The sequence below is a fragment of the Bradyrhizobium sp. WSM4874 genome, assembly GCF_055811835.1.
The window spans coordinates 1-89455 of sequence record NZ_JBVVPR010000033.1 but is presented as its reverse complement, the minus strand read 5'-3'; the positions used below and the strand labels follow the sequence as shown (position 1 = coordinate 89455).

At 64.8% G+C, this 89455-nt stretch carries 79 protein-coding genes; 37 read left to right on the top strand and 42 right to left on the bottom strand.

The genetic code is table 11. The features are described 5' to 3' along the window. The first annotated feature begins 154 nt into the window (after positions 1-154). Positions 155-754: a hypothetical protein gene (locus AC0L3P_RS28120; RefSeq protein ID WP_473306980.1), complete on the top strand. Its 600-nt coding sequence runs from the start codon at positions 155-157 to the stop codon at positions 752-754. Between the two features lie 239 nt (positions 755-993). On the opposite strand, the gene AC0L3P_RS28115 is transcribed toward AC0L3P_RS28120, so the two are convergent. The 4 genes from AC0L3P_RS28115 to AC0L3P_RS28100 all read right to left on the bottom strand — a co-directional run bounded on the left by AC0L3P_RS28115 (position 994) and on the right by AC0L3P_RS28100 (position 5372). Then, complete coding sequence (locus AC0L3P_RS28115) at positions 994-1443, bottom strand: hypothetical protein (protein ID WP_473306977.1); 450 nt, start codon at positions 1441-1443, stop codon at positions 994-996. A gap of 294 nt (positions 1444-1737) precedes the next feature. Beyond that, positions 1738-1920: a hypothetical protein gene (locus AC0L3P_RS28110; protein WP_473306974.1), complete on the bottom strand. Its 183-nt coding sequence runs from the start codon at positions 1918-1920 to the stop codon at positions 1738-1740. A 1398-nt stretch (positions 1921-3318) separates the two neighbouring features. Next, on the bottom strand, positions 3319-4026 hold the full coding sequence (locus AC0L3P_RS28105) for a hypothetical protein (protein WP_473306972.1): 708 nt from the start codon (positions 4024-4026) through the stop codon (positions 3319-3321). Between the two features lie 392 nt (positions 4027-4418). Continuing rightward, entirely contained in the window at positions 4419-5372 is a 954-nt protein-coding gene (locus AC0L3P_RS28100; protein ID WP_473306988.1) for an alpha/beta hydrolase, read from the bottom strand. 974 nt (positions 5373-6346) lie between these two features. On the opposite strand from AC0L3P_RS28100, the gene AC0L3P_RS28095 reads away from it, so the two are divergent. Both AC0L3P_RS28095 and AC0L3P_RS28090 read left to right on the top strand, forming a co-directional pair. Next, positions 6347-7837, top strand: coding sequence for an amidohydrolase family protein (locus tag AC0L3P_RS28095; protein WP_473306970.1), 1491 nt, complete (start codon positions 6347-6349; stop codon positions 7835-7837). Between the two features lie 4 nt (positions 7838-7841). After that, positions 7842-8771 (top strand): CobW family GTP-binding protein, encoded by a 930-nt coding sequence (locus AC0L3P_RS28090; protein WP_473306968.1) that lies wholly within the window; start codon positions 7842-7844, stop codon positions 8769-8771. Between the two features lie 61 nt (positions 8772-8832). Here the strand turns inward: AC0L3P_RS28090 and AC0L3P_RS28085 are convergent, their stop codons facing one another. Further along, positions 8833-9306 carry a hypothetical protein gene (locus tag AC0L3P_RS28085; protein ID WP_473306966.1) on the bottom strand — a complete coding sequence of 158 codons (474 nt, stop codon included), beginning with the start codon at positions 9304-9306 and terminating at the stop codon, positions 8833-8835. Between the two features lie 11 nt (positions 9307-9317). Next, the gene (locus AC0L3P_RS28080; protein WP_473306964.1) at positions 9318-9776 is read right to left on the bottom strand and encodes a hypothetical protein; all 459 of its coding nucleotides are present in this window, start codon (positions 9774-9776) and stop codon (positions 9318-9320) included. Positions 9777-10105: 329 nt separating this feature from the next. Here AC0L3P_RS28080 and AC0L3P_RS28075 point away from each other — a divergent pair, with 329 nt between their 5' ends. From AC0L3P_RS28075 to AC0L3P_RS28060, 4 genes are all read left to right on the top strand, one after another. After that, positions 10106-11788, top strand: a complete 1683-nt coding sequence (locus tag AC0L3P_RS28075; RefSeq protein WP_473306961.1) for a methyl-accepting chemotaxis protein — start codon at positions 10106-10108, stop codon at positions 11786-11788. 11 nt (positions 11789-11799) lie between these two features. Further along, positions 11800-12483: an aspartate/glutamate racemase family protein gene (locus AC0L3P_RS28070; RefSeq protein ID WP_473306959.1), complete on the top strand. Its 684-nt coding sequence runs from the start codon at positions 11800-11802 to the stop codon at positions 12481-12483. 127 nt (positions 12484-12610) lie between these two features. Then, complete coding sequence (locus AC0L3P_RS28065; protein ID WP_473306957.1) at positions 12611-15916, top strand: acetyl-CoA carboxylase family protein; 3306 nt, start codon at positions 12611-12613, stop codon at positions 15914-15916. Positions 15917-16025: 109 nt separating this feature from the next. Next, positions 16026-17894, top strand: a complete 1869-nt coding sequence (locus tag AC0L3P_RS28060) for a sigma-54-dependent Fis family transcriptional regulator (RefSeq protein ID WP_473306955.1) — start codon at positions 16026-16028, stop codon at positions 17892-17894. Between the two features lie 205 nt (positions 17895-18099). Here AC0L3P_RS28060 and AC0L3P_RS28055 read toward each other — a convergent pair whose 3' ends face one another. Together AC0L3P_RS28055 and AC0L3P_RS28050 are read right to left on the bottom strand one after the other, a co-directional pair. Next, complete coding sequence (locus AC0L3P_RS28055; RefSeq protein ID WP_354061750.1) at positions 18100-18654, bottom strand: flavin reductase family protein; 555 nt, start codon at positions 18652-18654, stop codon at positions 18100-18102. 55 nt (positions 18655-18709) lie between these two features. Beyond that, positions 18710-19807, bottom strand: coding sequence for an LLM class flavin-dependent oxidoreductase (locus AC0L3P_RS28050; RefSeq protein ID WP_275173603.1), 1098 nt, complete (start codon positions 19805-19807; stop codon positions 18710-18712). A 240-nt stretch (positions 19808-20047) separates the two neighbouring features. Between AC0L3P_RS28050 and AC0L3P_RS28045 the strand changes: the two genes are divergently transcribed. From AC0L3P_RS28045 to poxB, 3 genes are all read left to right on the top strand, one after another. Beyond that, positions 20048-20962 carry a 2-dehydro-3-deoxygalactonokinase gene (locus tag AC0L3P_RS28045; protein WP_354061752.1) on the top strand — a complete coding sequence of 305 codons (915 nt, stop codon included), beginning with the start codon at positions 20048-20050 and terminating at the stop codon, positions 20960-20962. A 13-nt stretch (positions 20963-20975) separates the two neighbouring features. Beyond that, complete coding sequence (locus AC0L3P_RS28040; RefSeq protein WP_354061754.1) at positions 20976-21608, top strand: 2-dehydro-3-deoxy-6-phosphogalactonate aldolase; 633 nt, start codon at positions 20976-20978, stop codon at positions 21606-21608. An 80-nt stretch (positions 21609-21688) separates the two neighbouring features. Further along, positions 21689-23425: a ubiquinone-dependent pyruvate dehydrogenase gene (gene poxB / locus AC0L3P_RS28035; protein ID WP_473306951.1), complete on the top strand. Its 1737-nt coding sequence runs from the start codon at positions 21689-21691 to the stop codon at positions 23423-23425. On the opposite strand, the gene AC0L3P_RS28030 is transcribed toward poxB, so the two are convergent. Further along, positions 23422-23787, bottom strand: a complete 366-nt coding sequence (locus tag AC0L3P_RS28030) for a hypothetical protein (protein WP_473306950.1) — start codon at positions 23785-23787, stop codon at positions 23422-23424. The two genes, poxB and AC0L3P_RS28030, sit on opposite strands and share 4 nt — an antisense overlap. Before the next feature lie 68 nt (positions 23788-23855). Next, positions 23856-24764: a PaaI family thioesterase gene (locus tag AC0L3P_RS28025; RefSeq protein WP_473306948.1), complete on the bottom strand. Its 909-nt coding sequence runs from the start codon at positions 24762-24764 to the stop codon at positions 23856-23858. 150 nt (positions 24765-24914) lie between these two features. Here AC0L3P_RS28025 and AC0L3P_RS28020 point away from each other — a divergent pair, with 150 nt between their 5' ends. Next, entirely contained in the window at positions 24915-25235 is a 321-nt protein-coding gene (locus AC0L3P_RS28020; RefSeq protein WP_354208051.1) for a hypothetical protein, read from the top strand. A 37-nt stretch (positions 25236-25272) separates the two neighbouring features. Here the strand turns inward: AC0L3P_RS28020 and AC0L3P_RS28015 are convergent, their stop codons facing one another. Both AC0L3P_RS28015 and atzD read right to left on the bottom strand, forming a co-directional pair. Further along, on the bottom strand, positions 25273-26742 hold the full coding sequence (locus tag AC0L3P_RS28015) for an amidase (protein ID WP_473306947.1): 1470 nt from the start codon (positions 26740-26742) through the stop codon (positions 25273-25275). A gap of 124 nt (positions 26743-26866) precedes the next feature. Further along, positions 26867-27979: a cyanuric acid amidohydrolase gene (atzD, locus tag AC0L3P_RS28010; RefSeq protein WP_275173610.1), complete on the bottom strand. Its 1113-nt coding sequence runs from the start codon at positions 27977-27979 to the stop codon at positions 26867-26869. 399 nt (positions 27980-28378) lie between these two features. Between atzD and AC0L3P_RS28005 the strand changes: the two genes are divergently transcribed. From AC0L3P_RS28005 to AC0L3P_RS27990, 4 genes are all read left to right on the top strand, one after another. Next, positions 28379-30718, top strand: coding sequence for a Tex family protein (locus tag AC0L3P_RS28005; RefSeq protein WP_473306946.1), 2340 nt, complete (start codon positions 28379-28381; stop codon positions 30716-30718). Between the two features lie 314 nt (positions 30719-31032). Further along, complete coding sequence (locus tag AC0L3P_RS28000) at positions 31033-31434, top strand: hypothetical protein (RefSeq protein ID WP_473306943.1); 402 nt, start codon at positions 31033-31035, stop codon at positions 31432-31434. Between the two features lie 97 nt (positions 31435-31531). Continuing rightward, on the top strand, positions 31532-32224 hold the full coding sequence (locus tag AC0L3P_RS27995) for a response regulator transcription factor (RefSeq protein WP_354208041.1): 693 nt from the start codon (positions 31532-31534) through the stop codon (positions 32222-32224). Next, positions 32211-33284 (top strand): sensor histidine kinase, encoded by a 1074-nt coding sequence (locus AC0L3P_RS27990; RefSeq protein ID WP_354208039.1) that lies wholly within the window; start codon positions 32211-32213, stop codon positions 33282-33284. The genes AC0L3P_RS27995 and AC0L3P_RS27990 overlap by 14 nt, the downstream gene beginning before the upstream one ends. On the opposite strand, the gene AC0L3P_RS27985 is transcribed toward AC0L3P_RS27990, so the two are convergent. Next, the gene (locus AC0L3P_RS27985) at positions 33281-33652 is read right to left on the bottom strand and encodes a response regulator transcription factor (RefSeq protein ID WP_275173615.1); all 372 of its coding nucleotides are present in this window, start codon (positions 33650-33652) and stop codon (positions 33281-33283) included. The genes AC0L3P_RS27990 and AC0L3P_RS27985 overlap by 4 nt on opposite strands. Beyond that, a complete protein-coding gene (locus AC0L3P_RS27980; protein ID WP_275173616.1) occupies positions 33649-34515 on the bottom strand; it encodes a S1C family serine protease in 867 nt (288 codons plus the stop codon). Before AC0L3P_RS27980 ends, AC0L3P_RS27985 begins: the two co-directional genes overlap by 4 nt. A gap of 193 nt (positions 34516-34708) precedes the next feature. On the opposite strand from AC0L3P_RS27980, the gene AC0L3P_RS27975 reads away from it, so the two are divergent. The 3 genes from AC0L3P_RS27975 (at position 34709) to AC0L3P_RS27965 (ending at position 39079) form a co-directional block, all read left to right on the top strand. After that, positions 34709-35674: a VOC family protein gene (locus tag AC0L3P_RS27975; RefSeq protein ID WP_473306937.1), complete on the top strand. Its 966-nt coding sequence runs from the start codon at positions 34709-34711 to the stop codon at positions 35672-35674. Between the two features lie 64 nt (positions 35675-35738). After that, the gene (locus AC0L3P_RS27970) at positions 35739-36614 is read left to right on the top strand and encodes a dihydrodipicolinate synthase family protein (RefSeq protein WP_473306935.1); all 876 of its coding nucleotides are present in this window, start codon (positions 35739-35741) and stop codon (positions 36612-36614) included. A gap of 143 nt (positions 36615-36757) precedes the next feature. After that, positions 36758-39079 (top strand): xanthine dehydrogenase family protein molybdopterin-binding subunit, encoded by a 2322-nt coding sequence (locus AC0L3P_RS27965; protein ID WP_473306933.1) that lies wholly within the window; start codon positions 36758-36760, stop codon positions 39077-39079. Positions 39080-39277: 198 nt separating this feature from the next. Here the strand turns inward: AC0L3P_RS27965 and AC0L3P_RS27960 are convergent, their stop codons facing one another. From AC0L3P_RS27960 to AC0L3P_RS27950, 3 genes are read right to left on the bottom strand one after another with little or no spacing between them, the layout of a single operon-like run. Beyond that, the gene (locus AC0L3P_RS27960) at positions 39278-40474 is read right to left on the bottom strand and encodes an acyl-CoA dehydrogenase family protein (RefSeq protein WP_473306929.1); all 1197 of its coding nucleotides are present in this window, start codon (positions 40472-40474) and stop codon (positions 39278-39280) included. A gap of 15 nt (positions 40475-40489) precedes the next feature. Further along, positions 40490-41638 carry an acyl-CoA dehydrogenase family protein gene (locus AC0L3P_RS27955; protein ID WP_275173621.1) on the bottom strand — a complete coding sequence of 383 codons (1149 nt, stop codon included), beginning with the start codon at positions 41636-41638 and terminating at the stop codon, positions 40490-40492. 5 nt (positions 41639-41643) lie between these two features. Beyond that, the gene (locus AC0L3P_RS27950) at positions 41644-42498 is read right to left on the bottom strand and encodes an enoyl-CoA hydratase (RefSeq protein WP_275173622.1); all 855 of its coding nucleotides are present in this window, start codon (positions 42496-42498) and stop codon (positions 41644-41646) included. 183 nt (positions 42499-42681) lie between these two features. Here AC0L3P_RS27950 and AC0L3P_RS27945 point away from each other — a divergent pair, with 183 nt between their 5' ends. The 3 genes from AC0L3P_RS27945 (at position 42682) to AC0L3P_RS27935 (ending at position 44823) form a co-directional block, all read left to right on the top strand. Next, positions 42682-43290 carry a LemA family protein gene (locus tag AC0L3P_RS27945; protein ID WP_275173623.1) on the top strand — a complete coding sequence of 203 codons (609 nt, stop codon included), beginning with the start codon at positions 42682-42684 and terminating at the stop codon, positions 43288-43290. A 138-nt stretch (positions 43291-43428) separates the two neighbouring features. After that, positions 43429-44322, top strand: a complete 894-nt coding sequence (locus AC0L3P_RS27940) for a TPM domain-containing protein (protein WP_275173624.1) — start codon at positions 43429-43431, stop codon at positions 44320-44322. A 3-nt stretch (positions 44323-44325) separates the two neighbouring features. Further along, positions 44326-44823, top strand: coding sequence for a TPM domain-containing protein (locus AC0L3P_RS27935; protein ID WP_473306924.1), 498 nt, complete (start codon positions 44326-44328; stop codon positions 44821-44823). A gap of 208 nt (positions 44824-45031) precedes the next feature. Here AC0L3P_RS27935 and AC0L3P_RS27930 read toward each other — a convergent pair whose 3' ends face one another. Further along, positions 45032-45844, bottom strand: coding sequence for an MBL fold metallo-hydrolase (locus tag AC0L3P_RS27930; RefSeq protein ID WP_473306921.1), 813 nt, complete (start codon positions 45842-45844; stop codon positions 45032-45034). Next, entirely contained in the window at positions 45841-46212 is a 372-nt protein-coding gene (locus tag AC0L3P_RS27925; protein WP_035974430.1) for a Crp/Fnr family transcriptional regulator, read from the bottom strand. Before AC0L3P_RS27925 ends, AC0L3P_RS27930 begins: the two co-directional genes overlap by 4 nt. Positions 46213-46501: 289 nt before the next feature. Here AC0L3P_RS27925 and AC0L3P_RS27920 point away from each other — a divergent pair, with 289 nt between their 5' ends. The 3 genes from AC0L3P_RS27920 to AC0L3P_RS27910 all read left to right on the top strand — a co-directional run bounded on the left by AC0L3P_RS27920 (position 46502) and on the right by AC0L3P_RS27910 (position 49381). Further along, entirely contained in the window at positions 46502-47494 is a 993-nt protein-coding gene (locus AC0L3P_RS27920; protein WP_473306985.1) for a hypothetical protein, read from the top strand. 93 nt (positions 47495-47587) lie between these two features. After that, positions 47588-49135, top strand: coding sequence for a hypothetical protein (locus AC0L3P_RS27915; protein WP_473306919.1), 1548 nt, complete (start codon positions 47588-47590; stop codon positions 49133-49135). Positions 49136-49216: 81 nt separating this feature from the next. Continuing rightward, positions 49217-49381: a hypothetical protein gene (locus AC0L3P_RS27910; RefSeq protein ID WP_473306917.1), complete on the top strand. Its 165-nt coding sequence runs from the start codon at positions 49217-49219 to the stop codon at positions 49379-49381. 118 nt (positions 49382-49499) lie between these two features. Here AC0L3P_RS27910 and AC0L3P_RS27905 read toward each other — a convergent pair whose 3' ends face one another. From AC0L3P_RS27905 to putA, 3 genes are all read right to left on the bottom strand, one after another. Then, positions 49500-50147, bottom strand: coding sequence for a glutathione S-transferase family protein (locus tag AC0L3P_RS27905; protein WP_473306915.1), 648 nt, complete (start codon positions 50145-50147; stop codon positions 49500-49502). Between the two features lie 197 nt (positions 50148-50344). After that, positions 50345-51550 carry a CaiB/BaiF CoA transferase family protein gene (locus AC0L3P_RS27900; RefSeq protein WP_275173630.1) on the bottom strand — a complete coding sequence of 402 codons (1206 nt, stop codon included), beginning with the start codon at positions 51548-51550 and terminating at the stop codon, positions 50345-50347. A gap of 114 nt (positions 51551-51664) precedes the next feature. Continuing rightward, a complete protein-coding gene (gene putA, locus AC0L3P_RS27895; RefSeq protein WP_473306911.1) occupies positions 51665-54664 on the bottom strand; it encodes a bifunctional proline dehydrogenase/L-glutamate gamma-semialdehyde dehydrogenase PutA in 3000 nt (999 codons plus the stop codon). A 114-nt stretch (positions 54665-54778) separates the two neighbouring features. Here putA and AC0L3P_RS27890 point away from each other — a divergent pair, with 114 nt between their 5' ends. Further along, positions 54779-55240, top strand: a complete 462-nt coding sequence (locus tag AC0L3P_RS27890; protein WP_007596520.1) for an Lrp/AsnC ligand binding domain-containing protein — start codon at positions 54779-54781, stop codon at positions 55238-55240. Positions 55241-55409: 169 nt separating this feature from the next. On the opposite strand, the gene AC0L3P_RS27885 is transcribed toward AC0L3P_RS27890, so the two are convergent. From AC0L3P_RS27885 to AC0L3P_RS27870, 4 genes are all read right to left on the bottom strand, one after another. After that, positions 55410-55610 carry a cold-shock protein gene (locus AC0L3P_RS27885; protein ID WP_007596519.1) on the bottom strand — a complete coding sequence of 67 codons (201 nt, stop codon included), beginning with the start codon at positions 55608-55610 and terminating at the stop codon, positions 55410-55412. 208 nt (positions 55611-55818) lie between these two features. After that, positions 55819-56127, bottom strand: a complete 309-nt coding sequence (gene sorB, locus AC0L3P_RS27880; RefSeq protein WP_473306907.1) for a SorB family sulfite dehydrogenase c-type cytochrome subunit — start codon at positions 56125-56127, stop codon at positions 55819-55821. Between the two features lie 11 nt (positions 56128-56138). Further along, on the bottom strand, positions 56139-57338 hold the full coding sequence (sorA, locus tag AC0L3P_RS27875) for a SorA family sulfite dehydrogenase catalytic subunit (protein WP_473306905.1): 1200 nt from the start codon (positions 57336-57338) through the stop codon (positions 56139-56141). 135 nt (positions 57339-57473) lie between these two features. Beyond that, complete coding sequence (locus tag AC0L3P_RS27870; RefSeq protein ID WP_473306900.1) at positions 57474-59210, bottom strand: adenylate/guanylate cyclase domain-containing protein; 1737 nt, start codon at positions 59208-59210, stop codon at positions 57474-57476. Between the two features lie 337 nt (positions 59211-59547). Here AC0L3P_RS27870 and AC0L3P_RS27865 point away from each other — a divergent pair, with 337 nt between their 5' ends. Beyond that, positions 59548-61113: a glycosyltransferase family 39 protein gene (locus tag AC0L3P_RS27865; protein ID WP_354062026.1), complete on the top strand. Its 1566-nt coding sequence runs from the start codon at positions 59548-59550 to the stop codon at positions 61111-61113. 191 nt (positions 61114-61304) lie between these two features. Here AC0L3P_RS27865 and AC0L3P_RS27860 read toward each other — a convergent pair whose 3' ends face one another. Beyond that, complete coding sequence (locus tag AC0L3P_RS27860; protein WP_473306897.1) at positions 61305-62333, bottom strand: YcjF family protein; 1029 nt, start codon at positions 62331-62333, stop codon at positions 61305-61307. Further along, positions 62330-63799 carry a YcjX family GTP-binding protein gene (locus AC0L3P_RS27855; RefSeq protein WP_473306895.1) on the bottom strand — a complete coding sequence of 490 codons (1470 nt, stop codon included), beginning with the start codon at positions 63797-63799 and terminating at the stop codon, positions 62330-62332. Before AC0L3P_RS27855 ends, AC0L3P_RS27860 begins: the two co-directional genes overlap by 4 nt. 184 nt (positions 63800-63983) lie before the next feature. On the opposite strand from AC0L3P_RS27855, the gene trhA reads away from it, so the two are divergent. Together trhA and AC0L3P_RS27845 are read left to right on the top strand one after the other, a co-directional pair. Then, entirely contained in the window at positions 63984-64679 is a 696-nt protein-coding gene (gene trhA, locus AC0L3P_RS27850; protein WP_473306893.1) for a PAQR family membrane homeostasis protein TrhA, read from the top strand. A 55-nt stretch (positions 64680-64734) separates the two neighbouring features. After that, a complete protein-coding gene (locus AC0L3P_RS27845) occupies positions 64735-65529 on the top strand; it encodes an SDR family oxidoreductase (protein ID WP_473306889.1) in 795 nt (264 codons plus the stop codon). A 155-nt stretch (positions 65530-65684) separates the two neighbouring features. Here AC0L3P_RS27845 and AC0L3P_RS27840 read toward each other — a convergent pair whose 3' ends face one another. Continuing rightward, positions 65685-66146, bottom strand: coding sequence for a MarR family winged helix-turn-helix transcriptional regulator (locus AC0L3P_RS27840; protein ID WP_473306887.1), 462 nt, complete (start codon positions 66144-66146; stop codon positions 65685-65687). Positions 66147-66222: 76 nt separating this feature from the next. On the opposite strand from AC0L3P_RS27840, the gene AC0L3P_RS27835 reads away from it, so the two are divergent. Then, positions 66223-66999, top strand: a complete 777-nt coding sequence (locus AC0L3P_RS27835) for an SDR family NAD(P)-dependent oxidoreductase (RefSeq protein WP_473306884.1) — start codon at positions 66223-66225, stop codon at positions 66997-66999. 163 nt (positions 67000-67162) lie between these two features. On the opposite strand, the gene mdlC is transcribed toward AC0L3P_RS27835, so the two are convergent. The 4 genes from mdlC to AC0L3P_RS27815 form a co-directional block, all read right to left on the bottom strand. After that, positions 67163-68785, bottom strand: coding sequence for a benzoylformate decarboxylase (gene mdlC, locus AC0L3P_RS27830; protein WP_473306882.1), 1623 nt, complete (start codon positions 68783-68785; stop codon positions 67163-67165). Between the two features lie 137 nt (positions 68786-68922). Then, a complete protein-coding gene (locus AC0L3P_RS27825) occupies positions 68923-69771 on the bottom strand; it encodes an HTD2 family dehydratase (RefSeq protein ID WP_473306879.1) in 849 nt (282 codons plus the stop codon). Between the two features lie 15 nt (positions 69772-69786). After that, on the bottom strand, positions 69787-70890 hold the full coding sequence (locus tag AC0L3P_RS27820; protein WP_354061818.1) for a CaiB/BaiF CoA transferase family protein: 1104 nt from the start codon (positions 70888-70890) through the stop codon (positions 69787-69789). 10 nt (positions 70891-70900) lie between these two features. Beyond that, positions 70901-72070, bottom strand: coding sequence for an acyl-CoA dehydrogenase family protein (locus AC0L3P_RS27815; RefSeq protein WP_473306876.1), 1170 nt, complete (start codon positions 72068-72070; stop codon positions 70901-70903). A 124-nt stretch (positions 72071-72194) separates the two neighbouring features. Between AC0L3P_RS27815 and AC0L3P_RS27810 the strand changes: the two genes are divergently transcribed. Then, complete coding sequence (locus AC0L3P_RS27810; RefSeq protein ID WP_275173645.1) at positions 72195-73115, top strand: LysR substrate-binding domain-containing protein; 921 nt, start codon at positions 72195-72197, stop codon at positions 73113-73115. A gap of 226 nt (positions 73116-73341) precedes the next feature. Here AC0L3P_RS27810 and AC0L3P_RS27805 read toward each other — a convergent pair whose 3' ends face one another. Together AC0L3P_RS27805 and AC0L3P_RS27800 are read right to left on the bottom strand one after the other, a co-directional pair. Beyond that, positions 73342-74616, bottom strand: a complete 1275-nt coding sequence (locus AC0L3P_RS27805) for a cytochrome P450 (protein WP_275173646.1) — start codon at positions 74614-74616, stop codon at positions 73342-73344. Positions 74617-74707: 91 nt separating this feature from the next. Beyond that, positions 74708-75973, bottom strand: coding sequence for a cytochrome P450 (locus AC0L3P_RS27800; protein ID WP_473306869.1), 1266 nt, complete (start codon positions 75971-75973; stop codon positions 74708-74710). Between the two features lie 363 nt (positions 75974-76336). On the opposite strand from AC0L3P_RS27800, the gene AC0L3P_RS27795 reads away from it, so the two are divergent. From AC0L3P_RS27795 to AC0L3P_RS27785, 3 genes are all read left to right on the top strand, one after another. Beyond that, complete coding sequence (locus AC0L3P_RS27795) at positions 76337-77491, top strand: YjgN family protein (RefSeq protein ID WP_473306983.1); 1155 nt, start codon at positions 76337-76339, stop codon at positions 77489-77491. A gap of 3 nt (positions 77492-77494) precedes the next feature. Further along, positions 77495-78604, top strand: coding sequence for a M48 family metallopeptidase (locus AC0L3P_RS27790; RefSeq protein WP_473306866.1), 1110 nt, complete (start codon positions 77495-77497; stop codon positions 78602-78604). A 102-nt stretch (positions 78605-78706) separates the two neighbouring features. Then, a complete protein-coding gene (locus AC0L3P_RS27785; RefSeq protein ID WP_473306863.1) occupies positions 78707-79198 on the top strand; it encodes a DUF305 domain-containing protein in 492 nt (163 codons plus the stop codon). A 16-nt stretch (positions 79199-79214) separates the two neighbouring features. Here AC0L3P_RS27785 and AC0L3P_RS27780 read toward each other — a convergent pair whose 3' ends face one another. The 4 genes from AC0L3P_RS27780 to AC0L3P_RS27765 all read right to left on the bottom strand — a co-directional run bounded on the left by AC0L3P_RS27780 (position 79215) and on the right by AC0L3P_RS27765 (position 82693). Further along, positions 79215-79427, bottom strand: a complete 213-nt coding sequence (locus AC0L3P_RS27780) for a hypothetical protein (protein WP_473306859.1) — start codon at positions 79425-79427, stop codon at positions 79215-79217. Between the two features lie 78 nt (positions 79428-79505). Further along, positions 79506-80135, bottom strand: coding sequence for a uracil phosphoribosyltransferase (gene upp, locus AC0L3P_RS27775; RefSeq protein ID WP_027520210.1), 630 nt, complete (start codon positions 80133-80135; stop codon positions 79506-79508). Positions 80136-80190: 55 nt separating this feature from the next. Continuing rightward, on the bottom strand, positions 80191-81429 hold the full coding sequence (locus AC0L3P_RS27770; RefSeq protein ID WP_275173651.1) for a URC4/urg3 family protein: 1239 nt from the start codon (positions 81427-81429) through the stop codon (positions 80191-80193). 7 nt (positions 81430-81436) lie between these two features. Beyond that, on the bottom strand, positions 81437-82693 hold the full coding sequence (locus AC0L3P_RS27765; protein WP_275173652.1) for a GTP cyclohydrolase II: 1257 nt from the start codon (positions 82691-82693) through the stop codon (positions 81437-81439). A 390-nt stretch (positions 82694-83083) separates the two neighbouring features. On the opposite strand from AC0L3P_RS27765, the gene AC0L3P_RS27760 reads away from it, so the two are divergent. Together AC0L3P_RS27760 and AC0L3P_RS27755 are read left to right on the top strand one after the other, a co-directional pair. Next, complete coding sequence (locus AC0L3P_RS27760) at positions 83084-84211, top strand: threonine synthase (RefSeq protein WP_275173653.1); 1128 nt, start codon at positions 83084-83086, stop codon at positions 84209-84211. Positions 84212-84313: 102 nt separating this feature from the next. Beyond that, the gene (locus AC0L3P_RS27755; RefSeq protein WP_275173654.1) at positions 84314-85120 is read left to right on the top strand and encodes a class I SAM-dependent methyltransferase; all 807 of its coding nucleotides are present in this window, start codon (positions 84314-84316) and stop codon (positions 85118-85120) included. Between the two features lie 181 nt (positions 85121-85301). On the opposite strand, the gene AC0L3P_RS27750 is transcribed toward AC0L3P_RS27755, so the two are convergent. The 3 genes from AC0L3P_RS27750 to AC0L3P_RS27740 all read right to left on the bottom strand — a co-directional run bounded on the left by AC0L3P_RS27750 (position 85302) and on the right by AC0L3P_RS27740 (position 86974). After that, on the bottom strand, positions 85302-86012 hold the full coding sequence (locus AC0L3P_RS27750) for a DUF2927 domain-containing protein (RefSeq protein WP_473306849.1): 711 nt from the start codon (positions 86010-86012) through the stop codon (positions 85302-85304). Between the two features lie 177 nt (positions 86013-86189). Then, positions 86190-86768, bottom strand: a complete 579-nt coding sequence (locus tag AC0L3P_RS27745; RefSeq protein ID WP_275173656.1) for a L,D-transpeptidase — start codon at positions 86766-86768, stop codon at positions 86190-86192. Then, entirely contained in the window at positions 86765-86974 is a 210-nt protein-coding gene (locus AC0L3P_RS27740) for a hypothetical protein (protein WP_275173657.1), read from the bottom strand. The genes AC0L3P_RS27745 and AC0L3P_RS27740 overlap by 4 nt, the downstream gene beginning before the upstream one ends. A gap of 50 nt (positions 86975-87024) precedes the next feature. Between AC0L3P_RS27740 and AC0L3P_RS27735 the strand changes: the two genes are divergently transcribed. Then, complete coding sequence (locus AC0L3P_RS27735) at positions 87025-88572, top strand: acetolactate synthase large subunit (protein ID WP_473306842.1); 1548 nt, start codon at positions 87025-87027, stop codon at positions 88570-88572. 158 nt (positions 88573-88730) lie between these two features. After that, a complete protein-coding gene (locus AC0L3P_RS27730; protein ID WP_354207960.1) occupies positions 88731-89249 on the top strand; it encodes a hypothetical protein in 519 nt (172 codons plus the stop codon). Positions 89250-89455: the final 206 nt, after the last annotated feature.

Sequence of the window (89455 nt, the reverse complement as noted above, 5' to 3'; positions counted from 1 at the left end):
CGCTGCATCATATTGATTCCTTTGTGAAACCAACACGAGCCGGCGCTTGAACTTCATCAAAAGTGAGTCAGAGCCAAATTTGCAAGCCGATTGACATTCTTTTGCGGCAAGCCATGGAACCACTGACGTCCAAGGCTTCAGGGATTGGTATTATATGGAGAAGGATTCTGGCTTCAACGACACTAGAGCAATCGACGTCTGCAATATCGTCGTCGCTCAAAAAGGCATACCGAACGAAGCCAAGGCAGAGTTTCTAACCAAGAAAGGGATAGTATATCGTAACCTTGCTACCCAGAGCTTCCATCTGGATCCGGAGAAATCAATAGTCTTCCAAGGCGAGGCGCTAGCTGCACTGCACGAATCGTATGGATTGTACGCTCGAGCAACACCTGATCAGGAGCGGTTTTCGAGAACAAGAGAAGCCCTCCAGGAGGTCTTTCGCTATATGTTCATCTGTGCGGGCCGATCCCTGAGCGCAAGCAAGCCAGATCTAATTGACGCGATATTCCGGCAGCTTACAAACCAAGCTCGCAATAAGGCACATTCGTTCGACCTCATGGAGAAGCCAGCCGTCGAATGCGTATCTATCCTGCGCAAATTCCGCAGCTTAGACGAGCGAAATCAAAACCGGGCATTTGTTCAGCGCCTGCTTAACATTATCGACGGCCGATCAAGTATCCCCTTTAGTGACGAGAGCGTACGCCGGAGAGTAGCAAATGCGTGCCGCGATGCGCTCAAACTGCTGTCCGGATAGTAGACCTAGCTAGCAAATATTGCCTGGGCAGCTGCCGACAGCCGGCGCGGCCTCTAAAGTTCGCAAATGAGTTGTTATGGAAGAATTGGGTCGATGGACGAGCGCCGTTGCCGCACGACCCGCGCTCGTTTGAAGCGGCTATCAACGCGTTCAAAATAGCCCTGAGTTGACCAGCGTCGCACATTGGGTTTCCCCCCCAACTCGGCCCTCTGATTTCACCGCCAACATTGGAGCTTACCTCAACCGCGTGTTTCGACTGGCGGGTGAGCTGTCATGTATGATGTCGTAATTGTCAGAAGATGGACTGCCGCGGTACCAAGCTGCTGCATATCACGATCGAGCTTGTATTCGCCTGCGGCACGCCGATAAGCCATCGTCACCGTGGCGTATGCATCTGTGATGAATATCGCCAAATGATCTTTGCCGTCATCGCCCTTATGGCTGCGCCGCTTCACAACGCTGAAGGCAGTCTGTGCAGTAGCTCTCGCGATCTGCGCGTCCTCCGCAAACGAGTCAATGGCCGACCGGCAAGCGACGGACGCGCCTTCAAGGGCTTCATAGAATCGCGGCTTGTCAGCCGACTCCGATGATAGATAACTTTGTAGAAAACGCTGCGCCCGGCCAACAACGTATCTCCGATCCTCTCGGACTATCTTCCGTCGGGGGTCCGTTTGCATCCAGCCAAACATGCTCGGTCTCACTGCGTTGCTGGTCTGTTGCTTCCAACAAGGCTCTAATTGGTGCATTCCCAACGGACAGGCAGTCTTCCAAAGATTGCATCTCGCGAGAGCAACTGTCCGACCGACGTGCCGACGGCGCTTCAGAGCCTTATCTTTGACGAAGGCAGTAGCCTGCCCCCGATCTTCCGCCTTAAGTCTCGCTCGTCACACAACCTCAGCTCTAGCGGCTGCTGCATTCGATCGTCGCACCCAAAGCGCGAGCAATGAGTCGATTCAGCGAGCAGCTATCCAAGCGAAGGATAGCTAGCGAGGCGGCGGCACCAAATCGGGCGGGCCAACACGAAGACCCGCCTCGTTCAGAGCTTGAACGATCTGCTTCGCAAGGAGCTTCGCTTCTTCAATTCCACACTGCAGGTCAGGATGTCCTTTGAAGAATTCGGAAATCGCGGTCGCAATGATGGAATTCACCTGGTGCGGATCGTCCATTTTACCTCGCAGTCAACTTCCTCAAGCACGCGAGGAAACTTTGGGTGCGCGGCACTATCGTAAGCCAAAGAACGACAGAATAATCCCAACGACCACAACCAATCCTACCAAGTAAATTAAGCCGTTCATCGCGCTTCTCCGCAAACTCGTTAAGTTGCCAGCTGTCGTCACGGCCGCTCCACACGAACGGATTGGCATTCTCGGAATAGAATGAGACCGTTCTTGCGATTAGTGACGTTCGCTTGATTAAGCGTCGCCATGCCTTGTAGTTCCGAGCTCGGGGGATACAGGGGGGCAGCTCCATTCCTGCGGGCCGCCCAACACTCAGGAAATAAATCCGCGCTCGATTGCGCCTTGTCGACCAGCCAAGTCGCTAAGTGCCTAAATACACTGAATTTATCTCGAGGCTAAGCCAATCGGTACCATTAAGGGTGCTCGAAATTCATGCCCAACCGGAAAAAAATCCCTGGATGAGAGTGGGGCCGGTCCGCGCGATGAGAGGCGCTGAGGAATTGACCACCCCCCACCCCTATCGGGGTAGCAGTTACAACTCCGATGAGCGGTGGCCGTTTTGTATTTGACCACGACTTTGCGTGGGTCCAGGGAGACCGGTTCCGAGGTATCAATTCCCTGAGTATTGACTACCGCTCCATCGAGGGCGAGGTCCCCGAAATATCGAAATCGCCGTGTGGCAGCCGGCGTATCTGGCATGTGGGCCCATCGGAGTGTATGTGGCGACCGCAGCTGCGATGCCCTGGGCGAACCAAAAAATGATTCCAAGAAGTTTGCGGCAAAAAATTCGTCACTAAAATGCCGGTCCAGAAGAGGGTCGCCAGACTTTTGGCCACTCCCGACCACGCCACAGATCTGCCAAAGCCTAGCGCTCTGCCGCGTGATCTGGCGACCGAGGCTTTTCTCGATCGGTCACCGGACGAGTAGCAGCATTGTGGGCCGGCGGCCGCGCCGCACTACGTCGGGAACACCGTGCGATCTCGGCCAGCGGATCAGCTTCCGAAGTTAGCCCTTTCTGCCGCATAGGGCTAATTTCACGTGAAGCAGCTTCCCGATCGCCGGGCACTGGCGGTGGTGTTGTGGAACAGCGAATACAGCGGCGCCAGCTTCGCTTGTCGAGAAGCGCATCAGGGCCGAGCGGACGCCAGTCACCAATGTCTCGCCGGTGTTGGTTCTCCCGTGCGACGCGGCGGGTGGCTTTCTGTATTTAAATCCGAAACTTTGCGTGTGAATGGCCACCACCGGTCCCGGCAAACCCGGCGGTAGACTTTGCCCACCCCCCGATGGCCGATCGCCCCGCTGTTCCGACGGGCAGAGGAGCGGGGACGCGCTTGAACCACGCCAAAGCGCACCGAGCCACACATAGGCGATGCGGATCGCTGAGAATCATCGCCGGCTGCCCCGGCGATCTGAGCCAGGCGGCTCGGCAGTCGCCAAGAGCTCCCGTCGGAGAGCCTCTTTCGGCCTTTCCCCTTGCGCAAACCTCTTGTTGTATTGATCTGTGATCTTCGTGGTGCTCACCATTTTCACTGATCTGGACCCTATCGGGCGGTGCGCTGTCGGCGCGCGCTTGAGCCACACCCGCCATTCCGGCGAGATGATCGCGATGAGGTTCGACAGATGCTTGCGGCCCGGCACTGGTCGCTCGGTGATCTTGATGTGACCGAATCTGCGTGCCTCATGCAGTGTAGTTTGTACTGTTGTGCGGCAGACTCCGGCGAGCGCTGCGATCTTATCGATCGGCAAGTCGCACGCGCCGTGATGTTTTATCTCGCCCGCAATGATGCAGAGGACGGCGCGCTGGCCTTCAGTGTAGTGGTGCCTCATCGTGTCGGGCAGGGCGCTCGAACCGCCGAGGCGCCGGCGCCGATCGCGCGAGGCTTTACGGTCTGGCGATCGGGGTCGTTGACGCGGAAGGAAGCGCTTGAGGGTCAGCGGGGCCGAAGTCGCTGGTAAGGCGTCTACGCCCCGAGCTGCAAGTGTCGGGGCTGCGCCTTGCTCGAACGCCTGCGCATCAGCGTCGCGCCAGGTGCGAGACTTCATTCGCTGGACACTTGCCGCCAACTCGGCTGAAACGCTCAGGCGCGCTTTCATTGCGCGCTCTCATCGGCCAGAGCGGCTACAGCCGTGTAAGCGTCTCGTCGACGAGAGAACTTGCCCAGCGGACGATCCTGGGTGTCATAGGCCGCATACCACGTTTGTGCGATTCGCGTGTAACGCCCCAAACGCTGGCGGCCGTAGTAAACGGCATGATCGAGAGGTTCAAATTCCGGTTTGGGGACGGAGCTGGAAACGCTTTGAACATCAATGCCGGGCTGCTGCCCCAAATCGTGCGCTAACTCGTTGATTTTCTTTAGATGACGCTCTCCCCTAGGGAGCGCCATTCGCGTACGAGACTGGGCACTTCAAACCCCGGCCGTTCCCGCCTGAAGCCGCAACGAGCAAGCGCAGGAGCGAGCTTTCCACGGCTCGGCGCAGGCGCTCTCTTACGCGATCGTGCCGTCGATCGAGCGGCGGATCACCCGCTGCACTTCTGCATTCGACAGAAACAGATCGTGGTTGATGATGCCCCAGCCTTCCTGCGAGGCATCGACCACGCGCACACCGAGCCGCGCGATGACGGCCTTCTCGGCGGCGCCGACCCGGGTCATTCCACCTGCGATTTGTCCCGACAGCGCCAGTGCGCGATCGTTCGTCGCGGCGATCACGGTGATTTTTCCGGCAAGCGGACCGATGCGGTGGACCGCCGACGTGAACACGTCCATGTCGATATCTGGCGCAGCAAACACAACCGCGCCGATTTTGCTCGTCACTGTGTCGCCGTATCGGGCATAGAGCTGACGCAGGCTTTCGAGCGTCAGCATGGTTCCCATGCTGTGCGCAACGATGTGTACGCGGCCGCCGCCCGGAGCGGACACGAGGGCAGAGAGCACGCGTTCGAAATCGTCGCGGGACCACATCGCGCTGTCGCGGTCATAGGCATAGTCGAACAGCCCCGCCTTGGAAGGCCAGGAGAACGCCACGGTTCGGCCGCGGAACTTGATCCCATCCGAGAGATGAGCAGCATCCAGCATCGCCGTCTCGAATGTCTGTTTGAAGCCGTGCACATAGATAAGCACGTCTCCTCCGCCGGCCTGCGCGACCAGATCGCCAACGTCTGCCGATACCGGTTCGAGCCGATCAAGGCGCCAATCGCCAAATCCGACCGAGGCGAGAGAAAGTCGGCTCTCGTCCGGCGCCACCAGCTTCGCCCTCGCGACCGTCATGTTGGTTGCACGCTCCGGCCCGAACCAGGGTTTCGTGCGACCACCGTTGACGGGCTTGCGCGTGCTGGCGACGAGCAATGTGGGATCAAGGGAGAGCGATGACGCGTCGAAACGCGCCCCGGTCGCACCCAAGCCGGCGCATCCGCCGAGCGCAATGGCGGTCCCTGCCGACATAAATCCACCGAGGAGAGCGCGGCGCGAAATAGAATGGTGAGGGTCGCGTTGCAGAAGAGGTCGAGCGATCACACGAAACCTTTGGGAACTTTGTCCACCGTAGCGCCCCATCTAACTTCCTGAATGACAATGGGGGCGAGAAGACGGCGGAGCAGCTTCGCGGGTCCCTTGCATGGTCGTGGCGTCGGTCGTCTCCGGCGGTCGCGCGAAACAGCCGCAAACGCAAGTCAACCCCCGCCCACAAAAATATTCCACTTTGCCGAAATTCGGAAATGTCGTATGTGTCGACCATCCCAGCCCACAAGAGGGGCGGTCGTACGTCGTCACGAACGCGGGTTGGGAGTTGCGGTGGACGCGGGCGGCGTTAAAGGCGGGATTGTGCGTGCAGGGCGAGATGAACCTCGTGAGCATGGCACGAACCGCATCGACGGACGGCGCCCAATGCCTGCGAAGTCTTTTGCCGAAGCAGGAAGCTCGCGTACGGCGAAACCGTGTGGTCCTGGCCGTCGTTGCTACGGTCAAGCCTTTGCGAAGGCGTCAGCGCGTCAACCGGCGCGGTGCCGTGCATTTCGCGGAGGTGACGGAGGCAAGAAGGAATTCGTCTCCGGGGAGAGCGCGGCATAGGCCGTCAAACCATCGCGCAGGGAAGGCTTGGTCTCGGCTGCCCTGTGTCTCCCCTGTGCATTACGTGTGCAATCAGTTCGCATGGGGGTTTTTATGGGTGCCAGCCGGCGCCCGGTCTTCCCTGCACCCTTTCTTCGAGGGCGTGAAGCGAGAAGCATAGCTCGGGCAAACCTGCCGCGAGACTGCGAGCGCGTGTCCGCGACCCGCATGTGAATTGACCTCTCCTTCGAGCCTCCCTTTCGAGCCTGCCTTCGAGCCTCCCTTGCGAGCATGATGCGTCGGCATCGGTGGAGGTGGTCGTCCCTCCGGGAATCTGCCTTGATGCGAATTCAGCGTGAGGGAGTGACGATATGAGCGGCTTGGTGATCTCTGGCGGCCGGGTGGTGGATCCCGCCAGCGGAATGGACGCGGTTGGCGATGTGGCGGTGGTGGACGGCAAGATCGCCGCGGTTGGCGCCTCGCTCGGCGGTGCCGAGCGGGTGATCGACGCCACCGGCCTCGTGGTCGCGCCCGGCTTCATCGACCTGCACGCGCATGGCCAGTCGCTTCCCGCCGATCGCATGCAGGCGTTCGACGGCGTCACGACGACGCTCGATCTCGAAGCCGGCGTGCTGCCGGTCGGGTCGTGGTATGAGCGCCAGGCGCGGAAGGGGCGCGTGCTGAACTATGGCGCCGCCACCAACTGGGCGTTTGCGCGTATCGGCGCGATGACGGGCTCCAATGCGGAGAGCTCGCTGGAGGCGTTCGGCAACGCCATGCGCGATCGCCGCTGGATGGACAACGTGGCCAGCGATGCGGAAGTCGCCGGCATTCTCGAGCGCCTCGCGCGCGGCCTGAACGAGGGCGGCATCGGCATCGGCATCTTGAATGCCTATGCGCCGGGCGCCGGCGTGCAGGAGCTGACCGCGGTCTGCCAGCTCGCGGCCGCGCAGGACGTGCCGACCTTCACCCATGTCGCCTACATGTCGCGCGTCGACCCCGAGAGCGCGGCGGAGGCCTATATCCGCCTGATCGGCTATGCCGGCGCCACCGGCGCGCACATGCACATCTGCCATTTCAACTCGTCGAGCAAGACCGATGTCGAGCGCTGCGGTGTGCTGATCGCGAAAGCGCAGGCGCAGGGCCTGCCGATCACGGTCGAGGCCTATCCTTACGGCACCGGCTCGACCGTGCTGGCGGCGGCCTTCTTCAGCGACCCCGAATTCGTCGAGCGCAACGGCACCGGTTACGATTCCGTGCAGCGGGTCACCGACGGCCATCGCTTCAGCGATCGCGAGGAGCTCCTGAAGGCGCAGGCTGAAGAGCCGTCTTCGCTGGTGCTGTGGCACATCCTCGACACCGAGAACAATGCGCATCACCGCGACCTGCTCGACATGTCGGTGCTTTATCCCGGCGGCGCCATCGCCTCCGACGCGATGCCGTGGACGACGTCGGACGGCAAGACCTACACCGGCGATGCCTGGCCGCTGCCGGACGACGCCACCTCGCATCCGCGCTCGGCGGGCTGCTTCACGAAATTCATCCGCGAATGGGTGCGCGAGCGCAAGACCGTGTCGCTGCTCGAAGGCGTGCGCAAATGCGCGCTGATCCCGGCGGAGATCCTGTCGCAGAGCACGCCCGCGATGCGCGCCAAGGGCCGGCTCGCGAAGGACGCCGACGCCGACATCGTCGTGTTCGACTACGAGAAGCTCTCGGACCGCGCGACCTTCACGGCGATGAACCGCCCCTCCGAAGGCGTGCGGCATCTCGTGGTCAGCGGCGAGGTGCTGATCACAGATGGCGTGCTGGACGTGGCGGCGCGGCCCGGCCGTCCCGTGCGCCGCCCCGTCGTCGGGAGCTGATCCCATGCCGGTCCCCATTCTCCTGGTGACGGGCTTTCTGGGGGCCGGCAAGACCACGGTCGTGAACCATCTGCTGGCGCATGCGGAGGGACGGCGGATCGCCGCTGTGGTCAACGATTTCGGTGTGATCAACATCGATGCCGAGCTGATCGCGGGTGCCAGCGACGGCGTGGTCAGCCTCGCCAATGGCTGCATCTGCTGCTCGCTCGAAGGCGACCTGCTGCGCACGCTTTCGACGTTGCTGCGGCGTGATCCGAAGCCCGAGTACATCGTCATCGAGACCAGCGGCGTCGCCGATCCCGCCGACATCGTCCGCAACTTGATGGATCCCGTGATTCTGCGCGAGGCACCCCTGGAAACGGTGCTCTGTGTGATGGACGCGGCAACACCCCCCGCCGCTCTCGACGACGCGCTGCATCGTTCGCAGCTGCGCGTCGCCGACATTGTGGCGCTGAGCAAGCTGGATCTGGCGGAGGAGGGCGCGGGCGGGCGGATGAGGGAGGCCATCCGCGCGCAACGCGTTCCTGCGGTGGTGGTCGATGCGCAGCATGGCGAGATTCCGTCCGCGCTGCTGTTTCCCGCGACCGTCGATCGCGCCCCCGCGCGACGCGAGCCCGGACCGAAACGTCCGGCAGAGCAACGCTTCGAAACGCTGAACTGGACCTCGGACCAGCCGATCTCGCTGCCCCGCCTGCAGCAGGCGATCGGTCGGCTTGCGCCAAAACTCGCGCGGGCAAAAGGCCTGTTCGAGACCGTCGAGCAGCCCGGGCGCCAGATGGTTTTTCAATTCGCCGCCGGCCGCGCCACGCTCGCCCCAGGCGATGTGTCGACGCCGGGCGTGCCGCGTGCGCGGATCGTCTTCATCGCCGAACTCGGGTTGCTCTCGAAGGCGGAGCTCGATGCGATCATGGAAACGTGCGTTGCCGATCGGTGAAGCTGCCGCCTCAAGCGAATTGCGCGAGGCGAACACGGTGATCTGGAAGGACCGCTAGCTGTCAGCAGAACGCGAGCGCGTTGACTGCCCTGGTTGTCGCGATCCCGTTCTCGTTGCCGACGAACTGGCAGACGGCGGATTCGAGCTCACCCGGCTCGTTGCCGCGTGCGACCGCCAGCAGCCGCATCAATTCCGCCTCGTCCTTCGACAGACGCCGGCACGACGGCGGCATGAAGCACAATTGGCACGGCCGGCCGCTGCGCAGGATTCTGACGAGCGCGGCAACGCGTGCGACCAGCAGCGGGCTGTCGGCGATGCCAGGCGCCTCGTCGGCAAGGCGATAGGCCGCCTCCCAGCAATCGGACGCGCCGGTCGCATACGCGGCAGCGATGAACCGGAACAGCGAGAGCGTGACGCGGCCAAAATCATCGTAGCTCTCGACGTCAGGCCGCGTCGCAAGCGCGGCCTGGAGCGGACAGAGCCGCGCCTGGCCGGCTTCCGTGACAGACACAGAGCCGCAACTATCCTGCATCACGCGCGATCCTGTCAGTGCAACGTCGGGCTGCCGACCAGCCAGTTCTTCATCGCCATCGTCCGGTCATGCTCGAACGACGGAACCTGTCGGTCGGGCAGGATGAGACCGGCCATGCGGAAGATCGTTGCAAGCCCCCGCACGGGTGCGAGAGCCCAATCGGCGCCGACAGGCGGCAGCCAGCATTCGAACTGTTCGCGCGCGATATCGTCGCGCTCTTTCTGCGCGGCGGCGATCGCCCGCAACATGCCGTGCTCGCTGTCGGACATGCGCGGGCAGGTCGGGCAGTGCACCGCGATGGCCGTATGCGCCGTGCAGGCAAAGATCTCGATAATGGACTCGAGCGAAGGCACGGCATCGCCCACGTGAAAATGGTCGTACACTTGCTGGATGTCGGCCGCGGTCGGAACGGCGCTTCCGCTGCGTGCCTTGGCCCGAAATCCCCAAATGAAGAGCCGCTCCGCCGCGTTCAACGACGGTAGGTCGAGGGATCCTGTCGATGTCGATTGATGCATTGAGCCTCTGGCCTCCGGCTGCGCCCACGCCCCGGCTGGCGCCGATGATCTGCGTCGATCGTTCCGTCAGAGCCCCCTGCAAGTCAACGCTCGGAGGAGCGATATCGAGGTCTTCTAGTTTTGAAGAGATCGCATCTCGGATGCAGCCGGCCTCGTGAGCCTGCAAGGCCGTCTGCGGCGTGCCGGTAGGATTCTACGGAGTTTTGCGGGAGCCCGAATGCTTAAAGCTTTGCTAAGGGGCGCGGGATAAACTGGCATATCAGCCCTTCCAAATCTTGCGAGCACCGATGTTTTTCTCCCGCATCAGTTTCAAGCTGGTCCTGATTGTCGGCATCAGCCTCCTTGGCATGATCGCGCTGGCGCCGATCGCGCTTTCGACCCTGCGCGCGCAGATGATCGCAGACCGTGAGGCCAAGACGCAGCACATGGTCGACGTCGGCTACGGCATCCTGGCGCACTACCAGAAGCTCGAGAGCGAAGGAAAGCTGCCGCGCGAGCAGGCCCAGGCCGGCGCGATCGCGGAAATCAAGAGCCTGCGCTACGACAAGGTCGAGTATTTCTGGCTCAACGACATGACCCCCAAGATGGTCATGCATCCGATCAAGCCCGAACTCGACGGCAAGGATCTCGCCGGGATGAAGGATCCATCCGGCAACGCGCTGTTCGTCGGCTTCGTTGACGTCGTCAAGAAGCAGGGCGCCGGCTTCTACAGCTACCTCTGGCCGAAGCCCGGCTTCGACCAGCCGGTCGGGAAAATCTCCTATGTGAAGGGCTTTGCGCCCTGGGGCTGGATCATCGGAACCGGGATCTATCTCGACGATGTTGACGCCGTCTTCCGCCAGAATGCGATGACCTTCGCCCTGGTGTGCCTGGTCGTGTTCGTGCTCGTGCTCGGCGCCTCCTTCGTGATCGGCCGCAGCGTGACCCGGCCGCTGGCGAAGATCACTGCGCTGACCGAGCGCCTCGCCGCCGGCGACAGCGCGTTCGATGTGCCCCATACCGACCGTCGCGACGAGATCGGCGGGCTCGCTAAGGCGCTCGCCGTGTTCAAGGACAATGCGTCGGCGGTCGGCCGGATGCACGCCGAACAGCAGGAGACGAAGCAGAAGGCCGACGAGGAGAAGCGCAAGACGATGACCGACCTCGCCGGCAAGTTCGAGGCCAACGTTCAGGCCGTCGTCCGCGACGTCTTCAACGAGGCGCGCGCGATGCAGCAGGCCGCGCAGGGCATGTCCGAGACCGCGAACAAGGCGACCGACCGTGCGAGCTTCGTCGCCACCGCCTGCCAGCAGGCTTCGAGCAACGTGCAGACGGTGGCCTCCGCCGCCGGGCAGCTGTCGTCCTCGATCGCCGAGATCAGCCAGCGCGTGGCACAGGCTGCAAGCGTGGCCGACAAGGCCGCCGCCGACGGCCAGCGCACCAACGAGACCGTGCAGGGGCTGGCGGCGGCCGCCCACAAGATCGGCGAGGTCATCGACCTCATCAACCAGATCGCCTCGCAGACCAATCTGCTCGCGCTCAACGCCACCATCGAGGCGGCGCGCGCCGGCGAGGCCGGCAAGGGGTTTGCGGTGGTGGCAAGCGAAGTGAAGTCGTTGGCGAGCCAGACCGCGAAGGCGACCGACGAGATCGGCGCGCAGATCACCGCGATCCAGGCCGAGACCAACCAGGTGGTCGGCAACATCGACAGCATCCGCAAGACCATCATGGAGGTCAACGAGATTTCCTCGTCGATCGCCGCAGCCGTCGAGGAGCAGGGCGCCGCGACCGCGGCGATCGCCCACAGCGTAAGGGAGGCTGCCTCCGGCACCGACCAGGTCTCGCAGAACATCTCGGGTGTCACTGATGCCACGGCGGAGACCGGCCAGGCCGCCGGCCTCGTGCTGCAATCGAGCGGCCGGCTGTCGCAGAAGCTGCAATCGCTGGAAAACGAGGTCAGCGCTTTCGTTGCGGGGGTGCGGGCGGCCTAGTATAGCAAGGGATGGGCCAAAATTCCGATCGTCGCGCGCGCGTTCTCCTGATCAATCCGAACAGTTCTGTGGCGACCACAGCGATGATGGTCGCCATCGCGAAGTCGGCCGCAATGGACGGCTTCGACGTCGACGGCGCGACCGCAACGCGCGCGCCGCAAATGATCGTGACGCCGGACGCGCTGGATGCAGCTTCCACCGAAGTTCTCGAGATCGCGCAGTCGAACCGGCATGCATGCGACGGTATCATCGTCGCGGCGTTCGGCGATCCCGGATTGGCCGGGATCAAGGCCGCGATGAAATTGCCCGCGGTCGGCATCGGCGAGTCCTCGATGCGGGCAGCCGCCGAGAACGGCCGCCGCTTCGGCGTGGCGACCACGACGCCGCTGTTGGAGGCGAAGATCGACGCCTTGCCGGAAGCGCTGGGGTTGCGATCGCGTTACACCGGCGCCCGCTTCACCAAGGGCGATCCGCAAGACCTGATGGCCGATCCGGCGCGATTGCGCGCGGCGCTCGCAGGCGCGGTCGAGGCCTGTATCGCGCAGGATGGCGCGGAAGCGGTCATCATCGGTGGCGGGCCGCTGGGCGAAGCCGCGCGCGAGCTTCAGCCGATGTTCACCGTGCCAATCATCGCGCCGATCCCGTCTGCCGTGGCGCGGATTATTCGCCTCGTCACGGCGCGCGCGACCGACTGAAATTCCGGCCCGCGGGAACGGTCATCGCGACCGGCGTTCTTGCCCTTGACGGCCTCGGTTAAAGTGACGAAGCAGAACCATCGGACCTGCCGACCCGCGCTTGGGCACGCGGGCATGGAGACGCTGCATGTCGTTCAAAAAGCTCCTGATCGCCAATCGTGGCGAGATCGCCATCCGCATCGCGCGTGCGGCAGCCGATGCCGGCATCGCGACGGTCGCGATCCACCCCCCGGAGGATGCGCTGTCGCTGCATGTGCGGGTTGCCGATGAGGCAGTCGAAATCCCCGGCCGCGGCGCGCGGGCCTATCTCGACATCGAGACTGTCGTGCAGGCGGCAACGGCGTCCGGCTGCGACGCGGTGCATCCCGCCTATGGCTTCCTCAGCGAGAACGCTGCGTTCGCCACGGCCTGTGCCGATGCAGGCATCGCCTTCGTCGGGCCGAAGGCCGCGGCGCTCGAACTGTTCGGCGACAAGGTTGCGGCACGGCAGCTGGCAAAGCGCTGCGGCGTGCCGATCATCGTCGGCACCAGCGGGCCGTCCTCGCTGGAGGATATCACGGCGTTCTTCATCTCGCTCGGCAGCAACGCGGCGATCGTGATCAAGGCGATGGCCGGCGGCGGCGGGCGCGGAATGCGCGTGGTCGAGCGCGCTGCCGATCTCGCGGAGGCCTACGCGCGCTGCCAGTCCGAAGCCAAGGCCGCGTTCGGCTTCGACGGCGTCTATGCCGAGCGGTTGATCCGGCAGGCGCGCCATATCGAGGTGCAGATCATAGGTGACCGTCACGGTGCGATCTCCCACCTCTGGGAACGCGAATGCACCATTCAGCGCCGGCACCAGAAGCTGATCGAGGTGGCGCCGAGCCCGTCGCTCAGCGACGGCTTGCGTAGCCGTATCATCGCGGCGGCGAAGCAGCTTGCGGCTGCGGCGTCCTACGACAATCTCGGCACGTTCGAGTTCCTGGTCGACGGCGCGGCCGAAGACAGTTTTGCCTTCATCGAGGCCAACCCGCGGCTTCAGGTCGAGCACACCGTGACGGAAGAGGTGCTCGGTATCGATCTCGTCCGCGCCCAGCTCGCGGTCGCCGCCGGCGCCTCACTTGCCTCGCTCGGCCTGGCGCAAGGCTCGATCCCGAAACCGCGCGGCTATGCCATGCAGCTCCGCGTCAACATGGAGACGCTGGACGAGCTGGGGGCGACGCACCCGACCGGCGGCGTGCTCGCCGTGTTCGAGCCGCCGTCAGGCCCCGGTGTCCGCGTCGATAGTTTCGGTTATGCCGGCTACAAGACCAGCGCCGCCTTCGACTCGCTGCTTGCAAAGGTCATCGTGCATACGCCCGGTGAAGCCTGGCACGACGTCGTCGCCAAAGCCTCGCGCGCCCTGCGCGAGTTTCGGATCGACGGCGTCGTCACCAACATCGCCTTCCTCCAGGCCGTGCTGGCGCATCCCGACTTCAGGGCCAACCGCATCGCGACGGACTTCATCGATCGCAACATCGGCAAGCTCGTCGAAGCCGCGGATGGCGCCGCAAAACCACTCTATTTTGCAGCGACGGAGCGAAGCGGCGGCGCCGGCACGGAGGCGCATAGGGCACAGATCGTGCCCGAAGGCACGGTGATGGTCGCAGCACCCTTGCAGGGGACCATTGTCACTATTCAGGTGAAGGAAGGCGAGGTCGTGCGCCCGGGCCAGCAGCTCGCCGTGATCGAATCCATGAAAATGGAGCATCTCGTCATGGCCGAGCAGGGCGGCCGCGTCATGAAGCTACTCGCCGGCGACGGTGTCACGCTGATGCATGGCGAGCCGATTATGTATCTGGAGCCGCTCGACGTTGCGGCCGATGCGTCGGCAATGGAGACCGATATCGATCTCGACCACATCCGTCCCGATCTCGCCGAACTGATCGCGCGCCAGGCCAACACGCTCGATGAAAATCGCCCGGCCTCGGTCGAGCGCCGCCGCAACACCAATCAGCGCACCGCGCGCGAGAACGTCGCGCAGCTCGTCGACGACGGCTCGTTCATGGAGTACGGCAGCCTTGCGATCGCGGCGCAGCGGCGCCGGCGCAAGCTCGACGATCTCGTCAAGAACACGCCGGCCGACGGCCTCGTCATGGGCGTCGCGACCGTCAACGCCGAGAAGTTCGGTCCCGAGGGCGGGCGCTGCATCGTCGTGGCCTACGACTACACCGTGCTCGCGGGCACGCAGGGTCACATGAACCACAAGAAGATCGACCGCATGCTGACGCTCGCGGAAGACTGGCGCGTGCCCCTGGTGTTCTATGCCGAAGGTGGCGGCGGCCGGCCCGGCGATACCGACCGGCTCGGCATGACCGGGCTCGATGGTCCATCCTTCGTGCAATTCGCAAGGCTCTCGGGTCTCGTGCCGGTTATCGGCGTAGTCTCCGGCTATTGCTTCGCCGGCAATGCCGCGATGCTCGGCTGCTGCGATGTCATCATCGCGACCAAAAACGCCTCGATCGGCATGGGCGGCCCCGCGATGATCGAGGGCGGCGGGCTCGGCGTCTATCACCCGGCCGAGGTCGGGCCTGTCACGTTCCAGTCACCGAACGGCGTCATCGACATCCTCGTCGAGGACGAGGAGGAGGCGACATCCGTTGCGCAAAAATATCTGTCTTATTTTCAGGGCGCGGTGACGGACTGGCAGGCCGCCGACCAGCGCCTGCTGCGCCGCGCGATCCCCGAGAATCGCCTGCGCGTCTACGATATCCGCAGCGTGATCGACCTCGTCGCAGACAAGAATTCCGTGCTGGAGCTGCGCCGCGACTACGGTGTCGGCATGATCACCGCATTGATCCGCATCGAGGGCAGGCCGTTCGGTCTGATCGCCAACAATCCCCGCCATCTCGGCGGCGCGATCGACGCCGATGCCGGCGACAAGGCCGCGCGCTTCCTCCAGCTCTGCGACGCCTTCGATCTGCCGATCGTCTCACTGTGCGACACGCCCGGCTTCATGGTCGGCCCGGAAGCCGAGAAGACGGCGATCGTGCGTCACGTCTCGCGCATGTTCGTGACAGGCGCGAGCCTGACTGTGCCGCTGTTCGGCATCGTCCTGCGCAAGGGCTATGGGCTCGGAGCGCAGTCGATGATTGGCGGCGGCTTCCACGCCTCGTTCTTTACCGCGGCCTGGCCGACCGGCGAGTTCGGCGGCATGGGCCTAGAGGGATACGTCCGCCTCGGCTTCCGCAAGGAAATGGAGGCGATCGCCGACCCTGTCGAGCGCGAGACTTATTATCGCAACAAGGTCGCCGAGCTCTACGGCAACGGCAAGGCGGTCTCGATCGCCTCCGTGTTCGAGATCGACAACGTCATCGACCCCGCTGAGACGCGGCAGTGGATCATGGCAGGCCTGCGCTCGGTGCCGAAGCCGCCGGCGCGGACCGCGAAGAAGCGGCCGTGCATCGATACCTGGTGAGGGCGGTGCAGCAATTCCGATTGCGCTTCGCCGCGTTCCCGGTTCCCGATTGACATCCCCGCCTGCGGTGCCAGACTTTGCACAATAATACAGGGTGGAGACGTCCGCGATGGCCAGCCTTTCGGCCTCGAACCATGTCGCCCGTGTCTTGTCCGTTGCCAATCACGTGGCCGACGTCGATGCCTCTTCGCGCATTGCCAATTCCTGGCGGCGCTGCCTGGTCAGCCACAAGCTCGATCCCGCCCGTCAGGGACCGCCGCAGACGCTCACCGAAGCCGAGATCCGTCACGTCGCCGAACCTATGGAGGAGACGATCCGGCTCGTAACTCCGGAGCTCGACGATCTTGCCCGTGTGCTGCGCGATGCCGGCTATTGCGTCAATCTGGCGGACGTGAACGCAACCATGCTGTTCAGCCGCCTGCCCGGCGAAGCCGACGCAAGACTATTCATGGACTGGAAGATCTACACCGGCTCAAATTTTTCCGAGTCCTTCGAAGGCACCAATGGGCTCGGCACGGCACTTGCCGAGCAAAAGCCGATCCTGGTGCATCGCGACGAGCATTTTCGCGCGCAGTGGCACATGTTCTCCTGCGCCGTGACCCCGCTGTTCGACGAGGCCGGAAGGCTTGCAGGCGCCGTGAACATCACCTCGTGCCGCGAGGACCTCGAACGCACCGCGCATCAGCTCGCGCTCGCGGTGACGATCGAGGCGACGCGGCGCATGGAGGGTGCGATCTTCCGCGGGCATTTCCGCAACGCCTGGATCGCGACCGTACCAGGCGACGGCGGCAGCGGCCTGCTCGCCTATGACGACGATCGCCGCATCGTCGCCGCCTGCCGTTCGGCGCGCGCACTGCTGGGTCTCACCGACGGTCTGATCGCATCAGGCATCGATCTGTCGCGGTACGTCAAGTTCGACCATCCCGCCGCGCGCGACGCAGACGATCTCGTCGAGCTGCGCCGGGCCGATGGCACTCCGTTGGGGCATGGCCATGTCGCGCCGCCGCTGCGGGCGAGGGCCTCGACCCGTCCGCTCGCGCCGCGCCGCGATGCCCCGGTCGATCGCTTCGACGCGCTGCAGCGGCTCGCCGGCCGCGACCCTGGTCTGATCAGGAGCGTGAAGCGACTTAGAAGCATCGGCGATCACAATCTGCCGGTGCTGCTGCATGGCGAGACCGGCGTCGGCAAGGATGTGTTCGCTCGTGCCATTCACGCAGCCGGCAATCGCGCGCGTCACAACTATGTCGCGCTGAACTGCGCGGCGATGCCGGAAAGCCTGATCGATGCCGAGCTGTTCGGTTACGAGGCCGGCGCTTTCACCGGCGCGCGCCGCGACGGCTCGAAGGGCCTGATCGTGCAAGCAGACGGCGGGACGCTGTTCCTCGACGAGATTGGCGACATGCCGATCGCGCTGCAGACGCGACTGCTGCGTGTGCTGGAGAACCGCGAAGTCTGGCCGCTCGGCGCGCTGAAGCCCGTGCCGGTCGACATTCGCCTGATCAGCGCCACCCATCGCGATCTCGGCCGCATGGCCGAGGAGGGCGCCTTCCGCACCGACCTGTATTTCCGTCTGCGCGGCATGGAGGTGCGGCTGCCGGCCTTGCGCGAGCGCGCCGACCGCGACGACGTCATCCGCCAGATCGCGCGCGAGGAAGCGCCGAACTGCTCGCTCTCGGACGAGGCTTGGGTGCAGCTCGCGGCCTATCCCTATCCCGGCAACATGCGCCAGCTCCGGCATGTGCTGCGGCTCGCCGGCTGCACGGCGGAGGACGGCGTGATTACCGATGCCGATCTCGATCTGCCGCCGTTTGGTGGAAGGGCGGTGGAAGCGGACCTCGCGGCGGCGGAGCGCGCCACGATCGTGGAGGCACTACGCAAGCACGGTGGTCGTGTGACTGAAGCGGCGCGCGCGTTGAAGCTGAGCCGCGCCACACTGTATCGCAAGCTCAAGCAGTTGAAGATCGAGACGGCGCAGTAGGACTCAGCTGCATGCGGCGAGCGTTCTTCCCCTCTCCCCTTGCGGGAGAGGGTGGCTCGCAGCGTAGTGGCGAGACGGGTGAGGGGTCTGTCTCCGCATTCACCTCAGCCATTTGTGTATGCGGAGAGATACCCCTCATCAGGCGCTTCGCGCCACCTTCTCCCGCAAGGGGAGAAGGGAACGGCAGCTCGCTCGGCGTCGCTCTCTACGAAAAATCACTCCAGCTCAGATGCCGCGAGTCGAGGTCGCCGACCGTCACGGTGCCGCGGATTTCGCGAGGGGCGTGGAAGCTGCTGCGCAGATACACGAGCGGCGCCGCGCCGTCGGAATGCGATGCGCCGCGCACCTCGCCGATGAAGATCGAATGCGTCGTCGTCTCGAATTCCTGGGCCAGCACGCAATCGAACGCCGCGACCGCATCGCTCAGCACCGGCGCGCCGGTCACCCCGCGCGTCCACTCCCCGAACGCAAAACGGTCGTCGCCATTGACGCCCTTCTGGCCGCTGAAGGTCAGCGCCAGCGCCGCGTGGTCCTCGTGCAGGAAGTTGATCGCGAACGCGCCTTCTTCGCGGATACGCGCGTGCGCGCTGGCGTTGCGGTTGACGCAGACGATCAGGGATGGCGGTGAGTCCGACAGTGAGCAGGCCGAGGTCACCGTCAACCCCGTGCGCTTGCCGTGCTCGGCCCCCACAGTGACCAGCGCGACGGCGCCGGCACACTGGCGCATCGCCTGCTTGAAATCCTTTGCGTCCACGCTCACGCGATGGTCTCCAGAAAGAACGGGTGCGGCACGATCGCGCCGCACCCGCGTCGGGTCAAGCCGCCTTCTTCGCGGAGCCGAGATGCTTCAGGCGCGGCATCACCTCGTTCCTGAGCAGCGACAGCGAGTGATGCCAGGCTTCAGCCTTGTGCTTGTAGTCGAAGCCGAACACCAGCAGCACGCCGAAGCCGCCGACCTCCTCGTAGATCTTCTCGATCTTCTCGGCGACGGTCGCGGGCGAGCCGACGATCCAGTTCCGCTTGGCGCAATATTCGACGGTGACGTCGCTATCGGGCACGTCGGGCGCGTGCTTCAAATAGTCCTTGAAGCCGAAATGGCCGAGCAGCGGCAGGAAGTACTCGCCCATCATCCGGCCCATCATGTCGCCGGTCGAGAGCCTCCACGCTTCCTCGTCGGTATCGGCGACGAACACCTCGCGCACCAGCCGCCAATCCGCGCGGTCCGGCTTGCGCCCGGTCTTGGCGGCACCTGCTACGACCGAATCCCAGTGACTGCCGACATAGGCCGGGTTCAGGTTGAGGCTCATCGGGATGAAGCCGCGCTCGCCGGCGAGCTTCAGCGTGTCCGAGTTCTTCGAGAGACCGGCGACGCCGATTGGCGGATGCGGCGTTTGCAACGGCTTGATGTGGGGCTTGAGGAAGTCGAACATCGTGTCCGGCTTGGTCACCGTCCAGAACTTGCCCTTGTAGGTCCAGGGCGCGGGATCGCTCCACATCTTCAGAATGATCTCCAGCGCCTCGCGCGTCATGTCGCGGTTCTGTCCGCTCATCCCATCGACGTTGAACATGGCCCAGTCGCTCGGCAGGCCGCTGGCCGCGACGCCGAAATTGAGCCGCCCTCCGGAGAGATGATCGAGCATCGCGACGCGATTGGCGAGCTCGGCGGGGTGGTGATAGGGCAGCAGGAAGCCGCCCGGCCCGATGCGGATGTTCTTGGTCTGCATCAGGGCCTGTGCGATCAGCAGATCCGGCGTGGGATTGGGTTCCCAGGGCGCGGTATGGTGCTCGCCGACCCAGGCCTCCTGATAGCCGAGCTCGTCGAGCCAGCGCATGACTTGCAGGTCCCAGTCGTTCCCTTCCTTCAGGCCGCACTCCGGCGGGTGCGAAGGCATCGTGAAATAACCGATCTCCATGGGTTTCCTCATCTGATGTTGACGCGTCTTGTTGCGCGGTTCACGGACGTGAGCGGGAACACTTTAGCAAGCGGTGTGCCACCTCTTCGAGAGCGGTGTGCCTGCGCGAGCGGCGCCTCAGACCTGCGAGAAATGGCTGGTTTGCGGCAGCAATAGCCGATATCCCGGGGCAGATTTGCGGGGCGTTGTCTCATTGTCGCGAGACGGCGTCTTGCCGGTGAGACGAGGACGAGAACCGAGATGACCGAACCCGCTTACGTCGCGGTGGACTGGGGCACCAGCAGCTTCCGGCTCTGGTTGATCGATCGTACCGGCGTGGTGCTGGCCGAACGGCGCAGCGATGAGGGCATGCTGGCGGCGGCAAAGACCGGCTTCGCGGCCGTGCTGCAATCGCATCTTGCCGCCGTCGAAGCACCAGCTCATCTGCCGGTTCTGGTCTGCGGCATGGCCGGCGCCAAGACGGGCTGGGTCGAAGCCGGATATGTCGATACACCGGCGCCGCTCGCGGCCGTTCTGAAGCAGGCTGCGCGGGTGCCGGGCGAGACGCGCGATATACGCATCCTGCCGGGTATTGCGCAGCGCGATGCAAAAGCGCCCGACGTGATGCGCGGCGAGGAGACGCAATTGCTCGGCGCCCTCGGGCTCGATGCCGCCGGCGAAGCGCTGGTCTGCATGCCCGGCACGCATTCGAAATGGGTGCGCCTGAAGGACGGCACGGTTGCGCATTTCTCCACCTTCATGACCGGCGAGCTCTTCAGCGCCGTGTCGCGCGAGACGATTTTGTCGCTTGCGGTCGCAGGCGCCGAGGACGCCGAGGATGTCGCGAGTTTCCAGGCGGCGGTGAAAGCCGCGTATGAAGCGCCGGCCTTCGCCGCCAATTTTCTGTTCGGCGCGCGGTCGCGGCAGCTTTTGTTCGGGGGCACACCGGCCGCGGCGCGCGAAACGCTGTCGGGAACGTTGATCGGCGTCGAGCTGGCGGCAGGGCTGTCCGGCGCGATGCCGAAAGCAGGAATCACGCTGATTGCCTCGGGGCGGCTCGCAATGCTGTACCGGCTGGCTTTCGACACACTGTCGGTCACTGTGAACCCGGTCGATGCCGATGAAGCCGTCCGCCGCGGTCTGTCGATGGCGGCTGCCGCGATCTGGACGAAATGAGAGGACTGTTGAGATGAGCGTTCCCTTTCCGGCGATGAAGCGGCCACTGGTCGCGATCCTGCGCGGCGTGAAGCCCGAGGAGACGCAGGCCATCGTCGGCGTGCTGATCGAAGCCGGCATGACCGCAATCGAGATCCCGCTGAACTCGCCGGACCCGTTCCGCTCCATCGCGACAGCCGTGAAACAGGCGCCGGCGGACGTGCTGATCGGCGCCGGCACGGTGCTGACCACCGCAGATGTCGATCGTCTCAACGATGTCGGCGGCAAGCTGATGGTGTCGCCGAATGTCGATACACAGGTGCTCACGCGTGCGCATCAATACGCCATGGTGACGTTGCCGGGCGTGTTTTCGCCGACCGAGGCGCTGCTTGCCGCGCGCTCCGGCGCATCGGGCCTGAAATTCTTTCCGGCAAGCGTGCTCGGTGCGTCCGGCATTGCCGCGATCCGTGCCGTGCTGCCTGCCGGCGTGATGATTGCCGCCGTCGGCGGCGTCTCCGACCAGAACTTTGCGGAGTACATCAAGGGCGGCGTCACCGTGTTCGGGCTCGGCTCCAGCCTCTACAAGCCTGGCATGACGGCAACGGACGTTGCCGCTCGCGCAAAATTGACGATCGCGGCCTACGATCGGGCGATTGCGAAAGACTGAGCCCGCAATAAACAAGCCGTGATGCGGTCACACCCGCGCGTTATCCTATCTTGCTGGACCAGCGAGATCAGGAGACCGACATGGCGATCAACAACGTGGCCGATCTGTTCGTGGCAACGCTCGAACAGGCCGGTGTCAAGCGCATCTACGGCATCGTCGGCGACAGCCTGAATGCATTGACCGAAGCGCTGCGACGGCGCGGCACGATCGAGTGGATCCATGTCCGGCACGAGGAGGTTGCGGCCTTCGCCGCTGCCGGGGAAGCGGAGATGACGGGCAGCCTTGCGGTGTGCGCGGGCTCGTGTGGTCCGGGCAATCTGCATCTGATCAACGGCCTGTTTGACGCACACCGCAGCCGCGTGCCCGTGCTGGCGATCGCGGCGCAAATCCCGACCGCCGAGATCGGCAGCGGCTATTTCCAGGAGACGCATCCGCAAAACCTGTTCCGCGAGTGCAGCCATTATTGCGAGCTGGTCTCGGATCCGAGTCAGCTGCCTTACGTGCTGGAAAACGCCATCCGTGCGGCGGTGGGCATGCGCGGTGTTGCGGTCGTCGCCATGCCGGGCGACGTCGCGTTCCGCTCGCCACCCAAGCGTGCGCTGTCGACGGCGCGTGGCCTTGCGCTGTCCGCGCCGAAAATCGTGCCGCAAGCCGATGAACTGAAGGCGCTTGCGGACCTCCTCAACGGCGCCGAGCGCATTACCCTGTTCTGCGGTCGCGGCTGCGCCGGCGCGCATGCGCCGCTGATGCAGCTTGCGGAAACCTTGAAGAGCCCGATCGTGCATGCGCTGGGCGGCAAGGAGCATGTCGAATACGACAATCCGTACGACGTCGGCATGACCGGCTTCATCGGCTTCTCCTCCGGCTATGCCGCCATGCACGCCTGCGACGCGCTGGTGATGCTCGGCACGGATTTTCCCTACAAGCAGTTCTTCCCGACCGATGCGAAGATCGCGCAGGTCGACATCCGTCCGGAAAATCTCGGGCGCCGCTGCAAGATCGATCTCGGCCTCGTCGGCGACGTCAAGCTCACCCTTGAGGCGCTGCTGCCGCTTCTGAAATCCAAGACGCAGCGCAGGCACCTCGACGATGCGATCGCGCACTATAAGAAGGCGCGCGAGGGCCTGGACTCACTCGCAAAGGGCACGCCGGGCACCAAACCAATCCATCCGCAATACCTGGCCAAGGTCATCAGCGACCACGCCTCAGAGGATGCCGCGTTCACCGCCGACGTCGGCACACCCACGGTGTGGGCCGCGCGCTATCTCGACATGAACGGTCGCCGCCGGCTGATCGGCTCGTTCGTGCACGGCTCGATGGCCAACGCCATGCCGCAGGCGATCGGCGCGCAGGCCGCGCGGCCCGGCCGGCAGGTGATCTCGCTTTCGGGCGACGGCGGCTTCACCATGCTGATGGGCGATCTGATCACGCTGACGCAGATGAAGCTGCCGGTGAAGGTGGTCATCTTCAACAACGGCGTGCTCGGCTTCGTCGCACTGGAAATGAAGGCGGCCGGCTTCGTCGACACCAATGTCGATCTGGAGAATCCGGACTTCGCGGCGATGGCGCGCGCGATGGGCATCTTCGCAAGGCGCGTCGAGGATCCCGGCGAGCTCCCGGGAGCGGTGAAGGACATGCTGGCCCACGACGGGCCGGCGCTGCTCGACGTGGTCACGGCGAAGCAGGAGCTGTCGATGCCGCCGACCATCACGCCCGAACAGATCAAGGGATTCAGCCTCTGGGTCTTGCGCGCCGTGATGAACGGCCGCGGCGACGAGGTCGTCGATCTCGCCAAGACCAATCTGCTGCCGCGCTAACCCCGCTTGACCGACGGCACCGGCAGCCGCTCATGGCGGCGCTGGAAGCGTTGCCAGTGCAGGACGATCCCGATCAGCAGCGCCGGCACGAAGCCGAGCGTGATCAGGAAATGCGGCAGCTGCGCCGGCGAGATGAACGCAATGCCGATGTCGGAGATCAGCCAGAGTGCTGCGAACATCACGGCGAAATCGGTGCGCGGGCAGCGCAGATAGTAGAACACGGCGGTGATGACGACGGCGGGTCCGATGGCGATGCCGATCATCACCGTCGTCAGCTCCTTCGGCGTCAGCGCGTCGAGCACCATCGCTGCCAGCAGCCAGAGCGCGGCGAACATGGCGATGATGTCGAGCGGATGCCTCAACCCAATACCTCTCGTGAGAGACGCGCTATCGTTGGGGCCCAGGCCTTGGCCGTCAAGGGAAAATGCGCCTATTCCTCGTCGTTTCCGGGCGTCGGCCGCAGCATGAAATGGCCAAAGGCCGTGGCGATCGGCTTGTTCGCATCGTCCTGCCAGGCCCGCGCCTCGAAGGCGACGATGCGCCGGCCCTGTTTCACAATCGAGACGTTGGCGATGGTGTCGAGCGCGCGGCCCGAGCGCAGATAGTTGACGGTCAATCCGATCGGCTTGGGCAGTGCGGCGGCGCCGAGCTCGCGCGCCACTCCGAAGATCGCGGTGGTCTCGAGGAAGGCGCCGGTCATGCCGCCATGAATCGCGGGCAGGATCGGGTTGCCGATGATCTTTGGCGAGAACGGCATCGTCAGTGTGTCGTCGTCATTGACGCGAATGCCGAGGCAGCGCGCGAACGGGCTGTTGGCGAACGGGCCTTCCGGATCGTCCGGCGCCTCCAGCGATGGAATGCCGGGCGAATCCGTCCTGCGGTCCGCAAGCATGTTGGTGCGGTTGGCGCCGATCATGAAGCAGGCGGTCGCGGTCGCGACCGGATCGTCCTCGGACTCCTGATAGGCGGTGGAGCGCACGAAGGCGATCGAACGCGTGGTGCGGTAGCAGACCGAATGCGCTTTGATGTCGAGGCCCGGCGTCGCCGGCTTCTGATAGTCGATGCGCAGATCGAGTGTCGCGATCGCGCTTGTACCGTCGAGCGCGAGTTGCACCGCCATGCCGCAGCTCTCGTCCAGCATCGCGGTGACGACGCCGCCATGCAGGACGCCGGTCTCGGTGTCGCCGACGAAGACGGGCCGGTAGGGCAGGCTGGACCAGGCCTCGCGCGGTGCGAAGCGGTCGAGCTGAAGCCCGCTGATCTGGCCGTAATCGGAGCGCCGGCCCCTGATCGCTTCGGCGAGGTCCTCGAACGAAAGTGTGGTCGGTGAGCTGGACATGACGACGTTCTAGACCAGTGGCGGGCGCGGCGCAAAACCCCGGATGCGTGTCCCGCGGCAGGCGTGCCGGGGGCGGTTTGGCCTCGACAGGGCGGGCCGAAGCAACGATGGTGGGCGCCTCGTTCGTTCGACTAGCCGCAAGGAGTGCCCATGGCCGATCCCGAAATGCCCGCCACCAGCCAGGGGCCCGTCATCATTTCGACCTCGAGCTCGGAGCGGGCGCCAATCATCTATTTCGACGGCGCATCCTGCTTCGGACACCACAACGGCGCCATTCAGATCGAACTCGCCGCGAACCTCCTGATGCCGGTCGGCGCCGCCGTCAGGGTTGACGTCGTTCAGACCGCGCATCTGCGCTGCAGCGTGGCCGCCGCGCTGGCGCTGCGCGAAGCGCTCGAAAAGGCGCTGGCAATGTACCAGCAGGGCCAGCAGCAGCCCCGGCCGGAGGAAATTCCGACGGTGAAGAACTGAGGCCGTTAGCGGATCGCAGTTAATGCGATCAACGCGCTCAGCTCACATGCACCTTCGGCTTCCTGCCGTCGTTCCACTTGCCGTCGATCGCGCGCTCGATCTGGGCGGCGAGTTGCAGCAGGAGGCCGTCATTGGCCTGTTTCGCAATCGCCTGGATGCCGAGCGGCAGGCCGTGGTCCTGCGTCGCCATCGGCATCGAGATCGCGGGCATGCCGCAGAGATTGGCGAGCGGCGTGAAGGCGAAGAAGCGCCAGAGATTGCCGAACCAGTCGAGCACGTCGGGGTTGTCTGAGATGGTGAGATATTCACGGGTGCCGACCTTCGGCGTCGGCAGCGCGGTGATCGGGGTCAGGATCACGTCCCACTGCTCGAAGAAGGCGCCGAAGGCGCGCGAGGTCGTGTTGAACACGCCCTGCATCTTCGCCCGCTCGGCGAAGCTCGTGTGCCGGCCGGCTTCCCAGATCCGGATGTTCATGGGCTCGATGAGGTCTTCCGGGGGCCGTTCCAGCCCGCGCGCGGCGAGCATGTTGGAGATCACCACGGCAAAATTCGAGATATAGCAGGTGGTCTGCGCCTCGAACGCGGCGCGGAAGTCGAGCTCGGGCAGGGCGTAGTCGACGTGATGGCCGAGGCCTTCGAGGAAACGGCCGGCCTTCGCCAGCTCGGCCGCGATCTCGGGCGTCGCGGTATAGTCCCCCCAGCTGTGCGACAGCGCGATGCGAAGTTTTGACGGATCGCGCTTGATCATCTCTGAATAAGGCTGCGCCGTGGTCCAGAACGGCATGAACTCGCCGGGCGCCGCTCCCCTTGCATGATCGACGAAGGCGGCGGTGTCGCGCACCGAGCGCGACTGGCAGCCCTGGATCGAGACAAGGCCGGTGAGATCGGACATGTGCGGTGCGAGCGAGAACACGCCGCGCGAGACCTTCAGCCCGATATTGCCGTTGACACCGGCAGGAATGCGGATGGAGCCGCCGCCGTCGGTCGCATGCGCGATTGGCACCACGCCCGCGGCCACCATCGCGGCGCTTCCCGCCGACGAGCCGCAGGTGGTGTAATCGGTGTCCCAGGGATTGCGCGTGACATAGACGGCCGGATTGTCGGCCGAGCTGCATACGCCGAATTCCGGCGTCGTGGTGCGTCCGATCAGGTTCAGTCCGGCCTGGCGGAATTTGCCGGTCAGGAACGTGTCGGCGCTGGCGCGATTGCCGCGCATTAGCAGCGAGCCCATCTCCTGGAGCCGGCCCTTCATGGTCGGGCCGAGGTCCTTCATCAGGAAGGGCAGGCCGGCGAACGGGCCGGCAAGATTGGCGCCGTCCTTGGCGGGATCGGCGATCACGTCGTCGAACAGCTCGACCACGCCGGACAGTGCCGGATTGACCTTGGCGACGCCCGCGGCGGCCTGGCGCGCCAATTCCTTCGCCGTGAGCTCGCCCTTGCGGACGCGCGCAGCCAGCCCCACGCCATCGTGCTGCGCCCATTCGTTCCAGCTCATCGGAAAAGTCATGCGATCCAAACCTCTTCATGCGGCGCCACCTTAGTTTCGCACGGGAACACTTTAATCAACTGAGCGGCGCGAAGGGCAGGGTTGCGCCGGATGGAGAGGTAAGCCCGCATTGCATGCGTACGCATCAATTCGAGAGCTTAGCGATCACCGCGACCGGGCCGCCGCCGGCGGGGCCCTGGTGCTCGGCGCCGCCGGAGACATAGACCGCCCCGGTGCCGGCGAGGCCGGCAATCAGGCCGCCGACGGCAGCCCGGGCGTGCCGTGTCGAGCTGATATCGGTATCTTCCAGCATGGTGTGTCGGAAGCCGCGCACGCTGCCATCAGGCGAGGCCTCGGCCTTGGCGAAGACGTTGACAAGCTCGCGGCCGGTCGTCGTCTGCGGCGCGGCACCGAGCCCAACGCTCTCCAGCGCCGCAAGCACCGCGGCGGCGTCGATCGCATCGCTCATTACGGCATGCCCGATCTCGAATTCGCTCGTCGAGGACATAGCGTTGCCGAGCACGATGACCACGTTGTGCATCAGCTCGATTCCGGACGATGTCGAGGCGACGTTCGAGAACAGATCGTAGCGTCGCAGCACGTCCTCGCCGCGAATGTCGGTTGCGATCTCGCCGAGCGCGACTGCAACGCCGAGCGCGGAGGCGCCGCGGGAATAGGCCATCGAACTGTAGGCGCTGGTCGTCACCGTCTTGTTGCCGCGCGCATTCGCTGCCGCAACGCGCTCACTGGTGAGCAGCGGGCACTTGATCTGCACGAAGTGGACGTCGGCGGGATCGGCGATGCCGGCATCCTCCGTCGCGGCCTTCACGGCGTCGGCTGTCTCCATGATCTGAGCGGAGCGGCCGAGTTCTTCCGGGAGAAAATCCCGCGTGTGCGCCATGCCGATGCTCAGGCGCTTGCCGGCGGTGCCTGCCGGGCGCTGCAGAACGTCGCGGCGCGTGAACACGGTGATGTGCGGGCTCAGCACGCCCTCGGTGCCGCCGGACATCACGAAAGCGATGCGCTGCTCGACCTCCTGCGGCGAGAGCCCGAGCTGCGGCGCCAGCGCCGTGCACAGCGCGGCAACGGCATATTCCCGGGTAAAGTCGTTGACGCCGCCATTGCCTTCGGTCTTGCCGAGGATGGCCAGGATGGATGTCGGATCGATCGCGCCGGAGCCGATCATGCTGATCAATCCGGAGACGTCGCCGGGGCCGTGGGTGGCGACCTTGAAGACGCCGACCGATGTCGTCCGCATTATAGTCCTCACATGGGGTTCAGGAGCCCGGCGGACAAAACAGCCGCTGAACCGGGGCGCCTGTCAAGGTGTCGAGGCAATTCCCATCGTCGTCCTGGCGAACGCCAGGACCCATTACCCCCAGGGGGAGTTTCGCGAAGGCTCGTCGTTCGGCACGCCTACCGCCCACAATCGATGTATCACGCGGTATGGGTCCTGGCTTCGCCAGGACGACAGCAGGATGTGCGTCGTCTTCCCACGCTCCCACGATTGTGGCGAGATCGCATCGGCCCGACAAAAAATCCCCTGTCGACGGTCGTCCGCCGCACCTTGATGAATCAGCCCCGAATGGTCCATAAGCGGCGTCCCGCAGCCGGTGGTTCGCCTCCGCGATGCGTGCTTGGTTAGAGAGGTTCTCGCGTGGCAAATATCAACCAGAAAATTGCGCAGGAGCTTGGGGTTCGGGCGGAGCAGGTCGAGGCGACAGTGGCGCTGCTCGACGGCGGCGCCACGGTTCCCTTCATCGCCCGCTACCGCAAGGAAGCGACCGGTGCGCTCGACGACGCGCAATTGCGCACGCTCGAGGAGCGCCTGGGTTACCTGCGCGAGCTCGAAGACCGCCGCAAGGCCATCCTCGAATCGGTCCGCGATCAGGGCAAGCTCGATGCCGCGCTGGAAGCCTCCATTCTCGCCGCCGACAGCAAGGCACGCCTCGAAGACATCTATCTGCCGTTCAAGCCGAAGCGCCGCACCAAGGCCGAGATCGCCAAGGAAGCCGGCCTCGAGCCGCTCGCCAATCAGCTCATGGCCGAGCCCACCAACGATCCGAAGGTCGTTGCCGAAGCCTTCGTCAATGCCGAGAAGGGCGTTGCCGATGCCGCTGCAGCACTCGACGGTGCCCGCGCCATCCTGGTCGAGCGTTTCGACGAAGACGCCGACCTGATCGGTGCGCTTCGCGAGGAGGTGTGGACCAATGCGCGCATGACATCCAAGGTGCGCGACGGCAAGAAAACCGAGGGCGAAAAGTTTGCCGATTATTTCGAGTTCTCCGAGCCGCTGACGAAGCTGCCCTCGCACCGCATCCTCGCGATGTTCCGCGGCGAGAAGGAAGAGATCCTCGATCTTCAGATCCAGGCCGAGACCGAAGCATCGCCGCCGGGCGTGCCGAGTGTCTATGAGCTGAAGATCATGAAGCGGTTCGGCATCGCCGACCTCAAGCGCGCCGGCGACCGCTGGATGATCGACACCGTGCGCTGGGCCTGGCGCACCAAGATCCAGGTGCATCTCAACATCGACCTGCGCATGCGGCTGTGGAATGCGGCCGAGACCGAGGCCGTGCGCGTGTTTGCCTCGAACCTGCGCGACTTGCTGCTCGCGGCGCCAGCCGGCACCCGTGTCACCATGGGTCTCGATCCCGGCTTCCGCACCGGCGTCAAGGTTGCCGTCACCGACGCGACCGGCAAGGTGGTGGATACCGCCGTGATCTATCCGCACGAGCCGCAGCGGCAGTGGAACGAGGCGCTGGCGATCCTCGGCAAGCTCGCGCTGAAACATCGCGTCGAGCTGATCGCGATCGGCAACGGCACCGCCTCGCGCGAGACCGACAAGCTCGCGGCCGATCTCGCCAAGGGTCTGCCCGACTTGAAGATGACCAAGATCGTGGTGTCGGAAGCCGGCGCTTCGGTCTATTCGGCCTCGGCTTTCGCCTCGGAGGAGTTGCCGGGCCTCGACGTCACCCTGCGCGGCGCAGTGTCGATCGCGCGGCGGCTCCAGGATCCGCTGGCCGAGCTGGTCAAGATCGAACCCAAGGCGATCGGCGTCGGCCAGTACCAGCACGACCTCGGCCAGGCCAAGCTTGCCAAATCGCTCGACGCCGTGGTCGAAGACTGCGTGAATGCCGTCGGCGTCGACGTCAACACCGCGTCCGCTCCGCTGCTCGCGCGCGTGTCGGGTGTCGGCTCCGGCCTGGCCTCGAGCATCGTGGCACACCGCGACGCCAACGGGCCGTTCAAGTCGCGCAAGGCGCTGAAGGACGTGCCGCGGCTCGGCCCCAAGGCGTTCGAGCAGTGCGCCGGCTTCCTGCGCATTCTCGGCGGCGAGGACCCGCTCGACGCCTCCGGCGTGCATCCGGAAGCCTATCCGGTGGTGCGCCGGATCCTCAGCGCGACCAAGAGCGACATCAAGGCGCTGATCGGCAGCAGCGACATCGTTCGCACGCTGAAGCCGAAAGACTTTGTGGACGAGACGTTTGGTCTGCCGACCGTCACCGATATCCTGCGCGAGCTCGAGAAGCCCGGCCGCGACCCGCGTCCGGCGTTCAAGGCCGCTGTGTTCATGGATGGCGTCGAGGAGATCAAGCACCTCAAGAAGGGCATGATCCTCGAGGGCACCGTGACCAACGTCGCCGCGTTCGGCGCCTTCGTGGACATCGGCGTGCACCAGGACGGCCTGGTGCACATTTCGGCGATGTCCAGGACCTACATCAAGGATCCGCGCGAGGTGGTGAAGCCCGGCGACATCGTCAAGGTGAAGGTGCTGGACTTCGAGGTCGCGCGCAAGCGCATCTCGCTGACATTGCGCCTCGACGACGAAGTCGGCGCCAAGAAGGAAGCGCCCGGCATGCAGCGGGACAACAGCTCACGCAACCCCTCCCGCATGACTTCGTCGGCCCCGCGCCAGCAGGAATCTTCCGGTGGCGGCGGCGCCCTCGCCGAAGCGCTGCGCCGCGCGGCCGAGAAGAACGGCGGCAAGCGGGCGTAGGTACTTAAGCCCTCCCCGCTCTTCTGCGGGGAGAGGTCGGATCGTCTCCGTACGTTGAGCTGCTCAACAACCGGAGAGTTCTCTCCACGTCGTCATTGCGAGCGCAGCGAAGCAATCCAGACTGCCTCCGCCCGGACAGTCTGGATTGCTTCGTCGCAAGGGCTCCTCGCAATGACGAGGAGAGAGCGCGGGTCCGCCTCCCTGACACCCGCGTCAGAATCTGGCGCGTTTGTAAGTTGAAGGTGCCGGTCCCTTGCTTTCATCTGAGCCTCCTCGCGCGGCAGGTATCGCTGCGCAGCACGGAGGACGCTTCGATGGACAACAGGATTCTCAAAGGCCTTACGGCGGTGTCGATCGCCGCGGTGATGGCGCTCGCTTCGCCTGTGCTCGCCCGTGGCGGAGGTCACGGCGGTGGCGGCTTTGGCGGTGGCGGGCATTTCGGTGGCGGCGGCATGCACGCCGGTGGCTTCGGTGGTATGCACGTTGGCGGCATGGGCGGCGCCCGCTTCGCACATGCGGCGATCGGGCCGCGCTTCGCTGGCTCCGGCTGGCACGGCAGGCCGTTCATCGGCCGCCACGCCTTCTTCCGGCACCACCATCGCTTCTTCTTCGGAGCACCTTTCATCTACGCCGGCTACAATGACGGCTGCTGGCGCAGGAGCTTGACGCCCTATGGGTGGCAATGGGTCAATGTGTGCGGAGACAGTTGGTACTAGCATCGCCGTACCGCACCATTGTCGCGATCGTCATCGGGCGGTTCCGCTCAGCCCCGGAACGGGATAGTCTGGTGACGATCGTCGCGCGGAGTTTGTCATGACCGGAGCTCACCGCCGCATTCTGGTCGTCGAGGACGATGCGGAAACCGCAGGCCAGCTCGTCGAAGAGCTGACGATTTCCGGCTACGACGTCGATCTCGCCGCCACCGGGCGCGAAGCCCTCAGCCACGGCGCCGCGCGCGACTATGCCGTGATCACCATCGACCGCATGCTGCCCGACATCGACGGCATCACCGTGATGCGCCAGTTGCGCGACGACGGCATCGCCGCGCCATTCCTGATCATCTCGGCGCTGGGCGAAGTCGACGACCGCGTGCGCGGCTTGCGCGCCGGCGGCGACGATTATCTTGTCAAGCCGTTCTCCTTCACCGAATTGCTGGCGCGGCTGGAGGCACTCGGCCGGCGCAGCGACACCGTTGCCAAGGAGACGATCCTGCGGGTCGGCGATCTCGCCATCGACCTGATTGCACGCAGCGCCAGCCGCCGCGCCAGGAAGATTCCGCTATTGCCGCGGGAATTCCAGCTGCTCGAATATCTGGTCCGCAACGAGGGCCGCGTCGTTTCGCGTGCGATGCTGCTCCAGCACGTCTGGGATTTGCACTTCGATCCGTCCACGAACATCATCGACGTCTATGTCGGGCGCGTCCGTCGCAAGGTCGATGATGCCCAGGCCTATCCGCTGATCCACACCATCCGCGGCATCGGATATTGTCTCCGTGCTCCTGGCTAAAACGCTCCGCTCCTCGACCTTCCGCCTTGCGCTGATCGCGATCGGAACGTTCGGGCTGATCGTCGCGGCGATCATGACCTATGTCTATTTCGGCACGATCGCCTATGTGCAGAGCCGGGTCGGCGACGCCGGCGATCACAGCGGCTTCACCGCGATGATCGAGCTCGCAATGGCTGTGGTAGCCGTGCTGATGCTGGTGCTCGCCGGGCTCGCCGCGGTGCTGGTGACGCGCCGCACGGTCGGGCGAATCGAGGAGATCAACGCCACCAGCCGCGCCATCATGATGTCCGGCCTCGACCAGCGCATTCCCTTGCGCGGCAGTCACGACGAGTGGGACCGCGTCGCCGAAAACCTCAACCAGATGCTCGATCGCATCGAGACTTTGATGGGCGAGGTCAAGCAGGTCAGCGACAACGTCGCTCATGATTTGCGTACGCCGCTGACGCGCATGCGCGGCCGGCTGGAAAAGGCCTATCACGCCCCTCGCAATGGCGAAACCGACGCAGCGCTGATCGGCGACACCATCGCGGATCTCGACGCCGTGCTCGGCATGTTTGCCTCCATCACCCGCATCTCGGAGATCGAGACCCGCGCCCGCCGCAGCGCGTTTCGCACCCTCAATCTCGCCGAGATCGCCGGCGAGGTCGTCGAGCTCTACGATGCCGCCGCCGAACAGGTCGCGACGCGGCTCAGCCTGGGCGGCGACCGCGAGGTGGCGATTATTGGCGATCGCGACCTCCTGTTCGACGCCATCGCCAATCTCGTCGACAACGCGATCAAGCACGGCTGCCAAGGCGGGCAGGTGACCGTCACCTGCCGCAGTGCCAACGAGGCGGCAGTGATCGCGATCGCCGACGATGGTCCGGGCATTCCGGCGGATCAGCGCGATCACGTGTTCAAGCGCTTCTACCGGCTCGAGCAGAGCCGCTACACCCCGGGTAACGGTCTTGGCCTGAGTCTGGTCGCGGCAGTTGCCGGCCTCCATGGCGCCGAGATTGCCCTGCACGACAACGCGCCGGGCCTGACGGTCCAGCTCAGCTTCCCGCCGCACCCGTCTTAGAGTTCGATCACGCCGCGGCGGGCCGCATGTGCCACCGCATCGGTGCGGCCGGTGGCATCGAGCTTGTCGAGCAGCGAGCCGACGTGGAATTTCACGGTATGCACGGAAATGTTGAGCTGACGCGCGATCATCTTGTTGGAGCCACCTTCCGCCATCAGTGCCAGCACGTCGAGCTCGCGCTGCGTCAGCGCGATATCGTCGGGCATGATGCGCGGATCGCGAGTGACAATCGTCGCGGCGGCCTTCTCGCCGGGGTTGGCGAGGCGAAGTCCGGCGATATTGCCGAGCAGAGCCGCGAGGCGATCGGCGAGGGCGGGATCGTCGATCTCCAGGGACAGCACGATCTCGGGCGCGATGTCCTCGCTCACGCCTCGGGCCTCTCGCCGACCGTGACCTTGAAGCTGACCGGTTCGCCGCCGCGGTGCGCGGTCACGTCGACGACCGCGCCCACGCTCGCCGGACCGAGCGTCCGCGACAGCGCACGTACGCCGGACAGCTTCTGGTCGTTGACCGCGACGATGACGTCGCCCTGGCGGATGCCGGCCGCGGCCGAAGGTCCGGCCTTGTCGACATTCATCACCATCGCGCCGACGCCGTCGTCGAGCCGCACCGGCTGCAGTCCGAGACCGAGATATCCGCGTGCGATGTGGCCGCGGGCCTCTAATTGTGCCGCGACCCGTTCGATCGTCGCCGTCGGGATCACCAGCACACGCCTCGGGCCGAGCACAGCCATGCCGAAGGAGTCGCCCGATGCATCGAGCGCGAGGCCGCCCTGCTGGCTGGAGCGCAAGCGGACGTCGAGCTCGATCCGCGCGTCGATGTCGCCGCCGCGCAAGGAGCGCCAGCTCTTGCCTGAGGCCGATACCATCCCGAGCGTGGCGCTCGGCGCATCGCGGTTGGTGGCGACGACGACCGACAACGCGCCCAGGGGCGGCACAATTGTGGACAGCTTGACCGGGGTCATCGCAGTATCGGCGCGCAACAGTGCGATATCCGTCGTATGGTCGCGACCCGCGATCGTGGCAGCCGCGGTGCTGCCGTCGGGGAGGCCGATCTCGACGTCGCCCTCGTCGGCCAAGGCCTCGTCGGCGGTGACGATCAGGCCGGGTTTCCAGACGAAGCCAGTGGCGCGGGAGCGATGCGAATGCACGGCGACGACGGACGGCGCAGTGCGCGCCACCACATCTGCGAGTGCGGACGACAGCGAGGTCAGGGGAGTTGAGTCGGTCATAGCAGGCTCCTGTAAGCTGTCCTCAATCTGGGATGTCGCGGGCAATTGCGAAACTGGCCGGATGGCCAGGACCGGGACGGACCTCCGTAGGACCGCGGCCGACGAACATGTGATTGGGAGCCGCTCACGGCAACGTGTAGCAATCAAGATAATGCGCCGCACGGCCCTAAACGCTTCCAGCGAGCCCTGACCGATGACCATCGACCTGACCCGCCGTACTCTGCTTCAACTCGCCGGCGCCACCTCGCTTGCAATGGCGGCGGCCGGCGCGGCGCGCGCCGAGGGCGCACCACAGGGCGGTGGGCCGACCTACGCCAGCCGCACGCCGATGCGGGTCGGCATGGTGACGCTCCGGGTGAAAAACCTCGACAAGGTCGCCGAGTACTATCGCGACGTGATCGGCCTTACCGTCTTGGAGCGCTCTGCGAGCGCCGCCAAGCTCGGCACAGCCGGTATCACGCTGCTGGTGCTGGAGGCCCGTCCTAACGCTGAGATCGAGCCGCGCAATGCCGCCGGCCTCTACCATACCGCGTTCTTGATGCCGACACGCAAGGACCTCGCGCGCTGGCTGGTAGCAGCCGCCTCGCATCGCGTGCCGCTGTCGGGCTTTGCCGATCATCTCGTCAGCGAATCCGTCTATCTCGACGATCCCGAAGGCAACGGCATCGAGGTCTATGCCGACCGCGATCCCTCGCAATGGCAGTGGAGCGAGGGCAGCGTGAAGATGGCGTCCGACGAGCTCAACATTCCCGACCTGCTGTCGCTGACCAATGCGCGCGTGCCTGATTATGCGAAGGCGCCGGACGGTTTGCGCATCGGCCACATGCATCTGCGTGTCGGCGACCTCGCGCAGGCCGAGCGCTTCTATCACGGCGCCGTCGGCCTGGACCCGACCCGCAGCCGCAACGGTGCTGCGTTCCTGTCGTCGGGCCGCTACCACCATCACCTCGGCATGAACGTCTGGCAGAGCCAGGGTGCCGGCCAACGCGACGATCAGGCAACGGGGCTCGCCTGGTTTTCGCTGGTGACGGAGAAGCCGGACCTGCTTGCTGCGCAGGACGAGCGCCTGCGCAAGGGCGGCGCGAAAGTCACGGCGCTGGCGGACGGCGTGGAGGCGATCGATCCCTGGGGCACGCGGGTGCGGCTGATCAGGGTTTGATCGCCGGCGCGAGCGTTGGTAATACCGGTCTGGCGCTGGCCAGTTTCCGGGATTCACATCTGACATGTCCGATTTTCGCGGCGTCTTCCCCTATCTCGTCTCGCCCGTCGACGCCGACGGCGCGGTGCGGACGAATGTGCTCGCAAAACTCTGCGACGATCTGATCGGCGCCGGTGTCCACGGTCTGACCCCGCTCGGCTCGACCGGCGAGTTCGCCTATCTCAATGCCGCCCAACGCACCGCGGTGGTGCAGACCACGATCGAGGCAGCCAAGGGGCGTGTGCCTGTTGTCGCGGGCGTGGCCTCCACCTCGACGGCGGACGCGGTGGCGCAGGCGAAAGCGTATCAGAAGCTCGGCGCCGACGGCATTCTGGCGATTCTGGAAGCGTATTTCCCGCTCGCCGAGGCCCAAATCGAATCCTATTTTCGCGCCATTGCGGATGCCGTGGACATCCCTGTCGTCATCTACACCAATCCGCAATTCCAGCGCTCCGATCTCACCCTCGACACCATCGCGCGCCTCGCCGAACACCCGCGCATCGGCTACATCAAGGACGCCTCGACCAACACCGGCCGGCTGCTCTCGATCATGAACCGCTGCGGAGATGCCTTGCGGGTGTTCTCGGCCTCCGCCCACATTCCAGCCGCGGTGATGCTGATCGGCGGGCTCGGCTGGATGGCGGGCCCGGCCTGCATCATCCCGCGCCAGAGCGTCGCGCTCTACGACCTCTGCAAGGCCGGCCGCTGGGATGAGGCGATGGCGCTCCAGCGCAGGCTGTGGCGCATCAACGAGGCCTTTGCCCGCTTCAACCTGGCGGCCTGCATCAAGGCCGGATTGGCCATCCAGGGTTACGATGTCGGCGATCCCGTCCCGCCGCAGGCCGCTCTCACCGCCGATGCGCGCAAGGTGGTGGAAGCGGCCTTGCGGGAGCTTGGCTAGCCGTCCATAGGACGGCTTCGCTTGCGCTCGCCTATGCCCGGCATGACGAAATCGTGGATATACCGCCTAAAACCGCGGCTGGCCTCGCATGCCTCGATCCGCTAAAAGGCGGCCGCACTTTGAGGCTTAGAGGACCCCACGGAATGAACATTCTTCCCGGCAATTTGCGTTTCGGAGCGGGGCAGCCCGTCAAGCGTTTGGAAGACCAGCGACTGCTCACCGGGAAGGGGCAGTTCATCGACGACAAGCCGGAAGATGGCGCGCTGTGGTTGTACCTGCTGCGCTCGCCCCATGCCCACGCGAAGATCGTCTCGATCGACACTGGCGCTGCCACTGCAATGCCCGGCGTGACCGCGGTCTACACCGGCGCCGACCTCGTCAAGGACGACATCGGCGTCATCCCGACGCTGAGCATCTTCAAGCGCCCCGACGGCAAGCCGATGACGGTGCCGCCACGCCGCCTGCTCGCGCACGAAATCGTGCGCTACGCCGGCGAGGCCGTGGCCGCCGTGGTGGCCTCCTCGCGTGCCGACGCGCAGACCGCGGCCGAAGCGATCGTGGTCGAGTATGACGTGCAGCCGGCCGTGGTCGATCCCGTCGAGGCGGTCAAACCCGGTGCGCCTGTGGTGTGGCCGGAGGCGCCCGACAACATCGTCGGCGCGATGAGCTACGGCGATGCCGCCAAGGTGGACGAGGCTTTTGCCAGGGCGGCGCATACCGTCGAGCTCGATCTCGTCAGCCAGCGCCTGGTGCCGTCGGCCATGGAGCCGCGCTCGACCATTGCCGAGATCGACAAGAAATCCGGCCGCCTTCTGCTGCATGTGCAGTCGCAGACACCCGCCTCGACCCGTGACGTGCTGGCCGAGGCCGTGCTGAAGCGTCCGAAGGACAGCGTTCGCGTGCTGGTCGGCGATATCGGCGGCGGCTTTGGCCAGAAGACCAACCTCTATCCCGAGGACGGCATCGTCGCCTATGCGGCAACCAAGCTGAACAAGAAGATCCGCTGGCGCGGCGACCGCACCGACGAATTCGTCGGTGGCACCCACGGCCGCGATCTCACCTCGACCGCTTCCTTCGCGCTCGACGAGAAGGGCAAGGTGCTGGCCTATCGCGTCAGCTCGATCGGCTGTACCGGCGCGTATTCCTCGGGCGCGGCCAACATCATTCCGCTGGTGCTGGGGCCATTCGTGCAGACCGGCGTCTACGATCTGCCGCTGGTGCATTTCGAGGTGAAGTCGGTGATGACCCACACCGCACCCGTCGGCGCCTATCGCGGGGCGGGCCGGCCGGAGGCCGTGTTCATCGTCGAGCGCCTGTTCGACGCGGCCGCGCGGAAAATCGGCATGGATCCGCGCGCGATCCGGAAAGCCAACTACATCAAGCCTGCGCAACTACCCTACACCAACGCCGCAGGGCAGGTTTACGATTCCGGCGCCTTCGCGCACATGCTCGATCGCGCCGTGAAGCTCGCCGACTGGGACGGCTTTGCCGCGCGCAAGAAGGCGGCGAAGAAGAAGGGCCTGCTCTACGGCCGCGGCCTCACCTCCTATATCGAATGGACCGGCGGCCGCGCCCACACCGAAAAGGTCAGTCTGCACGCGACGTCGGAAGGCCGCGTCATTCTGCATTCCGGTACCATGGCGATGGGGCAGGGATTGCAGACCACCTACACCCAGATGATCTCCGACACGCTCGGCATTGCCATGGACAAGATCGACGTGGTCCAGGGCGACACGGATCTGGCGACGGGCTTCGGCAGCGTCGGATCGCGTTCGCTGTTCGTCGGCGGCACGGCGGTCGCGGTCTCCTCCAACGATCTGATCCAGAAGGCGCGCGAGAAGGCGGCGAACGTGCTGGAGACCTCGATCGAGGACATCGAATACCAGGGTGGCATGCTCACCGTGGTCGGCACCGACCGCCGTATCAGCCTGTTCGACATTGCCGAGAAAGAAGGCGGCGCGAAACTCAGCGTCGATTCCGAAGGCGAAGTGGACGGTCCGAGCTGGCCGAACGGCACCCATATCTGCGAGGTCGAGATCGATCCGGAGACCGGCGTCTCCAAGGTCGTGCGCTACACCACGGTCGACGACGTCGGTGTCGCCGTGAACCCGATGCTGGTCACCGGCCAGATCCATGGCGGTGTCGCGCAAGGCATCGGCCAGGCGCTGTACGAAGGCGTCTCCTACGATGCCGACGGTCAGCTCCTCACCGCGAGCTATCAGGACTACTGCATCCCGCGCGCCGACGACGTTCCCCCGATCGTGGTGACGCTCGACGATTCCGCGCCCTGCCGCACAAATCCGCTCGGCGCCAAGGGCTGCGGCGAATCCGGCGCCATCGGCGGCCCCCCCTGCGTCACCAACGGCGTGATGGATGCGCTCGCCGAACTCGGCATCACCCAGCTCAACACGCCCCTGACGCCGCAGAAGATCTGGCAGGCGATCCGGGACGCGAAGGTGGGGTAGTTGTAGTCTGCGCCGTCGCAACAATCACAATTGTCGTCCCGGCGAAGGCCGGGACCCATAACCACCGAGTCCAATTTGGCGACGGCTGGTGGTGACCAGCTTCGTGCTACAACTTCGTCACGGCGTATGGGTCCCGGCCCCCCGTGCGCAATGGCGCACCAGGCCGGGACGACAGCGAGAATGTAGCGCCGGTACCCCTCAAATTCCCAGCATCATCTTCGCGATGATATCGCGCTGGATCTCCGAGGTGCCGCCGAAGATCGTATAGGCGCGGCCGTTGAGATATTCCGGCACGACAGTCAGCATCTCGTCCGGCATCGGCGGCTCATGGTTGAGCCTGTAAAGCGGGCGCATCGGCTCGACCGCGAGGGCGTCGTGGCCGATCACGTCGGCGCCGAGCCGCGTCACGGCCTGCCGGATCTCGCTATTGCGCAGCTTCAGGATCGACGACACCGCACCGGGATTCTGTCCGGTCTGCAATGCCGACAGCACGCGCAGCTCGGTCATCTCCAGCGCGTCGATGTCGACCTCGACCTCGGAGATGCGCGTCGCGATATCGAGGCTGTCGATCGCGCGCCCCGTCAGGTCGGACTCGGCGAGATCCGCGATCGCCTTCAGCCCCTCGCGCAATTTTGCCGAAGCGATGCCGGAGCCGCGCTCGAACTCGAGCAGATATTTGCCGTAGGTCCAGCCCTTGCCTTCCTCGCCGACGCGGTTGGCCACGGGCACCCGCACGTCGTCGAAGAACACCTGGTTGACCTCGTGGTCGCCGCCGATTGTGAGGATGGGTCGCGTGGTGATGCCCGGTGTCTTCATGTCGATCAGGATGAAGCTGATGCCATCCTGCTGCCGCGGGCCGTCGCTGGTGCGCACCAGCGCGAACATGCGGTTGGCGTGGTGGGCATGCGTGGTCCAGATCTTGGTGCCGTTGATGATGTAGTCGTCGCCGTCGCGCACCGCGCGCGTCTTCAGCGACGAGAGATCGGAGCCGGAGCCCGGCTCGGAATAGCCCTGGCACCAATAATCCTCGCCGGAGAGAATGCGCGGCAGGTAGAAGTTTTTCTGCTCCGGCGAGCCGAAGCCGATGATGACGGGGCCGACCATCTTCATGCCCATCACGTTGACATTGGGCACGCCGGCCCGCGCGCTTTCGGTCTCGAAGATCCAGCGCTGCGCCGGCGTCCAGTCGGGACCGCCATGCTCGACCGGCCAGCCCGGCGCGCCCCAGCCCTGCTTGTGCAGCGTGCGCTGCCAGGCCATGCCGATATCGGGGTCGGAGAACACCGACGGCGTCAGCGCAGTCGCGCGCTTCATCTCTTCGGTGAGATTTTTGGCAATGAAGCCGCGCACCTCGTCCTGGAAGGCGCGCTCCTCGGCATTGAACGACAGGTCCATGATGCGCTCCTTGTATCAGGCAGGCACGGTGGTGCGGCCAAGCAGGGCGTGGCGGCCATAATGGTGGGCGCTGCCGCCGAACAGCGTGTCGAACGCGACCAGCCGCTTGAAATAGGCGCCGACCTCGAGCTCCTCGGTGACACCCATGCCGCCGTGAAGCTGGATCGCCTGCTCGCCGACGAAGCGCCCGGATCTGCCGATCTTCGCCTTCGCGCCGGAGGCGGCCCGCGCGCGCTCGACCGGATCGGCATCGACCTTCAGCGCGGCGCGTAGCGCCATCGAGCGCGCTTCGTCGACCTGCACCGCCATGTCGGCGAGGCGGTGGCGGATCACCTGGTTGGCCGAGAGCGGCCGACCGAACTGCTTTCGGATTTTGGTGTACTCCAGCGTGGTGTCCAGCAACACCTGCATGATGCCGACGGCCTCGGCACCGAGCGCGGCCATGGCGCGGTCAACAGCCCATTCGATTGCCGGTAGCGCGTCGCGGCCATTGCCGAGCAACGCATCCTCCGGCAGTTGCGCATCCGACAGCACGATGTTGCAGGCGCGCCCGCCGCCGAGGCGCTCGTAGTCGGAGATGGCAACATTCGGCGTCGTCGCCGGCACCAGGAATAGGCCGATCCGCGCCGATGGCCCCTGATGATCATGGATATGGGCGGAGACGATGATCTCGTCGGCGGCGTGGCCGTCGAGCACGGCAATCTTGTTGCCGGCAAGGCGCCAGCCTTGCGCCGTCTTGTGGGCGGTGGTTGCGACCTTGGCAAGGTCGAACCGCGCCGCGCGCTCGGAATGCGCGAGCGCGAGCTTCAACGATCCGTCCGCGATCTTCGGCAGGATTGCCTGCTTCTGCGCCGTGCTGCCGCATCGCTCGATCAACGCAGCGCCAAGCACGACTGTCGCGATATACGGCTCCGACACCAGCCCGCGGCCGAATGCTTCCATTAAAATGCCGATCTCGACCGCGCTGCCGCCGAGCCCGCCAAACTCCTCCGCGATCGGCAATGCAAGCCAGCCGAGTTCGGCGAATTGCGTCCACACCGCCGGGCTGAAGCCGAGCGGGTCGTTCGCCATCTTGCGGCGGTGATCGGCATCGTAGCTTTCGGCCACGAAGCGCTCCGCGCTTTCGCGCAGCAGCCGTTGCTCGTCGGTGAGATTGAGATCCATCCCGTCTACTCCGCGGCCGCCGGCGGCTTGCGCACGGAGGGGTGCAGGCCGGATGGATCGACCACCATGCCGAACTCCTGAAGATTATGCGCGTGACAGAGCTGATGCAGCGCAAAGGCCTGGTCGATTGCGGCCGGTTGTCCCATGACATCGACCGAGCGGTTCACAGCTTCCTTGGTCAGCTTCAGCGCAAAGGACGGTTTTGAAGCGATTTTGCGCGCCAGCTCCAGCACGCGCGATGAAAGCTCCGCGCGCGGCACGACCCGGTTGACCATGCCGAGCTGATGCGCCTCCTGCGCGCTCCAGCTGTCTGCGGTGAACAGGAATTCCTTGGCCTTGCGCGGGCCGAGCTCCCAGGGATGCACGAACCATTCGACGCCGCAGACACCCATGGTGACCACGGGATCGCAGAACTGCGCGTCGTCGCTGGCGACGATGAGATCGCAGGCCCAGGCCAGCATCAGCCCGCCGGCGATGCATTTGCCGTGCACCTCTGCAATCGTGGGCTTGGCGAGGTTGCGCCAGCGCCGCGTGATCTGGAGATAGATCTCCTGCTCGCGCGCGAAGCGGCCATGGGCGTTTGATTCAGCGAAGCCGCCCCAATTTCCGATCGGCGGAAAATCCACGCCTGCTTCATTCTTGCTGCCGGGTCGCAGGTCATGGCCCGAGGAAAAGTGCGGACCATTGCCGGCGAGAATGATGACCTTAACCGTATCGTCCTGCACCGCCTCATCGAAGGCGGCGTTGAGATCGTAGGTCATTTGCAGGTTCTGCGCGTTGCGCGCGTCGGGCCGGTTCATCACGATCCGGGCAATCGCCGGCTCCGGCCTCTCCACGAGGATGGTCTCGAACGAACTCATCGCGTTCCCCTGGCGTTCCCGACCCGGTATTATTGTTCCCTCAAGTTGACTATTACAGCCGGGATTAAGCAAGAGGCTTGCGTACATCGGCTGCTTTTCGCGGCCTCGGCCCGGACGCAAGATGTCTGGCATCTCGCGCATGCAATCTGGTAGCTTGCGTCCGATTCCACCGGGAGAAATTTGATGCGCAAGATCCTGACCGTGCTGGCGGCGCTGGCCTCGTTGAGCCTCACCAATTGCGGCTATAACGCGATCCAGAGCGAGGACGAGCAGATCAAGGCCAACTGGTCCGAGGTCGTGAACCAGTATCAGCGCCGCGCCGATCTCGTGCCCAACCTCGTCAACTCGGTGAAGGGTTTTGCGCAGCAGGAGAAGGACGTGCTGCTCGGCGTCACCAATGCCCGCGCCAAGGTCGGCAGCATCCAGGCGACGCCCGAGGTGCTGAACGATCCCGCCGCATTCCAGAAATTCCAGGCCGCCCAGGGCGAGCTCTCCGGCGCGCTGTCGCGGCTGCTGGTGGTCACCGAGAACTACCCGCAGCTCAAGTCGGATGCGCTGTTCAAGGATTTGATGTCGCAGCTCGAGGGCACCGAGAACCGCATCACGGTGGCGCGCAACCGCTACATCAAGGCGGTACAGGACTACAACGTCACCATCCGTTCGTTCCCGAGCAACGTCACCGCGATGATGTTCGGCTACAAGGAGAAGCCGAACTTCTCGGTCGAGAACGAGAAGGCAATCTCGACCGCACCGAAGGTCGATTTCAATCCGGCACCCGCGCCGTCGAAGTAAGTGCGCGCTTTTTTGCGCATGCGCCTAGCCCCACCCACCGCCGTCATTCCCCGCGAAAGCGGGGAATCCAGTACGCCGCGGCTTCACCGTATCCCGCCGGCGTCTCTGGAATACTGGATCGCCCGGTCGAGCCGGGCGATGACAGCGCATGTGTGGCGAGCGATAGTCGCCGTCGCATTCTCATTCTTCCTCACCTTTGCGCTTCCCGCCTCAGCCGATGTGGCCGTACCCCAGCTCACCGGCCGCGTGGTCGATCAGACCGGCACGCTCTCCAGCGGAGACATCGCAGCGTTGTCGCAAAAGCTGCAGGACTTCGAGACCCGCAAGGGCAGCCAGCTCGTCGTCCTGATCGTGCCGACGACGGATCCGGAGACGATCGAGCAGTTCGCGATCCGCGTTGCTGAGGCCTGGAAGATCGGGCGCAAGAAGGTCGACGACGGCGCCATCCTCGTCGTGGCCAAGAACGACCGGCATTTGCGCATCGAGGTCGGTTACGGCCTCGAGGGCGCGCTCACCGACGTCACGTCGCGGCGCATCATCGATGAAGCCATCACGCCGAAATTCAGGAGTGGCGATTTCGCTGGCGGCATCACGGCGGGGGTCGATCGCATGATCCGCGTCATCGATGGAGAGCCGCTGCCGACGCCCTCGCGCAGCGTGAATTTCGGGGATTGGAACGACATCGAGCCGCTTTTTTTCTTCCTGCTGTTCGGTCCGCTGGTCATCGGCGGCGTCCTGCGCTCAATGTTCGGGCGGCTGTTCGGTTCAGGGATCACCGGAGCGATCGTTGGTGTCATCGCCTGGTTCGTGATCGGCTCTGCGGTGATCGGACTGGGCGTCGGTTTGCTCGGCGCTGTCCTGACGTTTATTGCCGATCTGTTTGGGGTGGGATCGGGCACGGGATCCTCGCGTCGCGGCTCGTGGTCGAGCGGTTCGTCATCCGGCGGCTGGAGCAGCGGGTCGTCGTCGAGCGGCGGCTTCAGTGGCGGTGGCGGCAGCTTTGGCGGCGGCGGTGCTTCGGGGAGCTGGTAGGTCATGAGCATCAGGCGCATCACCCGGCATCTGCTCCAGCACCATTGGCGTGCCAAGCAGGTGTTCCCGAAGGGCGTGCTCGACCGCATCGAGCAGGCGATCAAGCGCGGCGAAGCCAGCCATTCCGGGCAGGTTCGCTTCGTGGTCGAAGGCGCGCTCGACGGCGGCGCCCTGTTTCGCAACCAGCCGGCGCGCGAGCGCGCGCTCGACGTCTTCTCGCAGCTGCGCATCTGGGACACCGCGCACAACAACGGCGTTCTGATTTACCTGCTGCTCGCCGACCGCGACGTCGAGATCATCGCCGACCGCGGTATCGATGCGAAGGTTGGCGCCGAGGGATGGGAGAGCATCTGCCGCGCCATGGAGGCGGAGTTCGCCTCGGGGCAGTTCGAGCGCGGCGTGATCGGCGGGATTGAGGCCGTGTCCCGGGAGCTGGCAAAGCATTTCCCGCCGCAAGGACCGCATGCAAACGAGCTGCCGGATGCACCGGTGGTGATGTAGCCGCTACAAGCAGGCGGTGACGGAGTCCCGCTGTCGTCCTGGCGAAAGCCAGGACCCATTACCCCAGGGAGAAGTCTGGCGAAGATTCATCGTTCGGGACGCCTGCTGCGTACAACCGATGGATATCGCGGTATGGGTCCTGGCTTTCGCCAGGACGACGTTGTGGGGCATCGGTGCTTCGCCCCGCGGACGGACGCCCGCGGCGCATTTAATCATCCAGCTTGTTCAAATCCCGCACCGACTGCATGATCGGCTCGAAATTCGAGCGCGCATCCAGCGCGTCGAACAATTGTGCTGTGTCCTCCAATAGACCGTGCGACCGCGCGATGGCGATACGCACGTCTTCCTGCGGCGTGTCCGACAGCCGGCCGTGGCCTGATAGCAGGATCTTCGCGTTCAATCCCTTGAGCCGCTCCAGCGATTCGATGTAGTCGGCGATGCTGCCCGAACCGAACACGCCGCCCATCACGCCGCCTGGCATGAGCGTATCGGCGGCAAACAGCAGCCCCTTGTCCTGATCGAACAGCGTGATGCAGGCCGACGTGTGTCCTGGCGTGTGCATGACGTTGAGACGGAAATTGCCGAGGTCGATCAGATTGCCTTCCTCGAGCCAGATGTCGATATTAACAGGTACGTTCGGCTCGTTGAACATCTTTCGCAGCATCGAGAAGTCGTCGCGCAGCATGATCTTGTTGGCGGCGAGGCGATGGGCGGCGACGAAGGTGCGGCGCTCGTTGAAGTGCCAGGCCGCGCCGATGTGGTCGAGATGCTCGTGGCTGAGCACCACCATGTCGATCTTTTCCGGCGGGCAGCCGGCGAAGTTCAGGCATTCGACCATCGCCGCATAGTTCGAGGACAGCCCGGTATCGATCAGGATGATCCGCGCCGAGCCGCGCACGAGATAGACGTTGGCGGCGCGATTGGAGAAGCGGATCTGGTAGACGTCGTCCGCGGCCTGGATCAGCGAGCAGGTGTCGTTCTTCATCAGGACCGGAAAGGCCGTGGGCTTGCCGTCGCTCATGATTGGGCCGCCCGGTAGCTGACCGCGTTGGCGGCGCGCAGGCGTTTCGACAGCGCATCCATCACCATCAGTGCAAACGCCGGCTGCTGGCTGACGAGATAGACGAAGCGGGCGTGGTTGACCCTCATCACCTTGGTGTTCGGTGCCGCCGCGATCGCGGTCGCCGAACGTGCGGAGCCGTCGATCACGGCCATCTCGCCGAAGAATTCGCCCTTGCCGAGTTTGATGATGCTGGTCTTGCTGGCGCCGCTGATCTTGGCGATCTCGACCTCGCCGTCGAGGACAACGTACAGCTCGCGGCCGGTCGAGCCTTCCTCGAAGATGATGTCATCGACGCCAAATTCGTTGATGCACTTCTCGATCGTCATGACACCCCCAAGGGCCGTCTGCAGCCGTTCTGGCTGACAGGACAGTCATGTTAGCGGGGTAACAGGGGCGGGCAAACAGCCCGTTCGGCGGGAGCGTGGCCTGCCGCAGAGCAGCATCGGCTGACAATTTGTTGCACAGCGCCACACCGGTTCCACGTTCCCGGCCCAATTCGGCCCCGGATGAGTTCCTAAAATTTTGGTAAGCGGGTCCGCAGGTAAGGAATTCGCAAGCAATGAAAGTTACCAAAAGGTCAACCGAGACTGGAGTATTTGAGCCGTGAGCGAACCAATGGCCGAGCAGGCCGTCCAGGATACTGGCGTCGTCGAAGCCGCCGCGACCGCGCCGCAGGCCGTCGAGGCTGCGGGGATCGAGGCCCCTTCGATTGCCCCCGACCACGAAACGCCGCCCAAGCCTGATCCAGTGAAGCCCGACCCGGTCAAGATCGAGCCGCCAAAAATCGAGGCGTCAAGGATCGAGGTGCCCAAGTTCGAGGCCAAGCTTGAGCCCAAAGCCGAGACCAAGTCCGAGCCGAAGCCCGGCAAGCTCATCGTCATGGCACCCGCGGAGCGGTCCTGGGACCGTGAAGAGTTTGCCCCGCATGTGAAGGCGGACGAGCCGCGCGAGACCGGCGGCAAGCGCCGCCTGTCGGCGATGGCTGCGGTGGTGGCGATTGCGGCCAGTGTCGGCGCCATCAGCGGCGCGCTCGCGACCGCAGGGATGATGCACTTCGCAAGCCCCGCGCCGGCACAGGTTGCCGACACCAGCGCGCTGGAATCCTCGGTCGCCCGGATCGATGCCGATGTCGTCGCGCTCAAGGCGAACGTAGAACATACCTCCAAGACCGGTCTCGGCCAGTTCAACCGCACCAACGACCGCCTCGACAAGCTCGAGAAGGCGCAGGCCGAGCCGATGGCCAAAATCGCGAAGCTGTCGGAGACCGTCGACAAGCTCCGCGCCACCCCGCCGGCGGCTCCCGCCCAGGCCGCGGCCGCCGTGCCAGCCAGGGAGACCACCGGCTCGATCGCGCCGACCCAGGTTGCGACCGCCGCAGCTGCGCCGGCTCCCGCCGCGCCCAAGCCCGAGGTCGGCCGGCTGCCGACGGTCGAAGGCTGGGTGCTGCGCGACGTCTCCAACGGCGGCGCGCTGATCGAGGGCCGCGGTGGCCTCTACGAGGTCTACGCCGGCGACCCCATCCCCGGCGTCGGCCGTGTCGATGCGATCCGCCGTCAGGACGGCCGCTGGGTGGTCGTCACCAGCAAGGGGCTGATCGTCTCGCGCTGAGCGGCTGCTATCCGATTTCCGAAAAGGCGCTTCACCACCATGTGAAGCGCCTTTTTGCTTGAATAGCCATCCCTGCGCGGTGTTACCTGAGACATGAGCCGCGCGTTGCGAATTCTCGTTGCCGTCGCCGTGTTTCTCGGCGGCATCCTGTCGTCGTTGGCCGCGGAGAACGCGCAACTGGCGCGCGGCACGGCGATCACCGATCCCGATCTTCTGCGCGAGCTCGACCAGCACGATGCACTCACGATCTCGCGCCTGTTGTGGCCGGAGGGGAACGCGAACTTTCCGCTGACGACCGATCTGATGTTCTCGTGGTTGTCCCAGCTCAAGGAGATTCCTCCCACGATCGGCGCGGAGATCGACCGCTACGTCGCCCGGCAGAAGGCGGCATATCCGACCGAGACCATCGGCGTCGGCGAGGGCTTCGACGTACAATTGTTCGATCGGTCCAATCTGAAATCCCGCGACACCCGTTTCGTGCTGGCCGGCATCGTCAACCGCATGGACCGGGCCTATGTCTCGGAAGATTCCTGCGGCGAGATCAGGCTGATCTATCGTCTCGCGCGTTTCGAGATCAAACCGGACGGCGGCACGACCGCAACGCGGCTGCCGATGACGCTCAATCTGGTGATGAAAGCGCGCGATGCGCGGCAAACGGATGCGAGCGGCAAGCCGATCACCTGCGCCGAGGTCGCGCGACGCTGGCTCGGCAATGGCGACTGGCAGGGGCTGATCGGCAGCAGCTTCCATCCTTACGATGCGATGCTCGATCGCATCGAGACCAACATTCAGATCTCGGTTGCAGCGAAATCGGCACTGCACGATTTCCGCTCCGACTATCTGCTCAAGGTGTTCAAGTACGACGCTGTCTCGAAGACGTTCGCGGAATCGACGCTGGAGAACCAGATCGACCGCAACCGTATTCTTGCCGATAATGATCTCCGGCGCGACTTCAGGGATTGGCTGCTCGCGCCCGATCATCTTCGTGAGTTCGATCGCGGCACGGTGCTGATCCCCGAGAAATTCCTGGCCAAGGCTGCAATCGTGCCGACGCCAGCCGGCCTCGATGCTTCTCCGTTGCAGCCCGAGTTCGGGATGATGCAAGGGGAGGGCAATGGAGAGGGACAAGGCGAGCCGGTCTTCTCCGAGAACGACGTAGTTGGTGCGCTGAAGCAAGCTGCTGCGCGCGGGGACATGCTGAACGTCCGCTCCGTCGCGGGCTTCCAGCGCCGCCTCAATGACGTCAGTTGCGCCGGCTGCCACCAGACCCGCGGCATCGGCGGCTTTCATTTTCCGGGCGTCGATTGGCTTGCGGACAAGCCGTCCAATGCCACCATCGTGCCGGCTTCCCCGCATTTTCTTGGCGACCAGGTCCGCCGCCGCGACATCCTGACCGCGATCGCCGCGGGCAAACGTCCTGATTTCTCACGCGGTTTTGCCAGCCGGCCGCAGACCCGCGGCAGCACTGAGCTGGCCGGGACCGAATATCAGGATGGTTGGGGCGCGCATTGTTCCCTGGAAAATGCGGGATCGGGATCGGCCGACAGGAGTTTTACGTCATGGAGCTGTGCTAAAGGGCTGACCTGTCAGGCTGCCGCGGCCTCGCGCCGCATCGGCATGTGCTTCATCAAGACGCGTTAGCGCGTGATCCGGAAAAGTGTGCAGCGGTTTTCCGAAAAGATCACGCGCAAGATAAAGCCCACAAAGCGATTTGGATGACCCATGACGGACTCCAGCGACGCCAACAAGGAGCGCAATCGCGAGATCGCGCAGAATGAAGAAGCCAAGCAGGTCGGCGGCAGCGTTCGCGTCAGCACCTGGGCGGTCGCGGTCGTCGTCATCATTGGCGGAATCCTGGTCACGCTCGGCTGGCTGGCGTTGAAGTAGCATTCTTTCGTCATGCCCGGGCTTGTCCCGGGCATCCACGTTCTGGTGTCCACGCTCAAGATCGTGGATGGCCGGACAAGCCCGGCCATGACGCCGAGACGAAGTGGCGCGAGCGCCCTCACTTCGCGTAGTTCGTCATCCGCTTGCCGGGCAGCAGCTCGTAGGCCGGCTTCCACCCGGGTAGTGCGGCCATGCGGCCAAGCCAGGCGTGGATGGCGGGATAGCTTTCCGCGAAATCGAAGCCGTGCTCGTCGCTCGGATAGTGCAGATAGGCCATCATCGAGATATCGGCGACCGTCGGCCCGGTGCCGATCGCGAATTCATTATGCTGGAGATGGCCGTCGAGAATGCCGAGAAAATCCTCGAGCCGTCGGCGAAAGTGTTTCAGCACCTGCGGGTCGTTGTTTGGCGTGAACGCGCGCATGAAGCGGTAGGTTGCCATGTAGCCGGTGAGCTTGTGGTTGTCCCAGAACAGCCAGCGCAGCAGCTCGAACTTTTCCTCCTCGGTCTCGGCACCGAAACGCCCGTATTGCTCGGCAAGCTTGAGCAGGAGAGGCGCGGTCTGCGTCATCTTCACACCGTCGACTTCGAGCACGGGAATCTCGCCCATCTCGTTCACGCTCTTGCGCCATTCCGGCGTGCGCGTGACGCCGCCGCCAAAGTCGGTCCAGACCGGCTCGAACCTCTCGCCGCAAAGCGTCAGCATCAGCGCCAGCTTGTAGCTGTTGCCGGATTCGGGGAAGTAGTGCAGGCGGTAGCTGGGCATGTGACCTCGCGATGGCCGTGATTGTTGAAGTAAGCTATCCCCTTACGGTCGTCCCGGCGAAGGCCGGGACCCATAGCCACCGAATATGGTTTGGCGAGGACTCGGAGTTGTCGGCTTGGGCGACAACTTCCTCTCTGGGATATGGGTCCCGGCCTTCGCCGGGACGACAGCGTGAATGTATCACCGCCGTCGGCTCCTTACCCCACCGCCCCCTGCGACCGCAGCTGCTTGATCGCGGCGTCGTCGTATCCCGCGCCACGCAAAATCTCGTCACTGTGCTCGCCGACGCCGGGCGGCTTGCGCGGCTGCACTTTCTTGGCGCCGTCGATCCAGATCGGGCTGGAGATGGTGAGCATGGTGTCGTTCTCGAACGGCACCAGAACCTCGTTGTCGAGCATCTGCTTGTCGTTCGGGATGTCGTCCAAAATGCCGACGATGCCGAACACGAGTCCATTGCCGTCGAGGATCTTGCGCCATTCGGCGAGATCTTTGGTCGCAAAGGTTTCGTCAAAGATCTTGATCAGCTCGACGGAGCGGGCGTGGCGGTCGGGTTTGGTAGCGAAGCGCGGATCGGTGATGAGGTCTTCGCGGCCGAGACACTTGGCCAGCGTCGGAAACTGCTTCTCCTCGCTCAACAGCGACAGGATCAGCCAGCGGCCGTCCTTGCATTGATAGTGGTTGGCGACCGCGTTCAACGCGCGTTCGCGCGGCCGCCGCTCGGCGAACTTGGCGCCGCAGAGCTTTGCCTGCGCCAGCACGCTCGCAGCCCACACGCCGTTCGCCATCAGATTGGAGGCGACATGCGAACCCTTGCCGGTCTTCTCGCGCTGGTACAGCGCGGTGACGATGGCGCCGTAGAACGCCATGGCGCAGGGATGGTCGCCCATGCCGGCGACCGAGCGGGCCGGCGTCGTGTCGGTGTCGGCGCGGACGAGGTCCATCAGGCCGGAGCGCGCCCAATAGGCGTTGCTGTCGAAGCCGGGCTTGTTGGCCTCTTCGCCCTTTTCGCCGTAGCCGGTGAAGGAGGCGTAGATCAGCCGGTCGTTGAGATGGGCGAGGTGGTCATAGGTGATGCCGAGCTTGGCGCGCACCGGCGGCGGCATGTTGGTGATGAAGACGTCGGCCTCTTCGACGAGCTTGTAGAGCACCGCCTGCGCCTCGGGCTTTGCGAGGTCGAGCGCGATGCTCTTCTTGTTGCGGGCCTCTAGCAGCCAGGCGAAATTGTGCTCGCTGGTCGGATAGCCCGGAATGTTGGGCAGGTTGCGGTAGGGATCGCCGGCGCCGGGCGGCTCGATCTTGACGACATCGGCGCCGAAATCCGACAGCACGGTCGCGGCGGCTGGTGCTGCGATGAAGCTCGCGCAATCCAGCACCTTGAGCCCTGCAAAAATGCCCTTTTCCATCGCGCCGTTGCTCCCTCGCTCGTGTTGTTTCCCGCGCGCTGGAATTGGCGAGGGCCACGTCACGGGCAGCATTAGACCGATGTTTCGGCGGGATGCAACGCTCCTCGCCGCGCCTCACTCATCCCCTGCGAGCAGGGCAGCGTTGCCGCCGGCTGCGGCGGTGTTGATCGTTACGGTCTGCTCGGTCGCAAAGCGCGCGAGGTAGTGCGGGCCGCCGGCTTTCGGACCGGTTCCGGACAGGCCGTTGCCGCCGAACGGCTGTACGCCGACCACGGCGCCGATCATGTTGCGATTGACGTAGATGTTGCCGATCTGGACGCGGTCGACGATCGCCTCGATCGTATCGTCGATACGGGAATGGATGCCGAGCGTCAGCCCGTAGCCGGTGCGCTCGATGGCTTGCAGGACGCGTTCGACATGTTCGGCACGATAGCGCACGACGTGGAGGATCGGGCCGAACACCTCCGAGGTCAGCTGGCCGGCATCGCCAAGCTCGAAAATATGCGGCGCGACGAAGCAGCCCTCCGGCGCGCTGCCGGCAAAGTGCAGCCGCGCCTCGGTCTTCATTCGTGCGATATGCGCATCGAGGTGCTGCTTGGCCTCGATATCGATCACCGGGCCGATATGGGTTGCGACGTCGCTTGGATCGCCGATCTTCAACTCGCGCGCCGCGCCCGCGATCATCTCGATCATGCGGTCGGCGACGTCCTCCTGCACGAACAGCAGCCGCAGCGCCGAGCAGCGCTGGCCAGCGGAACGAAACGCCGAAGTGACGACATCGTCTGCGACCTGCTCGGGCAAGGCCGTCGCATCCGCGATCATGGTGTTGATGCCGCCGGTCTCGGCGATCAGCGGCACGATGGGGCCGTCCTTGGCCGCCAGTGCCCGGTTGATGCTGCGCGCGACCTCGGTCGAGCCGGTAAAGACGATTCCGGCGATATCGGGGTGCGCGGTCAGCGCGGCGCCGACGCGGCCGTCGCCGACGACGAGGTGCAGCGCGCTCGCGGGGATGCCGGCCTCGTGCAGCAGCCGTATCGTCTCAACCGCGATGCGCGGGGTCTGCTCTGCGGGCTTGGCCACCACGCTGTTGCCGGCCATCAGCGCGGCCGTGACCTGGCCGAGGAAGATCGCCAGTGGAAAATTCCAGGGCGAGATCGCCACGAAGACACCACGGCCGCGCATGGCCAGCGCATTGCTCTCGCCGGTCGGACCCGGCATCGCCACATCGTTGCCGAACAGCTTGCGACCCTGCGCGGCGTAATAGCGGCAGAAGTCGGCGGCCTCGCGCAGCTCCGACAGCGCATCGTCGAGCGTCTTGCCGCCCTCGCGTTGCAGCAGCGCGATGAAATGGGGCGCGCGGTTCTCCAGAAGATGCGCGGCCTGCTCCAGCGCCGCCGCGCGCGTGGCTGCGGGTGTCCGGCTCCAGGCGGCAAAGCCCGCGCGCGCAGCCGTCACGGCCGCGTTGGCCTGATCCGGCGTTGCATCGGCGATCGGCTTGAGATCGATCCTCTCGGCCTTGACGTCGGTCAGCAACCGGTCGAGCGCGGCTCGCGCGCCGAATTCGACGCCGCGTGAATTGCGCCGCTCCGGCGCGAACAGATCGCCCGGCAACGGAATCTTGGGATGGGCCGCCTGCTGCGGCCGGACAACGGCATCCGCCGGACGTTGCAACAGCGCCGTAACAGGCACGCGGTAATCGGACGCCTGCGCCACGAAGGAGGAGTTGGCCCCGTTCTCCAACAGTCGCCGCACCAGATAGGCGAGCAGGTCGCGATGGCTGCCGACCGGGGCGTAGGTGCGGTAGGCGATGTCGGGGTGGTCCTTGGCGAGCTGCTCGTAGAGCGCCTCGCCCATGCCATGCAGGCGCTGGAATTCGAAGCCGCCGTTCGCACCGGCAAGCTCCAGCACGGTCGCGACGCTCAGCGCGTTATGGGTGGCGAATTGCGGGAAGATGCGTGGCCGCAGGCTCAACAGCTTTTGGGCGCAGGCGACGTAGTTCAGATCCGTCATCGCCTTGCGGGTGAACACGGAATAGCCGTCGAGCCCGCGCTCCTGCGCGCGCTTGATCTCGGTGTCCCAATAGGCACCCTTGACCAGCCGCACCATCAGCTTGCGGTCATGCGCGCGGGCGAGCGCATCGACATAGTCGATCACGGCGCCGGCACGCTTCTGATAGGCCTGGATCGCGAGGCCAAATCCGTCCCAGCCGGCAAGCGAGGGATCGGCGAGCGTTGCCGCGATCACGTCGAGGGACAATTCCAGCCGGTCGGCTTCCTCGGCATCGACGGTGAAATTGAGATCATGGGCCTTGGCGCGCTGAGCAAGGTCCAGCAGTTGCGGCACCAGCTCAGCCATCACGCGGTCGCGGCTGATCGCCTCAAAGCGCGGATGCAGCGCCGAGAGCTTGACAGAGATGCCGGGCCGGTCGGGCAGGGGATGGTTGCCGGCCGCCTTGCCGATGGTCTCGATCGCGCTGGCATAGGCGTCGAAATAGCGCCTGGCGTCAGTGGCCGTGCGCGCGCCTTCGCCGAGCATGTCGAAGGAATAGCGCGGCCTCTCGCCGGAGCGCGGCCGGGCCCGCTCCAGGGCCTGCGCGATGGTCTCCCCCAGCACGAAATGATTGCCCATCAGCCGCATCGCCTGGCGCGTGGCGGTGCGCACGGCCGGTGCGCCCAGCCGCTTCACCAGCCGGCCGATGGTGCCATCGGGCGTCTCGCCGGGCTGGATCACCCGCGCCGAGAGGCCTAATGCCCAGGCCGAGGCGTTGACCAGGAAGGCGGTGGACTTGGTCTCGTGGTGGATGAAGTCGCCCTCGCCGAGCTTGTCCTCGATGAACTGGTCGGCGGTGCGCGCGTCCGGCACGCGCAGCAGCGCCTCGGCCAGCACCATCAAGGCGAGCCCTTCCTTGCTCGAGAGCGCGAACTCCCGCAGCATGTCCTCGACCCCACCAAGCCGGTCGTCGCGCTTGCGGATCGCTTCGATCAGCCGGGTCGCGGTGCGATCGATCCGCGCCTCCTGCGGCGCGCCGAGATGTGCAGATGGCAATAGGCGCGCGGCGATGTCGGCATCATCGGGCGCGTAGGCTGCGGAGAAGGGAGGCGGAACGTTCGGCATGGCGTGTCCTGTGGCTCCAATCCAGGATAATGCCCACGCGACCTTAGCTCGATAGACAATTTAGCTCATTCGGCTTAGAAAATGAAGCTATCGAGTTATTTGGCCTTATGAACTATGGAATTAGATCGAACCGACCGGAAAATCCTCTCGATTTTGCAGCAAGACGGGCGAATCGCCAATGTCGAGCTCGCGGAACGCATCGGGCTGTCGCCCACCTCGATCGGCGAGCGGCTGAAGCGTTTGCAGCGAGAGGGTTTTATCGAGGGCTATGGCGCGCGGCTCAACCCGCACCGGCTCGGCCTCGGGCTCCTGGTGTTCGTCGAGGTGCTGCTCGACAAGACCACGCCCGACAATTTCGAGCGTTTTGCGCGCGCGGTGAAACTCGCGCCCGAGGTGCTGGAGTGTCACATGGTTGCTGGCGGCTTCGACTATCTTGTGAAGGCGCGGCTGGCCGACATGACCGCGTATCGACGTTTCCTCGGCGAGACCCTGCTGTCGATGCCGGGCGTGCGCGAAACGCGAACCTATGCGGTGATGGAAGAGATCAAGCGCGACGCACCATTGCCGGTGGACTAACGAAGTGCCGTCGCGATTGTCATTGCTGTGGCGTCGAACGGGCGGTCTTCGCGGGCAAATAGTTCTCCGTGTGCAATCGCAACGCCTGTCGTCGAGTGCACTGACCGTCTTCTGAAATTTCTTGGCCCGGCTCCCGGATCGATCCGGGAGTTAGCAAAAGCCGGCGGGCTTATACTTTGAGGTTCTCTGCGGAGCTTTTGCCTCGGTTTGCGATCTCTTCATATTCCACCGTCTGTCCTTCGTTCAGGGACGACAGACCGGCTTTCTGCACTGCCGAGATATGCACGAACACATCCTTGCCGCCCGACGCAGGCTGGATAAATCCATAACCCTTCGTCGGGTTGAACCACTTGACCGTACCTTTAGCCATCACGACTTCTCCGCGGGTCTTCCTCCGAGATCTCGAACCGCCAGTCCCCGCCAACCGGCCGGTTCGGTCCTAATACGATACGCGGAATGTGGCTGGCTTGGTAGCTCAAACCACATCGGCATTTCGCCGAATTCCGCTCAACTTCGCGGCGTTTTTGCCGGATTTGCCCGTTTCGCGGTCACTTGGTCCGCGCGCCGCGCGCCATCCGTCAATAAGTCGCGGCCAGATAATCGACGATCTTGCCGACATCGGCATCGTCGATGGGGGCGCCATAGACCTTGATCATCTTGGTCACCTCGGCCTGCCAGAAACCTTTCTTGTCCTTCATTGGCGGCTGCGTGTTGATGTAGTCGGACGAGTGGCAGGCCGTGCAATTGCCCTGAACCACTTCGAGATTGGGCCCGGGCTTGAACGCCGCGACCTCATCGGGGGTCTTGTAATTGACCGGTGCTGCAAGTGCCGAACCCACCACGGCGGCGAGGGCGAACGAGACGGCGAGGAAAACGGTGCGCTGCATGATCATTCCCCTCAAGCCACGGTGACGCGGACGGTTTCGACGACGTTGCGTAGATAACCCGCCGGATTCCAGCGCGGCGTATCCGGCTGGGTTTCGCCGCCATTGCCGGTGGCGCGCACCTTGAGCTCGTGGGAGCCCGCCGCGAGCTTCACCGGCAGCGTCCATTCACGGAACGAGTATTTGCCAAGATCCTTGCCGAGCTTGGCGCTGGTCCAGCTCTTGCCGCCATCGGTGGAGACCGCGACCTCCTTGATACCTTTGCCGCCGTCGAAGGCGATGCCGCGCAGCGTGGTGCCGCCTGCTTTCAGCTTGGCGCCGTCGGGGACGCTGGTGATGAAGGAACGGATGGTGAAGCGGTTGATCGGGATCGTCGCCTTCGGTGCGGTGCCGGGCTCGACCGCATTGTTGGGCGTGTCGGGAATGCGATAGGCCGACTTCATCCAGAAACCGTCATAGACATTGTCGACGACGGTGATCTCGTTGAGGTGCTTGACCCAGTAGGTGCCGAAATAGCCGGGCACGATCAGGCGCAGCGGAAAGCCGTTGAGGAAGGGCAGGTCCTCGCCGTTCATGCCATAGGCCAGCATCACCTCGCCGTCGCTGGCATGATCGATATCGAGTGCCTTGACGAAATCGGGCGTCTTGTCGCTGACCGGACCGTCCATGCCGTTGAAGGTGACCTGCTTGGCGCCGCTCTGCACGCCCGCCATCGCCAGCACGGCCTTCAGCGGTACGCCGCGCCAGCGCGCATTGCCCATCGCGCCGTTGGCGAGCTGGCCGCCGGCCACGCGCGGATCCAGGAAGCCGCGGCTGTTGCCGGAGCACTGGTTGACGGCGACGATCTCGGTCGCCTTCATCTTCCTTATGTCCTTCAGCGACAGCTTGAGCGGCTTGTCGACCTTGCCCTTGACCTCGAGCGTGAACTTGTCGGGATCGAGACTGTAGGGCAGGTCGGAAAGGTGATAGCGCACGAAGAACGCGTTATTCGGCGTGATCGGGCCGTCGTTGAACACCGCGAACGGCGTCTCGAGCTGCGGCGGGCGGCTGGTCAGGCCGATCATCGGCCGCTTCTGCGGATATTTCACCAAGGGCCGTTCACCATTGGCAAAGGGAAGGGCGACGGTGTCGAGTGTCAGCGCCTTGGTCGGGTTCAGTGCAGTCGCAACAGCGGCAAGGCCCGCTCCTTTGAGCAGGTCGCGTCGATCGAACATGTGGTCTCCTCCCGGAGCTTTTTCGTTGATCGCGGTCATCACCGCAATCTCGCGCTCATCTGTCGCAACGACCCCGATGAAGTCAATTCGTGCTTTCGCAGCAGGCCCATGCCGCTGCGTTGCAGCAAGCCGGTGTTACGCCGCGACGCGTTCGCCATGATCGACCAACGCCGACAGCTCCCTGGCGTCCGCGACGACGCGCACGGCCATCGGTTCGTCGCGGCCGCGGATCGCGACCTCCTGCTGCGGCAGCGCATCGTCGGCAAGGCCGGCAGTGCGGCGGACTTCCTCCGAGACGACCGCTTCGCAGGCCAGTGTCTTGGTCATGTCCTGGAGCCGGGCCGCGACGTTGACGGCATCGCCCAGCGCCGTGAAGACGATGTGATCGCGATAGCCGATGTCGCCGATGATGACCTCGCCGCCGTGGATGCCGATGCCGAAGCGGATCGGCTGGCGCAGATCGTGGCTCAGGAGCTCGTTGAGCTCGTCGATATGCACGGCGATGCCGGCTGCTGCTTTCAGCGCCTGCCGGCAGGCTTCTTGCGGATCGGCACTCAGTCCGAACAGCGCCAGCATGCCGTCGCCGACGAATTGGTTTGGCTGGCCGCCGTTCTCAATCACGGCCTGCGAGACGGCGCCGAGGAAGCGATTGACGATGAACACAGTGTCGAACGGCAGCCGCTTCTCGGCGAGCTGTGTCGAGCCGCGCATGTCCACGAACAGGCTGACGAGATAGCGCTCCTGGCCGATTCTGGCGGGCGTCGAGGCCTGCGCGCTCGCTGTCAGGGTATGCGCGGTGAAGAGTTGGAAGAAGGAGAGATCCGACGTCGGCCGCAGCTGGCAGGCGAGCCTGATCGAGGGGTCGCTGGTGCCGACACGGGTGAGCACGAACGCCTCGCGCTGCGAGGGCTCGGGCAGGACGTCATGATCGCCGATGATGCGGATGCGGCAGGTCGAGCAGCGGGCGCGGCCGCCGCAGACGCTGGCATGCGGCACATTGTGGCGCAGGCTCGCCTCCAGCACGGAGAGGCCCTTTGGGACGCGCACCGTCTTGCCGTTGCCGTAGGACAGCGCGATCATGCCACCGCGTCGTTCGCGCAAGGCCCGTACGCCGCGTGCGGCCAGCGCCAGGGCGAGCAATCCGAGATAACCGGCGGTGAGGCCGCCGGTGATGCGGTCGAGCGTCGTGGCCTCGGCAGCCGTGCCAACTTGGCGGCGCGTGAGATTATGCGTCCTCCATTCCCCATCGTCGGCCTCGATCTCGACGCTGCGGCCACCTTGGTAGACACCCAGCAGCGACAGCGTCGGAATCAGCACGGCCGCCGCGAGCAGATAGGGCGCCGCGCGCATGAAGAACGGTTTGAGGCGAAGCCAGAAATAGATGCCGATGCAGCCGTGCACCCACGCGATGAGAAGCAGGATCGTCATCGTCCAGATCCGACCCGGCGATGCGACAAAGAACAGATAGAGTTCCTGCGGATAGAGTTTCTGGTGTCCGTACAGCGTCTGGCCGAGCCGCACGCCGATCACATGCCCCATGACCAGCGCGGGGATGCTCAAGCCCAGCACGAGCTGCAGCGGCTCGACCGTCCGCCAGCGGAACTGCCGGCGCTGGTACAATGCATAGATGCCGAGCCCCATATGCGTGAGCGCCGCCGTGTAGAACACGATCGTTACAGGCAGGAACTGCCAGAACAGCGTGTGGTAGTAGACCCCGATCTCCATGGCATCGACCGAGATGTTGCCGAGCGCATGGTTGAGGAAATGACTGATGACATAGGCGAACAGGATGACGCCGCAGACCAGCCGCAGCTGGCGCAAGCTGATGGCGCGGGAAAGCTCGGAAAATCGTGAGGATGCGGTTGCGGCCATGATTCTGTTGTATCAGTTCATGAAGGAGAACAGCCAGCGCCGCGTTTAATTCCGGCGGTGGATAGCTTACGGGATCACATCCGCGGCAAGCCGCACTCTCAACGTCATCCCGGACAAGCGCGCCCCTAGGCGCGCGCCGATCCGGGACCCATAGCCACCGGACCGGGTTTGGCGACGACTCGTGGCGATCAGCTCGTGCCACGCCACTCCCTGTGGCTATGGGTCCCGGGCTCGCGACTACGTCGCGCCCCGGGATGACAGGTTTCTTCCCTCAACATTGACTCCCCCTCCCAGGTTGGCGAAAAGCGCCGCCGTGACGACAGCTCCCGACATCACGATGCCCCCCGTAGGCGCGGCGCGCCGGCCGCTCGTCATGGCCGCGGCGATCATTGCTGCGATGACGCTGCTGCGCATGGTCTACGCCTCCGCCATCGAGCTGCGTACGGACGAGGCCTATTACTGGACGTGGTCGCAGGAGACGGCGCTCAGCTTCCTGGATCATCCCCCCGGCATCGCCTGGCTGATCCGGTTCGGCACTGCGATCTTCGGCGACACCACGCTCGGTGTGCGCTTCGGCGGCATCGTCGCGATGCTGGTGACGCAGCTCCTGCTCGCCGACATCGTCCGCCGCCTCACCCATGATGTGCGCGCCGTCGTGCTCGCGGTACTGATGCCGGAGGCCGCGCTCTATTACGGCCTGCTGATGGCCAAGGTTGCGCCCGATGTCGCCATGATCCCGTTTGCGGTGGCGATGATGTGGTGCCTGGCGCGGCTTGCGCAGGGCGGCGACGGCCGCTGGTGGCTCGCGGCCGGCCTGTTCGCCGGGCTGGCGATGCTGTCGAAATTCACCGTGATCATGTTCGCGCCGGCGGTTGCCGCCTTTCTGCTGGTGCCGGATTGGCGCTGGCGCTGGCTGCGCAGCCCCTATCCGTATCTAGCGGTCCTGATCGCAATCGCCGTGTTCTCGCCGGTCCTGATCTGGAACGTGCAGCACGACTGGGCCGCGATCCGCTTCCAGGGCGTGCGCGCCACCACCAGCTACGGCTTCTCGCTCCGCACCTTCGGCGATTACATCGGCCTGCAATTCGGACTGGTCGGCTTCGTCATGCTGCCGGTGGTGCTCACAGGGGTGGTGCTGACGGCGTGGCGCGGTTATCGCACGCGCGAGCCGGTCGCGATTTTGCTGTCGACCGCGGTGCTGGTGCCATTTCTCTATTTCCTGGCGAAATCGCTGACCCTCCGCGTCGGCGACACCTGGCCGATGTTCATGTGGCCGGTCGGCTTTGCCGCCGCCGCTATCAACCTCACCATGCTGCCGCGTGAGAAGTGGTCGGCGCGAATGATCAGGTCGTCGCTGTTCTGGGCCAATACGGCGGTGGTCTCGGGAATCGCTTTTGTCGTGGTCGTGTTCCTCTATTACGTCGCCACGCCCTGGAATTTGCTCGGCAAGATCGATCCGATCGGTGCCGAGTCCGGCTACGAGCAGGTCGCCGCGCGCGCACAGGCCGCATTGGACGAAACCGGCGCGACCTGGATCGCCACGACGGACTATCGCACCTATGCCATGATGCGCTGGCTGTTCAGGGGCCGCGTGCCCGTGATCGAGATCAACGAGCGCGGCCGCTTCCAGGACTTTCGCGATCCCGGCCTGGACCGGATCCGGGGGCACGCCGGCATCTATGTCGGACGCGAGCCGGACAATCGTTCGCCGCTGTGGGAGATCATCCCCGCCAAGCGCGAGCAACTCGGCCAGGTCGAACGACGCTGGCGCGGTCTTGTGATGGATACGTATGTGGTGGAGAAGCTGTCAGGCTGGACCCCGGAGCTGTCGCCACCGAAGGACTCACCGCTGTTCCAGTGGCGCGTGCTGGCGGGCGAGTTTGAGTTGCGTACGCTCGCCTAGCAAGGCGGGCTTCTTCCTTCTCCCCTTGTGGGAGAAGGTGGCGCGAAGCGCCGGATGAGGGGTCTCTATCGGCTAAGACGACTGCGAGAGGCGCGCGCGGAGAGAGACCCCTCACCCGTCTCGCCGCTGCGCGTCGAGCCACCCTCTCCCACAAGGGGAGAGGGGAAAACGAGGGCGTCGCGAACAGAACGCTACTCCTCCTCATCCTTCTTCCGCAGCAGATCCGTCGCGAGGTCCGACAGTTTTGGCGGCGGCAGGGCCGCGAATGGCAGCGGCCGTGTGACGTCGATCGCGGCGAGGCCCAGCCGCGCCGTCAGCAATCCATTCAGCATGCCTTCGCCCAGCCGCTGCGACAGCTTCGCCGCAATGCCGTGGCCGAGCATCTGCTGCACCAGGCTGTCGCTCGCCGCCATGCCGCCGGTGATGGCGAGATGGGCGATGACGTGGCGGAGCAGGCGGATCATACCGAGCGCGCCGGGACGGCCGCCATAGAGCCGCGCAAGTTGGCGTATCAATCTCAGAGACGCCACGAATACGAACAACACGTCGATCGCGGCACGCGGGCTCACCGCCGTGACGATCGAGACCTTCTGCGCGGCTGACGACACCAGCCGCCGCGCCTCGATGTCCAGCGGCGACATCAATTCGCGCTCGGCGAGCCGGATCATGTCGGCGCCGTCGATGATTTCGCCGGCGTGGCTTTCCAGCGTGGCGCGGGCGCGCGCGAGCTGCGGGTTCTGATGCGCGATCTTGAGCAGGTCCTGCACGATGATACGGCTCTCGTTGCGATCGTCGCTGGCAAGGACGGCGGCTGCGCGCTGATGCAGCTTTTCGATGGTTGCCAGCCGCGCCAGCCCGAATGCCTCGCGTCCGGTCACCACCGCGAGCGCAAGGGCGGTGAGGGAGGCAAGCGCCAGTCCGACGAAGCCGAGGCTGTCGCTGCGTGCAAACAGATCCTCGATCAGACGGACGACACCAAGCCCGACGCCGAGCAGCGTCAGCCCGGCAACGCCGGACCAGAACAATGCGCCCCAGGGAAAGCCGCGCCGCGCCGGAAGCGTCGCTGCGATCGGCACCGGCAAATTCGTCGGATCGGGCTCCGGCGTGATCTGGATGGTGGTGCGGCCGAGCCGCGTCGTCTCGTCTGCCTCCGTGACGACGACGCCGGGGTCGTCGAGCCGGAACGTCGCCGGTCGCCGTGGCTTCGATCGGTCGTTCATGACAATTTGTCTCCGATCAGGAACTGCAAGGCACGGTCGAGGCGGATGTGAGGCAGCGCCGGCTGGTCGGCTCCCTCGCGTTCGAGCTTCGGGGGACGAAAGCGCAGAAAGCGAAAATCGCTCTTTTCGTGGGGCCCGGTCGAGAGCCCGCGGAACGCATCGGTGCCATTGAACAGCGGCTCGGGATCCAGCGGCAGGTCGCCCGGAAAGGTCGCGACTTCCGTGTTGCCGTCGAAGAACTCGCCGCCGGCGCTTTCGCCCGCGGCCGGTGTTCCCAAAATTGACGGCAATTTGTCACGGCCATGCGCGACCTGCGCCTCGCGCGTGGCGCGGACGGCGGCGAGTGCGACAACGTCGATCGCCGCGCCGGTAGTTTCCGCGCGGGCGACGGCGCCCGAGACCGCGCGGCGCAGCACGGCCTCGAGCCGGTCGTGGCTGGAATGATGCAGGTGATCCGCCTTGGTCGCCGCGAACAGCACGCGGTCGATGCGCGGCCGAAACAGGCCGCTGAGGAACGTGCTGCGGCCTATGTTGAAGCAGTCGAGAATGCCCGCGAGTGCGGCTTCGAGATCATGCAGCGCTTCGGGGCCGGCGTTGAACGCGGCGAGCGCGTCGGCCAGCACGATCTGGCGATCGAGCCGGGCAAAATGATCCCGGAAGAACGGCCGCACCACGACGTCCTTGTAGGCCTCATAACGGCGCACCATCATCGCCCACAGCGATCCCTCCGGCGCCTGGCCGCCCGCGGGCACGTCGAGCGGCGCAAAGGTCAGCGCCGGTGTGTCGGCGAGATTGCCCGGCATCAGGAAGCGGCCCGGCGGCAGCAGGCTCATCGCAAACCGCTCGTCGCGGCAGCCTTGCAAATAGCCCCTGAAGAGCTTTGCGGCCGTGAGCGTCGCCTGCTCGTCTTCGCGCGCCTCGGGCTTGAGCGTTGCGAGATGCGCGTGCCAATCCGCGGCAAGATGGACGCGCGGCGCCTCGCGCGACAGCGCCAGGCTCTCGGCCGACCATTGCTCAAAACTCTTCTGAAGCAGCGGCAGGTCGAGCAGCCACTCGCCGGGATAGTCGACGATGTCGAGCGTCAGCGTGCGGTCGGCGCCGTTCTGGCGCTGGTAGTCGATGACGAGCCTGAGCTCGCTGATGTCCACAGTCGAGCTCGGCCAGCGCCGCTCCTCGATCAGCGCGCGCAGATGGCTCTCATAGGCAAATCTGGGGACGGCGTCGTCCGGCTGCGGCGCCAGATGCGCCCGCGCGATCCGCCCGGATGAAATGGCCTCGAACACTGGAAACCGCCCACCGCGCGTCAGACCGTGGATCAGCGCGGTGATGAACACCGTCTTGCCGGCCCGCGACAGGCCGGTAACCCCCAATCGTACCGTCGGATTGAAGAAATGCTCGCCGTAGTCGATCAGCGCCCGAGCCGACAGGCGCGCCTCCTCGAACATATCCTGGAAACTAAATGCCATATGAACGTTGGGAATCCCGGGCGGGGGCGGATACGCAAAAAGGACTAGTCACAAAAATGGCAACTGCCTGAGGAAAATCAAGCTTCATACTTCCACCGTCTTTGTCGGCAAATCAGCCGTTTGAACGACGCGCCGATCCCGAAATACCCATACAAGAGGGTATTGTCTCACTTTGCGGATTGCCATGACCGTCTTCCAACTGAAACAGCTCGCATCCTCCTCCGTCCACGCAGCCGCCGACGCGATCGGCTGGCATTACGACCGCGCCGAGCTGATCGCCGACGGCGTGATCCATGCGATCGGCGTGCTCTGCGGCATCATTGCCGCGACCGTGCTGGTGGTGCTGACGGTGCTCTATGCCGACGCGACCGACATCGTCGGCGTCGCGATCTACGTCGCCGGCCTGCTCTCGATGCTGGTGTTGTCGGCGACCTATAATCTGTGGCCGATCTCACCGGCCAAATGGCTGCTGCGGCGCTTCGACCATTCCGCGATCTATCTCCTGATCGCGGCGACCTACACGCCGTTCATCCTGGAGGTGAAGGACAGCGGCTTCGCGCTGGTGCTGCTCACCGGCGTCTGGTGCGTGGCGATGCTTGGCATCGTGCTCAAACTTCTCTACCCCGGCCGGTTCGACCGCGTCGCGGTCGGCATCTACCTTGCAATGGGCTGGAGCGGCATCATGCTCTACGATTCCGTGGTCAAGGCGCTGCCTGCGCTGGTGCTGGGCTTCATCCTTGCGGGCGGACTGCTCTACAGCTTTGGCGTGATCTTCCATGCCTGGCGGCGGCTGCGCTTCCAGAATGCGATCTGGCACGGCTTTGTCTTGGCCGGCGCGGCGTGCCATTATACCGCGGTGCTCGACCTCGTGTTGAGCTGAGCAAGCTCCGCGAAACGGAATAAGCGAAGCGGTATAAGACAAGAGGAGACGTCGCATGCAGGTGACCGGCAAGGTCGTGGTCGTCACGGGCGGCGCCAACGGCATCGGCAAGGCGCTCTGCGAGGCGTTTCACAAGGCGGGTGCGGCCAAGGTGGTCGTCGCCGACATGGACGCGGACAATGCGCGGGCGGTCGCTGCCACGGTGGATGGCGCGGCGTTCAAATGCGATGTCGCGCAGGAAAAGGATATTTCCCACGTCATCGAGGAGACCGAGCGGCAGTTCGGCCCGATCGAATTGTTCTGCTCCAATGCCGGCATCGGCGGCGGTTTTGATCCGATGTCGGTCAATGCCGGCGGCGCCTCGGATGAGCCGTGGCAGCGCAGCTGGGCTATTCACGTCATGGCGCATGTCTATGCGGCGCGGCATCTGATCCCGCGCATGAAGACGCGTGGCGGCGGTTATTTCCTCAACACCATCTCGGCCGCGGGGCTGCTGTCGCAGGTCGGCAGTCCGGCTTACTCCACCACCAAGCATGCCGCGGTCGGCTTTGCCGAAAATCTCGCGATCTCGCACAAGGCGCACAACATCCGTGTCTCGATCCTCTGCCCGCAGGGCGTCGACACCAACATGCTGCGTTCGATTCCGAAGGGCCCGCAATCCGGCGACGGTGACCTCTCGCCCGAGCAGGTCGCGAACGACGTGCTCGGCGGCCTCGCGCAGGAGACGTTCCTGATCCTGCCGCACCCGCAGGTGCTCGGCTACATGCGCAAGAAGACCGAGAATTACGACCGCTGGATCGGCGGCATGGCCAAGATCCAGGCCAGGATGCGGGAAGAATTCGGGACGTAGGGAAGGCGGGCGCCAACACTCGCTGTCGTCCCGGCGAAGGCCGGGACCCATAATCCCAGGGAGTAGTTGTTTGGCTCGGCCGTAAACTCCGAGTCCTCGTGACCACATCCGCCTGTGGGTATGGGTCCCGGCCTTCGCCGGGACGACGCTGGTGGTCACGCCGCCGACTTCACCTCGCCCTCCACCCGGCTCTGCCGCAAAGCCTGCGCATAAAGCATCATCCCTTCCCGCACCGTGCGCTGCTCGGCCTCCGTCAGCGCCGCAAGTGCGCCACTCACCTGCTGCCGTCCGAACGCGTGCAGCGCCTCCAGCGTGCGGCGGCCCTTCGCCGTCAGCGACAGCAGCTTGCTGCGTGCGTCGGCGTCATCGGGCGTCTCCCGCAACTCGCCGCAGTCGATCAGCTTGCGCACCAGGCGGCTGACGCTCGATTTCTCCAGCCGCAGGAAATCGCCGAGCTCGCCCGAATTCATCGGCCCGCGGATACCGATCTCCAGGATCGTGTGCACGGCCGACGGCGGATAGTCCGATGCCGCCACGGTCGCATCCATGAAGCCGAGCTCGCGCACCATCAGGCGCGACGCCGCGCGGATGTCGTCGATCAGCGAAAGCCCGGTCATGCTTGACTCCGCGCATATAGTTGTACCATACAACTATATGCGCGCAACGGCGCGCGCAAGCGTTTTGGAGCGAGCCATGAGCGGAACTTCGCCGGCGGGGGCGCGGATGAGGGGCAAGGTCTGCCTGGTGACGGGTGGCGGCAGCGGCATCGGTCGTGCCACGGCCTTGCGAATGGCGTCCGAAGGCGCGGAGGCGGTTGTCGTGGCGGGCCGGCGCGAAGCCGAGATCGACGCCGCCGCCGCGGCGTGCCGCGAACTCGGTGCGGACGCCATCGCGATCAAGACCGATATCACGCGCGAGGACGACGTCGCACGCCTGGTTGGCACGGCCGTCGAGCGATGCGGCCGGCTCGACGTCGCCTTCAACAATGCCGGCTTCCAGGAGCGCCGCGCGCCGCTGGAGGAGCAGGGCACGGATGTCTACGACAGCGTGTTCGACACCAATGTCCGTGCGCTGTTCCTGTGCCTGCGCCATCAATTGCCGGTCATGCTCGCGAAAGGCCGCGGCAGCATCGTCGTCAACGCCTCCGTCAGCGGCGTGCGCAACCCCAATCCCGGCTTCTCGCTCTACTCGGCATCCAAAGCTGCGGCGATCTCGCTGACACGTTCTGCTGCGATGGAGAACGCTCCACGCGGCATCCGCATCAACGCCGTCGCCCCCGGCCGCGTCGTCACCGACATGATGCTGCGCGCCGGTGTCGGCGATGTCGCAACCGTCAGCGCGGGCCTGCCGCTGCGGCGGATGGGGAGCCCGGAGGAGGTGGCCGAGGCGGTGGTGTGGCTATCGTCCGACGCGTCGTCTTATGTCGTCGGGCATGTGCTGGCGGCGGACGGCGGATTCCTGGCGTCTTAGATTTGCGCGGCGGCATTGGCCAAAAACCTGGTGTCGTCCCGGCGAAGGCCGGGACCCATAACCCCAGGGAGACGTTTGGTGAAGATGGGTTGTTCGGGATTGGCGCCGCGCACAATCGATGAATCGCGCGGTATGGGTCCCGGCCTTCGCCGGGACGACGCAGTCAATGCTTCTGCCCGTACAGCACCGGCACCGCCGAGTCCACCACGACCTCCACGAGGCTCGTGCCTTCGAACGCCAACCCGCGCTTGAGTGCCTCGCCCAGCTCCGCTGCCTTGCTCACCCGCACCGCGTGGCAACCCATGCCTTCGGCGAGCCGGACGAAATCGATCCCCGGCAGTTCGAGTCCCGGCACGTTCCTCACCTGCATCACCTGGCTGAACGAGCGCATCGCGCCGTAGCCGGAATTGTTGATGACGACGGTGGTGAGCGGCAGCTTGCGCTGCGCGGCGGTCCACAGCGCCTGGATCGAATACATCGCCGAGCCGTCGCCGATCAGGCACACCGTGCGGCTCTTCGGCTTGCCCAACGCCATGCCGACCGCGGCCGGCAGCGAGTAACCGAGGCCGCCGCTCGCCATGGTGTAAAAACTGTCCTGACCGCGCATCGGCATGAACTTTTGCATCGCCGGTCGATGCGAGGGGATTTCCTCGACCAGCGACGCGCCATCCGGCATCGCCTGCGACAGCGAATGCAGCAGGAATTCGACCGGCAGCGGATCGCCGGCTTGCGGGGCCGGGGGCAGCGTACGTCCCTTCGGTGCCGCGCGCTTGTTCTCGGGCAGGAGATCGAGCAGCATTGAAAGCGCCGGCTTCATCGTCGCGATGATGCTGGTTCCGACCGGCGTCACCGCTGCGGCATCGGGGTCATCCGTGATCTGGAAGATCGTCGCGCCGCCGTCGAAGATCGCGGCGTGGCCTTCGACGTGGAAGGTGAACACCGGCGCGCCGATCACGATGACGAGGTCGTGCTCGCGCAGCGCGTCCGACAATTGCGCCGGCGAGGCATGCAGGAAGCCCGCGAACTGGGGATGGCGTTCCGGGAACGAGCAGCGCGCCGAAAACGGGCTGACCCAGACACTGGCCCTTGCCTTCTCGGCCACGCGCACCATCAGGTCGACCGCGCTGGCGCGATCGACGCCGGGGCCGACGACGAGGGCAGGGTGTTTGGCCGAACCGAGCGCTGTGACCAGCGCGGTCATCGCATCAGCCTCGGGCCCGATCTCGCGGCTGACCTTGCGGGATTCGACAGGAGCTGCGGCATGCGCCCAGTCGTCGACCGGAATCGAGACGAAGGTCGGCCCGCATGGCGGCTGCATCGCGGTGTAATAGGCGCGCGCGATCGCGGCCGGCACGTCCTCGGGTCGCGCCGGCTCCACGCTGTATTTCACGTAGGGCCGCGGGAATTCGGAGGCGCGCTCCGCATAGAGGAATGCCTGCAACGGAAGGATCGAGCGCGCCTGCTGGCCCGCGGTGATCACCAGCGGCGTCTGGTTGCGATGCGCGGTATAGATGTTGCCGAGCGCGTTGCCGACGCCGGCTGCCGAATGCAGGTTGACGAAGCCGGCATTGCGCGTCGCCTGCGCATAGCCGTCGGCCATGCCGACCGCGGAGGCTTCCTGAAGCGCCAGCACGTAGTCGATGTCGTCGGGCCAGTCGCTCAGGAATGGCAGCTCGGTCGAGCCTGGGTTGCCGAACACCTTCTTGATGCCGAAGGAGCGCAGCAGGTCGAGCGTCGCCTGCTTGACGGTGACGGATTTGCTGCCGCTCTTGCCGTTCTTCGCCATGATTTCCGTTCCCTGATGTTTGTCGGCTATCAGCCCCACCCGTCATTGCGAGCGAAGCGAAGCAATCCAGAATCTCTCCGCAGTGACAGTCTGGATTGCTTCGTCGCTTCGCTCCTCGCAATGACGAGGAGAGAGCGTCACCACACCGCCGTTCCCTTCATCGTCGGCTGTCCCTCCGCGTTCGCGGTCCACAGCTCCATGCCCGCCTCGGTCTCGTTGGCGTTGATGGAGAACTCGGAACCCTCGAACAGCGGCTGCACCCCGCGATAGGTGAATTTCTTCGGCGCCTTGCCGCCGTGCAGCTTCGCCGCCATCTCGATGATGAACGTTGCCTGCAACGGCCCGTGGAAGATCAGGCCCGGATAGCCCTCGACTTTGGTGACGTAGTCGCGGTCGTAATGGATGCGGTGGCCGTTGAAGGTCAGCGCGGAATAACGAAACAGCAGCACGGGGTCCGAGACATGCGTCTCGCGATGCTGCGCCTTCGGCGGCGGAGGCGGGGCCTTTGCCGGCGCGGGCGTCGTCGTCATCTCGCGATAGACGATGTTCTGCCGCTCGCGGATGGCGATGCCGCGCGGCGAGGAGATGCTGTGCTCGACCGAGACGAAGCACAGCGTGCCGGTCGAGCCTGATTTCACCTGCACGTCCGCAATGCGCGAGGTTCGCGTCGATTCATCGCCGACGCGCAGCGGCTGCAGGAACTCGATCTCGCCGCCGGCCCACATCCGGCGCGGCAGCGGCACCGGCGGCAGGAAGCCGCCGCGGGTGGGGTGGCCGTCAGGGCCGAGCATCGACATCGGAAACACCGGCTGCGCCAGGCACCAATGCACCGTGAACGGCGCCGCATCGCCCGCCTTGGGCGCGCCGACCTCCTGGAACAGCGTCGCGCGCAGGCCCTTCACGAGCTGCGCCGTGACGGTGTCGGTTGCCTCTTCGCTGCGGCCGATCCACTGCCTGAGATGATCGATGTCGAGCTTCTCGGTCATGACGCCTCGCTCTTGTTATTTCCTGGATTGGGGATTTTCGCCGATCCCTGGCACCGCGCCATAGCTGCGCGTCTCGCCGATGATGATCGGCGCCGGCGCGGGATAGCTGACAGGCCCCTGCGGCGTGTCGACCTCGATGCGGCGCAGGTGCGGATGATTGGTGAGATCGGCCATGGTGTTGACCTCGGCAAAGGCGATGTCGGCGTCGGACAGCCGCTTCAATAGCTCGTCGCGCGTCATCCTGCCGAAGGCATCCGCGACCGTCTTGTCGGTGAAGTCGCGGTTGCGCACGCGCTCGACCATGTTCGCAACGCGCGGATCGGCGGGCAGGTCCGGCTGGTCCAGCACTTTTGCGCAAAGCGTCTTCCACTCGCGCTCGCTCTGGATCGAGATCAGAATGTCCTTGCCGTCGCTCGACGTGAACACGCCGTAGGGCGCGATCGAGGGATGGCGCAGCCCCATGCGCTTGGGCGGATTGCCGGCTTCCGAGTTGAGCAGCGGCACGGTGCACCAGTCCGCCATCACGTCGAACATGGAGATGCGGATGTCAGCGCCCTTGCCGGTGCGTCCGCGCCCGATCAGCGCCTCCAAAATCGCTGCATGCGCGGTGGCGCCGGTCGCGACGTCGACGATGGACATGCCGACCCGCGAGGCGCCGTCGGGATTGCCGGTGATCGAGGCCAGGCCGCTCTCGGCCTGGATCAAGAGATCATAGGCCTTGCGGTGCGCATAGGGGCCCTCGTCGCCATAGCCGGTGATCGTGCACGAGATCAGCCTGGGATAATCCTTCAGCAGCCGCTCGCGCGAAAAGCCGAGCTTGTCCATCGAGCCCGGCTTGAGGTTCTGGATCAGCACGTCGGCGCTCGCGATCAGTCTCTCGAGCTCGGCGCAGCCTTCCTTGGTGGCGAGATCGACCACCGCCGATTGCTTGCCGCGGTTCAGCCACACGAAGTAGCTGCTCTGGCCCTTGGCTGCCGCGTCATAGCCGCGGGCGAAATCGCCTTCCGGCCGCTCGATCTTGATGACCTCCGCGCCGGCATCCGCCAGCCGCGACGAGCAGAACGGTGCTGCCACCGCCTGCTCGACCGCAATCACCCTGATCCCGTCAAGAGCTCCCATGATGGCTGCCTCAGTACGAGCGGGGCATGCCGAGCACATGCTCGGCGATGAAGGACAGCACGAGATTGGTCGAGATCGGCGCCACCTGATAGAGCCGCGTCTCGCGGAATTTGCGCTCGACGTCGTATTCCTCGGCAAATCCAAAGCCGCCATGGGTCTGGACGCAGGCGTTGGCCGCTTCCCACGACGCATCGGCCGCCAGCATCTTGGCCATGTTGGCCTCCGCGCCGCAGTCGAGCCCGGCCTCGTATTTGCGCGTCGCTTCCTTCACCATCAGTTCGGCGGCGCGCATCGCAGCGTAGGCCTTGGCGATCGGAAACTGGATGCCTTGATTCTGGCCGATCGGCCGGCCGAAAACGCTGCGCTCCTTGGCGTAATTGGTGGCCTTCGCGATGAACCATTTGGCGTCGCCAACGCATTCGGCCGCGATCAGGATCCGTTCGGCATTCATGCCGGAGAGGATGTAGCGAAAGCCCTTGCCCTCTTCGCCGATCAGATTTTCCGCCGGCACCTTCATGTCGGTAAAGAACACTTCGGTGGTGGCGTGGTTCATCATGGTGCGGATCGGGCGGATCTCGAGGCCCTTGTCCTTGGCTTCGCGCATGTCGACGATGAACACCGAAAGTCCATCCGTGCGCTTCTTGACCTGGTCCTTCGGCGTGGTCCGCGCCAGCAGGAGCATCAGGTCGGAATGTTCGGCGCGGCTGGTCCAGATCTTCTGGCCGTTGACGATGTAGCCGGCGTTGCCGTCCTTGCGCGCAAAAGTCTTCAGCGAGGTGGTGTCGGTGCCGCTGGTCGGCTCGGTGACGCCGAAGGCCTGCAGCCGCAATTCGCCGCTCGCGACCTTCGGCAGATATTTTGCCTTTTGCTCGTCGTTGCCGTGCCGCAGCACGGTGCCCATCGTGTACATCTGGGCGTGGCAGCCGCCGCCGTTGCAGCCCGCGCGCTGGATCTCTTCGAGGATCGCGGCGGCCGCAGAAAGCTTCAGGCCGGCGCCGCCATACTCCTCGGGGATCAGCACCGAGAGATAACCGGCCTCGGTCAGCGCGTCGACGAAGGCCTTGGGGTAGGCCATCTCACGGTCGAGCTTGCGCCAGTATTCGCCGGGAAACTGCGCGCAGAGCTTTGCGACGGCTTCGCGGATATCGGCGTGATCTTCGGTGTGGTGTTCTTCACTCATGGGGTTTCCCGTATGTGCGGCAGTTAGGATAACGCCGGCCGATCCTCTGGCGTTGTGAAAACAATGCCAGCCCCCTATGCTCATTTGCTATAGCGTATGGAGTAGCCTTCCAGGATTGGCAAGCATGGATTTCCGTCAGCTCAGGACCTTCAGTTGCGTGGCGGAGCTCGGCAGCCTTTCCAAGGCGTCCGATACGTTGCGTGTGGCGCAGCCGGCGCTCTCCAGGCAGATCAAGCTGCTGGAACACGAGCTGCGCACCGAATTGTTCACTCGCAACGGCCGCGGCATGGTGCTCACGGATGCCGGCCGCCTCTTGCTGGCGCGCACCTCCGGCATCGTGCGGCAGATCGACCAGATCCGGGACGACATCCAGTCGTCCAAGGGGCCGCCGTCCGGCCAGGTCGTGCTTGGCCTGGTCCCGACCGTGAGCTGCGTGCTGTCGGCGCGCTTCGCGCGGCGCTGCGTCGAAAAGTTTCCCGGCATTTCGCTGCGCATCGTCGAGAGCTACAGCGGTCATCTCGTCGAATGGCTGCATCGCGGCGAGATGGATCTCGCCATCCTCTACGGCCGCTCCGCCGATCTGCATCTCAACGTGGAGAGCCTCGGTCGCGACAACATCGTCGCGGTGGGTCCACGCGGTTGTGGCTTGGCGCGCAAGAAGAGCGTCGATGTCGGCTGGCTGCTGCGGCAACGGCTGGTGCTGCCCAGTCATTCCCACGGCCTCCGTGCGCTGATTGAGCACGCGGCGGCGCAACGCAAGATCAAGCTCAACGTCCAGCTCGAGGCGGATTCGTTCCGCGTGCTCACGAGCCTCGTCGAGGAAGGCCTCGGCTTCGCGCTGCTGCCGCCCTCGTCGGTCCACGGCGAGGTCGCGGACGGGCGGCTGGAAACGGCTGTCGTCTCGAAGCCGATGACGCGCGAGCTCATATTCGCCTCTCCGATCGACCGTCCGGTCTCGACGGCCTCGGTTGCCGTCACCGCCCTCCTGCGCGAGGAGGTCGCCGCCTGCCGCAAGGACGGCGTGTGGGACATCAAGTTGAGTTAGGCGTGCCCACGTCGTAGAACAGTCGCGCGCGATCTCGCCTTCGCATTTGGCGTGACCTGTCATGCCGGAATTTTATAGCTGAGTGTTCCCGCGTTCACCGCTGGGGCTTCGAGGCGCACAAGTCGCCAAAATCTCGTCATTGCGAGCGTAGCGAAGCAATCCAGGAATCCCCCCGCGGTGACAAGTCTGGATTGCTTCGCTGCGCTCGCAATGACGGAGGATGAGTCTACCCCGGAATCCTCACCGGCAGCGACTCATACCCCTTGATGAAGCTCGAATAGATCCGCTTGGGCTCGCCGACCACCTCGATGCGGTCGAAGCGCTTCAGCATCTCTTCCCAGACGATCTTGAGCTGGAGTTCGGCGAGGCGCATGCCGACGCAGCGGTGGATGCCGAAGCCGAAGGAGAGGTGGGTGCGCGGCCGCGGGCGGTCGATGACGAACTCGTTCGGCCTCTCGAACATCTCCTCGTCGCGGTTGCCGGAGACGTACCACATCACGACGCGGTCGCCCTTCTTGATGTGTTTGCCGCCAACTTCAGTGTCCTGCAGCGCGGTGCGCCGCATATGCGCGAGCGGGGTCTGCCAGCGGATCACTTCTGGCACCATGGAATCAATCAGTTCCGGGTTGGCGCGCAGTCTGTCGTACTGCTCCGGATTCTCGTTCAATGCCAGCACCGAGCCGGTCATGGTGTTGCGCGTGGTGTCGTTGCCGCCGACGATGAGCAGGATGATGTTGCCCATGAGATTGTCGGGATCCATGAACCGCGTGGCGTCGTTGTGCGCCATCAGCGACAGCAGATCGTTGCGCGGCGCGGAATTGACGCGCTCATTCCACAGCTTGGACATGTAAGCGTAGCATTCGTCCATCTCGCGGCGGCGCTCTTCGGCGGAGGCAACGATGCCGCTCTTGGGCAGCGCGGTCGCGACATCGGACCAGCGCGTCAGCTTGCGCCGTTCCTCCCAGGGGAAGTCGAACAGGGTGGCCAGCATCTGCGTCGTCAGCTCAATCGAGACGCGCTCGACGAAATTGAAGGTTTCGTTGCGCGGCAGATTGTCGAGCACGGTCTGCGAGCGCTGGCGGATCAGTTTCGCCAGTTCGTCCAGATGCGTCGGCGTGAACATCGGCGACACCGTCTTGCGCTGCGACGAATGACGGGGCTGGTCCATGGCGATGAAGCTCGGCCAGTCATAACCTTCCGGCACGTCGCGGATCCCGATGCCGCCGAGCGTCGAGTCGGAGGAGAACAGGCCGTGGTTGGTGTCGACATGCATGATGTCGTCGTACTTGACCACCGACCAATACGGCTCGATCGGCGCGTTGGTGCAGTAATGCACCGGCTCTTCCTTGCGCAGCCGCTCGAACCACGGCCACAGGGTGTCGTCCTGGAACAGCCTCGGCGCGCCGGGGTGGAACTGCGCCAGCGGTGTCGCATAGGCCTCCTCGCGAGCCCTGCGCATGCGTTCGGCGTTGTCCACTTTAACCGGCGCTTGGATGTTCATGGTGGGTTGCTCCAGTTGCTTGCTTAACCTCTCCCGCGTGCGGGAGAGGGGCGCAGCTTCTTGTGGACGTGTCGAACTCATCTTTGCGAATCTAAGCCGCAATCTTGACCGGCAAGGCTTCAAGACCCTTCACGAAACTCGAATAGACCCGCTTGGGTTCGCCGACCACCTCGATATGGTCGAATCGCTTGAGGATCTCTTCCCAGATAATCTTGAGCTGGAGTTCGGCAAGCCGCAAGCCGACGCAGCGGTGGATGCCGAAGCCGAATGAGAGATGCGTGCGCGGCCGCGCGCGGTCAATGATGAATTCGTAGGGCTTTTCGATCGCGTCGGCGTCGCGGTTGCCCGAAACGTACCACATCACGACCTTGTCACCTTTCTTGATCTGCTTGCCGCGGAACTCGAAGTCCGCAAGCGCGGTGCGCCGCATATGGGCCAGCGGCGTCTGCCAGCGGATCACTTCCGGCACGAAGCTGTCGAGCAGCGCGGGGTTGTCGCGCAGCTTGCGATATTGCTCCGGATGCTGGCTCAGTGCGTCGAGCGAGCCGGACATGGTGTTGCGGGTGGTGTCGTTGCCGCCGACGATCAGAAGGATCAGATTGCCGAGGAAGTTCTTCGCGTCCATGTCGCGCGTCGCGGCACCATGTGCCATCATCGACAACAGGTCGCTCTTCGGCGGCTGCGCGATGCGCTCCTTCCACAGCCGCGTGAAATAGCCCGCGCATTCCGTCAGCTCGGCCTGACGCTCGTCTTCGGTGGCGACGAGGCCGTCGGGTCCGGGAATGGTGGTCGCGATGTCCGACCAGCGCGTCAACTTGCGGCGCTCCTCCCAGGGGAAGTCGAACAGCACGGCGAGCATCTGCGTGGTGAGCTCGATCGAGACGCGGTCGACCCAGTCGAACACCTCGCCACGCGGCAGATTGTCCAGGCACTCCGCCGAGCGCTGGCGGATGCTCAGCGCGAGATTGTCCAGATGCGTCGGCGTGAACATCGGCGCCACGGTCTTGCGCTGCGCCGCGTGGCGCGGCGGGTCCATCGAGATAAAGCTCTCGCGGCGCAGATCCGGATCGATGTCGCGGATGGTGATGCCGCCGAGCGAGGAGGCCGAGGAGAACACCGAATGATTGGTCTCGATCTCCATGATGTCGTTGTAGCGCGTCACCGACCAATACGGCCCGAACATCGAGTCCTTGCAATAGTGCACGGGATCTTCGCGGCGCAGGCGATCGAAATAGGGCCAGAACGTATCGGTCCTGAACAGCTCGGGGTCGCCTGGATCGAACTGCTCCAGCGGCAGTGACGTTGCGCGTGCGCGTAACGCGTCGAGCTTCGCCGCGCTTTCGATGGTCCCATGCATGACCGCTCTCCCTGACATGAACCGCGCGTTCTCGTTGAATTCTGCGCTGCGGTATTTGATTTGCAATTACAACCCGTTGTCTGCGCCGGAGCAAGGGCGAGTTTTGCCAAGATCTCGCCGGTAGCCCGGATGGAGCGAAGCGTAATCCGGGATTCGGGCGGCCACTGCCGCTGTCCCGGATTGCGCTTCGCTCCATCCGGGCTACGCGACATTCGCGAACGTGATCTCGCGCACGCTCTCGGCCGCGGAATCGTGCCAGAAATCGACCCGAATCGAGCCAAATCGAACCCGCCCGTCTTGGGCATCGACTAATCTCTGATCTATAGTTTGATCGAACCAGATCCGCATCCCGAGGTTGCCGCCGTGAACGACATGCAATGGGCCCCCATCGGCTCCGAACCCTTGCCTCCGCCGCTGCCGCCCACGCGGGTCGATTTCACCGGCAACCGCGCCGAGTTTCGCAAATTGGTCACCAAGGGTGCCCTGCTCGAGCTCGTCACCTTCGGCTTCTACCGGTTCTGGCTCGTCACCGACATCCGCCGTCATCTGTGGGCGAACACCGCGGTCGACGGCGATGCCGCCGAATATACCGGGCGGGCCAGGGAGCTTCTGGTCGGCTTTCTGTTCGCGCTCGCAATCCTGGTGCCGATCTACCTCGCCTACTTCCTTGTCGGCATCGAGTTCGAGCGCTGGCAGGGCTTTGCCTCCACGCCGCTGTTCATCAGCTTCTACGCCTTCGGTCAGTTCGCGATCTTTCGCGCGCGGCGCTATCGCCTGACGCGCACGGTCTGGCGCGGCGTGCGGTTCTGGATGGACGGATCGGGCTGGGCCTATTCGTTCCGCGCCATGCTGTGGGGCTTGCTGGTGTTTCTGACGCTTGGTCTCGCATTGCCGTGGCGCGAGGCTTCGCTCGAACGCTACAAGATGCGGCACACCCATTACGGCGATTTGCGCGGCGATTTCGAAGCCGACGGCTGGACGTTCTTCAAGCGGGGCTGGTGGCTGTGGCTGCTGAGCCCGATCGCGCTCGTCATTTTCCCCCTCGCTCCGTTCGTTTATGCCGAGTTCAAGGCGCGCGAATGGCGCTGGTGCCTCGACGGCATTCGCATCGGCGGCGTCAGCCTGTCCTCGGAGTTGCCGCACAACGCATTTTACGGCCTGTACTGGAAGGTGGTCGGCTGGTGGCTGCTGCTCTCGACCATTTTCGGCTTCTATATTGGCGGTGCCACCATGCTCGTCGTCCAGCTGAGCGGCGTTCCGGCCGACGAAGTCTTCGCCCCCGGAAATGCCTCCAGAAGCATCCCGATGCTGGTGATGATGGTCATCGGCTACTTCGCCGTCGCCCTTGCGGTCAACATCGTCATGCGGGTCTATCTCCAGCGCGATCTCTGGGCCAAGGTGCTGGAAACCGTCGAGGTGCACAACATCGCCGCCGCCGCGGATGTGCGTGGCAGTGCCGAGCTTGCCAGCGCGCTGGGCGAAGGCTTTGCCGATGGACTCGATGTCGCGGGATTCTGAGCTGTGAGTGACGTATTCGCCGAGGCCCCGGCGCAGTCCGCGAAGCCGACGATCTTTTTCGACGGCGTGTCGAGCCGCAGACGGCAGGTGACGCTGACGCTCAGCGACGCGCTCGAGATCGTCGAAGAGGGCGGGACGCCCGTTCGCTGGGCCTATGCCGACATCCGCCGCGCCGACAGCCCGCCCGGCATTTTGCGGCTCGCCTGCGCTTCCGCGCCGCCGCTGGCGCGGCTGGAAATCCGCGACGCTCTGCTCGCGTCGGACGTGACCGCGCGCTGCATGCGGCTCGACGACCACCAGACCTCGCGTCGCGGCGTCGCAAAGATCGTCGGCTGGTCGATGGCTGCCGCCGTCTCCATCGTCTGCGTCGTGCTGTTCGGCGTGCCACTCGCTGCCGACCGCCTCGCGCCGCTGGTGCCGAAACCAATCGAGCGGCGCATCGGCGATGCGTCGGAGGTTCAGGTGAAGACCATCTTCGGCCGCAATGTATGCGAGGATGCGGCGGGGAAAGCGGCGTTCATCAAACTCGTCAATCGGCTGCGCGATGCCGCCGGCCTCGACGACGATTCTATGACCGCGGGCGTGCTGCCGACCCCGGTGCCGAACGCGTTCGCGCTGCCCGGCGGCAAGGTCTTTGTGCTGAAGGGCCTGCTCGACAAGGCCGAAAGCCCGGACGAGCTCGCCGGCATCCTCGCCCACGAGCTCGGTCATCTCAAGCATTACGACAACATGCGCGGCCTGATCTACAACGGCGGCACCTCGTTCCTGATCGGCCTGTTGTTCGGCGACGTCACCGGCTCGAGCGCCGTGATCTTCGCCTCGCGCAGCGTGGTCGAGGCCTCCTATTCCCGCGAAGCCGAGACCGCTGCGGATACGTTCGCCATCGAGATCATGCATAAGCTCGGCCGTTCGCCGAAGCCTGCGGCCGAGCTGATGTTCCGCATCACCGGCAAGGAAGGCGGCGGCCTCACGTCGATCCTGGCGAGCCATCCGTTGACCGAGGACCGCCTCGCCCGCATGACGAAAGAAGACCGCCCCGCCAGCGGTCCGCCGCTGCTGACCGATGCGGAGTGGCAGTCGCTGAAGGGGATCTGCGGCAGCGGCAAGATCTGAATCTCTCGCCGCCCCGCGTTGGCCCCGCGCCAAATCATCCGTCGGCGAGGAACGATCGCTCGGGGAGTGGTTATCCCCCGATAGACAGCGGGAATGTTCCTCATGGCTTACAGTTGTTTCGTCACGATGATCGCGGCTTCCACCGTGATCATGTTTGGTCTGATGTATCTCAACACCTTCGCTCTCGATCACGTCTGGTACAGCCAGACCCGGACGTGGATGGCGTTGCTGATGGGCGCCGTCATGGCCGCCGTGATGCTGGGCTTCATGTGGGGCATGTACAGGAACCGCACGGCGAATCTCGCCATTCTGGCCGCCAGCGCCGTCGTGTTTGCGGTTTCGCTCTGGCTCGTTCGAAGCCAGCAGACCGTGACCGATGTTGCCTATATGGAGGCGATGATCCCGCATCATTCCATCGCGGTTCTCACCAGCGAGCGTGCGCACATCAGGGATCCCCGCGTCCGCAAGCTGGCCGACGACATCATCGAAGCCCAGGTGCGCGAGATCGGCGAGATGGAACGGTTGATCGCCGACCTCAAGGAGAAGCCCGCGCCTGCGGACGCGAAGGATTTGCCGCCGCGGCCGCCGACCTGACGAAGCGGCCCTCGTATCACTTTGCCGGGGCGGCCGGATTGGTCGAGCCCGTGGTGACGCTCGGCGCGTTGGTCGGGCTGGTGGTGGTCGTCTGGGGACCGACATCGCGTCCATTGTAGAAGAAGACGGCCGCGACCACGGCGATCACGAAGATCGCGCCGATAGCCCAGCCCACCGGGCTGTTGCGGCGTGCTCTGTCTGCCCTGCGATCGTCATCCTGATAGGTCATCATGCTCTCCATCGTAGAGCAGGAAAACCTTGTGCGAGCGAAGCTGTTCCTAACGTGGCGCGGTTCGCAGGCCGGCGCCTATCGCGTCCCGTAGGCGCGGTCGCCGGCGTCGCCGAGGCCCGGCAAAATGAAACCGTTCTCGTCGAGACCTTCGTCGACCGCGGCCGTCCAGATCGGGACGTCCGGATGCAGTCCGCGCAGCCGTTCGAGCCCTTCGGGGGCGGCGATCAGGCAGGCGAGGCGAATATCCTTGGCGCCGCGCTCCTTCAGCCGGTCGATCGCGGCCACAGCGGTGTTGGCGGTCGCCACCACCGGCGTCACCACGATGGCCAGGCGTTCGCCGAGGTCGGACGGCGATTTGAAGAAATACTCGACCGCCGCAAAACTGTGCGGCTCGCGGTAGAGCCCGATATGCGCGACGCGCGCCGTCGGCACCAGGTCCATCATGCCGTCGACGAAGGTCGTGCCCGCGCGCAGCATCGGCACGAAGACCAGCTTCTTGCCCGCGATCTTGGCCGAATGCATCGTCGCCAGCGGCGTTTCGATAACGGTATCGGCGAGTGGCAGGTCGCGCGTCACCTCGTAGCACAGCAGCATGCCGATCTCCTTGATCAGCTCCCGAAACGATTTGGTCGAGATCGATTTGTCCCGCACCAGGGTCAGCTTGTGCTGCACCAGCGGATGATCGACGATCGTGACGCCTTGCATGACGGGATGCTCCTGAAATTGATCGATGGGCAATGCGACGCGTTTGGATTACGCGTTAGAAAACCGTGCCGTCGCTGATCACCTTGAGCGGCGGCGAACCATCGGGGCGGCGCGCGAAGGCGATGGCGCGGCCCGCGGCCCAGGTGCCGCCTTCCAGAATGCTGGCGAGCGGCAATGTCTCAGGCGTGCGGCCGAGTTTTGCGCGGACCAAATCGGCCAGCCGGTCCAGCAGCGCCACCGTCAGCGCGCGCCACTCGACGACGAGCAGTGAGTCCACCTCATGCGCACGCTCGGCATCGGCGGCGTCGCGCAGGCGCAACACCTCGTGATCGACGAACAGGCCGCCGTTGCGATATTCGGCAAGTCCGGTCAGGCCATCGATGTCGGTGACGTCGAACCCGGCGCGCTGGAGCGGCTCGATCAACGAATAGCTCAGCCATTGCGACAGCTTGTGCAGGGGCACGAGGCTCGAGGTCGCATCGCTGGTCTTGATCGCCGGATGGCGCCAGCAATCGCCGAGCGGAATTCCGGCAAGCTCGAGTCGCGACGGCCAGATCGGTCCGAGCTGGTTCAGCACCGCCGAGAGGATCGTGGGCGCGGGGACCGCGCCGCCCTTCGCCAGCGCCGCGATGTGATCGAACAAGCCGCCCGGCCGCGGCGTGTCGTGCGAGCCGAACACGTCCGCGCGCTCCGCCACTAGCTTGCCCAAGCGCCGCAGCAGATCGGTCCGTCCCTCGAGCCCGAGCAGCGGATTGGTATCGTTCACCTGAAAGGCGGAGGTGAGGGAGGCGAGGGGCAGTTTAGCAAGGATGTCCGCATCGGCCCTGAAAGGCGCGCGGGGATCGTGGGAAAAAAGACCGCTCGCAAACATGTCGAGACTTGCAATCGCGAGTCCCTCGGATCGGCCGATGTCTTGCTCCGTCGTCACGTCGCGATATCGCCACGCCGCGCCCGCACCGGCATCAAGCAGCACGCTGACGATGGCAAGGTCGAACTCCGCGCGCGCCCGCGCGGCGCGATCCGGCCACGGGGCCGCGTCCGCGAGCCGCGCCCATCGGTTGACGCCGCCAAGCACGAAATGGCGCCAGCGCGCATGAAAGGGAATCTCCAGCGTCGGATAGGCTTTTCGCGTGACAGCCAACACGGCGTCGGCAACGCCGTCCATGCGATCGAGATCGATCGTGAAATGCGTCAGCCCGCCGTTCAGGCCGATCTCGAACATCTCGCCGGCACGCGCACGAACCGCTGCTGCGCTGAGCAGCGAACGGGCCTGCAATTCCAAAGCCTCTGCCATCAATCGATCAGTATTTTTCCAGCGAACGCCCGACCACGCCGTCGACGTCCTTCTCCGGCGCGATGTCGGTGGAGTAATAGCCGGCGGCCTTCTTCGCGGCGATCTCGACATAGGCGTCGGCGGGAATGAGCTCGGGCGGGATCGGCACGCGCTCGACGATGTCGATGCCCTGCGAGGTCAACGCGTCATGCTTCATGTCGCTCATCGAGAGGAAGCGGTCGATGCGCTTCAGGCCGAGCCAGTGGATGGTATCGGGCATCAATTGCTGGAAGCGCGCGTCCTGGACGCCGGCGACGCATTCGGTGCGCTCGAAATAGGCGGCGGCCGCGTCGCCGTCCTCCTGGCGCTTGCGCGCGTTGTAGACCAGGAATTTCGTGACCTCGCCGAGCGCGCGGCCTTCTTTGCGATTGTAGATCACGAGCCCGAGCCCGCCCTCCTGCGCGCCGCGCGCGGACTCCTCGATGCCGTGAATGAGGTAGGGCCGGCAGGTGCAGATGTCGGAGCCGAACACGTCGGAGCCGTTGCACTCGTCATGCACGCGGCAGGTGATCTTGGTGCGATGGTCCGGCAGTTTTGTCACATCGCCGAACATATACACGGTGGTGCCGCCGATCGGCGGCAGGAACACCTTCATGTCCGGCCGGGTCACCAGTTCGGGGAACATGCCGGCGGTCTGCTCGAACAGCGTGCGCCGCAGCTCGGTCTCGTTGGTCGCGAAGCGTTCCGCAAGGCCCGGCAGATACCAGACCGGATCGATCGCGATCTTCACCACCGACACGCTGCCATTGGCATGCACGACGTCGCCGTCGGCGCGTAGGCGCTTGGCGGCGAGCGCCTCGCGGATCTCCGGCAGGTCCAGTCGCGCACGCGTCACCGCGATGCTCGGCCTGATGTCGGAACCCTCGGCGATCTCCTTGCCGAAATTCTCGGCGACGAGATGCCCCCAGGGATCGAGTGCGACGATTTTTGCGGGATCGCTCCATTGCGGGAACGGCCCGATGGTCGCGGCCGGAAAGGTGTTGGTGAGATCGGGCCTACGGATCGGATCGAGCGCGCCGGCGGACACCGCGAGCGCGCGGTACATCGCATAGGACCCGCCATGGCTGCCGATCACGTTGCGATCCCCGGCGCGCGACACCGTGCCGATGATCGGCCCGCGGGCCCGTGCGTCGGCGGCGCCCCAGTGGATCGGGAAGGCCGCCTTCCGGCCCGGCTCCGGATGGGAGGTGAGGCGGATGTGGTCGGTACGGTTCGCTCGGCTCATGACCAAACTCCCAAAAAGCCAACGGCCCGCCGCTCGGACGGGCCTGGCTCTGCGGCGTTGCCGGTGCGGTCACCGGCGACGCAATCCAACATATTGTAGCGGCCAGCCACGACAGACAAGTTAATCGTGCTGCACAGGGCAGGCGGCTCGCGGCCAAATCCCCGTCATCACCGAGCCGGCAGGGGCTGCGTGAGAGCCACGCCACCACACTGGCCGACCTCGATGAAATCGCTGTAAGGCGATGAAGTAATTATGTTTTTCGTGCTTTCAAGGGGCGGTGCACGGCTTGCGTGGCGGGCGTCGAGTTTCCGGACAAAACGTGTCATCAAACCAAACGTACAGATCGCCTTTGCCCGATCGCCTGCCTCATCGTCTTCCCTGGAGACCGCCATGCCCGCCGCCGCCTACATCGATCCCCGCAACGGACAGCTCTATCCGCTCGACCAGCCGCGCTGGTGCTCGGACGAGCGCACGCCGCTGCTGGTGACGCCGGGGGAAGGGATGTCGCGGGAGGAGATCGAGCCGCGCACGCGATCGCTCTGGCGCTACCGGGCGGCGCTGCCGGTCGAGATCAAGACTCCGATCACGCTCGGCGAAGGCTGCACGCCGCTGGTCCAGCAGGCCTGGGGCGAGCTGCGCCCGTTCTTCAAGCTTGAATGGTTCAACCCCACCGGCAGCTTCAAGGACCGCGGCTCCGCCGTGATGCTGTCCTTTCTTCGGCAGATCGGCGTCGAGGCCATTCTGGAGGACTCGTCGGGCAATGGCGGCTCGTCGATGGCGGGGTTAGGTGCCGCCGGCGGCATGCGCGTGAAGATTCTCGCGCCTGCATCGACGTCGCCGGCCAAGATCGCGCAGGTCCGCGCCTATGGCGCCGCGGTGCAGCTGGTCGAGGGCCCGCGCGAGGAATCGGAGGCCGAGGCCATCCGGCAGTCCAGCCAGACCTTCTACGCCAGCCACAACTGGCAGCCGTTTTTTCTCGAAGGCACCAAGTCGCTCGCCTATGAGATCTGGGAAGATCTCGGCTTTCGCGCCCCCGACAACGTCATCGTCCCCGTCGGTGCCGGCAGCTCTCTGCTCGGTTGCGCCTTTGGTTTCCGTGAGCTGTTGAAAGCCGGTCAGATCACCAAGCTGCCGCGCCTGTTTGCGGCGCAGCCGCTCCATTGCTCGCCGATCGATGCAAGCTTCAAGGCGGGCGTCGATACGCCTGTCGCGCGCGAGGTGAACAAGACCATCGCCGAAGGCACTGCGATCAAGCATCCGCTGCGCCTGCGCGAGATCATCGGCGCGTTGCGTGAGAGCGGCGGCGGCACCATCGCGCTCACCGAGGATGAGATCGTCGCCGCGCTGCGGCGTCTTGCGCGGCAGGGCCTGTTTGCCGAGCCGACCAGCGCAAGTGCTGCCGCCGTGGTGGACAAACTATCCGCCACCGGTGCCATCAAGGCGAACGAGACCACCGTCGCGGTTCTCACCGGCACCGGCCTCAAGGCCGCGACCATCGTTGCCGATCTCGTGCAATAGGACCGCGAGGAGGCGAAGCCGTCGCCGTCATGGGCCCGCGTTGAACCTTTGGCATCCCTCGTCAGCCTCATGGAGATTGACATCGAGCGAAGGGAGAGTTCCATGACCGCGCAAGACCCGTTTGCTGGTTTCAAGGCAGTCCAGAAGGAAGCCTGGTCGCTGTTCACGCCGATGGAGGTGTTCACGACGCCCTCGGCCGCCAAGCTCGTGAGTTTCGCCGGGGTCGCGACCGGCCAAAGGCTGCTCGACGTCGGCTGCGGCACCGGCGTCGCCGCGATCACGGCGGCGCGCCGCGGAGCGAAGGTCAGGGGTCTCGACCTGTCGCCTGTCCTGGTCGAGCGCGCCCGCGAGCACGCGCAGCTGGCGAACCTCGATCTCGACTTCACCGAAGGTGACGCCGAAAGCCTGCCCTACGGCGACAACGAGTTCGACGTCGTGCTCAGCCAGTTCGGCCACATGTTCGCGCCGCGCCCCGAGGTCGCCATCGGCGAGATGCTGCGCGTGCTCAAGCCCGGCGGCACCATCGCCTTCTCCACCTGGCCGCCGCATCTCTATGTCGGGCGGATGTTCGCGTTGATCGGCCGCCATCTGCCGCCGCCCGAGGGCGTGGCATCACCGGTGTCGTGGGGCGATCCGAAGATCGTCGCCGAACGTCTCGCGGGGAAAGTGAAGGACATCGCCTTCGACATGGACATCATGACACCGTCCGCACTCAGCCCGCAGCATTTCCGCCGCACCATGGAAACGACGATCGGGCCTTTGATCAAGCTCGTCGCCCAGTACAAGGACGAGCCGGACAGGCTGCGGAGTTTTCGCAGCGAGTTCGAGGCGCTGATCTCCGAATATTTCGACGGAAGCAACAACGTGATGCGCCAGCAATTTTTGATGTCGAAGGCAAGGAAGGCGTGAGGCGGCGTTGACGGTGACTTCCCTTCTCCCCTTGCGGGAGAAGGTGGCGCGAAGCGCCGGATGAGGGGTTCTATCGGCGAACTAGGACGTGAAAGATTTACGTGCGGAGAGAGACCCCTCATCCGTCTCGCCGCTACGCGGCGAGCCACCTTCTCCCGCAAGGGGAGAAGGTGGAAGTTCTCTACTCCTTCAGTTCGTTCACCCGCTTCACCCAGATGCGCACATCTGTGAGCACGTCGGGCAGCACCGCCTTGACCTCATGTATGGTCATGCCGGCCTTGATGCGGGGATCGTAGAGCAGGTTGAGGATGTACTGGTCGTAGACGTCGAAATAGCCCATCGAGACGTTGTCGTTGAACATGGTCCAGGGCACGCTCGCGGTGTCGTTGATCGGGCCGAGCGATTGCAGCAGCTCCTCATAGGCGCAGTCGAGAAAGGTGAAATCGCCGTTGTCGACGGTGAGGATGACGTCGGAATGCTCGATCTCGAAATTGTCGTTCTTGCGAAACCCTGACAGGCATTGCGGATCGAGCGAGGTGCGGATCTCGCGGGCCTTCTCCGCACCGTAGAAGCTCGAGATGGTGCGGAACAGATCGCGGTCGCGCACGAGCTTCACTCGCACATTCGCCGCCTCGCTGCTGTCGATCATGGCGATGTCGAGATGCTGCACGCGCTTGCCGATGTCGGCCACGACCTTTGCGAGCTGCGCCTTGCGGTCGGCGCGGTCGCTCTCGGCGAACACGCGCACCGGCCCGTCGAACTTGCGGATGCGGTCGACACGGCCGGCAAGGTGGTATTCGGCGCCGAACGCCGTCTTGAGAAAGCCATCGACGATCTCGCCGTCGGTAAAGCTCTTCTTCTCGGCGCGCTGGCGCGAGGCGATCGCGGGCAATTAGCCCGCGACGACGATGGTAGCGGTGTCAGGGGCAAACGCGACGGTGGCGAGCGCCAGCAGGGCGATGCGAAAGCCGGACGAAGGCAGGGCCATTGCGCTCATTGCCGGGCGACGCTGCCGTATTCGGAAGCGACGCACAAGGCCGCATATTCACGCGCCCTGCGGGTTCCTGCTCTAGTTGTTCAGCACGACCACGGTGGTGCCGACCCCGACGCGGCCGTAGAGGTCGCTGACGTCCTCGTTGGTCATGCGGAAGCAGCCCGAGGACACCGCCTGGCCGATCGTCTCCGGCTCGTTGGAGCCGTGGATCCGGTAGAGCGTCGAACCCAGATACATCGCGCGCGCACCGAGCGGATTCTCGACGCCGCCCTTCATATGACGCGGCAGGTCCGGCCGGCGGGCCAGCATCTGCGACGGCGGCGTCCAGTCCGGCCATTCCTTCTTGGCGGTGATCCTGTGCACGCCGCCCCAGCGGAAGCCGTCGCGGCCGACGCCGATGCCGTAGCGCAGGGCCTGGCCGTTCTGGAGCACCAGATAGAGCCGGCGCTCCGAGGTGTTCACCACGATCGTGCCGGGGGCGTAATTGCCGTTATACATGACGGTGGTACGGGGGACCGGGCTCGAGCCGCCGCGGAAGAAATTCGGGCCGCCGCCCATGATGTCGCGCGAGTCGAACTCCTCGGCGAAGGCGCCGCCGGCGGTAGCCGACAGCAGTGCGATGGCGGCAAGCGGCGCGGCAAAAAACCGGATCATTGTTCCCCCAGCAAAAAAATCGATTCAACTGAAGTCACAGGCCATATTTGCGAGCTTTCCGCAAGCCACGGCACCGTGAGGGAGGCATCCTTAATGAACGGCGTTACCAAATCGGCAACCATGCCAATTTGCCGGAAAGCATTAGCCAAACGGGCGCATCGCAGGGCGGCGATGCCGGCTATTGCTTTGACGAGACGAGCGAACAATGATTGATCGGACGGATTGTTGGAACATTGCCGGTTGCAGGAGCTGACGGATGAACGGTGCGGAAAGTCTGGTGCGGACGATGGTCAAGGGCGGGGTCGACGTCTGCTTCTCCAACCCCGGCACCTCCGAGATGCATTTTGTCGCAGCGCTGGACCGCGTGCCCGGCATGCGTTGCGTGCTCGGCCTGTTCGAAGGCGTGGTGACCGGCGCCGCCGACGGCTATTTCCGCATGAAGGGCACGCCGGCCTCGACGCTGCTGCATCTCGGTCCCGGCCTCGCCAACGGCCTTGCCAATCTGCACAACGCCAAGAAGGCGAATTCCGGCATCGTCAACATCGTCGGCCAGCACGCCGTCTACCACATCGGCTACAACGCGCCGCTGACCTCCGACATCGAGGGTCTGGCCCGGCCGATGTCCTCCTGGGTCCGGACCTCGCCGGACTCCAAATCGGTCGCCGCCGACGGTGCCGCGGCGATCGCCGCCGCCAAGAGCGCGCCGCCGCAGATCGCGACCCTGATCCTGCCTGCCGACACCGCCTGGAACGAAGCGGACGGCATCGCCGAGGTTCCGGCCGAGCAGCAGCGCGCGAGCTATTCGCCGCAGGCGGTCGAGCAGGCCGCAAAGATCCTGCACGGCGACGGCGAGGGCACGCTGCTGCTGATGACCGGCAGTGCGCTGAGCGAGCAGGGCCTGGCGCTGGCCGAGCGCATCGCCGCCAAGACCGGCTGCACCGTGATGGGCCCGACCTTCCGTCCCAGAATGGCGCGCGGCCGCGGCCGCTTCTCGATCGATCGCATCCATTACGTGATCGACAACGCGCTGCAGATGCTGGCGAGGTTCCGCCATATCGTGCTGGTCGAGTCCGACGATCCCGTGGCCTTCTTCGCCTATCCGAACAAGCCGAGCATCCTCAAGCCCGAAGGCTGCGACGTGCATCGCATGACCTCTTGGGGTGAGAATTCGGTGGCAGCGCTGGAGGCGCTCGCCGGCGCGGTGAAGGCCAGCGCGAAGGACGTCAAGCCGCAGGCCTCGGCCGAGCTGCTCAAGCCGACCGGCGCACTGACCCACGCCTCGATCGCGCAGTCGATCGCCTATGCGATCCCCGAGAATGCGATCCTGGTCGACGAATCCCTCACCACCGGCCGCGCCTTCTTCCCGCCGACGGCGGCGGCTGCTCCGCACGACTGGCTCCAGAACATGGGCGGCTCGATCGGCTTCTCGACGCCGCTCTCGATTGGTGCCGCGATCGCCTGCCCGGACCGCAAGGTGATCTGCATGGTCGGCGACGGCAGCGCGATGTACACGATCCAGTCGCTGTGGACCCAGGCTCGTGAAAACCTCAACATCGTCACCATCGTGTTCGCCAATCGCATCTACCAGATCCTGCGCGGCGAGTTCGACAATGTCGGCGCCGGCGAGCCCGGCCAGCGCGCCAACGACATGCTTCGCCTCGACCGGCCGACGCTGGATTTCGTGGCGCTGGCCAAGGGCATGGGCGTGCCCGGCCGCGCCGTTACCAACGCGGACGAGTTCAACAAGGCGCTGGCCGAAGCCGTCGCCGAGCCCGGTCCGCGGCTTATCGAAGTCCAGATGTGATATCTGATTGGCGCGCCGCGATTCCGGCCCTCATGTAGCCCGGATGGAGCGCAGCGTAATCCGGGACACTGTGCGTTTTGCGAGAACCCGGATTGCGCTACGCTCCATCCGGGCTACTCATGGCTTTGAAATGGAGCGCCGAGTGGCCGGGGGGCAAGATGCAGACCGAGCTGAACAAGGTGATCGCGGCGCTCCGGGACTTCTACGCCCACGAAGCATTCCTGTTCGAGAAGGACATCGGCGAGCGTGCCATCACGCACCGCTTCGCTGTATATCTGGAGAAGCAGTTCTCCGGCTGGTCGGTCGATTGCAACTACGACCGGCTCGGCGAACGTACGCTGCATCTTCCGCACGGCACCATCATCTCGACCGACGATCACCTGGGCAAGTCGATCTATCCTGACGTCGTCGTGCATCAGCGCGAGATCCCGAACAATCTGCTGACCGTGGAGATCCGCAAGGCGAGCAATCACACCGCGCTTGACCATGACCAGCACAAGCTGATGGCGCTGACCGATGCGCATGTCTGGTTCGCCTTCTGGATCGGCGTGCTGCTGGTGCTGGACAAGAACAACGTGACGATCTCGGAAGTCTATGTCAGCGGCGTCCTTGAGCAACCGCTGTCGCGCTGGTTCGCGACCCGGCTGGAGGAGATCGGCCTGAGGGCTGCGCGTTAAGGCGAGTGCCGAGATTGTCGCGTTTAATTCAGCTATTGCTTTGAGTCATAATCCAAGGGCGATCTCGGCCCATTTCAACATGCGGTCGCTATTGAGGAATGACAGCACCGCCGGCTCCAGTGACGCGGTCGCGCCCGGTGCGAGCAAAGCCGTCGCGGCTACCATGTCGCAGCGTTGATTGAAGGCGAGTGAGAGCGCGGCCTTGG

Bases quoted from the DNA above. Each gene is read 5' to 3' on its own strand.
- AC0L3P_RS28120 (WP_473306980.1), top strand. From the start codon at position 155: ATGGAGAAGGATTCTGGCTTCAACGACACTAGAGCAATCGACGTCTGC.
- AC0L3P_RS28115 (WP_473306977.1), bottom strand. From the start codon at position 1,443: ATGTTTGGCTGGATGCAAACGGACCCCCGACGGAAGATAGTCCGAGAG.
- AC0L3P_RS28110 (WP_473306974.1), bottom strand. From the start codon at position 1,920: ATGGACGATCCGCACCAGGTGAATTCCATCATTGCGACCGCGATTTCC.
- AC0L3P_RS28105 (WP_473306972.1), bottom strand. From the start codon at position 4,026: ATGAAAGCGCGCCTGAGCGTTTCAGCCGAGTTGGCGGCAAGTGTCCAG.
- AC0L3P_RS28100 (WP_473306988.1), bottom strand. From the start codon at position 5,372: ATGTCGGCAGGGACCGCCATTGCGCTCGGCGGATGCGCCGGCTTGGGT.
- AC0L3P_RS28095 (WP_473306970.1), top strand. From the start codon at position 6,347: ATGAGCGGCTTGGTGATCTCTGGCGGCCGGGTGGTGGATCCCGCCAGC.
- AC0L3P_RS28090 (WP_473306968.1), top strand. From the start codon at position 7,842: ATGCCGGTCCCCATTCTCCTGGTGACGGGCTTTCTGGGGGCCGGCAAG.
- AC0L3P_RS28075 (WP_473306961.1), top strand. From the start codon at position 10,106: ATGTTTTTCTCCCGCATCAGTTTCAAGCTGGTCCTGATTGTCGGCATC.
- AC0L3P_RS28070 (WP_473306959.1), top strand. From the start codon at position 11,800: ATGGGCCAAAATTCCGATCGTCGCGCGCGCGTTCTCCTGATCAATCCG.
- AC0L3P_RS28065 (WP_473306957.1), top strand. From the start codon at position 12,611: ATGTCGTTCAAAAAGCTCCTGATCGCCAATCGTGGCGAGATCGCCATC.
- AC0L3P_RS28060 (WP_473306955.1), top strand. From the start codon at position 16,026: ATGGCCAGCCTTTCGGCCTCGAACCATGTCGCCCGTGTCTTGTCCGTT.
- AC0L3P_RS28050 (WP_275173603.1), bottom strand. From the start codon at position 19,807: ATGGAGATCGGTTATTTCACGATGCCTTCGCACCCGCCGGAGTGCGGC.
- AC0L3P_RS28045 (WP_354061752.1), top strand. From the start codon at position 20,048: ATGACCGAACCCGCTTACGTCGCGGTGGACTGGGGCACCAGCAGCTTC.
- AC0L3P_RS28040 (WP_354061754.1), top strand. From the start codon at position 20,976: ATGAGCGTTCCCTTTCCGGCGATGAAGCGGCCACTGGTCGCGATCCTG.
- poxB (WP_473306951.1), top strand. From the start codon at position 21,689: ATGGCGATCAACAACGTGGCCGATCTGTTCGTGGCAACGCTCGAACAG.
- AC0L3P_RS28025 (WP_473306948.1), bottom strand. From the start codon at position 24,764: ATGTCCAGCTCACCGACCACACTTTCGTTCGAGGACCTCGCCGAAGCG.
- AC0L3P_RS28020 (WP_354208051.1), top strand. From the start codon at position 24,915: ATGGCCGATCCCGAAATGCCCGCCACCAGCCAGGGGCCCGTCATCATT.
- AC0L3P_RS28015 (WP_473306947.1), bottom strand. From the start codon at position 26,742: ATGACTTTTCCGATGAGCTGGAACGAATGGGCGCAGCACGATGGCGTG.
- atzD (WP_275173610.1), bottom strand. From the start codon at position 27,979: ATGCGGACGACATCGGTCGGCGTCTTCAAGGTCGCCACCCACGGCCCC.
- AC0L3P_RS28000 (WP_473306943.1), top strand. From the start codon at position 31,033: ATGGACAACAGGATTCTCAAAGGCCTTACGGCGGTGTCGATCGCCGCG.
- AC0L3P_RS27995 (WP_354208041.1), top strand. From the start codon at position 31,532: ATGACCGGAGCTCACCGCCGCATTCTGGTCGTCGAGGACGATGCGGAA.
- AC0L3P_RS27980 (WP_275173616.1), bottom strand. From the start codon at position 34,515: ATGACCGACTCAACTCCCCTGACCTCGCTGTCGTCCGCACTCGCAGAT.
- AC0L3P_RS27975 (WP_473306937.1), top strand. From the start codon at position 34,709: ATGACCATCGACCTGACCCGCCGTACTCTGCTTCAACTCGCCGGCGCC.
- AC0L3P_RS27970 (WP_473306935.1), top strand. From the start codon at position 35,739: ATGTCCGATTTTCGCGGCGTCTTCCCCTATCTCGTCTCGCCCGTCGAC.
- AC0L3P_RS27965 (WP_473306933.1), top strand. From the start codon at position 36,758: ATGAACATTCTTCCCGGCAATTTGCGTTTCGGAGCGGGGCAGCCCGTC.
- AC0L3P_RS27960 (WP_473306929.1), bottom strand. From the start codon at position 40,474: ATGGACCTGTCGTTCAATGCCGAGGAGCGCGCCTTCCAGGACGAGGTG.
- AC0L3P_RS27955 (WP_275173621.1), bottom strand. From the start codon at position 41,638: ATGGATCTCAATCTCACCGACGAGCAACGGCTGCTGCGCGAAAGCGCG.
- AC0L3P_RS27950 (WP_275173622.1), bottom strand. From the start codon at position 42,498: ATGAGTTCGTTCGAGACCATCCTCGTGGAGAGGCCGGAGCCGGCGATT.
- AC0L3P_RS27945 (WP_275173623.1), top strand. From the start codon at position 42,682: ATGCGCAAGATCCTGACCGTGCTGGCGGCGCTGGCCTCGTTGAGCCTC.
- AC0L3P_RS27940 (WP_275173624.1), top strand. From the start codon at position 43,429: ATGACAGCGCATGTGTGGCGAGCGATAGTCGCCGTCGCATTCTCATTC.
- AC0L3P_RS27935 (WP_473306924.1), top strand. From the start codon at position 44,326: ATGAGCATCAGGCGCATCACCCGGCATCTGCTCCAGCACCATTGGCGT.
- AC0L3P_RS27930 (WP_473306921.1), bottom strand. From the start codon at position 45,844: ATGAGCGACGGCAAGCCCACGGCCTTTCCGGTCCTGATGAAGAACGAC.
- AC0L3P_RS27925 (WP_035974430.1), bottom strand. From the start codon at position 46,212: ATGACGATCGAGAAGTGCATCAACGAATTTGGCGTCGATGACATCATC.
- AC0L3P_RS27920 (WP_473306985.1), top strand. From the start codon at position 46,502: ATGGCCGAGCAGGCCGTCCAGGATACTGGCGTCGTCGAAGCCGCCGCG.
- AC0L3P_RS27915 (WP_473306919.1), top strand. From the start codon at position 47,588: ATGAGCCGCGCGTTGCGAATTCTCGTTGCCGTCGCCGTGTTTCTCGGC.
- AC0L3P_RS27910 (WP_473306917.1), top strand. From the start codon at position 49,217: ATGACGGACTCCAGCGACGCCAACAAGGAGCGCAATCGCGAGATCGCG.
- AC0L3P_RS27905 (WP_473306915.1), bottom strand. From the start codon at position 50,147: ATGCCCAGCTACCGCCTGCACTACTTCCCCGAATCCGGCAACAGCTAC.
- AC0L3P_RS27900 (WP_275173630.1), bottom strand. From the start codon at position 51,550: ATGGAAAAGGGCATTTTTGCAGGGCTCAAGGTGCTGGATTGCGCGAGC.
- putA (WP_473306911.1), bottom strand. From the start codon at position 54,664: ATGCCGAACGTTCCGCCTCCCTTCTCCGCAGCCTACGCGCCCGATGAT.
- AC0L3P_RS27890 (WP_007596520.1), top strand. From the start codon at position 54,779: ATGGAATTAGATCGAACCGACCGGAAAATCCTCTCGATTTTGCAGCAA.
- AC0L3P_RS27885 (WP_007596519.1), bottom strand. From the start codon at position 55,610: ATGGCTAAAGGTACGGTCAAGTGGTTCAACCCGACGAAGGGTTATGGA.
- sorB (WP_473306907.1), bottom strand. From the start codon at position 56,127: ATGCAGCGCACCGTTTTCCTCGCCGTCTCGTTCGCCCTCGCCGCCGTG.
- sorA (WP_473306905.1), bottom strand. From the start codon at position 57,338: ATGTTCGATCGACGCGACCTGCTCAAAGGAGCGGGCCTTGCCGCTGTT.
- AC0L3P_RS27870 (WP_473306900.1), bottom strand. From the start codon at position 59,210: ATGGCCGCAACCGCATCCTCACGATTTTCCGAGCTTTCCCGCGCCATC.
- AC0L3P_RS27865 (WP_354062026.1), top strand. From the start codon at position 59,548: ATGCCCCCCGTAGGCGCGGCGCGCCGGCCGCTCGTCATGGCCGCGGCG.
- AC0L3P_RS27860 (WP_473306897.1), bottom strand. From the start codon at position 62,333: ATGAACGACCGATCGAAGCCACGGCGACCGGCGACGTTCCGGCTCGAC.
- AC0L3P_RS27855 (WP_473306895.1), bottom strand. From the start codon at position 63,799: ATGGCATTTAGTTTCCAGGATATGTTCGAGGAGGCGCGCCTGTCGGCT.
- trhA (WP_473306893.1), top strand. From the start codon at position 63,984: ATGACCGTCTTCCAACTGAAACAGCTCGCATCCTCCTCCGTCCACGCA.
- AC0L3P_RS27845 (WP_473306889.1), top strand. From the start codon at position 64,735: ATGCAGGTGACCGGCAAGGTCGTGGTCGTCACGGGCGGCGCCAACGGC.
- AC0L3P_RS27840 (WP_473306887.1), bottom strand. From the start codon at position 66,146: ATGACCGGGCTTTCGCTGATCGACGACATCCGCGCGGCGTCGCGCCTG.
- AC0L3P_RS27835 (WP_473306884.1), top strand. From the start codon at position 66,223: ATGAGCGGAACTTCGCCGGCGGGGGCGCGGATGAGGGGCAAGGTCTGC.
- mdlC (WP_473306882.1), bottom strand. From the start codon at position 68,785: ATGGCGAAGAACGGCAAGAGCGGCAGCAAATCCGTCACCGTCAAGCAG.
- AC0L3P_RS27825 (WP_473306879.1), bottom strand. From the start codon at position 69,771: ATGACCGAGAAGCTCGACATCGATCATCTCAGGCAGTGGATCGGCCGC.
- AC0L3P_RS27820 (WP_354061818.1), bottom strand. From the start codon at position 70,890: ATGGGAGCTCTTGACGGGATCAGGGTGATTGCGGTCGAGCAGGCGGTG.
- AC0L3P_RS27815 (WP_473306876.1), bottom strand. From the start codon at position 72,070: ATGAGTGAAGAACACCACACCGAAGATCACGCCGATATCCGCGAAGCC.
- AC0L3P_RS27810 (WP_275173645.1), top strand. From the start codon at position 72,195: ATGGATTTCCGTCAGCTCAGGACCTTCAGTTGCGTGGCGGAGCTCGGC.
- AC0L3P_RS27805 (WP_275173646.1), bottom strand. From the start codon at position 74,616: ATGAACATCCAAGCGCCGGTTAAAGTGGACAACGCCGAACGCATGCGC.
- AC0L3P_RS27800 (WP_473306869.1), bottom strand. From the start codon at position 75,973: ATGCATGGGACCATCGAAAGCGCGGCGAAGCTCGACGCGTTACGCGCA.
- AC0L3P_RS27785 (WP_473306863.1), top strand. From the start codon at position 78,707: ATGGCTTACAGTTGTTTCGTCACGATGATCGCGGCTTCCACCGTGATC.
- AC0L3P_RS27780 (WP_473306859.1), bottom strand. From the start codon at position 79,427: ATGACCTATCAGGATGACGATCGCAGGGCAGACAGAGCACGCCGCAAC.
- upp (WP_027520210.1), bottom strand. From the start codon at position 80,135: ATGCAAGGCGTCACGATCGTCGATCATCCGCTGGTGCAGCACAAGCTG.
- AC0L3P_RS27770 (WP_275173651.1), bottom strand. From the start codon at position 81,429: ATGGCAGAGGCTTTGGAATTGCAGGCCCGTTCGCTGCTCAGCGCAGCA.
- AC0L3P_RS27765 (WP_275173652.1), bottom strand. From the start codon at position 82,693: ATGAGCCGAGCGAACCGTACCGACCACATCCGCCTCACCTCCCATCCG.
- AC0L3P_RS27760 (WP_275173653.1), top strand. From the start codon at position 83,084: ATGCCCGCCGCCGCCTACATCGATCCCCGCAACGGACAGCTCTATCCG.
- AC0L3P_RS27755 (WP_275173654.1), top strand. From the start codon at position 84,314: ATGACCGCGCAAGACCCGTTTGCTGGTTTCAAGGCAGTCCAGAAGGAA.
- AC0L3P_RS27745 (WP_275173656.1), bottom strand. From the start codon at position 86,768: ATGATCCGGTTTTTTGCCGCGCCGCTTGCCGCCATCGCACTGCTGTCG.
- AC0L3P_RS27735 (WP_473306842.1), top strand. From the start codon at position 87,025: ATGAACGGTGCGGAAAGTCTGGTGCGGACGATGGTCAAGGGCGGGGTC.
- AC0L3P_RS27730 (WP_354207960.1), top strand. From the start codon at position 88,731: ATGCAGACCGAGCTGAACAAGGTGATCGCGGCGCTCCGGGACTTCTAC.